The organism is Marinomonas vaga (assembly GCF_055388305.1).
Genome location: NZ_AP043903.1, coordinates 2,997,570 through 3,112,912, shown reverse-complemented (window position 1 = coordinate 3,112,912; position 115,343 = coordinate 2,997,570). Strand labels below are relative to the sequence as shown.

Here is a 115,343-nt window from a genome sequence, read left to right as displayed (position 1 = left end):
AAGAGCTGCCAAGTCTTCTTGAGCATACGGATTATAGTTTCCGATATACCCTCGCTAAAGGTCGTGGTCGTTACCTGTGCTTAAACAACCTTGAGAGCTTTCTGGGTGCTGAAGAGCAATCCACAGAGGATATGTTCGCAGGCCTGTTTGAACAACATCTGGCGGCGGATGATGTCAATATCACCCTGTATCAGGAAATGGATGATAAGCTTCGCGACGGTGAGTGGGATGGAGACAAAGATAATTGGGAAGGCATCATTCGTGAGAATGATTGGCGTCGTCTCACCACTGATCATCAACAATGTACAAATCGTAATTGTGCTAACTTCTCCGCCTGTCCATTTTTTAAGGCCCGAGGTGAACTAGAAATTGCAGATGTCATAGTGGCTAACCATGATTTGGTGTTAGCGGATTTATCATTGGGTGGCGGTGCCATTCTTTCAGACCCCAAAGAAACCATCTATGTATTTGATGAAGGACATCATCTACCTGACAAGGCCATAGGTCACTTTAGACATGAAGTGCGTCTGCAACAAAGTATCAGTTGGCTTAAGCAGCTAGACAAAAACCTTATAAATTTCCGTCAGGAACTAACGGACGAAGTCAGTTTGTCGGGGCAGATCTTATTAAAAATCCCCCAGCAAATACAAAGCACGATCAACTTTGTACAGTACGTGCAGCAGGGGATCGCACCCTTTATCCAAGGGTTGGGATTGGACGAAGATACGCGTCAGCACCGTTTTGAATTTGGTGTTATCCCTGATGAATTACGCCAGCTGGCATACAGCCTTACTATGTCTTACCAAAAGCTCTACAAGCAGATTGAAACCATTCAGGATGAATGTAAAAAGGTAAAGCAAAATGAAGGCATGGGGATCACGGAGGAAACCGCTGAAAATTGGCTGCCAATCTTAGGTGTCATCTTAGGGCGTCTTGAAGCCTGTGTGGAGCTTTGGAAGCTCTATTCCGCTATTGATGATCAGACCTATCCCCCTAATGCCCGATGGCTTGTTTTAGTGGGCCAAGGCCTTGAACAAGATGTAGAGCTGGGTGGTTCCCCCATCTTAGCCGCCCATACGCTGCGTATGCAGCTCTGGGACAAGTGCTTTGGTGCGGTTGTTACCTCAGCCACATTGACGGCACTGAATGAGTTTCATCGTTTCAACATGCGCTCGGGGGTACCACGGGAAAGTGAGTATCTAAGGGTTATCAGTCCATTTGATTTTGCCAATAAAGGAACCTTGGTCGTCCCGAGTATGGACGCTGAGCCAAATCATGCGGAGGCACATACTAAAGAGTTGGTGAAGTATTTTAATGATCACATCGAAAAAGACCTTGGCTCTTTAGTGCTGTTTTCCTCCCGCCGTCAAATGGAAGAGGTGGCTGCTGGTTTAAAAGATGACCTCAAAGAATTGCTGTTAATACAAGGTGAGCAATCGAAACGGATTATCCTAGACGCACACAAGGATGCCATTGATGCTGGTAAAGGTAGCTTGCTATTTGGCCTTGCAAGCTTTGCAGAAGGGGTGGATTTGCCCGGTAAATACCTTACCCGAGTTTATATCGCAAAAATTCCGTTTGCTGTACCCGATGACCCTGTTGAAGCAACCTTAGCAGAGTGGATTCAAAAGCGGGGCGGGAATCCTTTTATGGAAATAACCATTCCTGATGCCTCTTTGAGATTGGTTCAGGCAACTGGCCGATTGTTGCGAAGTGAGACAGATGAAGGGGAAATCCATATATTGGATAAACGACTTCGTACTAAACGATACGGGGGACAATTAATCGCTAGTTTGCCTCCATATCGACAGATTTAGTAAGTTAAAGATGATAAAACTGGGGCATTTAGGTACACTCGGTGCCACGTTATTAAACTACCAATGAAAAGAGACGAAAGACTCCCACATGGATAAACAGCAAGAAGCCACACGCCCAACCTCTAAGGGCCCAAAACGTCAGCGTAGACCCCGTCGTAAACACAACAAAAATAGTGGAAGCGATAACCAAGCAAACGTTCAGGCTAACAAAGACGCAAAAAGTGGTGAGCTTTGGTCCGTTGATCAGTTCAAAGTAGATCCAGTAGAGGGTAAGTCACGTTTTCATGACTTCAACTTGCCTGATCGTGTCTTGAAATCCATTCAAGAAATGGGATTTGAGTACTGCAGTGAAATTCAAGCTGCGACCTTGCCAGCTACCTTGCAAGGTTACGATTTAATTGGTCAAGCGCAAACGGGTACCGGTAAAACTGCTGCGTTCCTGATTGCTATGGTCAGTGATTTCTTGGATTACCCTGCAGACGAGGATCGTCCTAATAATTTCCCTCGCGGTTTGATTATTGCTCCGACTCGAGAGTTGGCTTTGCAAATCGCAGATGAAGCAGAAAAACTCACTAAAAATACAAACTTGAATGTAGTGTCTTTAGTGGGTGGCATGAATTACGACAAACAGCGCTCTCAATTGGAAACCGAGTTCGTTGACCTAGTGGTTGCGACGCCGGGCCGTTTGTTGGATTTTGCGCGTAATAAGAAAGTAATGCTCAATAAAGTTGAGTGTGTTGTGCTGGACGAAGCGGACCGCATGCTTTCCATGGGCTTTATTCCGGATGTTAAAAGCATTATTCGCATGACGCCTCACAAAGAGCGACGTCAAACTATGTTGTTCAGTGCGACCTTCCCGAAAGATATCCAAGCACTTGCTCGTCAGTGGACTTTCCATCCAAAAGAAGTCTCTGTAGTACCAAAAGAGACGACCAACAAAAACATTGATCAGGTTATTTACACGGTCGAAGCGGAACAGAAATGGCCGGTACTAAAATCTTTGATTGAAGGTAATGATGGCCAGCGTACGATTATTTTTGCGAACCGCCGTGACGAAACCAGAGATTTATATGAAAAGCTGAAAGGCGCCAAGATCAACTGTGCGATTTTATCCGGTGAAGTGAGCCAGGATAAACGTGTGAAAACATTGGCTAAGTTCAAAGACGGCTCAATTCAAGTGTTGGTGGCAACGGATGTGGCTGGTCGAGGAATCCACGTAGACAACATCGAGCTAGTGGTGAACTATACTTTACCGGAAGACCCTGAAGATTATGTGCACCGTATTGGCCGTACCGGTCGCGGCGGCGAAATGGGTAAATCCGTCAGCTTTGCCAGCGAAGATGACGCTTTCATGATTCCTGAAATAGAAGCCACTATCGGTGCTTCTATTCGTTGTGAATACATGATCGAGCAAAAATAACGAGGTTTCATGAAGCTTTACCATCACTATGCGCAACTAGGCGCTGAATTTTCAGCTCATACTAAGATTCAGCCTTTAATTGAACAGCGCATAGTGGAGGTAAACAAGGACTTGGCAACAAGTCTTGGAATTGACCTAAGTGACAAAGACACTCAAGCCAAGCTTAACGGTGAGGTGCCCGTAGCGGATTCCTTAAGCATGGTCTATGCCGGTCACCAATTTGGTGGCTTTTCCCCTCAACTCGGCGACGGTCGAGGCGTACTGCTTGGGGAAGTAAAAGATTCAAACGGTCAGCTGCACGATATTCATGTGAAGGGGGCAGGGCAAACTCCTTTCAGTCGTCGTGGCGATGGCCGTGCTGTTCTGCGATCTTCCATTCGTGAATACTTGGCAGGTGAGGCCATGCACGCTCTGGGTGTGCCGTCCTCTCGCTCTCTAGCGCTATTCGACAGCCAACAGGCCGTGTACCGTGAGCAACCCGAACCTGGCGCTTTGCTGGTTCGTACGGCTCGCACTCACATTCGCTTTGGTCATTTTGAATATTTCTTTGCTCATAAGAAAACAGAGCAGCTACAGCAACTCATTGATTACACCCTAGAGCACTACTTTCCTGATGCCCTGAAATCAGAGCAACCTATCATTTCCATGCTTAAAGACGTGGTAAGTCGTACTGCGAAAATGGTGGCAAAATGGCAAAGCATCGGTTTTCAGCATGGAGTAATGAATACGGATAACTTTTCTATCCTTGGTGAAACGATCGATTATGGTCCTTATGGATTTATGGAAGATTATGATGATCGTTGGATCTGCAACCATTCGGATTATGAAGGCCGCTATCGTTTTGATCGACAGCCGGGAATTGGGCTTTGGAATCTAAATTGTCTTATGCGTTGCTTTTCTGGTCACTTGTCACGAGAGCAATTGATTGAAATATTGCAGGGCTACGAGCCTGTACTTCAACGCCACTATGATGAGCTGATGAGAGCCAAACTGGGTCTTAGCTCAGAGGTTGACATAGAGCCTCTGGTTCAGCAGCTTTTCTCTATTCTTCGTAAAGAGAAATTTGACTACACTATATTTTTTAGGTTGCTCAGCTCGGTGACCCCAGAAACGCCGGAAATTCTTCTTGACGAAGTGGTTGATCGGGAGTCCATGGGAGGCTGGTTGAAGGGTTACTGGACATGCCGCTTAGATAGCCGAGACCAGCATGACGTTTCAGCTCAAATGAAACAAGTTAACCCCAAATTTGTGTTGCGCAACTATTTAGCCCATGAAGCCATTCAAGCGGCAGAGGCGGGAAACTACCTGCCATTTAGAGAGCTTTTAAACGTATTAAAAAATCCCTTTGATGAGCATGCGGCCAGCGAAGCTCTGGCTATGCGCGCCCCAGACTGGGGGCGTGACTTAGAAGTTAGCTGCTCGTCGTAACCATAAGGTAAGCCTATATATTATGGACAAGCAATCAGTTTGTGTTTTGGGGGGCGGTAGTTTTGGTACTGCTCTTGCCAATATTATGGCTCAAAATGGCCATCAAGTTAGCCAATGGATGCGTAATGAGGAGCAGGTTGAAGAGATCAATCTAACGGGCCTTAACAGCCGCTATTTACCCAATGCTCCTTTGCATAGAGAGTTGCTGGCGACTAGTAATTTAGAAGAAGCCATTCGTGCTAGTAATACAATTTTTGTTTCTATTCCTTCTAAATCTTTTGAGCAAGTGGTCGAACGCATTCGCCCTTTGCTCACACCTGAAAAAATCCTTATCAGCACCACCAAAGGTTTCAACCCCAATCGCTTCGAATTAATGAGTGACATCCTCAAGCGTAATGGTGTGACAGAGCGAATTGGTGTCCTCAGTGGGCCTAACTTAGCCAAAGAAATTGCTGCAGGACAGCTGACTGGCTCTGTTATTGCCAGCGACGATGCTCCTCTTCGAGGTACTGTGATAGAGTTATTAAAGTCTCGGACTTTCCGCGTTTATGAGAACCAAGACAGTACTGGGGTTGAGCTGGCAGGTGCGTTAAAGAATATTTATGCCATAGTGTGTGGTCTTGCTAAGGCTGTGAAAGTAGGTGAGAACACCATGGCAATGATCATGACCCGTAGCTTAGCGGAGATGAGCCGGTTTGCCGTGCACTTCGGTGCAAACCCAATGACATTTTTAGGGCTTGCTGGGATGGGCGATTTAATTGCGACATGCTCTTCCCCGCTAAGTCGAAACTACCGTGTAGGCTTCGCCCTAGGTTCTGGAGAAGCGCTAGAAAAAGCAGTGGGCTCCATAGGTGAAGTTGCAGAGGGTGTTAATACACTTCGCATGGTGGTAGAAGAAGCACATAAACATCAACTGTACATGCCGTTAGCAGAAGGTCTGTATAAGTTGATCTTTGAAAACGCGAGCTTGGAATCCCTGATTGGTGGCCTTATGACTGGCGAACAAAAATGGGATGTAGAGTTTGCAACGACTGGAGAAAATCATAATGGATAAGCCGGGTTATTCAGATCAGGGATATTGGTTGCGTATCCTTTTTATGTTGATTTATTGGTGTCTACTCAATGTGGCATTTACCTTGTTCGGCTTTTTGCTGATTATCGTCACCTTGATACGTTTCGGCTCAAAGCATGAGCCTGTGACACTCGGCGCTTGGCTGCGATCTGTCTCCGCTTTCATGAAGCAAGTATTGGCTTTCTTAGCTTTCAGTAGCGAAGAGAAGCCTTTCCCATTTCAACCTTGGCCAGAAGGTGACAAGCGTGCAGAGTAAACGACTCTACATCATGCGTCATGGCCATGCTGAGCCATTTGGTTATCAGGACGATAGCTCAAGAGCTTTGACAGAGGCTGGATATGAAGAAGTGCGTCAAACCGCCCAGGCATTTTCTGAGACCACTGAAGACTTTGATGCAATTTTTGTCAGTCCTTTTTTGCGGGCTCAGCAAACCGCTAATGAGTTTATAAAAGTATTAGGGACTGCTACTTTACCGACGACTTTAGAAACTATTACCCCTAGTGCTAAGGCGCTGGATGTAGCGCTTTGGCTAAATGATTTACCTTATCAATCGATCTTGTTGGTGACTCATCAGCCTTTTGCATATCAGTTAGTAGATCTTCTTGCTGACCAGCCATTGCCGCCGACTTTTTCAATGCAAACGGCAACACTCGCAGCTCTTGAGGGAGAGCTTTTTGCTACAGCTTGCTGTCAGTATCGCTGGTCCCTGTCGCCAGCAAATCCATAATTTGATGGGACTGTTATGAGTAATGAAACGGCTTATAACTTAGGCCATATTAAGTTAGGCGCGCAGCAATGGTTGTCAGCCAATCCAAATGCTCTACGTGTTTTGATGCTTCATGGTTGGCTCGATAATGCTGCCAGTTTTAATAATATTGCTCTTCAATTGTGCGAATACAATGTGACTGCTATTGATCAGGCTGGCCATGGGGTGTCTGATCATAAGCCAGATGGCAGTTTTTATCATTTATGGGATCATGCCCTAGATGCTATTAGTGTGTTAAATGCCTCTACTCAAAGTACATGGTTAGTAGGGCATAGTATGGGGGGAGCGGTCGCCATGTTGGTCGCAGCACTTGCTCCAGAGAAAGTAAGAGGGTTAATAATCCTCGACAATATGGGCCCTTTGACCGCGTCGGCAGATGAGCGTGTGACCACTATGCAGCGGGCGGTCCAGAAAATGCTAAAAACCCGGGCAGATAGATATACCCGGTATCCCTCCCAAGAAGACCTTATTCAGGCTAGGATGCGTGGTTTTACTGAATTGTCACATGGAGCGGCTAAGCCTCTGGTTGAGCGAGGTTCGATCATGAAAAATGGTGAATGGGTTTGGCGATCTGATCACAAGCTCTCATTTCCTTCACCGTTTCGTATGGATGAAGCTGCTGTCGAGTCATTTATTCAGTCCATAAAATGTCCTACCTTGGCACTTGTTGCTGATAATGGTGTCTATGAAAACAATAAAGAATTGGTTAAGAAGCGCGCTACTGCGTTTCCCTGGATTAAACTTAAGTGGTTACCAGGTGGCCATCATTTTCATTTAGAGCCAAATACATGCAAAGCCGTTGCAGAGGAAATTAGACGGTTTATAGACCAAAATTAGTAAGTATTTGGTGAGGAGTCCTGATTATGTCCCGACTATTTAGATCTGCATTGGCACCCTTGTTTATAATTCCGACCTTGTCCTATGCTGCCGTTACTGAAGTGCCTGTTTTTCGAGGTGCGCAAATTATAAAAAGCGAACCCGTCGAAAGCTCCTCTATCGAAGTGCCCCTCGCTAAGATCTATCGCTCAGGTCGTGGATGGGAGCCAGAATCCGTGGAACGCATAGATGGGCAATCATTTCAGACTCTTTATAAGATTGGTCGTAATGTACCATTAAATGAAGTAGTGGATTTTTATGACGAGGCACTTGCCAGCATTGAAGGCAACACTGTTTTGTTTCAATGTGAAAGCCGTAACTGTGGTAGCTCCAATGCTTGGGCAAACAACTTTTTTAACGAATATTTGCTTTACGGTGCGGACCAGAATCAATCACTAAAAGTTCTTAAAGATGCCCAAAATCATTATTGGGTACTTTATATTAATCGTCGCGGTGCAGGTGATGTCATGGTTCGTCTTGATGAAGTTGTGCCAAAAGGGAGTGATGCGGTTGGTGCAAATATATTGGCCCAATTAAATGTTGCTGATGTGCCGCGAATACGTAGCTTTCTTCGAGAACAGTCTGATTTGAGCAATATTGTGGCGTTTGTGACGTCAGACAATCGAGATGGCAACCCGATCATAACAGGTGACAAGTCCATTGAGATGCTAAAAGATGGGCTTAATCCTGATGAGCGTCGTTTACTTCGTTTCATTAATTTAGCGAATATGGGTAATCCAGCTTATGGGGTCAACCGTGTTATTTTCGTTAGTATTAAATAGCTTTTCACATCACAAGGAGGTGATATGAGCAAGAAAACTGTCTCCCTAGTCTTAGGGAGTGGTGCGGCACGTGGGCATGCACACATAGGGATTATCAACGCTGTATTGGAAAAAGGATATGAAATAGTTTCCATTTCAGGGTGCTCAATCGGTGCCATTATTGGTGGAATCTACCTTCAAGGCAAGCTCAAGGAATATCAAGAATGGGCGGAGACATTAGACAAATTTAATGTGCTTAAGCTTCTTGATATGGCGGTACTTAGAGGTGGTTACATCAGTGGTGATCGTTACTTTCAAGTCATCGAATCCATGATAGGCGATGCTGATATAGAGTCCCTTTCGTTGCCTTATACGGCCATCGGCGTGGATATTTTAAGCCAGAAGGAATTTTGGTTTCAAAAAGGCAGCTTAATGCAAGCCATGCGAGCTTCCTCTGCTGTGCCCTCTATAGTTACACCTATACAGATAAACGGTCGAGTTTATGTGGATGGTGGTGTACTGAATCCCTTGCCAATCATTCCTACAGTATCGGCCGGTGCCGATTTCATCATCGCGGTGGACTTAAACGGACCTGCGCAAGAATTATCAGAAGAAGAATTTATCAAACAGGATGATGAGCCAGAGTGGTGGTCCAATGTTAAAAACTTTTTTGGTAAGGGAAAGGATTCTGAAGGCATTCCTGAAAAGCGTTATGAACCGCAAAACTGGGGGCGAATTCAAACCATTAACATGATGTTTGAAACCATGCAGGAATCTTTAACCCAATACAAGATTGCTGGTTACCCGCCTGATGTCCTAATCTCGATTCCAAAAGATACTTGTAGTTTTTATGAATTTTGGCGATCCAAAGAGCTGATTGATTTTGGCTACGATCTGGCCATGAAAGCACTGGATGAATACGAGCAGCCAGAGACAAAACACTTTTCATTTCCAAAGGGGCAATAAGCCCCTTTTTTTATGGCTTTAATAAAATCGACCTGAGATCTTACCAATAGATAAATAATGATCTATTTGATAAACTATTTATTTAATAGATCAAATTAACGTTGGAGCTGTTATTCATGGCACGTAAAGCTAATATCGCTAAAGAAGAGATCATAGAAGCCTGTTGGCATCTCATCTCAGAAAACACCTTTCCAAATATTCCTCGTCTGAGTGAGTACTTCAAAAAACTAGATGGAAGAGGGTGCTCCAATACAACATTGCTAAATGCTATCTCTGAATGGGAAGAAGCCTATAGAGAACAAAGTGCGAGTGAATTATCAGATCTGGCTGAAAGCATTGAGCCTTGTATCGACCGTTTTAATCGAGATTTAATCAAAGCTGTCTCAGTAGTGTTAGACGAAAAAATACGTGCACATGAAGAGTCGTTATCATTGCGCAAGGCTTCTTTAGAGGGGCGAAGCGACGCTTTGAGCGAGGCCTTATCCGAAAGCCAAATAGCGCTTGAAGAACGAACAATTGAAAACCATCAATTAAAGGAAGCCTTAGAGAAGCAACAAAAGAGCAATCAGCAGTTAACCACTCAAAATGAAGGCATGCTGTCCAGAACTCGAGTTTTAGAATCTGACTTAGCGGCTATGAAGCGGCAGTTAGAGGAAGCTGATGCAGCGTTACATCAAGCCCAAGTAGATCTTGCTAAACAAGACATTAAAATAGAACTGCTCACTGATGCGAACAAGTCTGCCCAGAGTCAAATTCAGCAGCTGCAACAAAGTAAGACTCAAGAATACGATCAACAGGTAAAAAGCACGGTACTTGAGCTAAAGGAAATCGCAAAATCCCTGCAGAACAAAGGGGCTGAGCGATAGAGCTAATATGGGTTTATCGGTATAATACGCCTCTTTGTAGCAAGATTGAATGTCATGAGTAAACATCAAACCGCGGTTCGCGACTTAGAATCCATCCAAGATTTCATTCGCTGGACTTATTCTCGTTTTCGTCGATCGGATATATTTTACGGCCATGGTACAGATAACCCATGGGATGAAGCGGTTCAATTGGTGCTTGGTGCGCTGACTCTGCCTTTGGACTTTGATAAAGAGTTTTTGGATAGCCGCCTCACGTATAATGAAAAAAAGCATATCCTTAAGCTCGTTGATGTTCGTATCAATCAACGCGAACCTTTACCGTATTTACTTGGTGAAGCTTGGTTTATGGGGCTGCCGTTTAAAGTCACGAAGGACACCTTGATTCCACGCTCACCGATCATGGCTTTGATTCAAAATGAATTCCAGCCTTGGCTACAACAATATCCACTTAACATACTGGATATGTGCACAGGATCCGGTTGTTTAGGTATCGCTGCGGCGTTAACCTTCGAAGACTCTAGTGTGGACATCACAGATCTTAGTGATGCGGCACTAGCCGTAGCTCAACAGAATATTACTATGCATGAGGTTGAGGACCGCGTCACGGCTATCCAGTCTGATATGTTTGATGGTCTTTCCGGTAAGCAATACGACCTCATTATCTGTAATCCACCTTATGTGGATGCAGAAGATTATGAATCGGCTCCTGAAGAGTTTCATAACGAACCAGAATTAGCGTTAACATCAGGGGTAGACGGGTTAGATTTCACCCGTAAATTTTTAACACAAGCAGGGGACTATCTGCACGACAATGGCATCATAGTTTATGAAGTCGGAAACTCAGAAGTCGCGTTGCAAGAGGCCTACCCAGATACACCTTTTATGTGGGTTGAGCTAGAAAACGGTGGTAACGGTGTATTCGTTCTCACCAAAGAAGAATTAAAGACATTACAACAAGAGTAACCTGACACATGGCTGGTAATACATTTGGAACTATGTTTAAAGTCACAACATTCGGTGAAAGCCACGGCTTGGCTCTAGGCGCGATTGTTGACGGCTGCCCTCCAGGCTTAGAACTAACAGAAGCCGATCTACAGCGTGATTTAGACCTTCGAAAACCAGGTACTTCCAAGCATACTACACAACGCCGGGAGCCTGATGAAGTCGAAATTCTGTCTGGCGTTTTTGAAGGCAAAACCACCGGTACACCGATCGGACTTCTAATCCGTAACACGGATCAACGCTCTAAAGATTACGGCAATATCAAAGATACCTTCCGTCCAGCTCACGCTGATTATGTATATGATCAGAAATTTGGTTTCCGTGACTATCGTGGCGGCGGTCGTTCTTCTGCTCGTGAAACGGCCATGCGTGTAGCGGCTGGTGCCATCGCTAAAAAGTGGCTAAAACAGCGTTATGGCATCGAAATTCAAGGCTTTTTGTCACAACTTGGTCCGATCAAGCTAGACGTTAAAGATTTATCACAGGTCTATGAAAACGCCTTTTTTAGCCCTGATCCTGATGCGATTCCAGAGCTTGAAACCTACATGACGAACCTGCGACGTGAGGGGGATTCTGTTGGTGCCAAGATTACAGTGGTTGCAAAAAATGTCATGCCTGGACTGGGTGAGCCCGTGTTTGATCGCCTTGATGCGGACATTGCAAAAGCCATGATGGGCATCAATGCCGTTAAAGGTGTGGAGATTGGTGATGGCTTTGATGTGATTGAACAAAAAGGCACTCAACACAGGGACGAAATGACTCCAGAAGGTTTCCTAAGTAACCATGCTGGTGGTGTTGTTGGTGGATTGTCTTCTGGACAAGACATTGTGGTGCACATGGCACTTAAGCCAACTTCCAGTATCACGGTGCCAGGCAAAAGTATCAATCGCCAAGGCGAGTCTATCGATGTGATTACTAAGGGCCGTCATGATCCATGTGTCGGTATTCGTGCCACACCGATTGCAGAAGCCATGTTGGCTTTAACCTTGATTGATCATTTATTACGTCATCGTGGGCAAAATGCTGACGTGACATGCGAGACCCCGATCATAAAAGGGCAAGCATAACGTTTTAAAAGCCGCTTCCGAGCGGCTTTTTTGTCTTTAAAACCACATGATATCAACTCTTACGGATCGAGAACTCAGATGGCTAATGTCGTTATTCGTATACAAGTAGGCTCGCAAAATCCTGTAAAGCAGGGGGCGGCCATGAAAGCATTTGCGAAAGCTTTTCCCAGTCGTGCATTACATTGTGAAACGACAAGCGCCCCCTCCGGGGTTCCTGATCAGCCTATGAATGAAGCTGAAACCAAGCTTGGGGCGCAAAATAGAGCAACCCACTGTGCTCATCATGATAAGAAACAATCCTTTGATTTTTATGTTGCCATGGAAGGGGGCGTTGACCTATTTGACGAAGGTCCAGCAACCTTTGCCTACGTCACCGTACGGGATAAAAATGGCAAAATGATCACGGGCCGAAGTGCCAATTTACCGCTACCAAGTGGCATTTATAAGCGCCTAGTTGAAGGTGAAGAGCTGGCACACGTGATGGATGATGTGTTTAATGAGCACAATATAAGACAAAAGGGCGGCGCGATCGGTGTCCTGACTAACCATATTGAAACCCGTGAAAGTGTCTACATGCAGGCCTTGATACTTGCTTTAGCGCCTTTTATGCATGAAGAGATATATCAATGATCGATCAATACAGTCACTTTTGGTTTGACGCCGATGAAACCCTGTTTAAGTTTGATGCTTATGCAGGTCTACAGCACATGTTTCAAATGTACGATGTGGAATTTACTAAAGAGCATTTTGAAGTATATCAAGCGACGAATAAGCCACTTTGGGTAGCATACCAAGACGGCTTAATAGACGCTAATACGCTTCAGATAACGCGTTTTAAGGGTTGGGCAGATAAGTTGTCTGTGGAGCCAAGTGTATTAAATGAGCAGTTTTTAGACAGCATGGCGTTACTCTGTGAGCCTTTACCAGGGGCATTGGGTTTAATCGATTATCTGAAATCTAAACAGAAATCTCTATCAATCATCACCAATGGTTTTACCGCGTTACAAGAGCGTCGACTGCAAAAGACGGGCTTACGGGATGCATTTGACCACATAGTCATTTCAGAGCAGATTGGGTACGCAAAACCACATAGCAAGGTATTCGAGCATACCATGGCCAAACATGGCTTAACGGAACAAGACAAACCGCACATCTTAATGGTTGGCGACACCTTAGCCTCAGACATCCTTGGTGGTAATAATGCCGGTATTGATACTGTCTGGTTGAATCATCACAACATTGAAGTAGAGCCACACGTAATGCCCACGTATGAAGTTCCTAATCTGGAAATATTACTTCGCAAACTGAAAGGCCGTAACTAGACATTCGCGACTGATCAACACAGCTTTAAACTTGTAAAAGCCTTAAGAAGAAGCGAATTCAACAAATAGAGGTTTTGCCTAGCTGAGCACAACGAAAGTAGTTCTGATATTTCCGATAAATGTTATTATCGGAAATAGCGAAATAAGCCATTTTAAGTTCAATCTCTCTGTATTTGACACTTTGTCCTAAGAGTTTTCTCTTATTGAGCTGTATTGAAACTGCATTGATTCATTATGCTGCTCGCCATTGGCTCCCTTTATAAACTCACTATTCCTAGTCTCAGTACCATTCACACCCTGAGTTCAACAGCACAAACTTAGGATAAATCTTGCACCGTGTTGAATTCCTCCATTATCGTCCTATCTATTAGTTATCGATAAATTAACTTTTAAGGATTTAACAATGTCTAATGCTACGCAAGCACTGTTTACATCTGTGGCTCTTGGTGATGTTCAGCTATCAAATCGATTCGTCATGGCTCCATTAACACGCTGTCGTGCTGTTGATCATCAGCCTAATCAATTAATGGCTGAATATTACTCACAACGAGCTTCTGCTGGCTTGTTGATTACTGAATGTACAATGATGACTGAAGGCACTTCTGCGTTTGGCAACGATCCTGGCATTTACAGTGCTGAGCAAGTGGCTGGATGGAAATTAACCACTGATGCCGTACACGCTGCTGGCGGTAAGATTTTCATGCAAATCTGGCATCCAGGTCGCGCTGCTCATCCTGCCCTTAATAATGGCAAGCCGTCAGTGGCACCAAGTGCCATTGCTATTGATGGCGAGATTCATACGCCAGAAGGCAAAGTGCCCCATGCAGTACCTGAAGCCCTAACTAAAGAAGCTATTGCTGCGATCGTAGAGGATTTTCGTAAAGGCGCAGAAAACGCTAAAGCCGCGGGCTTTGATGGCGTAGAGATCCACGGTGCCAATGGTTACTTGATTGACCAATTTTTACGTGACAGCAGTAACAAGCGTACTGACGAATACGGCGGCTCCTTTGAAAACCGAGCGCGTTTCTTAACAGAAGTGATTGAAGCTGTGACCAGTGTATTTGGTTCTGGCCGTGTTGGTTTGCGCCTTTCGCCCCTTAATAGCTTCCAAAGTATGCAGGACAGTGACCCTGTTGCTTGGACCGAGTATTTAACAACTCATCTGAATAAGTTTAATTTGGCTTATTTGCATCTTATGCGTGCTGATTTTTTTGGTGTGCAGCAAGCGGATGTGGTTCGAGTCGCCCGTGATCATTACCAAGGGCATTTAATGGTGAATATGGGTTATTCTGCTGAAGAAGCGAGCGCTACTATTGAAAGCAAAGATGCTGATACGGTTGCTTTCGGTACGCCGATTCTTGCGAACCCTGATTTTGTAGAGCGTACTCAAAAAGGTGCCGAATTGAATACTCCAGACCAAGATACTTTCTATACATCAGGTCCTGAAGGTTACGTCGACTACCCTACTTTGCAATCTGCCTAATCATTATTAAATGAACTAATCAAAGCCGGACAATCAGTCCGGCTTTTTTATATCATAACCTCTCGCTGAAGAGCGGCTCCTAGCACACCAAAGTATTGGTTAAACATTTCATTAATAATCAGTCGTTGTTGACCCTTAGGATACAGCCCGAGCTTGGCTTCATCAGAATGAATGGATCCACGTACCAAAAACTTATTTTGCGGCACGCTATCTTCAATAAAGGCTTCAAATGCTCGGGCGCACATTTCTTCAGGCCGTGAGTAATATAATACCCCTAGGCGATCATCCGTATCCCGTGAGACAGTAAATAAGTCACTAGGTTGCTTACCGTCATTAGATAACATGATGGCGGCAAAGCATTCACCTAATAAGGCATTTAATGGGTGTTTACCGCTGGGATAATCATTAAGCCACATGTTTGAAGCGAAGGCTTGTGAGTCAGCAATGGGAAACATTTTCTCACCCATATAATGGTCAAATGCATGAAACCATTCATGGGCAAGACTTCCTGCCCCCGCATTCTTTGCTAAAGACAGCTTTCTCATGGCCGGCACATAATGAGCAGACACTCCAGGTCGGCCACCTTTGCCATATTGCAACCCCAGCGTGCCTCTTAGAGATATTAAATGTGTCGTTCCTGATAAAGCAGATTGGAGATCACATAGGGCATTATGAAAGTTAATGGCTGCTCTATCCCGTTCTTCTGGTGTGACCCAGCGCCCCATTTCAATTCCTTTAAAATCGAACTGACGACGAATGCTAACAAATGATGGAATTTGATGGGATGCAATCATAATAAGCAGAAAAGTGGCGGGGACCTATAGAAATTCAGCGAAAATAGTATGAAATAGATGTTAAACGATACGACTGTGTTGCGCATCGTGTGATTACCAATTTGATTCATATTTGACCGCTTTTTCTTTCGTGTAAAACATGAAGAATAGGCGCTCCTTTGAAACCAGATACTGTCGGATGTATTAATGACTCAATTACCTCCTCACTCAGAAACACCGCGTTACGTTCAATACTTAAGGGTATTTGCGTTAGGATTTTGTGCGTTTATTTTTAATACATCTGAGTTTGTTCCCGTGGGTTTGTTGTCTGATATTTCATCTGACTTTGGGATTATGCCCTCGCAGACAGGCTGGATGCTGACAATCTATGCTTGGATTGTCGGACTCATGTCACTACCTATGATGCTGATCACCAGCAGAATGGAGCGGAAACGTCTGCTATTAGGCACATGTACGGTATTTGTTTTGAGTCATGGATTTTCTGCCATTGCTTGGGACTTTCAGAGTTTGTTAATCAGTCGCATTGGTGTGGCATTCTCCCATGCGGTGTTTTGGTCCATTACGGCATCCATTGCAATCCGTGTTGCGCCTCCAGGTAAGATGAATTTCGCCTTGAGTGTTTTAGCCACGGGGACAGGGATGGCCATGGTATTGGGCGTTCCTTTAGGTCGACTTATTGGACAGACTCTTGGTTGGCGAATGGCGTTTGAAGCCATTGGTATTGCGGCATTTGTCACTACCGTTGCGGTATTCCGTTTGTTGCCACCTCTGCCTAGTATGACCACAACGGGTTTAGGTAGTAAGGTAAAATCTGTTTTTACCAATAAGATATTGTTCACCATTTATTTTGCGATTTTATTGGTGTTTACCGCCCATTATACGTCTTATAGCTACATAGAACCGTTTTTGAAAACCTTTGAAAATATCTCTGATTCAATGACAACTGGGGTGCTTTTAACGTTTGGTTTAGCGGGTATCATTGGTAGTACAACGTTTGGGTACTTTGGTGAAAAGTACGGTAATCAGTTAATGATTGGCAGTGCTGCAGGTTTAGCGGTCTGTATGTTAGTGCTTGGGTTGGCGGCGAACATTACCTGGTTGATGATTGCTGTCACTGTGGTTTGGGGGGCATCACTAATTTTGACGACGCTATCTATGCAAGCCCGTGTATTAGGGATTGATGAAGGTGCTTCGGACATTATCATGTCTCTGTATTCAGGCATTATTAATGTGGGCATCGGCGCTGGAGCCTTACTTGGCAGTGTTGTCATTGAACGTGCTGGCATTGCTTATACGACTTATGCGGGTGCTTTTGTGGCCTGTTTGTCCCTCTTGGTAATCTACTACATTACCAAGCTGGGACTAAAACAGGTTGCGGTTAGCGGCGGACATTAGGGGCTTTACTGCAACAGTGAGGTACGTGCTTTGCGTTTGCCCGAATGTTTTCATCTTTCATGGTGGCTAAAGAAAAATACCAACGTTTTATAAAGTTAGAGCGATCAACTTCTAGCCCCACCTTTGTTAAGGTATTTAAGCAGTCTTCTAACGTTATAATCGAAGCATCATAGCTGAAAGCAAGCTTACCAGTGCGAGGTTTATAAGACTTGACCTTTGCACTGGGCAATGCTTTAAACAGCTCCTTCAAATTCCCTAGGGACCAAGTGCCCTCTTGTGTCTGATCTGTTGTTTTAAACGTCAAACTAACAGTATGTTCAAAAGCGGATTTAGACATATCTGCTCCATTTTTTAGCCGACTGGGCTTAGCGAGAGTCGCTAAGCCAAAACCACCAAACTATGAAACCCATTAAGGCAACACCTAGTACATTGATTAAAATATCCATGATTAGTCTCCTTTAGTTGGCGTTGTTGAAGGCTTAAATAAGCGTAATCGATTGGCATTTAGTACCACAGTAATGGATGACAGTGACATTGCAGCACCAGCGATCACCGGACTGAGTAGCCATCCTGTGAATGGAAATAACAGACCCGCAGCGACAGGGATACCTAAGGCGTTATAGCCAAATGCCCCCCAAAGGTTTTGCTTGATATTGTTTAGAGTCCCTTGGCTCACAGCAATAACACTCACCACATTATTGAGGTCATTACCAATGAGGGTAATGTCAGCACTTTCCATGGCCACATCTGTCCCAGCTCCCATGGCAAAGCCTACGTCAGCTTGAGCCAATGCTGGGGCATCATTAATACCGTCACCGATCATGCCGACTACAAACCCCTGTTGCTGCAAAGATTTGATGTGAGCATGTTTGTCTTCAGGGCGCATCTCAGCTTTGAAGTCATCTATGCCTACTTCTTTTGATACGGCTGCAGCGGTTTGCTCATTATCACCGGTTAGCATGACGACCTTTATCCCTTGATCATGTAGCGCTTGGATTGCATTAGCCGAACCGGATTTAACCTTGTCTGTAATATTAAATACAGCCAATAGGTCTTTATTTTTAGCAACATAGACATGTGAGCCTTGGCCCAAGTCAGTGACTTTGGAAAGATCTACATGGTTGTCCTGCATTAACTTCCCATTACCCAGTAAATACGTCTCCCCATTGATGTCGCCAGAAACACCTTGTCCTGTAATGGATTTGAAATTCTTCACTTGCGCTTCAGCGTATACATCAGATATCCCTTCCACCTCAACATAGTTAAGTAAGGCTTCTGCTAACGGGTGGTTGGCACCCTTCTCTAAGGCCTGAATAACACCGTGAACCTCTGATTGGGATAATTCACCATGGTACTGAGTTGCATCAACTACCGGTTTGCCCTCAGTGATGGTGCCTGTTTTATCGACTACCACTAGGTTAATTTCACTGGCCTTTTGCAGGGCATCACCGTTTCGAATCAAGCCTCCAAACTCCGCTGCTTTACCGATACCAATCATAGTTGAAATAGGTGTAGCCAAGCCTAGGGCACAGGGACAAGCAATAATCAGCACAGAAACCGCAGCTACTAGCATGTTTACAGAAACGGGAGATGGACCAAAATTGAACCAGAGCAATGCGGCAGCCGTAGCAATTAACATCACGCTTGGAACAAAGATAGCTGAAACTTTATCCGCAAGTTTACTGATAGGCGGTTTTGAATTCTGTGCTTCTCCCACCATGTTAATGATCTGAGCAAGCAATGTGTCAGCACCGATCTTAGTGGCTCGATAGGTAAAGCTACCATTACCATTGACGGTGCCAGCAGACACATTGCTCCCTTGTGATTTTTCAACGGGAACGGGTTCACCTGTTAGCATGGACTCATCTATTACGGATTCGCCTGATAAAAGGATGCCGTCCACAGGAAGCTTCTCACCCGCCTTTACTTGAATGGTATCGTCTATCTGAATGTCGCTAATGGCCACAGTTTGAGACCTATTATTCCGGACGACCGTGGCATGACGTGGACGTAAATCCAACAAGCGTTTTAGTGCTTGGCTGGTTTTACCTCGCGCTCTTACTTCCAATGCTTGCCCTAGGTTAATTAAACCTAAAATCATGGTGCTGGCTTCAAAATAGAGGTGGCGAGACGCTTCAGGTACCCAAGTAGGTGCGATCACCACCGCCATTGAATAGACCCAAGCCGCTCCCGTACCTAAGGCAATTAACGTGTCCATGTTACTGCTGCGATGTAAGAATGCACGCCACGCACTACGATAATAATGGCCACCAGAAAACACCATCACAGCCAAGGTCAGGACGCCAATAGCGCCCCATGTCCACTGCTGTATTGTGGTGCTGATCATCATAGAGCCACCCAGTAGCCCCCAAAGCATGAGAGGAACACCAACAGCCAACCCAGCAAACGCATTACGAAATTTTGTGACTAACTCTTGGTGCTCTTTTTCGTCTCGCTCCTTTTGAGCTACTTCAGGATCAACAATCTGTGTTGCCCCGTAGCCCACATTGGTCACTGCCATAATCAAGGCGTCAACGCCTTGATTACCGCGCACCTGAGCCGTTCGGCTGGCAAAATTTACCTCAGCGTGTTGTACGCCAGGAACCTTATCAAGGGCCTTTTGTATGGTGTTCACGCATCCAGCACAGGTAATCCCGGAGAGTTGTAATTGAATGCTGTCTTCGTTGTTTAATTCAGCACCCTCTTCTTTGACGACATCAGAAGGCTGCACTTGAGTTTGTTCATGAGCATGCTCATTGCTTGTTTTAGTTGTTGTTAAGGCGGGCTCAGGCTCTTGTGCAGGCACCTCATATTGCCCTAGTAGTTCATACCCTGTTTCTTCAATGAGTGTTTCAATTTGTGACTCATGTAATTGAGTCTGGATTTCTAGGCGGTTGTCTTTAGGAGTGCCGACCACTTCCGCACTAGGATCTTTCTCTTTAATGGCCCGTCGCACTTTGCTGACACAGCCTTGGCATGACATGCCTGTGACATTCAAATCGAACTCAAAAATATTCGGTGCATCCGGTGCCACAGGATGCGTTTGGTTAACATCACTCATTTAATGCTCCTTAGAACAGCAATCTGTTTCCTGTTCCCATTCTTCGATAAGACAACAAATGGAGTGGCCATTAGGGATGCCATCCTCCATTTCTTCCCAAGTTGCGAGAGCCGCCTCCATTTTAGCGAGGTGTGCTTGAAGCTCTGCTATCTGGCGTTTTGTTTCGGGGACTTTTTGTCGCAATAAGTCGCGAACCAGTGGACAAGGAGAATCACCAGAATCTGATTGTTCAAAAATTTCAGCGATTTGTTTTAGACTAAACCCCAACAAACGTGCCTGTTGAATAAACCTAATTCGCTTCAGTGCAGCGGCGTCATACTGCTGATAGCCATTATTCGGGTTTCGCGTAGAGTGAATAAGTCCTTCGCGAGTGTAGTGACGCACTGTTTCACCGGTAACCCCTGCTGCTTTTGCCAGTTCTCCGACTTTCATAATGCCCCCTGTTATTTCATTCGTCCTATCTTAGAACCTTTGTGTAACACATAGGTCAAATGTCGAATAGCGAATACACCTGAAAAATTGATACAAACGGATATTTGCGCAAATCTTCAAGATTGCTTTCATGCTTCTTACATAAAGACAGGCACGGGATAACCGAGTAAAGTAAACGGCTTATGGACTTTAAATGTTATCTTCACGCTTATGATTGCTGTATTTGTTCAGGCGCTTACGCCGATTATTCTCCTTGCTGGCCTTGGAATACTACTCTCTAGAAAGACCCAATATCTTGATAGTCCACAGTTAGGTGCCTTGGTGTCCAACATAGGGATCCCTGCTTTGTTATTGCACTCCATCTTAAATATGAAGATGGAATTGTCCGGTATGCTGTCTCTCGTGGCCGTGACGATTGTGATTTTAGTATTAGTAGGTGTAGCGTCATTTGTGTTTTTAAAACTATTAGGATTACCGGTTCGCTTTTATTTACCTCCTTTGGTAAACCCGAATACAGGTAATCTTGGAACACCAGTGGCCTATGCGTTATTTGGTGTAGAAGGATTGACGGTTGCTATTGTGGTGAGTTCTGTTGTCCAGATCAGTCATTTCACTTTAGGGGTGGGATTTATGTCAGGCAGTTATCATCCTAAGCAATTAGTGAAGAACGGTCCTGTTTTAGCCCTAATAGTAGGTGGGGTATTTAGTGGTATGCAACTGAGCTTACCCGAAGCTGTTATGAATACTCTTGGGATGCTGAGTGCAATCACCTTACCCATTATGTTGATGCTACTCGGTAAGTCCCTAGCCAGTCTTAGTATTAATGATAAAAGCCAAATTAAACGAGTCGTCAGCCTTTCTCTGTTCAGACCCCTAATTGGTTCAGGTGTTGCGTTACTGGTGGTGCCTTTTTTTAACTTTAATAGTGTTGAAACCGCAACCATTGTCATGTTGCACGGCATGTCTGTGGCGGTGATCAGTTATATGTTGGCAACACGCTTTGATGGCCCAAAAGACGAAATTGCACTTATGATAATGCTCTCATTGCCCGTATCACTTGGTGTCGCGGGTGGGGTTTGGTGGTGGTTTCAGTAGCTCAACTGAGCTAGCGAACAAGGGGCGCTGACTTGATGGTTGCCCAGACCGTCATTCCGTTTGTTAAAGCCAGATTATGTACAGATAATCGGGTGATACTTGATACAAGCTCAATGCCATTAATATCAATGGTAACGGTTGCAAGGGCAGAAGATTCATTTGTTACGATGTTCGAAATACGGCCTTTGAAGCTATTTAACGCACTTGAATCTGACATGGCAGTTAAGCTAAGGCTTACTTGATTCGCTTTAATAAATAGCTTAACAGTGCTTCCCTTGGATGCACTCAAATTTGGGACAATGAGATCACCCAGCGGGGTGTTGACTCTAGTGAGCTGCCATGCAGACAGTTCTTCCATTACTTCTCCAGCAACGGCAGTACCCATTCCTCCTAATTCAGAAGCTTCGGGGCCAAGACGCGCCAGTATGTTATTAGGTTCCCCTATTGCACTGATATTGCCATTCTCTAAATACACGACACGATCGGAAATACGAGCCACTTCTTCTATAGAATGGCTCACATATAATATGGGAATCTGAATCTCTCGAGTGAGTTTCTCTATGTACGGCAGAACTTCCTGTTTTCTTTGGCTATCGAGGGCTGCTAAGGGTTCATCCATTAATAATAAACGAGGACGTCTAAAAATAGCTCGAGCAATGGCCACCCTTTGCTTTTCTCCCCCAGAAAGCTCATGGGGCATGCGAGATAATAAATGTTCGATACCTAAAACCTGAGCTAGATGAGCTTGCTCACTTTCTGTGGACTTAGACACCGCGCGCTTTAAGGCATAATCCAGATTCTGTTGCACTGTGAGATGCGGAAACAAACTGGCCTCTTGAAAGACATAGCCAACCGCCCTTTCATGAACTGGCACATGATGATTATCTGTGAGCCACTTAACATCGCCTATGGAGAGGCTTCCTACAGCGTCAACTTCCAAGCCTGCAATCACCCGTAATAACGTGGTTTTACCAGAACCTGATACCCCCATAATCCCAGTGATTCCAGATAAAGGGAGCTGCATTGCAATTTGCAGTTTAAAGTCTTCTTTTCGTTTCAGGGTAATATCTAACGACAGGGTTTTAGCCTTTTCCATTAGTATGCTCCATGGGACATTGCTTTAGTGCTTTTCGTACCATAAAGGAGCAGCAAGACTACAAAAGAAAACCCAAGCATTAACGCGGCTAAAGTATGAGCTTCTGCATATTCTAGCGCTTCAACGTGATCATACATTTGTACCGCAACCACACGGGTTTCTTCTGGAATATTGCCTCCAATCATCAACACCACGCCAAATTCACCGACTGTATGGGCAAAACTTAATACAGCAGCAGTAAATAGACCGGGTTTAATTAAGGGTAACACCACTGTGAAGAAACGATCCCAAGGGCCTGCACCTAACGTCGCTGCAACTTCCAAGGGGCGCTCCCCTAGTTTCTCTATGGCGTTTTGAATGGGATAGACTGCAAAGGGTAGCGAATAAATGACAGAAGCAATAACCAACCCTGAAAAGGTAAAAGGCAGTAACCCAATACCTAAAAACTGTGTTGTTTGGCCTATGAATCCGTGTGGCCCCATGGAAATCAGTAAGTAAAAACCGAGCACCGTAGGGGGTAAGATAAGGGGCAAGGACAGTATTGCGGCAATTGGTGCTTTCAGTTTGGAGCCAGTGCGTGCTAGCCACCAAGCAATCGGGGTGGCTAGACATAGCAATAGAATCGTAACCGTTGTGGCAAGCTTTATTGTCAGCCAAATAGCGGCTAAGTCTGATTCTGATAAGTACACTGAGTGTCCATTATTGTATTTTGTAGCCGTATGATTGAATCACCTGGTGCGCCTCATCCGACTTTAAGTAATCTAAAAATTCTTGTGCTGCGGCGTTACGTTCAGCACTTTTCATCAGTACAGCGTCTTGGCGAATGGGTAGATAGAATTCGTCAGGAATGATCCATACTGAGCCATGGGTAATCTTATTGTTCTGGGTGATCTGTGACAAGGCAACAAAGCCAATATCAGCATTTGACGTGTCTACATATTGGAAGGTCTGGGCGATGTTATTACCTGTCACCCATTTAGTTTGCGTTTTGTCTACCAACTCTAGGGTTTCCAGGGTTTGTAATGCCGCTAAGCCATAGGGTGCTAACTTAGGGTTCGCCATGGCTAAACGGTTAAAGTCATCTTCATCGAGTATTTTACCTAAAGGATCTACTTTTTCGGGATCCGCTGACCAAAGTGCGAGTTGTCCCTCTGCGTAAGTGAAGCGTGATTCTGCTAATGCAAGATCCTCTTTAATCAAAGCTTCTGGTTTCGCTTGATCTGCAGAAAGGAAGACTTCAAACGGTGCACCATTTGAAATTTGAGCATAGAACTTTCCAGATGAACCAAAAGACAGTTCAACTTCATGGCCAGTTTGACCTTCAAAATTAGCTGCAATGACTTTTGCGGGTGCCGTAAAGTTAGAAGCCACTGCTACATTTATCGTATCAGCAAAAGCCATATTGGAAGTGAACGCATAGGCCAACACACAGGCTGGGAAAATAGTACGAAAAGGCACCGCTTATCTCCTTCATTAAGAAACATTCCCATTAGAATAACCCGCATACATGTCATGGGATAACTCAAATTGGCTAGAAAAAAAGGAAATAGCGTCTGTCCCACATAAGAGGAAATGGGACAGCTTTATTTAAAAAGTGGTATTAAGGGAATTGAAGTCAGTCAGTTTAAAAAACGAACCATCTTGTTCAAAATTTTTAAGGGTTTTGCTTTTTAAACTATCCGCGTTAAATGTACTTGGCTCTGACACTTCGGAATGGGCATAACGGTCAGTGTAATCTTCGGAAGTAGTTGTATAGATATCAAGCAAATCATTTTGCGCAACCACACTTACCTGACTGTCTGCACTGACTGTTAAGCTAATAAAAGGTAAGACAATAAAGAGGGTTTTGATGGCATATTTACTCATGATTTTACCTAGATACAAAATCAATTTACTGAACAAATTATAACAACCAGTGACTTAAACTGCGTTATCCTGCCGATGAGTTAACTTCTTTTTCCAAACTGTGACATCATATTTCAATTATGCTGCCACACTGTGCACAGCATTCCATTCTCTCACTGTGATTTGACTATCATTGAAAGCAACAAAAAAGGACACCCCGTGGTGCCCTTTTTATAAAGTTATCTCGTATCAATAATGTGCTGACGACTTAAACTTTAAGCTTCCAATTCACTTCTTGACCGGCATGAAAAGGAACAATCGGCTCGCCAGTAGGCAACATGATAGATTCTGGAACCGTCCAAGATTCACGGACCAAGGTAATGGTTTCCTTGTTGCGTGGTAATCCATAGAAATCCGCACCATGTAAGCTTGCAAAGCCCTCAAGCTTGTCCAGAGCATTAAGATCTTCAAATACTTGTGTGTACAGCTCAATAGCAGACCAAGCACTGTAACAACCAGCACAACCACAGCTAGACTCTTTACGATGTTTAGCGTGAGGAGCTGAATCTGTTCCTAAGAAGAATTTAGGATTACCTGTCTGGACCGCAGCACGTAGAGCTTCTTGATGTGTTGAGCGCTTAAGTACTGGTAGACAGTAGTTGTGCGGACGAACGCCACCATCCAGTAAGTCATTACGGTTCAGCATTAGATGCTGAGGTGTGATGGTTGCCGCAACGCCATCACGGGCTTCGGCAACGAAATCAGCAGCATCTTTCGTAGTAATGTGCTCAAACACTACTTTAAGAGTAGGAACGCGCTCTACAATCTTAACTAGGTGTTGATCAATAAAGGCTTTCTCACGATCAAAAATATCAATATGTTTTTGCGTCACTTCGCCATGAATTAGCAATAGCATTCCTGCATCTGCTAAGGCTTCAAACACCGGATAAAGCGTTTCTAAAGAACTTACACCAGAATCTGAGTTAGTGGTGGCACCAGCAGGATACATTTTAGCTGCGACAGCACCAGCCTCTTTCGCAGCGCGAATGTCCTCAGCTGTGGTCTTATCCGTTAAATAGATGGTCATAAGTGGCGTAAAGTCCACATCCGCGGGGATCGCTGCTTCAATACGTTGACGGTATGCGATAACACCCTCTGCGTTTATGACAGGTGGAACTAGGTTAGGCATAACAATTGCGCGGCCAAAGCAACGGGCTGTGGCAGGCACAGTTTCTTTAAGCATCTCGCCATCGCGGAAATGAAGGTGCCAGTCATCAGGGCGAATAATAGTGATTTGATCCATTTCAAAACCTGCTTTTTATCTGTGATAAAGGGAACTAAAACTGCTAAAAACATGGTCTTACAACGGGCCTGAACCATGATTTATAGCTTAGACAAAAGCGCTACATGTGGTTAATCATCGAACGAAAGCAGTCAAAGGTTACCTTATTAATGCTCTGGCAAGATCAATAACGCAAGGAGCCTCATTAGGTGCTTCCTAGTAAGATAAAGACATGAAGCGTTTATCAATTTTTTTTAAACAAATAAAAGCCGAGCTAGGCTCGGCTTTATAGAACTTATACTTACTTAGATCTTGGGCGTGGCTTACGATCTTTGTTAAAGGCTCTTGGCTTACGATCACCACGATCATTGCCGCCATTATGTGATCGACGACGAGGCGCTGGGGCTGGGCGATCAAAGGTAGCATCGTCAGCTTTTTCCAGCTCAGTGATGTCTGAGCGTTGACCACAAATACGAGTTTTCGCAAGTTTACCAATCACCTGCTTGCTCATATCTGAAGGTAAATCGACCGTTGCGAAATCTTCAAAGATCTCAATATGACCAATCAATTTGCTATCGATGTCCGCTTCGTTAGCAATGGCGCCTACGATGTTGCCTGGCTTAACACCGTCACGGTAACCGACTTTAAGCAAGTAACGAGTCATCTCAACAGACGGATTGTCTTTAAGAGGCATCGCTTCTTTAGAAAGGTTACGTGGTTTACGCGGTGCACGATCACCTCGATCAGGGCGTTCTTGGCGCTCACGAGGTTTAAATTCGATCTCTTTCAAGATAAGAGGCGTTTTGCCTTGAGCCATAAACGCCAACGCAGCGGCGGCTTTTATCGGATCGACTTCATTATCTTTTTGGTAGCTTTCAACCAGCTCGATAAAGAAATCAAGATCTTCATTGTCCATCGTATCTGTGATGCGCTGTTTGAAGCGAGAGATACGCTGAGCGTTGATGTCAGAGGCGGTCGGAAGCTGCATGCGCTCGATCGTTTGACGTGTTGCGCGCTCAATTTGTTGCAGCATACGACGTTCGCGGTGTCCTACAAATAGAATCGCAGTACCAGTACGACCGGCACGGCCAGTACGACCAATACGGTGTACGTAAGATTCTGTATCGTATGGAATGTCGTAGTTTACAACGTGGCTCACTCGATCTACGTCCAAACCACGTGCTACAACATCTGTCGCAACAAGGATGTCAATTTGACCCTTCTTAATGCGATCAACTGTACGCTCACGTAAGTTTTGGCTGATGTCACCGTTTAAGGCTTCACAGGCATGACCACGGGCTGTTAGCTTTTCAGCTAGCTCAACCGTTGCGGCTTTAGTGCGCACAAAGATGATCATACCGTCGTGTTCGTTCATTTCTAGAATACGGGTTAAGGCATCTAGCTTATGAAGACCACTCACCTGCCAGTATTTCTGAGAAATAGTCGTGGCAGTCGAAGTTTTGGTTTGAATCTTAACTTCTTTCGGGTTGTTCAAATGTTGTTGAGCAACCTTACGGATCACACTCGGCATGGTCGCAGAGAACAATGCGATCTGACGAGATTTAGGGGTGTGCTCAAGAATCCACTCAACATCGTCAATGAAGCCCATGCGAAGCATTTCATCTGCTTCATCAAGAACCAGTGCCTGCAAGCCATCAAGCTGCAAAGTACGACGACGAATATGGTCCATAACACGACCAGGTGTACCGACAACAACTTGTGCGCCACGTTTTAGCTGACGTAGTTGTGAGTCATAGGACATACCACCATAAATGGGTAGCACGTGAAAATCCGGAATATGGCGAGCATAGCTCTGGAATGCTTCTGATACTTGAATGGCCAACTCACGTGTTGGCGCCAACACCAATAATTGTGGTGTTTTGTTTGCCACGTCAATACGAGATAACAATGGCAACGCGAATGCGGCTGTCTTACCCGTACCTGTCTGCGCTTGACCAAGAAGGTCATGCCCTTCTAACAAAAATGGAATACTTTGCGCTTGAATGGCAGAAGGTTGTTCATAACCTAGTTCACTAACCGCTTTAAGGACTGGGGCGGCTAAACCCAAAGAATCAAAAGTAGGCTGAATATCAGCGTCAGACATGTAGATGGTAACCTTTAAATAGGATGGGAGACGTGCATAAGTGCACCGAGAAATCAATCGCGCATTTTAGTGCAATAACGTGAATTTAGCTAGTAGAAAATGCTAAATTCACGAATATAACCAATGTTTCCTTTTTCTACTGGTGCGCTTTCGAGTCAATCATAATAGCTAACCAACGCATTCTTGGGTTTGCTTCTAAGGCGATTTTAATAATGATAGTCAATGGAATGGATAAAAGCATACCCACTGGACCAAAGACCCATCCCCATAGAATCAAAGATAAGAACACCACTAAGGGTGATAACCCTACCCCACGCCCCATGAACTTAGGCTCTACAAAGTTACCCATTACTAGGTTTACTACTAAAAAGCCCAGCGCAGTGAGACCAGCATAGGCACTTCCCAATTGCACAAACGCGAGAAAGACGGCAGGCACCGCCGCAATGATGGAACCAATGTTTGGCACAAAATTTAACAGGAAGGCGCAAACACCCCAAAGCAATGGGAAGTCTACCCCTAAAATCCATAACCAAATGCCTATGATCAAACCTGTACCAATACTTACCAAGGTTTTAAGCATTAAATAGCGGTTAACCGTGTCAATGAATCGATTTACCTTTTCCATAGAACCGTCTGCATCGTCCAGTGCGTAAGCTAGTTTTTTGGGTATTTCAGCCGCTTCAAATAAGATAAACACAACGGTCATGATCACTAGGAACATATTCGTCAAAACACTGCCAAGGCTGGATAAGGTGTTGGTGAACATTGACATCAATGAAGAAGGATCCATGTAGCCACGTATTTGCTGATAAGAAATATTCAACCCAAAACCATTTAACTGATTGAATAAGGCCGACATTTCTTTGCCAAAGCGCTCTTTGTACATAGGGAGTTGCTTAGTGAAATCTTCTAATGAAGCACCTACCAATAAGCCAACAAAGCTTAAACTCGTCATAATAAGTAAGACGATAATGATGATGGACGCCCAAGTTGGCACTCGATACTGCTTAAGTGTGCCGAGTAATGGTGTACAAATAATGGCGATAAATACCGACAACATAAACGGCACAATGATTTGCGAAGCGGCTTTAAGCCCCGCAATGATCAATATAAAGGCAGCAAATCCTACCAGCCAATGTATTCCTTTTCCTTCGTTCATCAATGTGACTCTCCTGCCATGAACATCCTAATTAATATGGATAAATACTCTGTGCATAGTCGGCCAAATCCTGGAGCATAATGCGTTTGCTATCAGGTAATGACTCGTCCATAGCGAGCTCATTTAAACGGGCAAAATATTGCTCCATGTTAATGGAGCCACTGCCGTCCTTCTCGAGTAATCTAATACGTCGATATTCTTCCCATTCTTCGCGCTGCTCACCATTCATTTGCTCTGGATAGTTTCTAGCAAGATAACGGGTAAACATTTCAGGCAGTCGACGATCATCAAATGTCATTTCTAACTCGCCTAAAATATCACTTGGTGTCTGTCTGATTTCTTCCATTCTCAGTTTGTCATCCCTAGAAAAGAAACCACCACTGTAAAGCATGAGATCTGGATCTTTATCGATGCGCTCATGTTCTTGCATAAATACCTGAGTGAGTTTTGCAGCTAAGCCAGATGACTGTTTAATCTTGGCTAAATTTCCGCGACAAATATCACCATCTAATCCAAGACGAGAAACAACCGATTCGTCTTTTAAAAACGTCGCTGGGGCAACGGCAGGGCATTTGTTTATATGAAGCACTTTCAAAGGCAACCGCTCTACCCCATCCCCTAACGCTTCTTTACGAGTAAAAACTCGCTCACGAATCTCATCTACAGATAGATCGATTAAAGGCTGCGCATCAGCCATCAAATCGTAAACGATGATGCCATTCTTATTGGTGGGATGTGGAGCCACCGGCACGACAAATGCTGAGAATTTACGCTCTTGGCCAAACATGCCAGAAATATGCAGGAAAGGTTTCATCCGAATAGGATCGATAAATTGTTGCAAGGACGCCTTATCACGCATTGAGAAGTAATAATCAAAGAGTTTGGGCTGCGTTTCCTTGATCAGCTTAGCTAGGGCAATCGTGCCATGAACATCCGAGAGTGCATCATGGGCCTGTTCATGCATGATGCCATTTGCCACGGTGAGATCTTCAAGTTTAAAAGAATAAGTGCCATCTTCTTTTTTGGGCCATTTAATACCTTCTGGTCGCATGGCATAGGTCATCCTTACCAAATCAATAATATCCCAGCGGGAACAAGCGTTTTGCCATTCTCTTGCGTAAGGGTCGATAAAGTTTCGGTAGAAACTATGGCGAACAACTTCATCGTCAAATCTTAAGGTGTTGTACCCCAGCGCACAGGTCCCGGGAGTGGCTAATTCTTTTTCGATGAGTCCCATGAACTCTGACTCATTAAGCCCTTCACGGTTAGCATCTTGGGGAGTGATCCCTGTTAAAAGACAGGCATCAGGATGAGGTAATACGTCATCGGCCAACTTGCAGTAAAGCATGATAGGTTCGCCAATGGGGTTAAAATCTAAATCTGTACGAATCCCCGCAAACTGCATCGGTCGGTCTTTAGCGGGATCGACTCCCGTAGTTTCAAAGTCGTACCAAAAAAACGAGGTGGTCGCACTGTTACTCACAAATAATTCCTGTTCGCTTCGTTTAAAATCAGTATTATACGCATCTAGACAAGAACTTGGCGATGAAGGAGTAATGATGTCGACGCCAGCTCAATGCCCATGTGGCTCAGCAGCCCCATACGAAATGTGTTGTGGAATGTACCACAATAATCCTGGCACTGCGCCTACCGCAGAAGCTCTCATGCGCTCCCGTTATTCTGCTTTTGCTCTGAATAAGTTTGACTATATTGCAGCAACGCAAAAATTAGACTCTGACCCAGAGCAAACCACAGATGCCATAGAAGACAGTAATGGCACCACCAAATGGACCAAGCTCACGATTACCGAGGTTCAAGATGGTGGTGAAAAGGATAAGACTGGCTTAGTCGCTTTTAGTGCTCATTTTAAGGAAGGGAAAAACACCGGAAAGTTAACTGAGCGCTCGCTTTTCAAAAAGGACAAGGGAACCTGGTATTACATTGCAGGGGAACACGAAGTTCAGGGCAACACACCTCATGTTGTGCCACAAGAATCTCGTATTGGTCGAAACGATCCATGTTCATGTGGTTCTGGTAAGAAATTCAAGAAATGTTGTGGGTGATCATTGATCACCCTTCAATTCCCACTCCGCTTTAATGGCTCTAATCTCTTCGTCTTGAACGATGAACATTTCAACTAAGTTCGGATCAAAATGTGATCCGGCATTATCTCGTATGTATTGATAGGCATCTTTAATAGGCCAGGCTTTTTTATAAGGCCTTTCCATAGTCAATGCATCAAATACATCTGCAAGGGCAACAATCCTAGCTGTCAGTGGAATGTCTTCACCTGCTAAGCCGTTAGGATAACCACTGCCATCCCAGCGTTCATGGTGCGCTAATGCAATTTCAGCCGCCATTTGAAACAAGGGTGACTGGCTATTCCCCAGAATTTTCGCCCCAATTGTTGGGTGTTGTTGCATGACTTCCCATTCTTCAGGCGTAAGTTTTCTAGGAGCTTTTAGAATATTGTCTGGAATACCAATCTTCCCAGTGTCGTGCATGGGGGCTGCTAAACGTATTCTCTCCACTTGTTCTGCATCAAAGCCGACCTTGCGTGCCAACAAGGCACAGTAATCCGCCATGCGCCACATATGAGAGCCGGTATCTTCATCATTATAGGTACCCGCTTCACTTAGCATTTTTACCGCTGCGACTAACGACTCTTCTAGCTGTGAGGTACGCTGCTTAATAATAAGTTTGTTACGCTTATCTTGTTCCGAGAGGGCTATGTGATTAGCGACACGGGCTAATGTGGTTAAAGGGGTAATAGGCTTGGTTATGAAGTCAACTGCGCCTACTTCAAAGCCTTTACGTTCATCATCAACTGACGTCATGGCGGTAATAAAGATCACAGGGACATGGGCCGTCATCGGATTGTTTTTGATCTTACGGCAAACTTCGTAGCCATTCATGCCCGGCATCATAATATCCAGCAGGACCAGATCGGGTACCTTCGCTTCAATGCTTTTGAGCGCCATCGCACCACTCTTGGCGATACGAACATCGTAATGTTTTTTTAGGATACCTTTTAAAATATCTATGTTATCGGCCATGTCATCGACAACAAGCACGCTTTTAGGCGCTAAATTAGACTCATAGGCTAATAAAGCATCATTCATATAATCAAGATCAAACATGACTCCAACACTCCTATGTCTTTGGAGTTCTGACACGGTCAAAAGCTATTATTAGGGTTGCAAGGACACGCTCACGCGGACTTACAATGGGCCCTCAAACGATCAATAGCTAAATCATAGTCATAATTATGAATAAGTTTCTGGATTTCTAATAAGTTTTCGTTATGATCAGGGCCATACAACTCAATGATCTCAGAGATCTGATCATCTACATCAGCCTCTCCGATCTCTAGGCTTTCTTTAAGTCTCGATACACGCTCAATAAATTCTTCTGTTAAGTCTTTGTCTGTCGGAGACAACTGAGCAGTTGCCGATTGGTCCTCGATTAAATCTATTTTTAAGTACCTTGTAACAAGGGCTTTCAACTCAATCGCCGCGTCGACTATACGGTTAACCTGTATGCGCTGTTCTTGTGCCGCGTGATTTTCACTGATCAACAACTCTAATGCGGCAATCTCCCTAGCGAAACTCTCGCCACCGATATTAGCCGCCGCGCCTTTAATACTGTGTAACTCATAAGATGTTGTTGGAATGGTGTCTTCATGCTCTCCTGTGTAGGGTTGCAATAGAACAAGAAACCTCTCTAATACTTCGTGATATTGATGATCATCTCCACCAAAGCGATACAAGCCTAGCTCTGGGGAAAAGGCTTTAGCAGTCATGGATTGATTCATAGGAATCACGTTATTAACAGACTCTCCAACTAACCAATGTTCTAATTTGTTAAGTAGCAATAAAGGGTCAAGAGGTTTGGTCAAGAAATCACTCATACCTGCTGATAAGGCATGTTCACGGTCTGTATCTAACGCGCCTGCAGTTAAAGCAAGAATCGGTGGATGATCTTCGCCGAGTGCTTGGATAATTCCTTGAGTCGCTTGGTAACCATCCATAATAGGCATTTGCACATCCATTAAGATCAGATCAAATGAATGTTTTTGCGCTTCTTCAACGGCGGCCTTACCGTTTTCTACAGCTAATACCTCCACGCCTAGCTTTTCCAGTAAAGCGGTGGCAATCTCGCTGTTTACAATGTTGTCTTCCGCTAACAATATCTTTTTACCAAGCAAGCTATCGCACTCGTGAAACAAGGCCAAAGGCAGGGCGCTCTCCACATCGGTGTTAGCGCCTTTTGTGCGAAGTTTATCGATGGTTTGCTCTAATTTTTTAGGGGTTATTAAGGCTAATTGTTCCCAAGGAAATTGCAGCTCCACACGTAAATTATGTCCGACAATGATCACGCGACCGCAAAATGATGAGTGTAATGCCCCAGCCTCATCATCTGACAATAGGTCGGACAAATCATCGCTAACGATCAGTACAGACGTATCACTCACCTTTTCACCCTTTCCAATATGTTGAAAGGACAAATTTAAACGGGCCAGGTGTTCAGCAGCAATATTATCTTGGGTTAGAACCAAGAGTGGGAATTCCTTTATAGAGGGACGATTACTTTCAGGTTGCAAAGGTAGAGAGACATAAAAGACGGTGCCTTCACCAACTTTACTCTCAAAAGAGATGTCTCCTCCCATTAGATTCACTAAACGTTTGGAGATCCCCAGGCCAAGACCTGTACCACCGTATATACGCGTTGTACTGGTGTCAGCTTGACTAAAACCATCAAAAATATCGTTTTCGGACTCGATGCCAATGCCAGTGTCACTAATAACAAATTGTAAACTATCCCCTTCACGTTTTACTTCCAGTATCACCTGTCCAAAATGAGTGAATTTCACCGCATTGCCGAGGATATTTACCAAAATCTGCTTAATACGAGTGACATCCCCTATCAGCTGATTCTGTAGTTCAAAATCCCGCTCAACGATTAAATCCAACCCCTTAGAATCAGAACCTGAGCGGCAGATTTCGTAAACGTACTCTAAAACTTCATCGAGATTAAAAGGGGCATATTCGAGTTGTAACTTGCCAGCCTCAACTTTGGAAAAATCCAATATGTCGTTGATGATCAACAATAGATTATTTGCAGAATTTTGAATTTTATTTAGATAGTTTCGCTGTTTTGGATGTAATTCCGTATCCAACGCCAAATGAGACATACCTATGATAGCGTTCATCGGAGTGCGAATCTCATGACTCATGGTGGCCAAAAAGTCAGACTTAGCTTTCGTTGCCGCTTGCGCTGCCAACGCCGTTTCTTGTAGCTCATTTGCTAATGCTTTTGTGCGCTTATAGGACATTAAGCTGATTTTGACTTGACGCACCAGCATCACAATTATAACCACCATAGTGGTAGTGAGGAGTGCAACTAATACCCCTAAATAGCTGAATAAACGCATCATGTCATTGCGCGCATCCACTTTATCCGCCGAACGTCTCGCTAAAGCATCAAGCACAACCTGCTCTGTTGTGCTGAGCAATGCGTTGACATGCTCAGAAATAAAGTCCAGATCTGATGGGCCAACATTGCCAGAGAATAAGCGGCTATCGATAGCATTTAGTCGCTGACGTAACTCTCTGCGGCGTTCTTCCGCATTAGGAAGTTGGTTAAACAAGTCTTTTAGCTGACCTTCAGATACAACATTAAGACGACTGTAGAGAATATCAAAACGTAGCTGCGCTTCTTCCATACGGTCAAGATCAGTGGCACTGTCTTCCCAAAGTCGCACAGCGTTTCGTAATTTTAGAGCTTCTCTATCAAGCTGGTAAGAAGCCCACAGAGCATCTTCTTCTGCAGCGGATAATAGATCTTGTTGACGTTCTACAATCTGTAGGTACAACAACACTACAACGATCAAAAACATGGCTGCGGCTGGAACTAGGGTGGCAATTACCTTACCCGCACGTGTTTTAAAAATCGTTCTCATACAAGACCCATATCCATGTCATCATATTGCATGTTTAGGCTTACTCAACAGTAATGGACTTAACCTGCCAAACAGAGCGGTTATGAATAACTTCATTATTTAGAGAAGGATCTTGATCGAATGGGTACAGCATAAAGATTGGCCCTTTATCTCGTACTGACATTCTCTCCCCGTTCATGGTCATGGCCATAAGAACGCCTCTGTCGTATGCGTCCGCGACCGGCATCTTGGCACTATAATCATTCAGTGCGGTAATGGTAAGGGTGTCACCCTCAGCACCAACAGCGTCTAAAAGAGCAGACAGTTGAGGACCAGTGAAAGTATTGACACCTTCCGTCCAAGGGGTGCTAGTGACACTGGTCATTTCCCCTAAAGCCATCAACATTTCGCGATCAAATTGCGCAGTGGAATCAATATTCGATTGAGAAATTTTTCCTTGCACAGTCAACACTACTCTGCCATCCGGTTTGTCCAGAGCCATTGCATAAGATGAGGCTGATACAACAGCAACAGAAAGAATCATTTTTCCCCAAGAATTCTGATAAATCATTAGATGCTCCGTGTTCAACTTTAAGAAGATAAATCAATACTATAAGCCCCCTGTCTTTAATTGAATCTACTGCTTACCATTCTTTACGTAATTACAACCCTTGAACACGCTGTCAAAGCTTTTATTACATGGGACACAGGGGGAAATACCCGCCAAAATTGTTGAAGTTCAAAGCGACAAAAAGTATCTTACGGGGTACTTGTAATAAAATGACAAAACGCGCATTAAATGCCACATGCGACAGAACGGAACCCTCCTATGAAAGCCATTACATTAGGCCCCCTAAACTCCGCTAACGGGGAGATTCAAATTCCTGGGTCAAAAAGTCTATCTAACCGAATTTTGCTACTTGCGACACTTGCGAAAGGCACAACTAAAATCACCAATCTTTTAGACAGTGACGACATTCGTCATATGCTAAGTGCCCTCACGAAAATGGGTGTGCGTTACACTCTTGAAGACGAAGGCACCACTTGTATTCTTGAAGGTAACGGCGGTCCATTACACGTTGAAGATGCTGACCTATTTTTGGGAAATGCTGGCACGGCTATGCGCCCTCTCACAGCGGCATTGTGTTTAGGCACAGGTTCCTACCGCCTACATGGTGAACCGCGCATGCATGAGCGCCCAATTGGTGACCTTGTTGATTCGTTGCAGGCATTAGGCGTCGCTATTTCCTATGAGGAAAATGTTAATTACCCTCCTCTTCTTATAAAAGCTAACGGCCTACCTGGCGGTGAAGTTTCCATTAAGGGAAATATTTCTAGCCAATTTCTTACTGCTTTGTTGATGAGCGCCCCTTTGGCAACATCTGATCTGACCATCAAAGTGGATGGAGAACTCGTTTCTAAGCCCTACATTGATATCACTCTACATGCTATGAAGCAGTTTGGGGTGGAAGTTGAGAACCAGAACTACCAAGCATTTGTGATTAAAGGCAATCAAACTTACCAATCACCTGGCGAAATTATGGTTGAAGGTGACGCCTCATCCGCTTCTTACTTTTTGGCTGCCGCCGCCATTGCGGGAGGTAAGATTAAAGTACATGGGGTTGGCTCAGAGAGTGTACAAGGAGATGTTAAATTTGCTGAGGTGCTCGCTAAAATGGGAGCGAAAATCACCTACGGCCCTACTTGGATAGAATCTGAACGGGGCGAATTGAATGGCATCGATATGGATATGAACCATATTCCTGATGCAGCCATGACCATTGCGACCACAGCACTCTTTGCTAAGGGACCTACCACTATTCGCAATATCTACAACTGGCGGGTAAAAGAAACAGATCGTTTATACGCAATGGCGACTGAACTTAAAAAACTCGGCGTAGAAGTGGTAGAAGGCGAAGACTTTATAAAGGTCACTCCTAATAGTACGCTTGATCTGAAACATGCAGAGATCGACACCTATAATGATCACCGCATTGCCATGTGTTTTTCTCTCGTTGCGTTTTCAAATACGCCTGTGACGATTAATGATCCAGGATGTACCTCTAAAACATTCCCGACTTACTTCTCTCTATTTGAGCAGATCAGTCATTAAGATGTTTGACTGAGAGATCATGACCAACAAAAAAGCCCGCACAGTAATCTATGCGGGCTTTTTCTATTAATATCAGTCTATCAATTAGTTCGCTGTGCGAATGGTTTCTAATTGAGACTGTAGCTCAGCTGCTTTTTCAGAGTATGCTGCTTCTTGCTGAGTGAAAGTAACAGGACCATTAAAGTCGACAGTGCTGTCCACATCAACACCCATTGTTTCAAGTTGAGCAGACAAGGCTTTTACATCGGCTTTAGCAGCCATCAAATCATCATGAATGTTATCTGATGCGGCAAAAGAGCTAGTGGCTGCAACAGCAAGAGCGGCGATAAGTGCTGGAGTTTTAAATTTCATAATAAATACCTCTAAATTCTTAAATTCTAAATCTGGTTAAATAAAACGACTGTCGATTAATATGACGCGTTTAGTTTGTTGTATTCAGCTTGTAGCTCACCTGTTTTCTCAAGGTAAACAGATTCTTTCTGACCAAAAGTGTTAGCGCCATCTAGATTAACTTCATCAGCTTGGTAACCCATGGTTTCAAGTTGATTTGAAAGCGCTTGATAACCTGCACGAGCCTCACGGTAATCAGTGAAGGTGTTAGCAAAAGCTGACGTAGATAGTGCTGAGACAGCCAAAACAGAAGCAGCTAGTGTTGTGATCTTTTTCATTTGGAACCTCCTAAAAGGTTTGATTCATATTGTTGAGCGAATGTGTTTCGCGCTTCGATGTCAGTAATATTAGCCGCGTTTTTGCTAAAAAAAAGAGTCTAAAAATGCGTTTCAAACTTCTTCCAATAACCCACTCAAACACCCTTAATTTGGCGATTTCGGTATCAAAAGTGGATAAAACGCTTTCGCTATTCTTTTTCCAGCCTAAGTTGTAAATAATAATCATGAGCGCATAGGTTTGCAGGCATATTGATATGCAATTAGACGGTCAGCTGACTCGTAAATATTCCAAATATGAATTTCTAGTCCTTCTTATAAAGCCGTAACAGATAAAAAAACAAAATTAGCTTTCTTATTTGAAATCGATAACTTCGATGATCCTTTATCTAAAAAGCTGATAAGTCCTGCAAAACAGGTAGAATAGGCGATACAGCTGGCTAACACTGGCATCACTACGCTAGAGATTTTGTAATGAAGACACCCTTGCCCTTGATAGACAACCTAGAGCATTTGGCGAATCCGTTTACCCAATTCCCCTTAATTCTTCAAGGCTTGAAGGATGGTGTGTCACTTCTCAAAGAAGATCAGTTCGTTAGAGACTTACAGCTCGCGTTATGCTTTATCTATAGCTATAACGGCTCACAAGCCACATTCAATTCTTACCGTCGCGAAGTAGAACGTTTGCTACTATGGTCCTGGTATGAAAAAGAGACCCCTGCTCTTGAATTAAAGCGAGATCAAATCGAAGAGTTCATACACTTTTGCAATACCCCACCAGAAGCTTGGATTGGTACTAAAAACGTTGCACGCTTTAAAAATCATATGGGGGAACGTGTCCCGAATGATGAATGGCGTCCCTTTGTTGCCCATGTATCAAAAATCGACTTTCGCAATGGGCAAACCCCTTTGTCACAGCACTATAGCCTTTCACAGGCAGCGATTAGGGCGACCTTTTCAATTCTGTCCTCTTATTATGGGTTTTTGATGCAAGAAGAAGCTGTGCAGCAAAACCCTGTCGCTCTCATCAGGCAAAAAAGTAAATTCGTAAAAAAAGAAGTCACTCGTCGCCAAGTTCGTCGTATTTCCAACTTACAATGGGATTATGTTATCGAAACTGCGGAACTGATGGCCGAAGAAGACCCAGCCATGCATGAACGCACCTTATTCATCATGAACGCCCTCCTTGGGATGTATTTACGAATCTCAGAATTAGTGGCTGATGAGCGTTCAGCGCCAATAATGGGGGATTTTATCAAGGACACGGACGGAAACTGGTGGTTTAAGGTGCTCTCAAAGGGGAACAAAGAACGATTAGTCAGCGTCTCAGATGAAATGCTTACCGCTTTAAAACGGTATCGACGTTTTCGACAACTTCCTGACCTCCCTACCGTTGCTGAGCCTACCGCCCTGATACCAAAGAACCGAGGACAAGGAGCCATGACCAGCTCCCGCCAAGTTCGCAACATTGTGCAACATTGTTTTGATCAAGCTTATTATCGGATGTGTGATGATGGTCTTAAATCAGATGCTGATGATTTGCGGGTAGCAACAGTACACTGGTTGCGCCACACTGGGATTTCAGAAGACGTAAAAGTACGCCCCAAAGAACACGTTCGTGAAGACGCTGGCCATGCAAGTATGGCCACGACAGACCGTTATATTGATACCGAATATCGTGAGAGACACGCCAGCGGCCGAAAGAAAACTCTACGCCCCCACTAGTAAATTAACGCCAGCGGTCTAAGGATGTTTCATCTTCTAACTTAGCATCGACCCAACGTGAGCCTTGTGCCGTCGTTTCTTTTTTCCAAAAGGCAGCACGACTTTTGAGATAATCCATGATGAAGTCGCAAGCGGCAAACGCTTCACTCCTGTGGGCGGCTGCTACCCCAACAAAAACAATTTGATCATTTACTGATAATTGCCCAATACGATGCACCACGGTTACATCAAGAAGTGGCCAACGTTGTTCAGCCTCTGTCAGGATTTGCTGAATATTACGCTCAGTCATCCCAGGATAATGTTCTAAGAAAAAGGATGAGGCTTCCGGTTCTGGGCTAAATTGACGCACACGGCCAACAAACATAGCCACTGCGCCAGTTTGATTTGCAACGCACAATTCGTCATAAAGCGTCTGAACATTAAAATCATCAACTTGAACAAATATGTTCATAATTATCCTCCCGTGACCGGAGGGAAAAATGCGACCTCATTAGCCGTCTCTAGAGAAACCACATCCGTCATACGTGCAAATTCGAAGTTTATAGAGGCTTTAATGTGATCATCCAGTAGAGCCGTATTGGATAATTGTTTTGCGAGTATTTCCCGTAAGGCTTGCACCGTCATATCTTGTGATAATTCAAAGGCAAGCTCAGATCGACCGACCGACTCTTTTAAAGCACCAAAAAACACAACATTAATGGTTGTCATCACTACTCCATGAACCAGATTTACCACCCTGTTTTTCTAGTAACTTGGTGTCCTTGATAACGATGCCTTTATCAACGGCTTTACACATATCGTATAAGGTTAAAGCAGCAACACTTGCACCTGTTAGGGCCTCCATTTCCACTCCTGTTTTACCACTTAAGGAGCAGCGGCAGAGAATCTCAATAGACTCGGTATCCAGAACATTTATCTCAACTTCCACCTTGCTAAGCATTAACGGATGGCACAAAGGAATTAAATCGGAGGTTTTTTTAGCTGCTTGGATACCAGCAATTCGCACAGTCGCCAACACATCCCCTTTCGGTAGCCCACCTTCTATTATCTTGGTCAGAGTTGTGGGAGACATTACCACCAAGGATCGTGCAATGGCTGTTCGTTTGGTGATAGCTTTATCACTCACATCAACCATATGAGCGTTGCCTTTCGCATCCAAATGCGTAAGCGATTGGGTCATAAAAAAAACCTTGCATGAAAATAAAGCCACTATAGTGGCAAAACCTACAGCGAAATCAAGCGCTCCCCGCGACTAACATTGTTATACGAATGAAATCAGGCATAATGCGATTAAATGGATGTAATAGACGACTATGAGCCTCATCGACGATTTTAATGTTTTAGAACTCTCTACTAACGCAACGGAACAAGAAGCCAAAGCGGCATATCGTCGTCTTGCGCGCCGGTATCATCCAGATAAAAACCCTGATCGAGATACCACTGAACATTTTCAACGCATACATGATGCTTACCAAAATGTTCTGCAAGCTATTAAACGCTCCAGTGATCAATCCTGGCAACCCTACTCATTTACGGAACAGGCAAAACCAAGTGCTAGTCCTGGCACTACCTATGAGTTCAAAAGTGACGCCAAGCAAGAAGCCTATGTAAAACAACAGCAGCGCGCTTACCAAGAAATGAAGCGGAATAATGCACAACAAGATAGAGCTCGCGAAGAAGCCTTGAATTCAGCCCGTAATACGCTCCATGAACGACGCATGAAAGCCTTGTATGAAGAAATGCGTAAAGCTGATGCCAATAAGCGTCACCAGGATTACACGGAAACAACAGACAACATGGGCAGTGAGCCTTCTTTTGATGACGTATTTAGCGCCTATCAACAAGCCTCTCAGCCTGGTTACAGCTCAGAAGCTCAGTCCAATGACCAAAAGCCCAACATTAAATCATTTCGCCTCCAAGCAGCCAAAGCAGCCTTTGTCGCTTGCAGTTACTTAGTTGTTTTTGTGGGGGGAATTTACACGTCTAACTATTGGAATAGCCTGCAGAACACGGTATTTGATTCACCAAATAATGACTATATTAGCGGCCTGTATCCCCAGTATCGTTCAGGCACTAATTACAGTTTGTCCGAAGCTCGCCTTTTTACTGAACCCAGCGTCGCTTCCGAAATTAAAGACTATATCCCATCCATGACTAATGTAGAGGTCATGAAAGCTGAAGGCGATTGGCTTACTCTATCTTTTGGCAACTCCACTGGGTGGGCTAAAGCCGAATTGTTTGGCTTTGGATCTGTGGAAAATGCCGTTAACACAGGCTGTGTCGGTCAACCGGGATTAGCTCCGAGTCATGGTGCTGTTATTGGCGAAGCCGCGGGCAATAGTCGCCTTCGCATTCTTAACCAACTTCCTCAAGCTTCTAAACTAATCTTTGAATCATTGGATGGGCAGACTCCCTTCTCAATATACCTTCAAGGTGGCCAGCCATTAGCGGCAAACTTTATTCCCCGAGGGCGTTATCGATTGGTGTTAGAAACCGGATCCCTGTATCATTCCGCTTGCCAAAGATTCCTTTTTAATGACGGGAGCCGTGTACTGCTGGACAGTGTTACCTTCGCCAGTACTGAGCAAACCCTAACTATACGGAATCCAATTAATCCTTAACTACCCTGTACACGAGTTTCGTCTTCATGCTCAGTAACGTTCGTATTGTTCTAATCAACACCTTTCACCCTGGAAATATTGGTGCTATTGCCCGTGCCATGAAAAACATGGGATTAACAAATCTTTATTTAGTCGATCCGAACGACTACCCTTCCGAAGAGGCAACTAGCCGTGCAGCTGGGGCAGTTGATTTGCTTGAAAACGCAACAATTGTGAGCACTTTAGAAGAAGCCATTGGTGATTGCAGTTTGGTGATTGGAACAAGTGCCCGACATAGAACGTTTCAATTGCCGATTATGAATGCTCGAGAGTGTGCGGAAGCGGTCATTCCTGAAGCGAAAGACCACAATATTGCGATCCTTTTTGGCCGTGAAACCATGGGACTTCTCAATGAGGAAATTGCCCAGTGCCATCGTCAGGTTTATATTGATGCGAATGACGAATACCCAGTGCTCAACATTTCACAAGCGGTTCAGATTGTTGCTTATGAAATCTGGATGGCCCATCAAAATGAATCCATCCATGAGAAAGCCGTCCCTGAATACCCACGTAAAAAAGAAATGGATTTGTTTTACGAACATCTAGAAGAGACCCTGTATGGCATCAACTTTGTGGTGCGTAATCACCCTGGGAAGGTATTAGACAAATTGAAGCGCTTCTTCAATCGTTCAAGACCCGAAAAACAAGAGCTGGGAATCTTACGTGGTGTATTAGCTGCAGTAGACAGGGAAGCTGGACTGAATGAAGGCATGAGCCACGCCGCTAAAAACAAAGCCAATCAAGAATCAACTCACGATAAATGACAGCTAACCCAGCCAAATGACCCTTTCATTTGGCTGGGTTATTTTAGCAACAGACTAGATGCCAAGCTCTTTCTGAACCGCCAGTTTCGTTTGGATAAATTCTGAATGAGGCATGAATAAAAGCTCACTGATCTTACGAATGCGGTGGTCTTCGTAAGCATCTAAATCCCCATCTGCAAAGGCTACACGCCATAGACATTTTAAAAGTTCTAGCTTTTGCTCAATACTGGCCGTTGCATTAATCACCTTAGTGAACTGGTAAGCATCGGTAGCATCCCGTATCTCGTCTTTTACTTCATCAAACAGTTGATCAATGTCTTCCCCGAGGTCACCCACTGAACGAATAGCGTCTTTTGCCTTGCGCTCTTCATCTGGATGAATTTCATCATCGGCAATCATAACTTCCAACAAAAGCGCTGTGACAGCCTTCTGGTAGCTGATTGGCTCGATGTGCTCCTGCTCATTAGCAAACAATTTTTTCAAAGCGTTTAACATAAAACTGTGTGTACTCTTAAATGCTGGACAATTTCGTCAATTAAATCATTGGGGAATTGTCGATAATCTAAATATGGGCTCCAGATCAGGTTGCCTTCTGCCTTGGCGACATGAGCCTCCCCAAGCACCTTCGCATTTTCAGGTATTGGAAAGTCATCGTTAAATGTTTTACCCACAATGAACACCCAAGCCCCAATCTTAGCCTCGCTTTCATTTAACTCAGACGCTAAATGTTGAGCATTGAAAACGAGCTTTGCTCTATCCCAGAGTTTGTTATCTCTCACTATACGCCAATCCTCACTGGGAAATGTGGTCAACTTGGCAATAATTGTGAGAATTTTGCGCCAATGATTACCGTTAAGTGAAATAAGATCTTTTGTATCCATCTCCCTATAATTCATTACGCCTTGCGGCAATAAAGGCTTATTTGGTAGTAAAAATATGAGCTTCATGACAATGGGCTCCATTTGCCCTTAAAACAAAATTAGAAAGTGAAACTGATTAAGGGTAACAACTGCTGTTTTTTTAAATATATTAGAATATACTTATATAAATTAACTTATTTGGAGTGACCTAATGGAATCCTTTATAAGCCCTCTCAGTGGAGGCATCATAATCGGCTTAACGACCGCTGCCTACCTGTTATTGATCGGAAAAGTCGTCGGTATTAGTGGGATTTTGGCTCAAGCCTTATTCAGTAAAGATCGTTTTTTACCGTTTTTGTTCATTTTAGGTCTTATTATCGGTGGGAGTGCTTACGGAGTGCTAACGGAACAAACTGTTCCTTTTCCAGAAATGCGTAGCCCAATCTTGTTGATTATCTCAGGTCTTCTGGTGGGTTACGGTACCCGTCTTGGTAGTGGCTGTACTAGCGGCCACGGGGTGTGTGGTATTTCGCGCCTATCCCCTCGCTCGCTCATTGCGACAGTTATATTTATGACGACTGCAATCTTAACTGTATTGGTTACTAAGTAGGAACACATCCATGTATGCATTAATCACCTTTGCCACTGGCTTAGTCTTCGGGCTGGGTTTGGCCGTATCAGAAATGACCAACCCTACAGTCGTTATTGGCTTTTTAGATATTTTTGGAGACTGGAATCCATCGTTAATATTTGTCATGGGGGGAGCTGTGGCAATCGGCATGATCGGGTATGTGATTCGCAATCGCCGTTCAAAGCCTTGGTTGGCAGACAAATGGTATGTGCCAACAAGACGAGATATTGATAAAAACCTTGTGCTCGGGGCAGCTATGTTTGGTGTTGGCTGGGGGTTAAGTGGTTATTGCCCTGGTCCTGGTTTGACAGCCTTAACCAATAACCCTATGGAAGGTTTCTACTTTGTCGCTTCCTTGATTGCAGGCTCCGCCCTGTTCCATTTCCAGAACCATCGAAAATCAAATTAGTACGGGTTACAGTAAAGGCTCTTCGGAGCCTTTTTTATTGTTGTATTAATTTCTGCAAAAAATTCTTGACGTAGAAAACAATGCGCCTTAAATTTCGCCCCGCGTCGTTGCTAACATATTCCGCACCGCTTCAACTGCTGCGCTAGTCGCTTAAGGTCTCGTACCGGATAAGTAACAGCCATAAGTAGGATGGAGGGAGGTAAAGGCGTAATTTTTTCGGATTATGTTTATAAATTAAAGGAGCAATGCGCCATGTCTGTAGACGTCCATTCTTTTTACACCCCAGAACAATTCAACCGACTAAAATCTTTAGCGGATACTAAAGAAACGCCTTTCGTTGTCATTGACACTTCAATGATTAATGACGCCTACACAGAGCTTACCAAAGGCTTTCCAAGCGCAGATGTGTTCTATGCAATCAAGGCGAACCCAGCACCAGAGATTCTTACTATGCTACGTGACCGTGGCTCGAACTTTGATGTTGCTTCTCGTTATGAGTTGGACAAATTATTCGCCATTGGTGGTGTTTCTCCAGACCGAGTAAGCTTTGGTAACACCATTAAGAAAGCGAAAGACGTACGCTATTTCTATGAGAAAGGCGTACGAATGTTTGCAACGGATTCCGAAGCGGATCTTCGTAACATCGCCAAGGCTGCACCTGGCGCTCGTGTATACGTTCGTATTCTGACAGAAGGTACGGTTTCTGCAGACTGGCCTTTATCACGTAAATTCGGCTGCCGTCCCGATATGGCAATGGATCTATTGATACTCGCAAAAGAACTAGGCCTAGTACCTTACGGTGTGTCTTTCCACGTAGGTTCACAACAACGTGATATTGGTGCATGGGATGCTGCAATCGCCAGTGTTAAAGTGATTTTCGAACGTCTTAAAGAAGAAGATGGTATCGAATTAGAAATGATTAATATGGGTGGTGGCTTCCCTGCAAATTACATCAGTCGCACGAATGATCTGGCGACCTACGCAGAAGAAATCACACGATTCCTGGAAGAAGATTTTGGCGATAAAATGCCGCGTCTTATCCTAGAGCCTGGTCGTTCATTGATCTCGAACGCAGGCATTCTGGTGAGTGAAGTCGTATTGATTTCCCGCAAGTCCCATACAGCGCTTAACCGATGGGTATACACAGACGTGGGTAAATTCTCTGGTTTGATTGAAACCTTAGATGAGTCCATCAAATACCCTATCCATGTTGAAAAGACTGGTGAGCTTGAAGAAGTCATTATTGCTGGCCCGACTTGTGACAGTGCCGACATCATGTACGAAAACTACAAGTATGGTCTGCCTTTAAACCTTGCCATCGGTGATCGTTTGTATTGGCTGTCTACCGGTGCTTACACCACAACATACAGTGCAGTAGAGTTTAACGGTTTCCCTCCGTTGGCCTCTTACTACATTTAGTCTGTTTAAAAAATAATGATCAAAGGAGCCTAATGGCTCCTTTATTTTTTGGTATGATCGAGAACCAACTTATTAGCAATGGAGCATCAGGTGTCTCTGTACTTATCACACCTTAATATCTACCCGATTAAGTCCACCCATCACATTCCATTATTGGAATCTAAAGTACTTTTTTCTGGGCTAAAAGATGACCGACGCTATATGTTAGTGGACGAATCTGGGTTATTTATCACAGCACGAACCCACCCACATATGTCCCTTATAAAAACAAAAGTAACCAATCAAGGCTTACTAGTAGAAAGTGACCAGTGCGGCGGGGCACTTATCCTTGATGAGACACTCTTTAGTTCCGAACGACTCACCGTAGATATTTGGGAAACACTAGTGGATGCAAAGCGTACCACTAATGAAGCAGATAAGTGGTTCAGTGATGCCCTAGAGGAGCCAGTTAAGCTTGTATACTTTGATGAAGAGTCCGCTCGTTATACCAAAAAAGACAGCACAGACCCTGTTGCATTTGCCGATGGCTACCCTTTTCTATTAACAACAGAGGCTTCGTTAAACGAATTAAATGAGACGACTGCACATCAAATCGAAATGTTAAGGTTCCGTCCAAACCTTGTCATAAGCGGTTCAAAGCCCTTTGCAGAAGATACCTGGAAAATCATCAGAATTGGTGACGTGGTTTTTGAAAATCAAAAACCCTGTACTCGCTGTATCTTTACGACTCTTGATCCAGTTACCGCTCAGCGTAGTCCCAAAGGTGAGCCACTAAAATCCCTTGCGAAGTTCAGGTTGGTTAATAAAGAAGGTGTCACATTCGGAGTGAACTTAGTTGCACAAAACGAAGGGGAAATTAAGGTTGGCGACTCGGTGGAAATTCTTGAATACAAAGAGCCAGAGAAATATGAGGATAGACGCAAACCTAAAAGTTAGCGCCTATCCATTTAGGGGCTAATGAGCCTGTGATGGCTGATACCCTACTCTATGCAGACCGGTTGATTGTTTGGAGCGTCGATTGATGGCTGCCATCCAGACACCGGTAGCCATACCTACCACAATACTTGTGACGATGGCGGCTTGAAAAGAAAGGCCAGTGTAACTCCACTGTAGCGCCCACATAGCAAGACCCCAAAGAATGGAAAATTGCACCCCTTTAAATACGGCATCACCGATAAAGGAGCTTGGTGCCCCAAATCCTGCAAAGTGGATTTTTTCGGCTAATTTTTCAACAGGTGATGAGCTAAAATTGCTAAATAACATTATGCCCTCTCCTAAAGCTGTTAATGTTGCGTTAAGAATAATGGGCTAAGTCTGTTAAAGACAGATAGGTAAGCTAGCTTCCACAAGCTTACCTCCTTCATTGCGAAGTTAATGCAATCGTGCAAACTGTGACAATAATGTTGTGATAGTTATGAATATCTCATGAATAATGCAATTTTACTTACGTATTTATACGAAATACCACCATTTCCTTATGGAGAATCCCCTGCTCCAGGCATAGGCTTGTAAAAAAAGGGAGGTGATTGTTATGAATACAATCCAGATCTCACAATGTGTTGAAGACATCACACCAGAACGGTTAAAAACAGGCTCAATTTTTGGTGCCTTAAGCCCATCTGGTATTCAATATCTAGTCAACGAGGGGGAGCTATTACATTTTTCAAAGGGTGAAAGCGTCTTTGAAAATGAGGACAAGGGCGATTTTTTCTACATCGTTATCACCGGAGAGGTAGCTTTCTATAAAAAGCACTCCACCAATGCAACACTCATAAGACGAGTGTCGTTTGGTGAAGCGCTTGGCTATGTCACCATGATTTCTCTGACACAACGTTTGGGGAATGCCAGAGCAGAAAAAGACGCCATACTTTTAAAAGTGGATTACAACTTGTTTGCGGCTTTCCACGATAAACACGCCTTTGACTTCGGTATTTTGATCTTGAATCTTTCACGTGACATGGCGCGAAACATTCAAAAGCTTAGCAATACCATTGCTGTTGCCAATATAGACGTGGATTTGACTTTTTAAATCTCAGCCGCGACAACTGAAATTTCAACTAATAGTTCGGCACGGGCAAGGCGCGCTTCAACGCATGCTCGTGCTGGGGCAAAACCTTCCGGAACCCAAGCATCCCAAACAGCATTCATTGCCGCAAAGTCTTTCATATCACGCAAATATACCGTTGCAGAAAGAATGTGTTGACGATCTGATCCAGCCTGAACTAATAAAGCATCCACCTTATCAAGCATGGTTTGAGTTTGCTCGCTAATGCCGGTCTCAGCATCCGCTGCCACCTGGCCACATAGATAAATCGTGCCGTTATGCTTCACAATGCGGCTCATACGTTGACCCACTTCAAGACGCTCAATATCTGCCATTTCATCATTCTCCATTAAAGTAAAAAACACTAGAATAACAGCAAATAATAAGAATATTTCACTATTTAACTTAAGATTCCTAGTGATTTAAATTAAAACTCCAACCCCTTCTGGGCTTTTATGCCACGCTTGAAGGCATGTTTGATCTCTTTAATTTCGCTGACTGTATCAGCGAGTTCTACAAGCTCATCTGATGCTCCACGACCTGTCACCACCAGATGCTGAGAGTCAGGACGATTCATAATTGCATCCAAAACAGGGTCCGCGGACAAATACTCATAGTGAAGCAGATAGGTCAATTCGTCTAAAACCACAAGATCATAGGACTCATTGGCTAACAACTGACTGGCTTTTTGCCATGCAGCTTCTGAACTAAGTATGTCCTTTTCTCTATTCTGTGTTTCCCAAGTAAAGCCTGAATCCATGATATGCCAAGTGACGTTTTCATGGGACTTGAAGAAGTCTATTTCACCTGTGTTCCATTCACCCTTTAGAAATTGAACCACTCCGACTCGCATATTATGCCCCAGGGCTCGTGCGACCATACCTAATGCCGAACTGGACTTACCCTTACCGTTTCCCGTCAGCAAGACAAAGGTTCCTTTATCTTGCTGTGCTTTGGCAATACGCTTGTCCACATGCTGCTTAATCGCTTTCATGCGTTGGTTATGCTTCTCGGGATCGTGAATTGCTTTTGCCATGGTTTAGATCCTTTCCAATTGTGTTTTAAGACTCTCAAGCCATAACTCAAGAATAGTTTGAACGATATAAGATTTACTTTTCCATAGCGTGGCGGAAAAGGTCCCTTTCAATTCATAGGACACGGTAATGTCTGTGGTACGTTTATTCATGGATGCCAGATCAAAGCACCAAGTTTCTGTATGGTTTAGAAAACAATAACGAAATGAACTTTGAAACGATAGATGGGTGGGAGCGCGGCTTTGTAGTACCTCAGCATTCAGATGCCAGGGGCCTTTCAGGGATCGCAAATCCATCTGTAAATTTGACCCCGTGTGAAAGCCAAAGGAGGCCTGAAGACTTTTTACCGCATGATTCCATTGGCCTTGGTCAGGTGCGATCAACATGCCCCATGCTTGATTGCACGGGACATGTACAACAATGTTATATGATCGCGAAAACATACCTAGATGCGATCATCTTCTGGGTCATAGCCTAGATTTGGTGCTAACCAGCGTTCCGCATCGTCTTTAGACATGCCTTTTCGGTCTGCATAGCTTTCAACCTGATCTGGTCCTATTTTACCTACGCCAAAGTAATTACTATCACTATTACCGAAATACCAGCCACTGACAGCTGCCGTGGGTAACATGGCATAGCTTTCAGTTAGCTTCATGCCGATATTGGACTCTACATCCAGCAACGCCCACAATTTGTCTTTTTCAGTATGATCTGGACAAGCTGGATAGCCAGGGGCAGGACGAATACCCTGATATCTTTCTTTGATCAGTTCTTCGTTAGTTAAGGTTTCATCCGCTGCATAGCCCCAAAGCTCTTTACGAACTCGTTCATGAAGATACTCAGCAGTGGCTTCTGCAAGTCGGTCTGCTACAGCCTTAATCATAATGGAGTTATAATCATCATGGTCTGCCTCAAACCGCGCAACTATCGGATCGATACCAAAGCCAGCAGCACAGGCGAAAGCTCCCATGTAGTCATTCGCTTCTCCCACAGGTGCAACAAAATCAGATAGACACTGGTTGTATTTACCTGGAGCCGTTAGGTCATTCTGGTTGCGTAAGAAATTCAAGCGAGTCAACTCTTGGGTTCGACTTTCGTCTGCGTAGATCGCAACATCATCATGATCCACTTGGTTAGCAGGGAACAAGCCAACAACTGCCTTGGCATCCAACCAAGCCTCCTCAATGACCACATTAAGCATTTCATTTGCATCGGCGAACAGGCGAGTCGCCTCCTCTCCTACCACTTTATCTGTTAAGATTTTGGGGTAAGCACCAGCCAGCTCCCAGGTTTGGAAGAATGGTGTCCAATCGATGTAGTTCTTCACCTGATTAAAATCAATATCACTGTTTTCGAATACTGTGATACCGAGCTCTTTAGGTGTCACTACCTTAGTGAAATCAACAGGTGTTTTGTTAAAACGAGCTTTATCAAGGGACACACGGCGACCTGCGCTAGCACGGTCTTTGTAACGTTGACGGGTTTTCTCGTAGTCATCCTGGATCTCGGCAATAAATTTAGCGCGACGCTCTTCGTCTTTGCTTAATAATGCACTGGCAACACCCACGCTTCGAGAAGCGTTAGTCACGTGAACCACTTGGTTGTTCTTGTAGTTCTTTTCGATCTTAACCGCAGTATGAGCTTTGGATGTGGTTGCACCGCCAATCATGACAGGCAATTCAAAACCTTGGCGCTGCATTTCTTTAGCCACATGAACCATTTCGTCGAGAGATGGCGTAATCAAGCCTGACAACCCAATAATGTCCGCACCCTCTTCTTTCGCGGTACGTAAAATTTTCTCAGAAGGCACCATAACGCCCAAGTCAATCACTTCGAAGTTATTACACTGTAGCACTACACCCACAATGTTTTTACCAATGTCGTGGACATCGCCTTTTACCGTTGCCATGACGACTTTACCGGCACTGGATGACCCGCCTGAATTGTTGCGAGCTTTTTCTTCTTCGATAAATGGCATCAAGTAGGCAACTGCTTTTTTCATTACCCGAGCAGACTTAACTACTTGTGGTAGGAACATTTTACCGGAGCCAAACAAGTCGCCCACAACCCCCATGCCATCCATGAGTGGTCCTTCAATCACTTCTAATGGACGGTCAAACTGCTGACGAGCTTCTTCCGTATCATCTTCGATGAATTCGGTTATGCCTTTTACCAAAGCATGGGTCAAACGCTCACCCACTGGCAGATTACGCCATTCTTGGGTTTCTTTCTCAGCTACTTCCCCAGACCCCATATACTCACCCGCAATGGCTAAGAGGTTGTCTGTGGCATCAGGAGTGCGATTTAGGACTGCGTCTTCAACGGCGTTACGAAGTGCTTCTGGAATGTCTTCGTAAACGGCAAGCTGCCCAGCGTTTACTATACCCATGGTCATGCCGTTTTTAATCGCGTGGTATAGGAACACCGCGTGGATAGCCTCACGCACGGGGTTATTACCACGGAAAGAGAAGGATACGTTCGAAACACCCCCTGAAATTTTCGCGTAAGGCAACTCACGCTTGATGTCTGCCGTTGCTTCAATGAAGTCCAAAGCGTAACGGTTATGTTCCTCAATACCTGTAGCAATGGCGAAGATGTTCGGGTCAAAGATAATGTCTTCCGGTGGGAAGCCAACTTTATTGACGAGTACATCGTAAGATCGGCGACAAATTTCAATCTTACGCTCACGGGTGTCCGCTTGGCCCACTTCATCGAATGCCATAACAATCACTGCGGCGCCGTATTTCATCAGGGATTTCGCCTGATCGATGAACTTATCTTCCCCTTCTTTCAAGCTAATGGAGTTAACCACCCCTTTACCTTGAATGAGCTTCAAGCCCGCTTCGAGAATCTCCCACTTGGAAGAATCAAGCATAATCGGCACACGGGAGATATCAGGCTCAGACGCGATAAGCTTCAGGAATCGCTCCATGGCAGCCTGAGAATCCAGCATCCCTTCGTCCATGTTGATATCAATGACCTGTGCGCCATTCTCAACCTGCTGACGAGCCACATCTAATGCCGTGTCAAAATCACCCTCTTTGATCAGGCGTTTAAACATAGCAGAACCAGTGACATTGGTTCGCTCACCGACGTTAACGAAGAGACTTTCTTCACTGATGTTAAAGGGCTCAAGTCCTGACAGACGACATTCTTTAGGGATCTCAGGGATCTCTCGGGGAGCCGACTCTAAAAAGGCATCTGCAAAAGCTTTAATATGAGCAGGCTCAGTACCACAACAACCACCAATGATGTTTAGAAAGCCCGCCTCAGCCCAAGACTGAATCTCTTCCAGCATTTCCTCTGGAGTCTCATCATACTCACCAAACGCATTAGGAAGACCAGCGTTAGGGTGAGCAGATACATGGGTATCGGCAATACGGGATAACTCTTCTACATATTGACGTAAGTCTTTTGGTCCAAGGGCACAGTTCAAGCCAACTGATAGAGGCTTGGCGTGGGAGATAGAATTCCAGAACGCTTCTGTTGTTTGACCTGATAAGGTACGACCTGAAGCATCTGTGATGGTACCTGAGATCATAATAGGATAACGCTGACCGTGATCTTCGAAATATTGTAATGCCGCATAAATAGCTGCTTTAGCATTCAAAGTATCAAAAATAGTCTCGATCAGAATGAGATCTACACCACCTTTCACGAGACCATCAATGGACGTTGTATAGGCGTCTACAAGCTCGTCAAAGGTAATGTTTCGGAAACCAGGGTCATTTACGTCAGGGGACAAAGAGCATGTTCGGCTTGTGGGACCCACCGCCCCCGCTACAAAACGAGGTCTTTGCGGGTTTTTGGCAGTTATTTTATCGGCAGCTTGTCGAGCCAAACGCGCAGACTCGTAGTTGATCTCATAGCTAAGAGATTCCATGTGGTAATCCAACATGGAAATATGGTTTGCGTTAAAGGTGTTGGTTTCAATGATGTCCGCACCAGCTTCTAAATAAGCTAGGTGGATAGCCTTGATAATCTGAGGTTGTGTCAGTGACAGAAGGTCATTGTTGCCCTTCAGCTCACTTTCCCAGTCGCTAAAGCGCTCGCCGCGATAGTCACCTTCTTCCAATTTGTAACTTTGGATCATGGTACCCATACCACCATCCAGAATCAGGATATTCTCTTTTAATCGGCTTTCTATAATGTCGTACGAGCGGGACTTCACCACAATTACTACCTCAAACAATTTTATGCGAGGCTACTATACCAAACCCAACTTTGATGTTGTTGAATTTTAGTAATGAAATGATGAATGAAGTCCCATATGGCGTTGATTTTTAAGACAGTTGCCCAGATGCGCCATTATTTATTGGATTGACGTCCAGATTTGCCCACTGCAAAACCTATGATTAACCCTCCTAAAATGGCCAATGCCCAGTAACCGTATTTCGCCATCCAATCATTAGATATTAATTCTACCTGAGTATGGTCACGGTAAACCTTTCTTTGGAAGGAGTGCCCGTCATAATTCACACTTTGGTTAACGACAACATTGAGTGTTGCATTAGGGGCCTCATTCAGACCTGTTAGACGCCAACGGAAGCTAACTTGCCCATTTTCCACTGTCGATTCGGCCTCAGAAGCACTCATCATACTCAAGGCACTGTCAGTAAACAGCTCAGCATAGAAACTTTGCCCTTGAACAGCATTATTCACATTGGCAGCAAGTTGAATCTCGAAGGTATCTTGGACGTTGGCAGAGCTTGGCAGTGACCAACGAACATTGGTCAGCTCACTATTTAATTGTCGCTGCAGAGACTGAACAGCCCCTTCAAATGGAATAAGATTATTAACCTGTGCCTCTAAGGCAGCACGCTGTTCAGTTTGCTGGCTGGCTTGGGCTTGTAACTCAGCCACCTGTGCAGCACTGCCCTCTCTAATACGCGTCATTTCTGCACGGTATTGCTCTTTTTGTGCTTCGCTTTCTATGAGTTGTGCTTGAAGGTTTTGTAACTCTGCGTCTTGAGCACTGATCTGTAAGCGAAGTTGCTCAATGTCTTGGGTTAAGGTGTCGTTCGCTGCTTTAGTGGTACGATATGTTGATTCGAGCTCTGCAAGCTGTCGGTCCAAGCCCTCTTCTTGTTCCTCAAGTTCATTTTCTAAAGCGATAACATCATTTTGATAGTCTGATATGAGTCCGTTTTGTGCATTAAGCTCTGCTTTCAGACGGGTGATTTCTGCATTAAGAGCAGCAGTATCGGGGGCTTCGGTTTCCCCATCAACAACCTCAATCGTTCCACCACGAGCCATCTCAGCATTGCTGTTTTCAAGGGAATTAATTACGTTACTTTGCACACGAATTTTATCCCACAGCACCTGATGTTGTGCACGAGCTTCAGATAAGGCGCCACCTAACTTAAGGTTTTCTTGATTAAGTGCATCATATTGCGCCTCTAACTCTCCATTACTCGCTAACAATGCATCGTAGTGACTTTTTAGATGAGCATGTTCAACCGATAGGTCTCGGTAATTCTTACTCAATGCATAATGGGCGCTGTCTAGGGTTCTAAAACTTTTGTTGAGCTCAATAAAGTCTGCTTCTTGAGAAGATTGTTCAGCAAGCAACCCTTGGTTTTGCTGCTCAAGAGTTTGGATCCTTGCAGTTAAACGATCATTTTCTAAGCGTAATTGGTTGTAATCGATTTCTAATTTATTACGTTGAGCTTTAAGTGTTTCGATTTGACTTAGGGCTGTTGCATCAGTGCCTTGGCTCATAAGTTCGGCAATCTGTAACTCTTTTTGATCAAGGGCTTGAGTCAAGGTTGCAATCTGCTCTGAATTGGCTGCGAGTTGCTCTTTAAGGGCATCGATTTGATCTTGATGTTTTTCCTGATCAGAGGTCGATGAGGATTCTGTAGGCGTCACAACCACTTGCTCAGTCAAGCTGGAGCCGTTATCTGTTGTATTTGATGTTGTACTACATGCAGATAGCATAACACCCAAAGCAACTGGAGTAAGATAACTGAACGACTGTTTCATTATTATTGGCTCCCTATGTCAACGTTTGACGCCTGTGATCGTAAAATGCTTGAGATAACAATAAAGTCTAGCTTGTATCCCTGACAATTACCTTACAAAAAAAAGCGCTGGTCTGACCAGCGCTTTTCGTAATTTATGCAAGACTCTTTGAAACCACTTCGTAAACGTCTTTCGACAAATCCTCCCCTGCGATTCGCTCGAGTTGAGCCTTCATCAGACCAGAGAGCTCTGGCTCCATACGTTGCCATCGAGTGAGTGGCGTACATAATCGAGAAGCAATTTGAGGATTACGTTTATTCATCAGGATGATCTGATCCGCCAAAAAGGCATAACCGCTACCATCTAAATTATGGAAAGCTTGGGTGTTCTGTCCCAAACCACCGATTACCGCTCGGAGTTTATTTGGGTTTTTAATGTCGAAGTTTGGGTGTTCCATTAGGGATTTAACATTCGCCAAACCGTTTTCCTGCTCTCTTGCAGCACTTAACATCAACCATTTAATAACCACTAAAGCTTCGTGCTTCCACTGCTCATAGAAGGCATTGAGCAACTCATCGGCTTCAGGCAAGTCGAAATTAACAATGATGCTAAGCGCGGCAAACTGGTCAGTCATATTGTCTGCATTGCGGTATTGTCTCACTGCAACACTGGCGGCTTCGTCACTACCTGCTGCGACCCAATAAGCCAGGGCAGCATTCTTTAATGATCGCTTAGCGATCTGTTCTGCAGTGGCTTCATATGGCCCATCAGTAGTATTAGTTTCATATGCTACTTTAAATTCTTGCTCTAACCCTTTTGCTATTAACTCTCGTAAATGTTTACGAGCGGCTTTAATGCCATGGGGGTCAATTTCTTCCGCCAGTTCGGACATGTAAGCTTGGCTTGGCAAAGCAAGAATCAAAGCAACCATGGCTGGATCAAGGGTTTTGTCACTTAAAAGCGTAGCAAAGCCTTTTAGTAACTGAGTCTCTTCACTCAAGGTTTGCCCTGCTTGATACTGAACAATTAATTGGTTCAGTTCGTTTACAGCAAGCTGCTGAGAGGCACTCCAACGGTTGAATCCATCCGCATCACCAGACATAAGCTGAAGCAGTTGCTCCGTAGAGTAGTCATAATTAAGTTTAACCGGCGCAGAGAATTCACGTAGTAGCGAAGGCACTGGTTGCTCAGTCACATTCTCAAAGACAAAGGTTTGCTCTGCGTCTTTTAAATGCAAAACTGTTTCATCATGAGTATTGCCTTCATAAACAAAACTTAAAGGCTCGTTGTTAGCGCTAACAAGGCCAACTTTAACAGGTATGTGCAATGAGAGTTTAGTGGGCTGCCCAGGTGTCGGGGGAGTCATTTGCGACATATGAAGACGGTAAGTTTTGCTTGCCTCATCATATTCGTCAGTCACAGTGACACGAGGTGTTCCTGCTTGAGAATACCAGCGCTTAAATTGACTTAAATCCACGTCATTGGCGTCTTCCATGGCCGCAACAAAGTCGTCACAGGTCACAGCCTGACCATCATGTCGCTCAAAGTATAAATCGGACCCTTTACGGAAGCCTTCTTCACCCAACAGGGTGTGTATCATACGCACGACTTCTGAGCCCTTCTCATAGATGGTCAGGGTGTAAAAGTTCGAGATTTCGATAAAGGATGCTGGACGAATCGGATGGGCCATAGGGCCTGCGTCTTCGGCAAACTGGGCTGTCTTTAAAAAGGACACATCTTCGACACGTTTAACCACAGATGAATGGGTATCCGCGGAGAAGCTTTGATCACGGAAAACCGTAAAGCCTTCCTTTAAACTTAATTGGAACCAATCACGGCAGGTCACTCGGTTACCCGACCAGTTATGGAAGTATTCATGGGCTACGACCGCTTCCACGCGAAGATACGCGTCATCCGTTGTGGTTTTGGGGCTTGCTAACAAACAGGAGGAGTTAAAGATATTTAACCCTTTGTTCTCCATGGCTCCCATATTGAAGTCATCAACGGCAACGATCATAAATATATCCAGATCGTATTCACGCCCATACACTTCCTCGTCCCACTTCATGGAACGTTTTAAGGAGTCCATGGCGAAATCCACTTTATCAATATTATGGGGTTCAGTGTAAATCTGCAGTGCCACTTCTCGACCACTCATGGTCACGAATGTGTCATTGATGACGTTCAGATCACCGGCCACCAAAGCAAAAAGATAGGCAGGCTTAGGGAAAGGATCATTCCAGGTAACAAAGGTCTTACCTTCTTCTGTCTTACCCCGTTCGATCTCATTCCCGTTTGAAAGCATAACGGGGTATTTGCTTTCATCGCCAATGATGGTGGTTGTGAATACTGACATTACATCAGGACGATCCAGGTAATAGGTAATGTGACGGAATCCTTCCGCTTCACATTGAGTACAGAACATTGAGGAAGATCGGTATAAGCCTTCCAACTTGGTATTATTCTGGGGCTCAATCAATGTTTCGCAGGTCAAAATGAATTCATTCGGTGTCGCCGTAATGATCAACTTATCATTAACCAAAGAATATTCTTCTTTTGGTAATTCATACGTATCAATCGCCACGCCAATCAGCTTAACGTCTTCACCACCATCCAACACAAGAGGCGCTGTGGCAGAGTTAGATTCTGGGTTCCGACGCAGATGAAGCCGAGAGGTTACAATGGTTTGGGTTTCATCTAGATCAAAGGTCAGCTCCGTTTTATCAATCAAAAACTCTGGAACTTTATAATCCTTTAAGTAAATGGCGGATGGATTCTGTTCTGACATGCTAACGCTCCTATAGCGTGAATTCTGCTTCGTATCCAGTGTACTTACGTAGATTGATCACCCCAGTATCAAGCAGCCAATATTGCCCCTTGATGCCCAGTAAGGTGCCTTCTACCAATGGGGTCTTCTCAGCATTAATGCTAGTCACCTTGGTGGGGTGCTCTAAAATTGGATACGTAAACTCGTGGGTTTGATTGGTATGGTCTAGCTCTTGAATCGATTGAAGACCAAATTCATTCTGCAAGGCGTCCAAGCCTTCCCATAGCTGATTTATCAAGCGTTCTTGCTCTGCAGCCAAGTCAAATGTCAAGTCGCTGCCCTTGAGCATATTGCGCCAATTGGTCTTGTCAGCCACTTCATTTTTAAACAAAGTTTCGACCAATCCTGACATTCTTCTACTTTCAACCAAGAACATGGCTCTTGCCTGAGTGGCACCTTGATCTAACCATCGTGTGGGCAGCTGATCGCCTCGGGTAATCCCAACTTTGAGTGCCGTGGTATTGGCGAGATAGACATAATGGCTTTGCATGCAATACTGCTCTGCCCATTCCGGTTCACGGCAAGTGCCCAAATGGAAATGACATTTCTCAGGGCTCATGATGCAGGTATCACAGGCCGCAAGTTTCTTAAAACAGGGAAAGCAAAAACCTTGGCTAAAGGACTTTTTACTTGCACGACCACAATGGATACAGTGAATAGCGCCACTAAATTTTAACGAAACTTTTTGCCCTAACGCCGAAGACAGAGGGATTAGCGAGTCCCCTATTTTTAGCTCATAGTGAACCTTACCGTCTTGATCGGCACTGGCTGCCATTTTTCGAAGATCGCCCTGAATCATGAATCAGCATCCGGGTTGTTCACCCATTTGACCGTATCATGCTGCAAAGTATCTGTTTTGGTATCACAACCCTTATGAACTTCACGATCGATGTAGCCTACGCGTTGCTCTTCGGACTTATTGGTATAGTCATAGGTGATGACCGCCTGCATACAGATCTCAATTTGCTCCGGTGTCAGCTTGACGCCGTTAGGCCATTTACCTAATTCAATAGCTTGCTTGAGTCGCCCATAAACTTCTGGGGACATATTATCGATCATATCTTTAAAATTCATTTTAACTCTTCCAGGCACACTGGTTAACGAAACAAGGTTAGCCTTGTCGCTTAAATACTTTGAAATAAAGGCTATATACACCCGCCAAGATCAAACCTGACATTAGGCCGATTAAGTGCGCCTCGTTGGCCATATTGCCAAGCCCAAGCATGGCAAAAACATCGGTGTAACCAAGCACTAACCATACGGTAAAAAACACCATTAATGGCTTAGAGATAATCTTAGGCCATCCCTTCACTAAAATAGGCATTAACCAGGCAAAGCCCACCAGCCCATATACCAAACCAGACAGGCCACCAAACAAAGGGGAACCATTGATTAAATACTGGCCCACGTTACTGACAACTGAGACCGACAGGGTAAACAATAACCAAGCCACAGAACCTATCAGCCGCTCAACCTTACGGCCTAAATCCCAGACCCAAAGGGCGTTGAATATTAAATGCGCTGCGCCAAAGTGTATCAAAGCAGGTGTAAACAAGCGCCAGTATTCCCCTTGGGCAAGAACTTCTTCCAAGGGATAAAAACGTATTCTATTGCCCAACAATTCAAACGAAGAAATGGTAAACCATCCGACGTTCTCTAAATACTCTCCAAGACCAGTGATCACTGACACAGCGAAGGTGGCAGCTAACAAAGCAATGGTTAACGGGGACATGTGCCAATCCGCAAGCAAGCGGCTTGGTTTACTGACATTTTGAGTATCATGGACCATGAAGTCAGCATGGGGATCATGCTGCCAAGATTCTAAGATAGCCATGGCACCATGAGATTGCTTCGGATCTAACAACCATAGTTGGTTGCCATGGTCAGATTGCAAAATGCGATGGCTAATGCCTTGTTTCCAAAGCACCTTGCTCAATGAAGCAGGATCTTCATTAGAAGCAAATTCGTAGATTAATAGCATGCTACCCTACTAAACGATTCAGTTATTGGCGGTAACCAGACTGCCAACCGAGTTTGCTACGACAGACGTCATAGAAGTCATGATCCTTAGGGTGAATCAAACGAATGCCCCCTTGACGACGAGAAATATGAATCTCATCCCCTGGTGCGGCAGTAATATTAAGCTGACCATCACAACTGACACTGGGGTAAGTTAAGTTTGACTCACAGACAACAATACGAATCTTGGCGTCCGCATCAATCACAATAGGTCGATTACTCAATGTATGAGGATGCATTGGCACCAGTACCAAAGCATTCAGCTTAGGTAGCATTATGGGACCGCCAGCAGATAATGCATAGGCGGTAGAGCCTGTTGGTGTTGCCACAATCAAACCATCAGACTTCTGGTTCATTACGAACTGGTCATCAATGAAAAGGTCAAAGCGAATCATTCGAGCTGATTTACCCGGGTGAAGCACTAAGTCGTTTAAGGCAATACCTTCACCACTGGGACGATTTTGTCGTTTTATCTTGGCCTCAATCATGAAGCGCTGCTCTTCTAGGTACTCTCCACGCAGGATAGGACCCAACTCAGCTTCAAAATTATTCGGAGATATATCGGTAAGGAAACCTAAAGTCCCTCGGTTCACGCCTATGACAGGGATATCAAAGTCGATAATGGCACGTGCGGCACCTAAAAAGCTGCCATCTCCGCCTACCACCATCACAAGATCACAGTGACTGCCAAGCTCTTTCAACGGTGCAAAAGGCGTTCGCATGCCGGGCATCATAGTTGCTAAGTCAGACTCCAGTACGGGAGACACCCCTTCTTCTATAAGGTAGTCCATTAAACGTTTAACGGTATCTAAGATCTGTGGCTTATCTAAGCGAGCGATAATGCCAATCCGTTTGAAAAGACTCATTGAGTAAAGGTTCCCGTTACTTGAGTTGCAATTGTCTGTCTTACTGATCACGTCTATATCTGGGTGTTAAGAGACACTTCAATAAATTAGAGCATAAACAGCATATTAAAAATGAGAATGTAACATGAAGCCATAGCATTCGCCATGGAACCAAACCCGTATCCGGCTCAATAATCTATTGAATCAAATGGCCAGTGGTGTTTTGCCACACCGCGCCACCCTTGCAGACCACCGGTATGGATAAATAATGTGCGACGGTAAGGCCAACGGCCATCAGTGATTAATTGCTGCACTTGGTAAAGCATCTTCCCTGTGTACACTGGGTCCAGCTTTAGTGTTGGATTTAATGAATACACGTCACATAAAAAGGCGAATAGCTCTGGTGAGAATTTACCGAATCCTCCATGATAACACTCATCAAATGTAAGCAGATGTTTGCCCGAGGTGTCCACTAATGCTTGGCTGCGAATGTCCAGCTCAAGATTCTTAGTGCCTTTCAAAGCGCTAAAAACGGCAAGCTGGGATACATTGGATGAAGAAAGAAACCCTGCTGCAGTGGTGCCAGTGCCACTTGCAAGACAGACCATGTCCCATGGTTCACCTCCTGAACCATTATTATTTAAAATCCCTTCGGCCCAGTCTTGACACCCTTTTACCCCTAGGGGCCCAGAGCCACCTTCAGGTATCCAATAAATAGTATTGAAATCGCTGTCCACCTGACGCTTCACATCAGAATCAAGACCACGCTTATAGTCTTGGCGGCTACAGGGATAGAGAATGGCTCCGTTACACACAGCAGTTCTCAAGGTGTCAGTAAGACTTGGCTGCACCTCTCCACGAACCACAACAATTGGCTGTAACCCAAGCTCAACGGTTCGCTTAACGAAAGCATCTATATGATTCGAGTAAGGGCCGCCAAAGGTAGCAATGTATCTCACCCCTTCTATTAGAGCTTTTTCGAGATGATATTTAAGCTTATGCTGTTTATTACCTGGGGCCACACTTATCTCTAAGTCACCGCGATAAATGAAAAGGCCTTGATGATCATCAAGAGTCTGTCTATCTGGTAACCATATCCGCTCTATTTTCAAATTGCCTTCCAATTTATCGAACCGTAACAAGCTGCCACATGACTAAAGCGCCGTATGATGCGCGTTTTTCTCATGCAAGAAAATCCCTTAGGGAGGATTTTATTTGATAGAATTTCATTAGAGAGAATGCATAAAGCGGAGAAAACCAAATGATCCCCAAGCTATCCGAAGTCACGCCAATTCAGGCAAAATACCTCGCTTTCATCGAGCGCCTGAAGGCTTCAGGATTCCAAGGTGACACCAATCCTGATTACGCCAATCGAGTGGTACTGTCCACCGACAACTCCATCTACCAAGTGTTGCCTCAGGGTGTCATCTACCCTAAATCAATTGAAGACATACAACGCATCACCCGCCTTTCTAATGAAGACGAATTTCACGACATCGTATTGAGTCCTAGGGGTGGCGGTACGGGCACCAACGGACAATCATTAAGTGATGGATTGATCGTCGATATTTCTAAGCACATGAATCAAATTCTTGAGATCAATGTGGAAGAAGGCTGGGCGCGAGTTCAGACTGGTGTGGTAAAGGACCAACTTAACAAAGCTGCCGCTGAACATGGGTTATTTTTTGCTCCTGAACTCTCAACCAGTAACCGAGCGACCGTTGGCGGCATGATCAATACGGACGCTAGTGGTCAAGGCTCGGTGATGTACGGTAAAACCCGAGATCACGTACTGGAGCTCAAAACCGTTCTTCTGGATGGTACCTTATTAGAAACACAACCGGTTGATGATGAAACACTAGAATCCATTAAGTTGGGTTCAGATTATTCGTCCCACGCTCACCGAGTAATCGACACCATTCAAAAGACCAAGCAAAAGCAGATCGCGGAGACGTTTCCAGAGTTAAACCGTTGCTTAACGGGTTACGATCTGGCGCATATTCGTGATGAAAACGGTCTTTTCAACCTTAACAATATTCTCTGTGGGTCAGAAGGTACTTTAGGCTTCATCGTAGAAGCCAAAGTGAACCTATTAAAAATCCCTACCTATGCCTCTCTCGTTAACATTCGCTACAACAGCTTTGAAGCCTCTTTACGCCATGCCAAAGAGCTTCTCAGTGCAGGACCAACCTCTATTGAAACCGTTGACTCTAAAGTTCTTGGGCTGGCAAAAGGTGACATCATTTGGAATTCTGTCTCAGAATTCTTCCCTCAAAACCCCGGTGAAGACACACAAGGCATCAACCTTGTTGAGTACACAGGAGATAGCGAAGAAGACATCGCAGAGCGCATCAAAGTACTGACGGATCGCCTAGACGAATTATCCAAAGATCCCAACGGTAGTTTTCAGGGTTACACCATCGCCAAAGGACACAATAACGTTAATAAAATTTGGGGGATGCGCAAAAAATCTGTTGGCTTACTAGGCAATGCTCAAGGGGAACGGCGCCCTGTCCCCTTTGTAGAAGACACCGCAGTGCCACCAGAAAACCTAGCAGATTTCATCATGGAGTTTCGTGAGGTTTTAGACAGTTATGGCGTCACCTATGGCATGTTTGGCCATGTGGACGCAGGGGTATTGCACGTGCGCCCTGCCTTAGATTTAAAAGAAGCCGACCAAGAACCTTTGATACGTGAGATCACTGACAAAGTGGTGGCTCTCACCCAAAAGTATGATGGTTTGCTTTGGGGTGAGCATGGTAAAGGGGTGAGATCGGAATACGCCCCCGCCTTTTTCGGAGACCTCTACCCATCTGTACAAGAAATCAAAGGCGCATTTGACCCTCGAAACCAACTTAACCCTGGGAAGATTGCCACGCCCTATGAACTGGGTGCTGAACTTCTTAAAATTGATGAAGTCCCCATGCGCGGCCAATTTGATCGACAGATCCCTATTTCAAACCGAGATCAATTCAAAGAAGGCATGTACTGCAACGGCAATGGCGCCTGCTATAATTTCGACCCAAATGATGCTATGTGTCCGTCATGGAAAGGTACGCGACAAAGAATCCATAGCCCTAAAGGTAGAGCATCTTTAATGCGAGAATGGCTTCGCGGCATGAGTGAGCAAGGTGTCGATGTCAAAAAAGCCAGCTATAACACCCGCCACACAAGCTTCTTAGCAGGCTTTATTCCACGTCTGCGAAACACCATCAGTAAACGCAAGGGTGAGTACGACTTTTCTCATGAAGTCCATGAATCCATGATGGGCTGTTTGGCCTGTAAATCCTGTGTTGGACAATGCCCAATAAAGGTGGATGTGCCGGAGTTTCGCGCGAAATTCTTGGAGCTCTATTACAGCCGCTATTTGCGCCCAATGAAAGACTACTTTGTCGGCGGCCTAGAATTTGTAATGCCGACGCTTTCGGTCTTACCGCAACCCTATAACTGGCTCGTCAGTAATAAAATTGCCAATCGAGCGATCAGCAAGTTTGTTGGCTTCGAAGACAGCCCTAAATTTTCCCAATACAACCTTAAGCGAGAAATGTCCCGTCGTGGCATTCGCTTAGCAACACCTTTAGCCATCGAGGCACTCAGCCCTAAGGACCGTAAGCGCGCAGTCATAGTGGTACAGGATGCATTCACTAGTTATTTTGAAACTGAGCTGGTGTTGGACATGATGGAGCTACTAAGCCGACTAGGTTTCCAAGCCTATTTAGCCCCCTTCTTGCCAAACGGCAAGCCATTACATGTTCATGGCTTCCTAAGATCATTTGAACGTACAGCACGCAAAAACCTAGACATGCTGCAAAACTTGTCCTTCTATGGCATTCCACTCATTGGTGTGGACCCGTCCATGACCCTGACCTATCGGGCAGAATACGCCAAAGCTTTTGGCAACAGTCGTCCGATTCCAAAAGTTCAGTTAATGCAGGAATGGCTCGCAAACCAATCCACCCATTTAGAAAAACAAGCCATTTCAGTCAAAGATGAGCAATACCATATGATGGCTCATTGTACTGAGAAAACAAATGCACCAAGTTCAATCAAAGACTGGCAGAAGGTATTTGAATTATTAGGCTTAAAGCTACAAGTTGAGAATGTGGGTTGTTGTGGCATGGCGGGCACATACGGTCACGAGTCCAGTAACAGAGCCACATCAGAAGAGATATACAACCTATCATGGAGAGATAAGGTTAATAATGACCAGTTGCAGGATAAGCTAGTGGCAACAGGCTATTCATGTCGATGTCAGGCTAAGCGATTAGACACGGCTCACATTAAACATCCCGCTCAAGTTTTGCTAGCCCACGTAAAAGCCGATCACTAGCATACGGCATACATAGTCACTTAAGCGCAACTAGACCAAGCCATGCTTGGTCTTTTTATAACGAGTAACAAATGCCCCTTATCTACGAAACACAAGACGAATACGGCAACATCAAAGTATTTGATGATGGTAAATTTAGACTGCTGTCTTTTGCTGAAGGCGACGAGCAAACACGTATTCAACTTAAGACACCACATGTGCTTCAGCATGAATACACCCAAGCAATGCTGTTATCCCTACTAGACCGCACACCTAAACGAGTCGCCATTCTTGGCTTGGGGGGTGGCGCACTGGTTCACGCTCTAACCAAAGCCGTAAGCGGCATTCAGATAACCGCCGTAGAGTTACGCCCTGAAATCGTAGAGATTGCAAAGGAGTATTTCCGTTTACCTTCAAGTAAACGGATTCAGGTAATCACCGATGATGCCATTCATTACCTTGAAACAACCCAAGACAAAAAAGTCGATATTCTTTATACGGACCTTTATCAACACTTTGGCATGGATCAAAGGGTTGCCACTGAAAGCTTTTTAGAAAACGCCCAAAGACAATTAAAAGCCAGTGGATTGCTGGTATTAAACTGCTGGGATGAACACCAATACCACCCTGAACTCAAGGAAGCCCTGACCGATCGATTTAATCATGTTACTGCCTTGGACACTGGCTGCGGTAACTGGGTCGTGTTTGCAACGAACAGCCCCCATGATTTAAATGGAAAGCAACAAAAGGAAGAATGCGAGAAACTCAGTCAAACACTAGGTTTCTCTTTGACGAAATGGCTTTCAAGGTTGGAAAACATCACTTAGCACAGGCTAAGTGATGTTTAAATTCACTTTATGAACCCAGCACTCCATTAACCAACTCAACAGCCTCTTTTTCAAGTAAACCTAGGTGGTCTTCAGAGACAAAGCTTTCGAGGTAAATTTTGTACACGTTTTCGGTTCCTGAAGGACGGGCAGCAAACCAGCCATTGCTTGTTGCCACTTTTAGGCCACCGATTGCCGCCCCATTACCTGGAGCATGAGTCAATTTTTGCAGAATTTCATCACCTGCCAAGGTTGCTTGGGTAACAGCCTCCGCATTCAATTTACTTAAAATACTTTTTTGCTCAGGTGTAGCCGTCACATCAATACGTTTGTAGTAAGGCTTACCAAATTTAGCCACCTGCTCTTCTGCTATTTGTGCTGGGTTTTTACCGGTGACCGCTAAAATTTCTGCAGCAAGCAAAGCTAGGATAATGCCATCTTTATCCGTTGACCAAACACCCCCATCACGGCGCAAGAAGGACGCTCCAGCGCTTTCCTCACCACCAAAGGCCATGGTTCCATCAAAGAGCCCTTCCACATACCATTTAAAACCAACAGGCACTTCACACAACTGCTTGCCTAGGTCCTCAACAACACGATCAATCATGGCACTGGAAACAAGGGTTTTGCCGAATTGAATGTCCACAGGCCACTCTCGATGAGTTGCCAGATATTCAATCGCCACAGCCAAATAGGCATTTGGGTTCATTAGGCCGAAACCTGGACAAACAATGCCATGACGATCATAATCAGGGTCATTACCCACTGCCACATCAAATTGATCTTGAATCTTTAACAGGTTAGCCATGGCATAGGGTGACGAACAGTCCATCCGAATACGACCATCTTTATCAAGGGGCATAAAGCCAAAGGTTGGATCCACACGGTCATTAACCACCTCAATATTAAGACCATATTTCGCAGCAATCGGTGCCCAATAACCGATACCAGAGCCACCCAGAGGGTCAACCCCAATACGAACACCAGCCTTTTTAATGGCCTCCATATCAATGACATTTGCCAAGTCATCTACGTAATGAGAGATATAATCAAATGATTGAGCGCGCTCAAGGGCCGTTTCAAACGGGATACGCTTAACGCCCTCTAGATTATCTGCCAACAAAGCATTGGCTCTCGCTGCTATCCAGTCTGTAATGTCTTTGTCTGCAGGCCCCCCTTTAGGAGGATTATATTTGATCCCGCCATCTTCTGGAGGGTTGTGAGAGGGTGTGATGACAATGCCATCAGCCTTGTTAGTCCCAGAAGCGTTGTGAGTCAGAATAGCGTGAGATATCACTGGCGTTGGGGTATAGCCGTCACCCTCTTGGATCATTACTTGTACGTCGTTGGCCACTAACACTTCAATGGCTGTGCGAAACGCTGCTTCAGATAAGGCGTGAGTGTCTTTACCTAAAAATAATGGACCTTTAATGCCTTGTTCGGCACGGTATTCAGAGATGGCCTGACAAACCACCAAGATATGATGTTCATTGAAACTTTTATTAAGTGCACTACCTCGGTGACCTGAGGTACCAAAACTGACCTGCTCTACCCCAATGCTAGGATCAGGAGTCAAAGCATAATAGGAAGACACTAGTTTGGGGATATCAACAAGAGCGTTATGAGGTGCAAGCTGTCCTGCTTGGGGATGAATTGCCATATGAGGGGGCCTCTATTTAGTCATGGTTGCTAATATAGTCCCGAATATCGGCGAGAGTTTCAACGCCTATCAGGCGTAAAAACAATGATTTAGGCGGTCATTTAGACCGCCACATTAATATCTACTAAGAGCACACTCCCATTTTTAAGACGCACCGCCGCGGTTTTACAGTGTTTGCCAGAGTGAATGTCCAGGTATTCGTCCGACACAATAGCTCGCTGTGAACAACTTGCCTGACAAAAGTAGGGACGCCAAGACCAGTTCACAGCTTTCCATTGAGTCTGCTCATCGACAAAGCGTCCCTCATTGTTAAGTACATAGTTGGGACACTCCTGATACCCCTCACTGTCAGCGATAAAATATCTCAGCACCCCTTCTATGGAGGACAGCTTAGCTTCCATAGTCTGCTGCCCCGCCATGGTTTCCAAGTCAAGCAGTGTCACTTCATCTAAAATCGTTATCAGCGCATTATAGCGTTCAGACGAACGAATACTCTCCTCTTGCATGTGCTTGAAGAAGCGTTTGCGCAAGGCGCTAATTTGCGTTTGAAAAGTATCTTTTGATAAGAATTCTTTTTGGGCAGGGGAAAACAAGAAACCTTGCATATAATGAGCCCCACAACTTAGACCAAAAAAGAATTCGTCTTCTGTTTCCACGCCCTCGACGACAATGACTGCACCACTCTTAGTACAAAAATCCACTATGGACTTCACCGCAGACCCTGCTAACAAACCGCCTACTGAAGCCAACTTTAATAACTTCATATCCAGTTTGATTACATCAGGTTCAAGGGCGATAGCACGATCAAAATGGGAAAAACCAGAGCCAAAATCATCTACCGCAATACGCATTCCTGCATCACGATAGACCGACACCAGTTTTTTAAGATCTGAAACCTGTCCTTTCGTTTCAAGAAGTTCAATAACGACTTGGTTCGGCTTAAGAGAAGATCGCTCAATCATTTCAATGGTATGAATGATTGGGCGATCTTGATCATATTCAATCAACTCAGGTGAAATGTTCAGCGTTAAGCGGGTACCGTCAGGCAAAAGCGAGGCTTTAGTGATGGCTTGCGCTCGGACATACTGATCAATTTCCCGACGATCTTTTAACGAAATGGACGTATCACCAAATAAATAAGCCGCAGATGAAACATTAGCTTCGTCATCTTCATAACGTGCCAATGCCTCAAATGCTGTTATACAACCCGTAGATACTTCGACGATAGGCTGAAAATAGGGAATCAGTCCTTTTTTCAACAACGCCATCTCGGCTTGGCTCATTTTTATTCTCCATACTTAGGCAGCACTCACCTTAAATAATCCCACCAAACGTGACAAGGCATTTGCTTTCGCCTGCACCTGATCCGCATTGGCTTTCACCAAGCGAATACTTGATCCCATCTGTAATGCACTGGCTGCTACTTGATGGGCATGGTCACCATTTTTCTGGGTGGTGTCTGAAATTTGCTCAATGATTCGGAACATATCCGATGCAGCATTAGAGAGTGTATCACTGTCATTTGAAGCTGCTTCATTTTTTAGCAAACTTTCGTTCACATCCTTTATACCCTGCTCCATTAATAGTACGGCACGATCCGTTTCAGATTTGATTCCTTCTACCACGTTACCTATGTCTGCGGCGGCTGCAGCAGTACGATTTGCAAGGGCTCGCACTTCATCGGCCACTACTGAAAAGCCTCGCCCATATTCGCCTGCTCGAGCCGCTTCAATGGCTGCATTCAATGCCAATAAGTTGGTTTGGCTGGTGATATCGGTGATTTCGTTAACAAAGCGTCCTACATCCTCTGCCTGCTGACTCAAAAGGTTAACGGAATCGGCTGAGGTTTGAACCACATCCCGAATGGTTTCAGTACTTTGACGCACCAATACATATTGAGAATGGGCGCCTTGCACAGCTTTTTCCATGGTGGTTTTCATCACGCTTACACTACCATTGGCTTTCTCAACATACCCAGTTTGCGACTGAACCACACTTAACGAATCACTTGCTGCATCTTGCACCGCTTCAGCAGCTTGAGAAGCCTCTTTGTTAGAACCTTCCATTTGTTGGGTCAAAGACGATACTTCTTTAGCGGAGACAATGACCTCGCCAACAATCTGGTCTAAATTATCAACAAAGCTATTAATCCAACGACCAAGATAACCTGCCTCATTGGGCGGCAATCGAGAAACATCCATGCGCTGGGTTAAATTGCCTTCCCCCTCAGCTAAACCACGAATGACTTTAGCCATCCCCCCTAGTTGACGGGACAGTTTTGCGGGACCTTTTGCAGAGAAAAGCAATGACAGCAAAAATGCTACAAGAGCAGATAACCCAAGAGAGGCATAGACAGGCAAATCGGTGAAGGCATTGAGCCCAAATTGAACACCTAGGGTCAGCACCATGCATAGCCAATACATTCGCATCATGGTGTATTGAACAGAGCGTGGACGATACACCTCCTCCACATCGCCCTCACACATCATCCCCCATCGATCATCTGATCCTTTTAAGGTGAAAGTAACGCCCTTACCAATCACAGGTATGTGCCTATAATCTGAGTAACCTGGATATTTCACATAAAGGTTACTGCCATTCTTAATGGTTTCACGAACACCTGGGTGCAGCTGTCCTGTGGAGGGATCCGTAAACATCACTTCCAATTCTGTATGTTCTTTAATCTTTACAGTCCCGAAAGGCGTATTAACCCCTTGTTTAAGGTTCTCACCCAAGAAAAATGTGTCGTCTTCAAAACGTGAACGGCTTAAGGCGATGCCTGGTTTAATTTCTGGGTCAAATGATGACTCAACCATGAATAGATAATTATCACCCGACTCATTAAAGATATGGCCAGCTTCACGTTGAATCAAATCACTGAATACATCATTTGGAATTCGAGCCGCCAGCAACATGCTTTCACCGTCAAAAGTCACTGGCTGATAGAACATCATGGTCATCTGATCATGAAATTTTGAAGTAGTCGCCCCTAAAGCAAGTGTTACAGGGTCTCGATATGGCCCATGAAGAAAAGGCTTCTCTAGGGCCCGCTTGATGGCTTTAGTTTGCTCATGAACTAAGCCAGTTCGACTAGACTGACTAGAATAAAAAATTGTGCCATTTGATTGAATTAGAGATATTTCAGAAGCTTCTGGTAAGGACTGTGAAACAGTTGCTAGGGTACCGGAGAGATATTTCTTATCGATCGTGGATAAGGTTTGTGTCGTTTGTTCAAGTCGCTCCCAAACATTATTGGTAAATTGTTTTAGTAGCCTTACTCGAGTATTTGCGACACCTTCAAATGTCATTTCTATATCTTTATAGGATTTTCGGTTTAAGAAACAACTCCAGCCTAACTTGAATTTGCCGTTCGCACCGAACCATTTTAACCATTTCTTTTCATCTCGACTTAGCGCCATCGCATCACTAGCCAGTTGTGTCATAGTTCACCCTTCTATGGATTATAATAAATGCCCTCTTAACGGAGCTATTTAACCCACAGCAAAGCTCATACCAGAACTCAAAAGAATAGAATACGTATTCCAACACCTAAACTCTCAACACAAACGCAATCACTAGAGATAAACAAAAATTTGGACATAAACACTGGATTACAATTAGATGTCAGAAATATTAATCAACCGCACTGGATTATATCGATATAAATATAATTTATAATTCATCCGCAAAACCTTCTCACCTCCGTGAAGAGTTAACAAAAATAGCTTACACAACAACAAAATAGCACCAATTAAGAACATAACTTTACATTTCGCACCAAAGGCAATCACCGGAATATCAACTATCCTTATAGATGGAAAGTTGTTTGAGGGGCCAGGTTATGACGTTAGGAAAATCTGCGTTGCTGTTGTCTGGAGGTGGTGCCCGAGGAGCCTATCAAGTGGGGGTCTTAAGCGCCCTCAGCACAATGATGCCAAAGGGCTCCCCAATACCTTTTCAGGTGTTGTGCGGAACATCTGCAGGAGCATTGAACGCTGCCTTTTTAGCTACTCAAGCGAGCAATTTTAACAAGGGCGTCAAGCAGCTTTCGTTTATCTGGCGACACTTAACCCCTGACCAAATTTATGAAGTAAGTCGATGGCCACTTGCCTCCTCTATTACTAAAACGCTTGCGGCAGCTTTTCTGCGCCAAGGGCACGGCACTTCCCTATCTCTTATGACAAACGCCCCTTTGGCGTTATTACTAAGGCGTTATTTAGATTTAGATAAAGTCTCCATTGCCCTAAATCAGCGTTTAATTGAGACTCTGGCAATCACTGCTATTAACTATTCTGCTGGCAGTTCCACCACTTTTTTTCAAACGTCCAATAGCACGCTTGCCGGTTGGGCTCAAGGCAGAAAAGTAGGCGTAAGAGAGCCTATCACCATAGAACATTTGTTAGCATCCAGTGCCATACCGGGCATTTTTCCACCAGAAAGAATTAATGATCAGTACTTTGGTGACGGTGCCGTTCGACTAGGGTCAGCTATCCGTCCTGCTATCAATCTTGGTGCTGAACGTTTAATGCTTATTGGTGTAAGTGATAATCGCCAAGCAAAAGATTGGTCCCAAGCCCCAACGGCACAGAACACTCAGGAGCCCTCAATCGTTCAAGTATTAGGGCAACTACTCAACAGCGCATTTATAGACACAATTGATCAGGACATCGCTCATATAGAGGAACTTAATCAGCTATTGTCTCTAATACCTGAAGAACAACGACCAGCGGATCTTGCTCATCGCAAGACTTTAGTGATTTCTCCTTCCATGGGCCTTAACGTTATCGCAAGAGAGCATTTGCATACTTTGCCAAAAAGCATCGCCAGATTGCTTAGGACGGCTACGGGCAATCGAACAGAGAACGCCTCTTCAGCAGCCAGTTACTTACTTTTTACCCCTGAATATTGTCAGGCTCTTATGGAGCTGGGGTATAAAGATGCCATGTGGCAAAAGGATCGTATTTTGGCATTTCTCGCCGGAGAGTAATTTATCAACTAATCACTAGCAAAAGTAGGCACAAAAAAAGCAGCCCTTAGGCTGCTTTTTTATGTCTTAAGCTCTGTTATCAGGTTACAGAGTTAGACGACGAACATCACTAAGCAAAGCATTCAAGTATGTCATGAAACGACCAGCGTCTGCGCCATTAACTGCGCGGTGATCGTATGACAAGCACAATGGCAACATTGTACGTGGCTCAAACTCTTTACCGTTCCAACGAGGCTCAACATCCGCTTTAGACACACCAAGGATGCCCACTTCAGGAGTATTCACAATTGGTGTGAAGCCAGTTCCCCCCATAGCACCAAGGCTAGAGATTGTGAAACAGCCACCTTGCATGTCAGCTGGTTTAAGCTGCTTAGCCAAGGCTTTCTTGATCAACTCACCTGCTTCAGTTGCGATTTCAACGACAGATTTTTTATCTGCATCGCGAAGCACAGGAACCACCAAGCCAACTGGAGAGTCAACGGCAATACCAATGTGAACGTATTTCTTCTGCACGACGCTTTCCCCGTCAGCATGCAAAGAAACGTTGAATGCTGGATTCTTAACAAGGGCTTGAGCAACCGCTTTGATCATAAATGGAAGTGGGGTTAATTTAACACCTTGTTTTTCCATTTCTGGCTTCAAGCTCTTACGGAAGTCTTCTAGATCCGTGATATCAGCCTTATCGAACTGTGTTACATGAGGAACATTCAACCAAGAACGCGTCATATTGAAAGACGTGATCTTCTGAATCTTACTCATTTTCACAACTTCGACTTCACCAAATTGGCTAAAGTCGATCTCAGGTACACGAGGAATACCTGCACCTTCAGCAACCGGTGCGCCTGCTGCTGGAGCAGATGACGCTTTTTGGACTGCTGCTTTCACGTAAGCATGTAGATCTTCTTTCGTGATACGACCACGAGGGCCAGTCGCACGAACCAAAGTCAAATCAACACCTAGCTCACGAGCCAATAGACGGACCGCAGGGCCTGCATGAACCTTTTTGCTTGGTGAGGACAAAACCGCACCTTGATCCACTGCTGGTGCAGCCGCTTTAGGCGCTTCTTGTTTCGCTGGCGCAGGTGCTGCCGCTTTTGGCGCTTCCTGCTGTGGTGCTGCTGCCGGAGCAGAACCTTCCACCTCAAGTTCAAGAATCAATGTGCCTTCAGAGACTTTATCGCCTTCTTTGATAGAAAGTGATTTAACAGTACCTGATTTAGGCGCAGGGATATCCATAGACGCTTTGTCAGTTTCAAGAACGATGATGGAATCACCTTCTTCAACCTTATCGCCCACTGCAACAGATACCTCAATGACATCAACATCTGTTGCGCCACCGATATCAGGAACATTTACGGACTCGACACCACCTGCCACAGGCGCTGCCGCCGGTGCTGGTGCAGCTTCTTCTTTAGCAGGAGCCGGTGCGGCCTCTGGAGCAGGAGCCGCTTCAGCAGGGGCTTCGCCTTCTGCCATGATAACCAAGATGTCATCACCTTCAGAAACCGTGTCACCTTCTTTGATTAACAGCTTAGAGATTTTGCCGCTAAACGGAGAAGGAATATCCATAGACGCTTTATCAGTCTCTAATACGATGATGGAATCACCTTCAGACACTTCATCGCCTTCAGCAACACAGACTTCGATCACATCAACGCCTGTTGCACCACCGATATCAGGCACAGAAACAGTTTGTTCAGCGGAAGCAGCAGGTTGCGCTGCTGGTTTTTCAGCCACTGGAGCTGCTTCTTGTTTAGGCGCTTCAGGCTCAGCTTCTTTTGCAGGCTCTTCAGATGCGCCTGCACCTTCTACTTCAAGGGTAAGAACTTCGCTTCCTTCGGAAACGGTATCACCCTCTTTCACTGAAATGGCAGTAACTTTACCCGCTAGCGGAGACGGAACGTCCATAGACGCCTTGTCTGTCTCTAACACAATAATGGATTGGTCGACTTCAATAATGTCACCAACCTTGACGCTAATTTCGATGACATCGACGTCAGTCGCGCCACCAATATCCGGTACTCGAATGATTTCAGTACTCACGGAAATCTCCTTTGTCGTAAAGACGCATCAAACTTTTACAAACTGGATCGGCTCACAGCCGATCCAGTCCCGATTATTCCGCTTATTAGCAGGTAACTGGGTTTGGCTTATTAGGATCTAGGCCAAATTTGCTAATGGCTTCAGCGACAACTTCAGGTTTTACCTTACCATCTTTCGCTAGAGCGCTCAGCGCAGAAACAACCACCCAGTAACGGTTCACTTCAAAGAAGTGACGCAGTTTGGCGCGGGTATCGCTTCGACCAAAGCCATCAGTACCTAGTACATTGTAGGTAGTGTTGATGAATGGGCGAATCTGATCTGCATAAAGTTTAATGTGATCTGTTGAAGCAATAACAGGACCCTTGTCCCCTAAGCACTGCTCTACGTAAGATTGACGCTGTTCTTCAGTTGGGTGAAGCATATTCCAACGGGTTGCATCCAGACCTTCACGACGCAATTCGTTGAAAGAGGTAACACTCCAAACGTCCGCGTTCACACCGAACTCTTCGCTTAGAATCTCAGCGGCAGCATCGACTTCACGCAAAATAACACCAGCGCCAAGAAGCTGAACAGTTTGCTTGTTGCCTTTTTTCTCAACAGACTTGAACTTGTACATACCTTTCAGGATGCCTTCTTCAGCACCTTCAGGCATATCTGGGTGTTCGTAGTTTTCGTTCATTACCGTTAGGTAGTAGAAAACACTCTCACGCTCTTGGTACATACGACGTAGACCGTCTTGTACGATGACCGCCACCTCATAAGAGTATGTTGGATCGTAAGAGACACAGTTAGGGATAGTACCCGCTAGAATGTGCGAGTGACCATCTTCGTGCTGTAGACCTTCACCGTTTAGGGTAGTACGACCTGCTGTGGCACCCAGTAGGAAACCACGTGCTTGCGAGTCACCTGCAGCCCAAGCCAAGTCACCAATACGTTGGAAACCAAACATTGAGTAGTAGATGTAAACAGGAATCATTGGGTAGTTGTTGTTGCTGTACGAAGTCGCCAGCGCCAACCAAGCAGACATAGCACCTGCTTCGTTAATACCTTCCTGTAGGATTTGACCCTTCTCAGATTCCTTGTAGAACATTACTTGCTGGTGGTCATGTGGCGTGTAACGCTGACCTTCAGAAGAGTAAATGCCAAGCTGACGGAACATACCTTCCATACCGAAAGTACGTGCTTCGTCGGCTAAGATTGGAACAACACGAGGACCAATGCCTTTGTGCTTAACCATATTGTTTAAGCAGCGAACGAAAGCCATAGTCGATGAAATTTCACGACCTGCAGTGCCTTTGAGTTGTGCTTTGAAGTCTTCCAAAGAAGGCACATCTAGTGCTTCACAATCCTTGCGGCGTACTGGGAAATCACCATGAAGTGCTTCACGACGTGAACGCAAGTACTTCATTTCTGGGCTGTCTTCCGCAGGACGGTAGTAAGGAAGGTCTTTCAGATCTTCATCACTGATTGGGATTCCAAACTTGTCACGGAATTGCGCCAAAGACTCTTCATCAAGCTTCTTAGTTTGGTGGGCCGTGTTTTGTGCTTCTGCAGCCTTGAACATACCGTAACCTTTAACGGTTTGCGCAAGAATAACAGTTGGTTGACCTTTGTGAGCAGTCGCTGCGGCATAGGCTGCATAGACTTTGTATGGGTCGTGACCACCACGGTTAAGGTTCATGATGTCATCATCAGACATATCCTTAACCATTTCTAGCAACTCTGGGTATTTGCCAAAGAAATGTTCACGAGTGTAAGCGCCGCCATTTGCTTTGTAGTTTTGCAACTCACCATCACAAACTTCGTCCATACGTTGTTGAAGCAGACCTTTATCGTCTTTTTCAAACAATGGATCCCAATGACGACCCCATAGACACTTAACGATGTTCCAGCCAGCGCCACGGAATACACCTTCAAGTTCTTGAACAATTTTGCTGTTACCGCGTACAGGACCATCAAGACGCTGTAGGTTACAGTTGATAACAAAAATAAGGTTATCAAGCTTCTCGCGGCCAGCCAGTGCGATGGCACCTAAAGATTCTGGCTCATCACATTCACCGTCACCTAGGAACGCCCAAACCTTACGGTCGCCTTGCTTAACTAGGCCACGGCTGTCTTGGTACTTCATAACGTGAGCTTGGTAAATAGCTTGAAGAGGACCAAGCCCCATAGATACGGTTGGGAACTGCCAGTAATCAGGCATCAACCAAGGGTGTGGGTAAGAAGATAGGCCTTTACCGTCTACTTCTCGGCGGAAGTTATCCATTTGTTCTTCAGTCAAACGACCTTCGATAAACGAACGTGCGTAAATACCTGGTGCGATATGACCTTGGAAAAACACCATGTCGGCTTCTTGTGTTTCACTAGCACCACGGAAGAAGTGGTTGAACGCGATGTCGTAAAGCGTTGCTGCAGAAGAGAAACTAGTAATGTGGCCACCTAGAGTTGAATCTTGGCGGTTCGCCTTCATTACCATCGCCAAAGCATTCCAACGAATGATTGAGCGAATACGACGTTCCATAAACAAATCACCTGGAAGTGGCTTTTCGTTTTGTGGCGCAATCGTATTACGGTAAGGCGTAGTGATAGAAGCAGGCATTGGAGTGCCGGATTTCAAAGCTTCTTTATTTAAGCGATCCAGAATGTACTGTGCACGTTCAGGACCCTCTTCTCGAAGGACAGAATCGAGAGAATCAACCCATTCTTTTGTTTCAATTGGATCGATATCTTCGAGGATATGCTGCTCCGTCATAGTGTTTATAACCCCCGCTATAAGAACAGAACTTCAAACCTACAAGTACATTTGGTTATGTAGTCACTTGTAGATCAGTTTAAATAGACTGTCGATTGCATACGTGTATGTAACCAGCCGATACCCACATAAATAACGCTTGCCGAATCATTGGCAATTTATTGTATGTAGGCTTGATCACAGAGGAGCTTGTTATTTTAATTAGATACTCTTCGCCATCTTCACCGACCACCCATCATCTTGGATAAGCCTATTTCCGTTTAAGAGATTTGAATAACAAATCTTTTGCCCACCCTAACTCTACGCACACTGTTTTGCAGTGCAACCAGTCAAAGTTTGCATAACTGTTGTCACTTTTAAATCCCTGCAAAGCTGATGATTGCTGAGATTTCACGCGCTCCTTTGCTCGAAGGGTGTCTTATTTTACACGCCTTAGTGACCTATATTCCCGTGAGTTGGTACGAAATTCGCGGCTAAGATTACCATCTAAACTAATAAACGCATAGCCACGTAATCACTCTACGTGCCCTAAAACCTATCAAAACCTCTCCAAAGTGGTTGTTTTTTGTGCAAAATTATTAAATTGGATTCCCTAAAGGAACCATAAGGCTAGTTAATTGAGCCTTTATTCACAACATCAATACACGTCATAATTAACAATTATCAATAAACTGGCTTTACAAATGTTTCGAAAGCGATTTCTAAACTGACTAAACACATTTAACTCGGTACAATTCCAGCATAAATACAACTTGATCGACAAAACAGGCACATTTATGGCAACGCTTGATAGCCAGCTCTTAGAAAACATTACCACTCATGTAACCCTTTCACTGCAAGAAGATATTGGCTCAGGCGATATCACAGCCCAGCTAATCCCTGAATCCAACACACTTACTGCCACTGTTATCAGCCGTGAACCAGCGGTTTTATGCGGCCAAGCTTGGGTTAACGAAGTGTTTAAACAACTTGATCCAAGTGTCGAAGTGAGCTGGTTAGCTAATGAAGGTGAACTGCTAGAGGCCAACTCCCCTTTTCTTACTTTAAAAGGGAATGCTCGCAGCATACTCACAGGTGAACGCACTGCTCTAAACTATCTTCAAATGCTTTCTTATACGGCTACCGTATCGAAAAAATACGCTGACTTAGTGAATAACCAAGCTTTAACCATTTTAGACACCCGAAAAACGATACCTAGCTTCCGCCTTGCTCAAAAATACGCGGTCACAGTGGGTGGTGCGGCAAACCACCGCATTGGCTTATATGATGCGTTTCTAATCAAAGAAAACCACATCATGGCTGCTGGATCAATTTCTGCTGCCGTAGAGCAAGCAAAAATCATTGCCCCAGGCAAACCCATTGAAGTTGAAACTGAAAACCTTGATGAAGTCGCTCAAGCGGCAAATGCCGGTGCCACTATTATCATGCTAGACAACTTCTCACTCGAAGATATGTCTACGGCAGTAAACCAGTACGGTGACAAAGTTAAGTTTGAAGCGTCAGGCAATATGACAGACGAGCACATTAAAGATGTTGCGGCGACAGGAGTGGACTATATTTCTGTGGGGGCATTAACTAAACATGTGATTGCGATCGATCTATCACTTCGAGTGATTAAGGAAAACCACTGATGACAGATCAAGTACTGGTAATTAATTGCGGCAGCTCATCTCTAAAATTTGCTGTCTTAGATGGCACTGAAAACCCTCCTATTCTTGAAGGCATTGCAGATCGCCTCGGCTCTGAGCATAGCTCGATTACTTTTAAGCACAATGGCACCAAACAAGAGCAAAGGCTTTATGACAATGACCATAGGGCCGCAGTAGCAGCGATCAAAAAATGGATCAATGAGCATCCCGAAGCCGACATATCCCTCGCTGGCGTTGGACATCGCGTTGTTCATGGAGGGGAAACGTTTAGCCAATCCGTAACCATTAACGATGAAGTGTTAAAAGGTATTGAGGATTGCTCTGTGTTTGCACCGCTCCATAACCCTGCACATGTAAAAGGCATCAAGGAGACCCAAGCACTGTTTGGAGACCTTCCTCAAGTAGCAGTATTTGATACTGCATTTCACCAAACCTTGAGCGCAGACCAATACCTCTACCCTATTCCAATGCGCCTATACCGTGAGCATCATTTTAGAAAATATGGCTTCCACGGCACAAGTTACCGTTACATTTCTCAAAAACTGTCTGAACTTGATCCCGCCTACGGAGCAGAAAACGCTTTAATCGCACATTTAGGTAATGGTGCAAGTGTGTGTGCAACCTGTAACGGTCAGTCCGTAGACACCAGTATGGGCATTACCCCGCTAGAAGGTTTGATGATGGGCACTCGCAGTGGCAGCCTCGACCCTAGTCTATTGTCTTTTATCGCAGACGCTGAAGGCATCACTATGGAAGATGCATTAAATGTGCTCAACAAAGAAAGTGGGTTAAAAGGTATTTCTGAGATTTCCAATGACTGCCGCACCCTTGAAACCGCACAAGCACAAGGCGATGACCGCGCTCAGTTAGCACTGGACATGTTCAGCTCCCGTGCGGCAAAACATCTTGCATCCGTTTCCACCAATCTTAGCTCACTAGAGCACTTGGTTTTCACTGGCGGCATTGGCGAGAACTCTCCTCTTATTCGTGAGGCAATTTGTCAAAGATTACAAACACTTGGCATTAAAATTGATAGAAACACTAACCAAACCGCTCCACGCGGTGAGATCTCATGCATCTCACTAGCTGACGCACCGGTTAAAGTTTGGATCATTCCAACTAACGAAGAACTTTTGATCGCGCAAGACACCTTGCATTTAATTAACCAAGACACTGCAACAACACACAGTGCCTAAGGATATAACACCCCATGTCTACTAATGTTTTAATGACAGTACCTACAGGCCCAGGCGTCGGACTTACATCCGTCTCCGTTGGTTTGGTTCGTGCGTTAGAACAGCAAGGCTTAAAGGCCAGTTTCTTTAAGCCGATCGCTCAACCACACCCTGGTGATGATGGCCCTGATCGCTCAACAGCGATGGTCGCCCAAGGTTCCACCCTGCGTCCAGCGGAGCCTATCCCACTGCATGAAGCAGAACGTTACCTATACAACGATAATATTGATGAATTGATGGAAGAAGTCGTAGGCCGCTTTCAAGCGAGCATTGAGCCTGACTCCACGGTAATCGTTGAAGGTTTAGCACAGATTCCGGGGCACCCTTATGCAACACGCTTAAACAAAGCCATTGCACGAACACTGGATGCTGGTTTGGTTTTGGTCACTGCTCCCAATAAAATGCGTGTCACAGAACTTGAACATCATGTGGAAATCGCTGCTGGCTCTTATGGCGGCTTAAAAGCAAATGATGTCATCGGCTGTATCCTAAACAAAACACAGCCAGGCTCTTTAGGCATGAAGTCCTACGGCGATTCATTCGCTCAACGCCCTATCTTCAAGCGCAACTTCAGCCTGTTAGGACAGATTCCGACCTCTGAAGAGTTGACTTATCCACGTGTCAAAGATGTAGCGGACTTCCTTGAAGCACGCGTCGTCAATGCAGGAGAAATGGACACTCGTCGCATCCACTCCTATACACTCTGTGCCCGTGGTGTTGAGAATGTACTTGAAGCACTTCGACCTGGCGTATTGGTGTTTACACCTGGTGACCGTACGGACGTCATCATGGCTACGGCCATTGCAGCCTTGAATGATACTAAGATTGCGGCACTGGTTTTGACCGGTGGCTACCAACCAAGTGAGGCCTTGATGACCTTATGTGGTAAAGCCATGGCGAAGGGATTACCGATCTTATCCGTTGACAGCAATAGCTGGGAAACCGCTATAAAAATGCAATCCTTTAACCAAGAGATTCCGCTGGATGACAAAGAGCGAATCTTAACGGTTAAAGAACACATTGCACGCTGTATTGATCACGATTGGATCAATTCTTTTGCTTTAAACAACGAAGAACGCAAGTTGTCCCCCCCAGCGTTCCGTTACCGTCTAATCGAGCAAGCACGTGCTCTAAATAAGCGTATCATCCTCCCTGAAGGTGAAGATATTCGAACCATACAAGCCGCCTCTATTTGTGCTGAACGAGGCATTGCACGTTGTACTCTTTTAGGAAACCCAGAAGAGATCCAGCGTATCGCACAAAATAATGGCGTAGAGCTTGGCTTTGGCGTTGAAATACTCGACCCAAGTACCATTCGCGATCAATACATAGCACCAATGGTAGAGCTACGTAAACATCGTGGCGTTACCAATATCATTGCCAATGAACAATTGGAAGACAATGTCGTACTCGGTACCATGATGTTGCAGCAAGATCATGTGGATGGCTTAGTTTCAGGCGCCATTCATACTACGGCAAACACCATACGCCCGGCACTACAGTTGATTAAGACCTCTCCAGAGTCCAGCTTAGTATCATCGGTTTTCTTTATGTGTCTACCGGATCAAGTGTTGGTATATGGAGACTGTGCCATCAACCCTGACCCTACTGCTGAACAATTAGCTGAAATCGCCATTGAGAGTGCCATGTCTGCTGAAGCTTTCGGCATTACCCCACGGGTGGCAATGATCAGTTACAGCACTGGCGGTTCAGGCTCAGGTAATGATGTAGATAAAGTTAGGCAGGCTACGGAAATCGCTCAACAGCGTCGTCCAGACCTACTGATTGACGGGCCACTGCAATATGATGCGGCCATAATGGAAAAGGTGGCTAAGCAGAAGGCACCAAACAGCAAGGTAGCAGGCAAAGCGACTGTGTTTGTTTTCCCTGATCTAAATACAGGCAACACAACCTATAAAGCGGTTCAACGTAGTGCAGAAGTTGTCAGTATTGGTCCTATGCTGCAGGGTATCCGCAAACCCGTAAATGACCTATCCCGAGGTGCCCTCGTGGATGACATTGTTTACACCATCGCCATTACTGCCATTCAAGCCGGACAGCTAACGAAATAAACCTTAGCTGGACAAAAAACAACCAAACCATTAAATTTATAAGGGTTTAGTGGTTTGGTTGATTTTATCATGTCAGGCAGTGTTGTTCATTCTATTGAAGCGCAAAAGTATGCTCAGGAGCAAAGCTCCTTAGGCAGCCTGTCCTCTGTCAGCACCGCAGACACTCAAGAATCCCCTACCACAGCACGTTCTACTTCAGACTTTACTGTCAATATTTCCGAAGAAGCCAAAAACCTGCTTAACGAAGAGCAAACTACAGAACAACCTCCTTCTGACGTTGATCAAGACTCATCAGACAGAGAAGAACAAAGTGGCACTGTGTCCGATAACGACACCTCAAGCATCGCATTGACAGAAGAAGAACAAGAAGAAGTGGATGAGCTAGAATCTCGAGATGAAGAAGTGCGTACCCATGAGCAAGCCCATGCTGCGGCTGGCGGACAATATGCCGGCAGCCCTTCTTATTCCTATGAACAAGGGCCTGATGGTAAACGCTACATTACAGATGGCGAAGTTCAAATTGACGTAAGCCCTATTTCAGGGGACCCACAAGCCACCATTGAAAAGATGAAACAAGTTTATCGTGCGGCCCTTGCACCCGCTGAGCCCTCTTCCGCCGATAGAGCTGTTGCCCGTGAGGCACAAGCGGCCATTGCAGAAGCTACTTCTGAATTAGCATCACAAGTGAGCAGCGCTAGTGATACGAATGAAAGCCTGTCTGCATCCAACCAATCTAGCTCTTCTGTTTTAACTTCTAATAGGGAGCAGCTTGTACAACAGCAAATTAACCTATACGCATAATTGATCAAAGTGCTCACAGGACGTGAACACTAACCCGAACAACTTCAAGGAGTGAAGTTATGATTCAAATACCCAGCTCAAAAAAGGGGTTTACCCTAATTGAATTAATGGTCGTCATTGCGATCATTTCCATACTTGCGTCTTTTACTGCCCCCTCTTTTAAACGACATATTGCTAAAGCAAATCTTGTTGATGTGGTTCTCTATGCCAGTACCGTGACAGGCACGGCAGATGAGTACATTATGGCTAACGCCGATTTTCCTACTGCCGAAGCTCTTGAGTCACTACTGGACTCACAAGTTCCTGAAGGCAAAGTCCTTTCCACAAGTGTCACTCGAATAGACAAAGAACAAGGTTTAATCATCTTTAACTTAAAAGATGCGATCGGGATTGATGAAGGAGCAACACTCACCTATTCAAGAAATACTCAAGGTGTCTGGCAATGCCAGACGACACTGGCCACCAATGTGGCACCAGATAATTGCCAGTCGTCGGAGGTATGATATGAATCTTGATGCCCTCCTTGCTGATGCAATTCAGAGAAATGCCTCAGACATACACCTATTACTACTTTCTGACCAGACAACCCAGATGCGCTATCGAATTTATGGCCAACTAACTAAGAGAGAGTCCTTTTCAAATGGACTCACGCTCATCAACAAGATCAAGATAAACGCTGATTTAAATGTGGCAGAATCCCGAAGAATCCAGGAGGGGCAATTTAGCTTTGTACTTCATGGCGACACATATTTTATTCGGGTAAGCATTGTTAATTCAGACCTAGGTGAGAAAGTTGCCCTACGAGTGCTCTCCCCTTTAAAACAATTATCCCTCGTAAAACTGGGCCTTAGCATCGCCCAGAACAATGCATTGGAACACGCAATATCACAAAAAAGCGGTCTTATTTTAGTGTGCGGTGCCACAGGGTCAGGAAAAACAACTACCTTATATTCATGTCTTGAGCGTATCGACGATGGATCGCGCACCATTTACACCATAGAAGATCCCATCGAATTACCTCTCCCCAACATTTATCAATTCGAGCCCAACGATTCATTAGAAATTGACACCTTAGCCCTGTTGAAATCATTTATGCGTCAAGACCCCGACGTGATCATGGTGGGCGAAATACGCGACGCCAAAACAGCAGACCTGGCCATATCAGCAGCCTTAACAGGACACTTGGTCTTGGCCACCATTCATGCAAATAGCCCTTTAAATGTCATTCATCGATGCCGTCATTGGAACCTAGATTTCTTTTCATTAGTTAGCTCCCTTTCGTTAATCATTCATCAGTCAATGAGGTATGAAGAGCAAGGCTGCAAACCCAAATTCTCCATATTGCGCCCGAAATGGGGGGTAAATTTACCGTCAACCTATCAGGCTCTTATCCAAGAAACGGATCTTTGGCAGCAGGTAGGAAGCGAATCATGAAGTTATATACCATCAAAGGAGACGATAACGCCCTTTTGTTTGATAGCAAGGAACCAGCGATTCGCCATGCCGTCCGCATAGGCAAAAGCACAAGACATATCAAAAACATCCGAAGCCGATCATTTAATTCCATTCAACTGGGCAGCTTATTAGAAAACACCCTACATTACTGGAACAACCAATCTGGGCTTCAGCAGGCATTACTTTCTGCCCTTGAACAAAAGAGCAAGGATTTTAGATTCTGTATGATCGCCCAGAGATTGAGTCAAGGTGACTCAATTGGAGATGCAATGTGGGCATTCTTACCCAGTCATCTTAAACCAATGCTTGCGACACTTAAGCAATCAAGCGGTGAAGAACCTAAAATAGCAGTCATTAAAGCCGTAGTGAACATGCTCAATAGAGAGCAGGAATTATCTCAGCATCTAACTAAAAACCTAAACTATCCCTTTTTAATTATACAATCCGCCCTAGTTATGGCCTGTATTAACGCCCTATTTAACAATAGAGATCTGTTTTTTACCCTTTGCCTTTGGTTGTGTGTCTCTGCTATTCAACTTGTGGTTTTTTACCTAGTAAAAAGCGGTCACATAGCCCTTTGGCTAACACAAAATATAAAAGGGTTTCGCTATGAAAACACTCTATCAATCATTGTCGAAATGACGAAAACAGGCGTGCCGCTCCACCGCATCTTAAAAGGCATGTGCTTACATAGCCATCAACATGACATTTTAGCTTTGTATCAATCAGTGCTTTTGTTAGACAGCGGATCTAAAGTCAGTGAAGCGTTACCACAGCAATGGTTCCCCAAGGCAAAGCATTACAAGCTCAGCAGCATTGATGACACTTCAGACCTGCTATCACCTCTCATACAAGCCCGTGAGGACTGGGCTAGATCCAACCAATATCACATCAATCTACTCTGCAAAATAATCCCATTATTGGGTATAGTTATTGCTGCGCTGTTCGTGACTTACACCCTGTTAGAGCTCTATTTACCCATTATGGAATTGAATCAACTTGTCTGAAGCAACCTTCATATTTTATGTTTTAGTATGCCTTTGTATGGGTAGCGCAATGTCCTCTCTCTCATGGAGACTACCACGTACCTTAGAACACAACTGGCGAAAGGAAGCACACGATTTTCTGGCGCTAGACTTTAATGATCCCGCTCCCGAAAGCTTCTTTAAAGGACGATCTATTTGCCCAAACTGCGGCTCAACGCTCACCCCTAGAGACCTCATGCCGCTGTTAAGTTATGCTCTTAACTCTGGGAAATGTCGACACTGTAAAAATAGCATCCCCATTCGCTACCCAATCATTGAAGCATTTAGCCTAGTAATTCTGTTACCCCTTTATTTCCTTACCAATGATTTAACCGAGTTAGGCCTTCTGTTGCTACTGATTAGTAGCCTCTTACTGGCATTAATAATTGATGCGGAACACCAATGGATACCTGACCAATGCAGCGTATGGGTAAGTATGAGCGCGTTTATACTGATGTATTCCCAAGGACAAGATCCCAGTATTAATCTACTTTTTGCTTTATTTGCCTATTTTCTGATTGTGAGCTTACGTTGGCTGTTTTTAAAAGTACGAAAGGTAGAAGCCATCGGCTTAGGGGATGCCAAACTCCTTGCGGCCCTAGTATTTTGGCTGGGTCCAACAGCTTTATCACCTATATTACTAATGGCCTCCATTACAGGTATGGGCTTTCATATACTGACAAAAAAACAGATGAGTGAGCGGATCCCATTTGGACCATTTTTAATCATTAGCGCCCTTCTCATCTTCTACTATAAGGCATATTCATGACTAAAATCGTTGGCCTGACGGGCGGGATAGGTTCTGGGAAGAGTACAATTGCCAAACTATTTAACCAACTTGGCATTCAGTCTATTGACGCTGATGACGTTGCTCGGGAAGTGGTTTTACCTGGAGAGCCATGCCTAGACGCTATAATAGATGCATTTGGTGAGCAGATAATTCTGCCAGATGGGCAGCTAAACCGAGCTAAATTAAGAGAAGAAGTCTTTCAAAACCCCGAGAGTCGAGCCTTACTAGAAAGCATCACCCATCCTGCAATTAGAGTGAGAATCGAAGACCACCTTAACGCCATGACCAGCAAGTATGGTTTATTAGTGCACCCACTTCTATTTGAAAAGCATCAAGAACATCTTTGCGACCTAACCATCGCCATTAGCGTGACTGTTGCTCAGCAGGTTGAGCGAGCCATGAAAAGAGACGGCAACAATGAAGCGCAAATACGTCGTATCATTCAAGCGCAACTACCTGATGAAGACCGCATAGAGCGAGCAAACTTTATCTTGAAAAATACTGGCACAGCCGAGGATTTGAGTGGTAAAGTCACTGAGTTACACAAAAAATTACTTGATAAATTAGATATAAAATAATGCAGAATAATACGATGGTGGCTTGCCCTACCTGTGGCCAAAAAAGCCCTTGGTCACAAGACAACAAAAATCGCCCTTTTTGCAGTGAGCGCTGTAAGTTAATTGACCTTGGAGAATGGGCTAGCGAAAGCTACAGCATTCCCCAGCAAAACTCTGAAGAAGACGAGATCTTTTCTGAGGACTTGGTCGCCAATCCAAACAAATCTTTTTTGTAGTGTATTAAGAGATCCATCATAAGATGAATAAGCCAAACTTTTCAGAGAAAACTGCATTACTGATCGAAGATATGGCTGAAGCCCGCATCATGCAAAAGAAAATGCTTAATGATTTCGGGTTCAAATCTATTGATATCGCGATGAAGGCCGAAAGTGCCATCGACATGCTACGCACCCACAAATACGACGTAATCTTATCTGACTACAACCTAGGGAATGGCAAAGATGGGCAACAACTGCTTGAAGAAGTACGTATTTCTCACCTCATCCCCAACACATCGACTTACCTTATGGTAACGGCTGAAACGTCCATCGAAATGGTGATGGGTGCCATTGAATATGCGCCAGACGGCTACATCACAAAACCGTTCTCTCAAGCTATGCTCCAGCGCAGATTACTAAGGCTAATGGAAAATAAAGCCAAACTTATTGCCGTTAATAAAGCCCTTGACGCCAATGATTTCGACGACGCTATCAGTGAAGCTAAGCAGGTCATGTCCGACAACCCTATTTTAGAGAGCCGCTGTCAGCGCATTATCGGTGATGCGCTACTAAGCAAACAGCAATATCAGGAAGCATTAGATGTTTTTCGTACGGTGAGAAAAGCATCCAATATGCCTTGGGCGGTCTTTGGTGAAGCAAAATGTCACTTTTTTCTAGGAAAATTAGATAAAGCCGAAAGTAAATTCCGACAGCTGACTTTGGACAATAAATTCTTTGTGGCAGCCTATGATTGGTTGGCTAAAACCTTGATCAAACAAGGGAACCCTCAAGAAGCTCAAGCAGTCTTGATTGACGCAGTGGGACGCTCTCCTAAAAACCTACTGCGACAAGTTGAACTAGGCAAATTAAGTTTAGATATACAAGACAACATCATGGCTGAAATGTCCTTTAGGCGAGCGGTATTTCTTGCAAAACACTCCTGCTTTAATAAGGCTGATGTCTACCTAAATCACATGAGTTCTGTGGTTGCTTTGGCTAAGGAAGCGCCCTTATCGTCCCGCCAACTTGATAGCTTTCAAACCTCCCTCAAAAAGGTAGAACAAGCTTTCTTCGATTCACCTAGCGTGAGAGCAGAAGCCTACCTTACTGAAATGGAGTTACACAGTGCTTTGGGGGATCTCAAAACCGCTGAACAAATCGAAGAGGTTTGGCATCATGACATCGAAACAGGTAATGCGGATAAGCCAAGCAAAGCAGCATCTGATCGTATTACTAAATTAAAGAGTGCGAAGTGACAGACTATGGAAAAGATGGATATCAGCACCATTCTCGCGAGTGCCATACACGAAAGTAAAAATCATATTGGCACCCTTCTGTATCAGCTTGAAACGCTCAAGAAACAGCAGCTTTCAGAAGAAGGACGACAGTCCCTTAGAAAAGTAGAAGAAGGCATGAAGCAATTAAACGATGAATGGGTGGAATACCTCTATCTTTATCGTTTAGCCTCTGATGGCTACATGGTTCACTACGACTGTTTTTCCCTAGAAGAATTTTTAGACGATCAAGTTTTCGCGCTAGCCCCATCTGCCACCGCAAAAAACTTAAAACTGACTTTTAATGTGGATGCAGACCTTACGGCCGTATTTGATGAGCGGCTCATGACAGCAGTCGTGAGCACCGCAGTTTATAATGCACTTCGGTACGCTAAAACTAACATTGAAATCAATGCCGTCGTTGAGAACGAGTACTTAGTACTTTCAATCGAAGATGATGGACCAGGTTACAATGACAAGGATATTGAAGCGGATGAGCTCTTATTCGAATCAAACACCGGCCTAGGTTTATACTTTGCTGAATTATCAGCCATCGCCCACAAGGTTCAAGACCGAGAAGGCTATATCGAAAAGCGCAGATCTAAACGCCTTGGTGGCGCAGAACTGGCAGTATTTTTACCTCAGTAACCAAGATGCCGCCTACTCGTAAATAGGTGGCATTTGCCTAACAATCGGACATTCCCCTAAGGCAGATTAATTCGCAAACGGCCGCCCCCAATTACGCTTTGATTATCCAATACCGTTTGCCCACAAACGCCCTTATTTTTGTGCTGTGCCGCTACCTTTTCACAGTACAGCCAGCCAATATTTTGACTTGAAAAGGTGTCAATCGACTCCCCTGATTTGATGCTGTTAAAGCGCTCCAAAACTATGTCTGGATACCCAGCCCCATTGTCATCAACGGTAAGGCTTAAACCGTCTTCACCCTCTTCAACCGTAATGCAAATTTTGTCTTGGGTATAACGTACAGCATTTAACACGGCAATATTCAGAACGCCGGTTAACAAGTATGGATCTAAGTACCAGCACAGATCTTCACCAATGACTTCTATTTCAACACCGTTAATTTGCAACAGACTTTCCATTCCTGCCAAGATGTCATCAATTAACTCAAGAACGTAGGTTTCTTGCATTTGTACGATTAACTTATCAGACTCCATCAAATACAGCCCATGAAGCTGGTTCACCACGTTTTGCATACGAGTGACTTCATAATCCACAATTTTCAATCCGGCAGTGGCTTCCTCTCCTTGGATACCTCCAGCAATGGATTCTAGTTTATATCGGACTTGGCCCAAGGAGTTACGCATATCGTTTACGGACGCGCCAATCACATCTTCAAAAGGCAGTTGGTTAGTATTATTCGTCACGCTAAACTCCTATAGCTTTATATCGTAATGTTTAATCAAGAATTCTTTTAGGGCCACCAAACGTTTGTATTGTTTATGATGCTCAGAAACATGTTTTAAACGCTTAATCGCCTCTGCACACTCTGCAACGAGATAATGCTTCGCCCCTTGTGACTCCATTAGCTTCAGACAACTTTGTACCAGATTTAAATTAAGTCCAGGATGACGCGGAGAATGCTCTAAAGCGGTTTTAAACTGCTGAACAGCCTCTTCGTATTGTTTATTGCCATATAAAGCTAAACCTTCCTTATTTAAGGTTTTTGCTTGTTGCTTGGCACTTCCTGAAACTGGCTCATCAAGGAAGTCCGACGCCTGCTGCCGCAAAGTTTTGTCCGCAGTGCCATTGTTTACTAGAGAAGAAAGGATTTGCTCTGCCTGATCTTTATTCCCTGCGCTATACAGGGTTTTACCGTATTCAACCACCAATTCAGGCGCCATCCCACCTTCCAACTCACTCGCCAGAGATTGCGCTCCGGCCAGAGCTTGAGCCGCCTCTGTGTTACGGCCTTGGGAAGCCATCAAGCGACTTTCTGCTAAGGATTTACGAAATTTGACCTGATCATTATCTGCAAAGCGCTTAGCCACAGCGCTCAGAGCACTGCCAGCTTCAGACAGTAAACGTTTGCGGTCTACACTGTCCGCTAAACTGGCAGACTCCGAGACAATATCAACAAATTGAATATAGTCATCAGGATTTTCATGTATTGAATTTACACCTAACCGAACCGTTTGCTGGCTAGCTTTTAAAGCGGCCATAGCATCCCCATTTGCCATACTCACCTTGGCCATTTGCTTTTGCCTTTTATGAATACGAGGGGAGATTCTTATAGCATCTTCAAGCACTTGCTGAGCTTCTTCAGTGCTTCCTTTATCCTGTAAGCATTGCGCCATAAGATCATAAGCAGCCACGGTTTGAGGAAATAATTGCAATATACGCTCTAAGATTTTAATGGCTTTATCTAGTTGCTGTTTAGCGACGGCCATCTTAGCAAGGCCCAGTAGTGCCCAGTCCACTTCCCTAGACGACAATTCAGTCTTACACAATCGCTCTAAGGGTTCGTATTGTTTAGTCGCTAGAAAAGCTTCTACCAAGGTTCGCTTGCACCAAGGGGCGTAACGCCCTTCACTTTTAATATGGGCTATACACTCATTGATCAGCTCATCATATTTTTCATCAGCGAGTAAACGCTTCATCTGGGACAATGCTTGAGCTTGTTTAAATTGCCGTTCAAGACGTCGGGCTAATACCGCTTGAGTGAAGGGTTTAGAAAGGTACTCATCGGGACCAGATTCCATAATCCCCATCACCACGTCGCGGCTTGTCTCGGCAGACACGATGCAAAATACCACATTGAATTTCAGCAGCTTTAGCTCCCGCAATTCTTCTAATACTTGTTGGCCGTTCTTATTACCTACTAAACGGTAATCACATAGCACCACGTCATAACGGTGGGCGCGACATGCATCAATAACGCCTTTACCACTGGAAGTCTGATCCACATGCTCGATGCCCAACCCTTGAAGCATTTGACGGATTGATTGCCGAGCATTTTCAAACTCATCAGCAACTAAAGCCTTAAGCTTTGCATACTCAGACTTTTGTTGGGACGCTTTGTTGATATAAAAAGCCTTATCCACGTCGTTAGCCTTTCTCTACATTATTAGTTATTGGTCGTTGATTTCAGGTAGCGAACTAACTGAGTTCCTGCCGCCTCAATATGATGTTTCAGTAACTCTGTAGCGCCCTGTTTATCTTTTTGCTCTAAAAAACGTAACAGAGTGTCGTGTTCCGTCTGACTGACATCCTTATATTTTAACGGACCATATTGAAAACCAAGATAACGTCTGACCTGCTCATTTAAACCACTGACCACGTTAAATAAAGTAGGACGATTCGCTGCTTGATATAGGGTCGCATGAAATTCCCAGTTAAGTTGACCTCGCTCTATCAAACTCAGGGTATCACTATTTAATTGATGATTAATATCTCTAGCGCGCCCCAGTGTTTCAAAAGTAAGTCGATCAAATGCAAACTCTAAAAGTCGACTCTCTAAAATAGAACGCATTTGATATAAATCTTCTGCCTCATGCCAGCACAGCTCAGGGATCATAGAACCGGCTTTTCCATGGGGAACAAGCCATCCTTGATTGCGTAAAATACTGATAGCATCTCGAATCGGGATACGACTGACACCATATCGCTCAGACAATTCTAGCTGGCGTAAAGGCCGCCCACGCTCTAACGACCCAGAGACAATATCGGTTTTAATCTGATCTAAAAGGCTTATCTCAGACATTATTTAGAACGTCCTATTTTTTGCACAGATAATACAATTAAGCCGAAACATATACCCCAAAAGGCCGATGCCACACCAAAAAATGACACCCCTGACACAGTCGTTAAAAATGTCACGAGGGCCGCTTCACGAACGCTTTCATCCTCAACCGCCGCTTTAAGATTAGCACCTATAGTGCCCAGTAACGCAATACCCGCCAAGGCGGCAATCATTTCGGCTGGAAACACAGCAAAAATCCCCACCACAGTTGCTCCAGCAGCCCCTGCCAGCCAATAGAAGACTCCCGCCGACATACCAGCAATGTAACGTTTACCTGGATCAGAGTGACATTCTTTCCCACTACAAATGGCAGCAGTAATAGCAGCCAAATTAAATGCGAAGCCTCCAAACGGAGCGAGTAAAAGGGTGGTGATCCCTGTCCATGACATTAGATTAGAAACAGGGGTTTGATAATTGTTTGCTCTCATGACCGCCACACCTGGGATATTTTGAGAGGTGAGTGTCACAATAAATAATGGCACCCCTACCCCTAGGATCAAAGAGGTATTCCACTCAGGTGTTACCCATTCAAAATGCCCCACTTGCAAAGGAATGCTAGAAAAGTCTACATGAGGCTGCAGTAAGACCAATAGAATTCCGGCAATTAAAACCAGAACGACCGCATAACGAGGGATGATTCGTTTGGCCACAAGATAAACAGCAAACATGACGCCGACTATCAAGGCATCCGCTTCCATGGAGGTAAAGATCGCCACACCGAAATTAAACAACACCCCAACCAACATGGCACAGGCAATCGGCAATGGAATCCAGCGCATTAGCTTATCGAAAAGACCACTGAGCCCTAAGATCAAAGCCAGTGCACCGGCAAACATAAAGACACCAATGGCTTCCCCATAGGTAGCATCCGTTAAGCTGGTGGCTAGCAAGGCTGCACCTGGTGTAGACCAAGCCGTAATAACGGGTGCTTTATACCACCAACTTAGAAAAAAACAGGTCGCTCCCATACCAAGACCTAGGGCCATAATCCAAGAAATCTTCATGGACTCCGTTGCACCGGCCACATCTGCTGCTTGAAAAACGATAGCAACAGAGCTAGCAAACCCTATTAAGACAGCGATAAAACCTGCCACCACAGCCCCAAGGCTCATATCAGAAAAAACTTTAAACATAATCATTACTCCCTTAAGCGCTCATAATAATATGCAAAAGTAAAAAATGTATACATTTTTATGAGTGAGTTAGCATAAACCCTATCAGACCGAGTACGAACCCCATGACTGCACCCAAAGGTGGGCCCCAGTGTTTCTCTAACCTCACCTGCGGTGCGATATCCTGAAACACAGCATAGAGAATCCCCCCAGCTGCAACCAGCATGATGCCAGAGACCAATGCGGTAAAACTTGCCAGCCAAAAATACGCCACTAAACCCGCCACCGGACCTGCCATTGCGAGAAGCACAAACAACCACAAAATCTTTTTATTAGTCATACGTCCGGATTCTTTGAGTTCTCGAAACGCATTAAACCCCTCAGGTAGATTCTGCATAGCAATGAGAACGGCAAGCAATGCAGCAGACCCTTTCCCTAATGCTAGAGAGGCGCCCAATGCAATGGATTCGGGGATAAAATCTGACAACATAGCCACCAGCTGTCCTGCTGAGGTCTGATGCTTATAGAGCAGGATATCTACCCACATAAACAGCACACCACCGGCAAGGAACAAAATGGCACTAATAGGAATGGAAAAAGGTTCAATACCCTCAGGGACAAGTACTAAGGCAATGGCTGACAACAGTGCACCACCACCAAAAGCCGTCACACTATGACGAAGCTCTTCATTAAGCCAATTAGGACGGATGCTATCAATCGAAGCAAACACGCCCCCCAAAGGCATTGCCATCCCTGCCATTAAGGTTAACAACAAGATGTACATCCATTCCGCCATAAGCTAGATCCTTTTTAAAAATGAAAAACACCGCTCTTGGGCGGTGTTTTAACATAACAAGACAGTTTCAAGGACTTAATATCTCATGGGAAAGCGAATACGTACAACCAAACCACTAGGCTTGTTAGCGCCAAACGCTAAATGAGCTCCATAGTATTTTACGAGGCTTGAGACAATAGAAAGGCCCAAGCCGGCACCAGAATGATCGCTACCACGGAAGAAACGTTCTGTCAGGCGACCTAATTCCCCCTTAGGAACACCAACGCCAGAGTCACGAAAATCTAACACGATTCCATCCTTTTCTTTCTGCCAGTCGATGCGAATCTCACCACCAGTAGGCGTAAATTTGACCGCATTAGAAATCAAATTCTGCAAAATTACTTCCAGATGATTGACCTCCATCGGCAAAGCAATGTCTGAATTAACTTCAGTAACTTCTAGATTAATCTCTTTCTCAGACAACATAGGATATAAAGCGGCCACGATACGGCGCGTTTCTTTAAATAGAGGAATAGGACTGTGGATACCGCCTTGCAATTGGCTCTCTACCCTAGCATAAGATAAAAGCTGCCCAACAATCCTCGTACTGCGATCTACACCGGCGACCATTTGCTCTAACGCATGTTGGCGTTCTGCTTCATCCTGTGCGGCTTCTGCATTCTGTGCATGCAGCTTCAATATAGCTAAAGGGGTTCTTAGCTCATGAGCTGCGTCAGCAATCCAACGCTTTTCACGGGCCATGAGATCGTCGATTTCTTTCAGTAAAATATTGAGTGCTTGCTGAACAGGCGCGAGTTCTTCTGGAACGTTATCAAGGCTAACCGGTTTCAATTGGGCAGGTTTAATTTTGCTGATACGATCAGTAAGTTGTTTTAACGGTTCCAGTCCAAAACCGACTGCCAACCAAACCAGGAGTGCAATTACAGGCCACCCGATCATTTCAGGCAAAACAGAATTCAACACAATCTCAGTGACAATCTCACCACGAACATCCTGTCGCTCAGCAACCACAATACGAAAAACATCCCCATGATCTGAGATTTTCTTCAGCTCAAAGGTTCGCCATTCATAATTTTCAGTCTCAGCAGTACCAAAACCATCTTTAAGCGTATGAGAAGGTTCTATTGATTGACTGTCTGATGCGACAACCACCTCTCCGTTATGCCAGATTCTAAAATAGACCTTGCTTTCATATTCGTGGCCAACTTGGCTCAACTCATATTCATTTAGATCTGTCACCACCTCCGGATACACGAAAACAGGAGCCTGACGCCCCTGTTTTAGATCGTCACTGGTCATGCGCACCAACAATCTGGCCTGTTGGGCTAGACGGGCATCAAACAACTCCTCCACCTCATGAGTTGCAAATCCAATGCTTATTAACCCAAGTAACAAACTGGTAAAAGCAAACAGAGACATCACCAATATAAGGGTGCGTTTCTTTATGGAGTTGGGAAGGCGTCGGTTGAATATCTTGAGCACGCTTTATTCTCCTTAGGGCTTTTCAATCACATAGCCCACTCCACGAATGGTTCTAATCAAACCTGAATAGAATTTTTTACGCAGGTGATGGATATGAACTTCTAAAGCATTACTCTCAACTTCTTCACCCCACCCATATAATGATTGAACAATAGCATCCCGGGTAAAAACGTGACCTGGACGGGAGATAAGTTCCTGCAACAAGACAAATTCTCGACGGGTAAGAGACACATCTTGTCCTTGATAAACAGCACGCATACTGTCTGGGTGAACCTCTATCTCACCATGGGAAATGGTAGTTACAGCACGACCTTTTGAGCGTCTTACAATGGCGCGTATACGTGCTTTGATTTCGACAATATCGAATGGCTTAACCACATAATCATCAGCCCCAGCATCTAACCCGCTCACTCTATCTTCGATGGCATCTCGAGCCGTTAATACAAGAATGGGAATATCAATGGCCTTATCACGAACTTTATTCAACACCGACATACCATCCATTCGTGGTAATCCAAGATCCAAAATCACAAGATCAAAAGACTCCTGCTCAATGGCTTGAAGTGCTTGTACTCCATCCGTAAGCCAATCCACCACAAAACCTTCTCGATGTAAGGCAATACACATCCCGTCCCCTAAAGACTGGTCATCTTCCACTAATAAAATTCTCAACTTATATCACCTCACCTGAGCCAACTTCTCGAGCATATCACTTTCTGTGAGCTCACCTTGGCTGATCTGGGAAATCGAACCATCCCTATTAAAGAACACCAATGCTGGAGGGCCAAAAATACCTAACTCTTTCATATAAGCTTGCTGGGCGTCTGTATTATCGGTCATATCCAATTGTAGAAAAGCGAATTGATCTGCAAGCTTAAACATACTTGGCTGATCAAACACTTCCTTCTCCATAGTAGAACATGCCGTACACCAATCTGCATAAAAATCTAACACCGCAGGCATGCCCTGCTGTGCTGCCTGATCGAGCTGTTGGTGGATAGTTTCCATTCTATCGTAGCGGCTAAATAATGGCTGGTGAACCTGAGTTTGGGCTGAGCCGAATTTTACTTGATAGGCTAAAGGTTCTATTAGGTTGGGTGCTCCAGCCAAAACAGAGCTACCAATGCTAATACTGTACAATAAGATCAAGCTTGAAAACGCTAACTGCATCCGGCTCCAACCGGTTTTCAACGTGCTTGGCAATACATAACAGCCATACCCGAACAACAACAAAGTCCAAAGAGAAACACTGATCACTAACGGCAAGAATCGACTCACCAAGGAGATCGCCACACCTAACAAAACAACGCCAAAAAACGCTTTGACCTGTTGCATCCACATACCAGCTTTCGGTACAAATCGACCGCCACCAAGCCCCATGAGCAACAATGGCACGCCCATCCCTATACTCAGCACAAATAACACTGCACCACCCAGCCACGCATCACCTGTGGTGCTGATATACAGCAATGCTCCGGCAAGAGGTGCTGACACACAAGGAGAGACGACTAATGCGGACACAGCCCCCATCGCCGCCACGCCAAACAGCTGTCCACCTTTCATACTGGCGCCAACAGAGTCCATCTTATTACGTAAGCGATCGGGCAGTTGTAATTCGTAAAAGCCAAACATAGAGAATGCTAAAGCCACGAATACGATACCAAAGAAGGTCAAAATCCAGGGGGTTTGCATGGCCGCTTGAAGGTTTAACTGTGCGCCAAACAGCCCCACCAGAACGCCCGCAACGCTATAGGTAATTGACATACCTAGGACGTAACTCAGGGCCAGAATAAATCCTTTGCGGGTCGATAACTCTCCTAACTGCCCTGCAATAATCCCTCCCAAGATTGGCACCATTGGCAGTACACAGGGTGTCAAGGATAGGCCAAGACCTAATGCAAAAAAGGTCAATAGCATGATCCAAATGTTTTCGTTGATCAGGCTAGCCATTAACCCCTGTTCCTCTGATACCAATTCTTTTGGTTTAATTATTTGAGCGCGCTCACCCATAATATCTGACTGGGCCGTGGCGCTTGTTATGGACAAAGATACCGTTTGGTTTTGCGGCGGATAACAGAGACCCTCTTCAGAGCAGCCCTGATACTCCACCCTGTATTGTTCAACGCCCTCTTTAGGCGCTGCATCATTCACTTTGACCGACAAGGTATCGTGAAATACTTCTACCAAACCAAAATTCGGATCATCTTTTGATTCGGACATGGTTAACCAGGTCATACCTACAGGCTGACCATTTTTGGTGACTTTAATACGATCTTTATAAAGGTAGTAATGGGGAGCGATCTGCCAACTCAGCTCACCATCAGAAGTGCTAGACAAGACAAATGCTTCATCAGGTTTTAAGAATTCCCCTGCATGTACAAGAGTACTGATTAACATAACGATGACTAAAGCAGTCACCCTAAGACGAGAAATAAAAATAGCCATCGCTGCTCCAACCGCAGGAAATGTGATGGCCTTACACTACCCATACAAGCTTAAGCAAAACTTACGTAATGCTTAATGTTGACTTAAGTTTCCCCTTTTATCTTGGGCGATAACCAATAATGAGGATTCATCATGGGATATCGCCTTTTAAAACAAAAACACTTTTCAATTGTCCAGCCAGTCATGATTGCTGGATTAATCCTTGGCTCCATGACAGCTCATGCAGAGATCTCCGATAAGGACACTGCCCCAGTTGCTCCAATGGGGGACTTTGCAATGCCCACCTATCAAGGCACTTCAATCAGTCTGAATGATTACTTAGGTAAGGTTGTTCTAGTGGATTTCTGGGCCTCCTGGTGCAGTCCATGTCGTACTTCCTTCCCTTGGATGAACCATATGTCAGCGAAATACCGTGACCAAGGTTTTGAGATAGCCGCAATTAACCTTGACCAACAGAAACCCCAAGCAGTGACATTTTTAAAAGAATTACCTCCGGAGTTCACCGTCCTTTTTAATGCAAGTGGAGAAATGCCTGAGGCTTTCGAGGTTATCGGCATGCCGACAAGTTTTCTCATTGACCGAGATGGCAAAGTACGCGCTACGCACATCGGCTTTCACTCTGACAAAACTAAAGAGTACGAAAAAGAGATCCAACAGCTTTTACAGGAGGCTCAGTAAAATGCGTCACTTACTTGCACGTTGTGCCCTGATATTGGGAACCATGGGAGTGTTAGCAGGTTGTTCTGACCTTGGAGTCAAACCATGGGAAAGAGATGTGTTAGCACAAGATGAGATGAATTTAATTAACGATCCAATCGAAAGTAGCTTAAACGACCATATTTATTTCAGTAAAGAAGCTAGCTCAGGCGGACAAGGTTTTGCAGGAGGTGGCTGTGGCTGCAACTAAACAATCCCCAAAAGATATCGCTGCTCTGCTGGCAACGGCAAGCTGTGCTTTGACTGGCGGATTTTCTTCCGTCGCCCAAGCGGGAGAAAACTGGGATGTTGATTCTGCGTTAATGGTCTACAGCGAAAGCGATTCCCGTGTCACGGCGGTAGAACCGGTGTTAGAACTGAAACGCAAGTTTGACAGTGAAACCGCTCTAACCCTGCGTGCTGTTGGCGATACTCTAACCGGCGCCTCTCCAAATGGTGCAACGCCCAGCAGCGAAGCTCAGACCTTTAGTCGTCCATCTGGCAATGGCACCTATGAGACCGCCCCAAACAGCGATCCCCTTGACGATACTTTCCGAGATACACGCGGCTCCTTCTCTATTAATTACAATGCCCCCCTTGGCCGTGATTGGGCTTACAGTGTCGGTTCGTATCTGTCGGCGGAACACGATTATCAATCCCTTGGTGCCAATGGTACCCTCTCCCGCTACTTAAATAATAAGAACACTACTCTGACTTTGGGGTTAAGTGCTGCGAGTGACACCATTTCTCCTGAAGGTGGCGTTCCAGTGGGTTTAAGTACCGTTACAACGGCAAAAGATACAGGGGATGACAGTAAAACACTTACAGACGTCATGTTTGGAGTAACTCAAGTCATTAACCGCAACACATTAATGCAGTTTAATTACGGATTGAGCCAAAGTGATGGCTACCATACAGATCCCTATAAATTCTTATCCGTCATTGATGATAATGCAGGAGCAAACTACGGCGGCAATTACAAAATAAGTGGTGATAATCAGTATGTATATGAAAAACGCCCGGATTCACGTCTCAAACAGACGTTATACTGGCAGACTAAATATCAACTGAGCAATAACGACATTATTGATTTGAGTTATCGCTATATGTGGGATGATTGGGGGGTAACCTCGCATACCCTAGAGGGCAAATACCGCTTTAGATTTGATAATCAATATTTAGAGCCTCAGGTTCGACTTTATCAACAATCTGCTGCGGACTTTTATCAGCGTTACTTAACCAGCTCTAACTATCAGTCTCAAGATTACGCCAGCGCAGACTACCGACTTGGCGATATGACTGCCTATACTTTAGGATTAAAATACGGTTATACCTTTGAGGATGAGAGTGAAGCGTACGGTAAGATAGCACTGTATCATCAGGAAAGCTCTGGTGATGAAGGCTTCGGCAAACTCAAACAACAAGACTTATACCCAAGTATGGATGCTGTCATGGTGACGGTTGGTTATCGTTTCTAAAAAACACCTAGCGGAGGAAGCTCATGATACAACACACCCTTAAAGTGAGCTCCTCTGCTAACCCATCGAGGCATCCTGCACCCACCATCGAATTCAGTGAATTTACGAAGGTCTCCTTCCAATGTATGGCCAGTCCGTGTGAAATCCTGCTAGATATTAATGAAGCGGATGAATCAGAGATAACGGAACTGTGTCTCTCGGCAGTTTTAGAAGCTTGGCGTATTGAATACAAATATAGTCGCTACCAAGACACAAATACTTGGCATGAGTTACACAATCATCCTGATACACCCCAGATCATTGATTCTGAGACCCAATCTCTGATGGCATTTGCCTATCAAGCCTGGCAGCTCTCAGACGGTCGTTTTGATATCACTTCTGGGTTACTGCGCAATGTATGGTCTTTTAAACACAAGAGTCTACCGAGCCAAACTAAGATTGATTCGCTTCTAGCACACATTGGCTTTGATAAATTGATCTGGCATCCAGAGGATCCAAGCTTTCTGACTGTACCATCGGGTATGGAGTTAGATTTTGGAGGGATCGGCAAAGAGTATGCGGTAGACAGAGTCTTACATTTAATCGACCAACAGCTTAAACAACGAAATCTAACTTATCGAGTTTTGGTTAATTTTGGTGGTGATCTAGCCTGCCGCCAAAATCTAAAACATCCGATCCCATGGCAAATCGGTATAGAAAGTCTTACCCAAGAGAATCGTTCCGATATTTCTATTTTGTTAAGTCAGGGAGCCATTGCAACGTCAGGTGATACCAAACGATATATCACCATTCATGACAAGCGATATGGACATATTCTAAACCCCAAAACTGGTTGGCCTATCCAATCGCCCTATCGCAGCATCAGTGTCGCAGCAGACTCCTGTGTGCAGGCAGGTATGCTCGCCACATTCACCCTATTGCAAGGGCATGATGCTAAAACATTCATTTCCCAGACAGGCCTTGACTACTGGTTAAGAACCGAACAAAAAACCTACACAAATCGATAAAATAATGCTTTGCGTAGCAAACAAATGGTCTTATTATCGCGCCACTTTTTAACGATTGAGGGACACCATGAAAATCGTTTCTTTTGACGCTTTACGCACCTTGCATTTACCAAATGTTCATTACATCAAACCGGAAAACATGTACGCCCATTTGGATGATATTCGCGCCGCAGATTGGGTATTGTTTCCTGAATACTGGCAACTTAATGCACTGGTTCATGGTCTCAAAAAACGTATTTTCCCAAGCCTCGCGTCTTACATGATTGGTCACGATAAGGTTGAGATGACCCGTACCTTTATGACTGTCGCGCCAGCCAATCATCCTTACACGGAAATCACTGCAAACACCCCTTATGAATCAGAGCGCATATGGGACATGATGCCGACGCCCTTTGTTGCAAAGATCCCTCGCAGCAGCATGGGCAATGGCGTCTTTCTAATTGATAATCCTGTTCAATGGCGTGAGTATTTGGAAACGTCCAATATGATTTATGCTCAAGAATACCTGCCTATTGACCGAGACTTACGGATTGTCTGGGTAGGTAATAAGGTAGTTGGTGGCTATTGGCGGTTACAGGCTGAAAAAGGCTTCTACAACAACATCAGCCAAGGTGGACAAGTAGAAGTCGCTTTGATCCCGAAAGAAGCATTGGATTTGGTGGAATTTGTCGCCTCTTCCTTAGGCATTGATCATGGTGGATTTGATGTGGCCATGGTAGGTTCAATGCCCTACCTTATCGAGTTCAACCGTATCTTCGGTAACCAAGGGGTTAAAGACCTGCAAAAAAGCGTCGACATTGGCATCATGGATTACCTTGAAAGCCAAACACTGATTGAGACCCCCATTGATTTACTAGGATAAAAACTAAAAAGGAGTGCTGATAGGCACTCCTTTTTTATGTTACTTGTTGATAAGGCACTCAGTACTCTACCCACGCATCCCAACCTAAGGTTAACTCTTCTGCTTCTTCGGTTTTCTGGATACGTGCTGCAATTTTCTTAAGCAATGCGCTCATTTGGGCTCTCCTCTATAGAATGAAGCCATAATAGCGCCAGTATGTGACAGTCTGAATTTACTTATCCCTAAGGATCTTATGCAAAAATGCTATTAGATCTTTATAACTAATTAAAATCTCGGTAATTCTATCCCTTCAAACAAGGCGTCGACCTCTTGTCGAGATGGCGCAAGCATAGCGGCTTCAACCAACTCTCGTGTCAAATGGGGGGCAAACGACTGGATAAAGGAATACATATAACCACGGATAAAGGTATTGTTACGAATACCTATCTTAGTGGTACTGTCAGCAAATAAATGCGAGGCATCCAGTGCCACCAGATCACTGTCAGCGGCAGCATCATAAGCCATGGTTGCCACAATACCCACACCAAGTCCCAAGCGAACATAGGTCTTGATCACATCAGAATCCGCTGCAGTAAAGACAACGTTTGGTTCTAACTCGGCCTTTTGAAAAGCCTCATCTAACTGTGAACGCCCAGTAAACCCAAATACGTAAGTCACAATGGGGTGCTCAGCTAATGCTTCCAAAGTGAGCTTATCAAGCTTTGCCAAAGGATGATCTTTAGGTACCACAACAGAACGATTCCAAGTGTAACAAGGCAACATCACCAGATTACCAAACATCTCCAAAGCCTCCGTGGCAATGGCGAAGTCTACCGCCCCATCGTTGGCCATCTCGGCGATCTGCATAGGTGTCCCTTGATGCATGTGCAAGGTGACATCTGGATAACCATCGATAAAATCATGTATCACATTAGGTAAGGCATAACGGGCTTGGGTGTGAGTCGTAGCAATATCTAGGGAACCTTTTCGTTCATCGCTAAATTCTTTCGCCACTTTTTTAATGTTCTGAGTTTGATTAAGGATCTCACCAGCCAAAGCAATGATCTTTTCACCAGCTGGGGTAATATGAGTTAAATGCTTTCCGCTGCGTGCGAATACCTCGATACCCAATTCATCTTCCAACAGACGAATTTGCTTACTGACACCCGGCTGAGAGGTATAAAGGCTCTGAGCCGTAGCAGATACATTTAAGTCGTGTCGGGCAACTTCCCAGATATATCTCAACTGCTGTAGCTTCATGGACCATTATCCTTATTCTAAAAAGAGTTAAAAACATAAAAAAATATTACTTTATAGAATAGTAAAAAAGCTCTAAGGTTGCCACTACTAATCTAATAAAGATGATTCATATGGACTTTTTTTGGTATGTACTAGCTGGTCTTGGCGTTGGCCTTGCCGTTGGTATTACGGGTGTCGGCGGCGGCTCCTTAATGACCCCCTTACTTTTAATCTTTGGTTTCCCACCGCATATAGCAATCGGGACGGATTTACTCTACGCAGGTATCGCCAAAAGTACTGGCGTTTACATGCACGCACGCCGCGGCAATGTGAACTGGCGCATAATGGGCGCCATGGCTGCAGGAAGCCTACCGGCATCATTATTAACCGTATTGGCGCTCTCCAATTTCGAACACCCAGAACACTACCAGCATATCCTCACTTCAACCCTCGGGCTCATGCTGATCTCGACCGCATTGGTCATCGTATTTAGAAAACGTCTTCATAGTTTGTTTCAAACCAATCTATCCCAAACTAAAAGCACCCGATATATCTTTATCTGCGGCATTGTGCTGGGTGTGTTTGTCACCCTCACCTCCGTCGGTGCAGGAGCGCTTGGTACTGCTATGATGATGTTACTATTCCCTGCTATGGCTGCCCGAAATGTGGTCGGCACTGACTTGGCTCATGCGGTACCTTTAACACTTGTAGCGGGTTTAGGTCACGTTTTACTAGGGAACGTTGATTACTACCTACTGGCAGGATTATTAATTGGCTCCATCCCCGCTATTTACGTGGGCACTAAGATTGCTTCCTTTGTACCAAACAAGGTTTTACAGCCCATATTGGCGACGGCTTTGGCCAGCTTTGGCGTTAAGTATCTATTCTTTTAAGGCAAGTATGGCTTCTATAAGAAACCTGATCAACTCGTCAGGAATAGCACCCAAATATAAAAAGCACCCTATCAGGGTGCTTTTTTCGTTCTATAAGCCAATTTTTTAAGAACTTTCTTATCTTTCCTACTTCATTCTTATAAGAAAACCATGTAATGTCACTCAACCATGAAAAACAAAGCAAATTAATTGTTCAAAAAGTTATATTAGGAATATAAAAAATGAGTGATTCGCGTTTGGAGGATCTTAATATCGCCTCCTTGACACCGCTAGTAACCCCACAAGCACTTAAACAAGAGCTACCTGTAAGCAACGCTGTACGTGAGCAAATCGCCCAATCCCGTGATGTCATCAAAAACATCATGGACGGAAAAGATCACCGTATTGCTATTGTTATTGGCCCTTGTTCTATTCATGACACGGAAGCGGCACTGGATTATGCCCGTCGCCTAAAAGCCCTGTCAGAAAAAGTCAGCGACTCACTCTATATTGTTATGCGTACCTACTTTGAAAAACCGCGTACGACCGTAGGCTGGAAAGGTTTGATTAATGACCCTCACCTAGACGGAACCTTTGATATTGATAAAGGTATGCGTATTGCTCGTAAGTTGCTGATTGATCTTTCTGAACTGGGTCTGCCACTGGCTACTGAAGCTCTGGATCCAATTTCACCTCAGTTCTACCAAGATCTGATCAGCTGGTCTGCTATCGGTGCACGTACCACGGAGTCACAAACTCACCGTGAAATGGCATCCGGTTTGTCTGGCCCAGTGGGCTTCAAAAATGGTACTGATGGCTCCATGACGGTTGCAGTGAATGCAATGCAGTCTGTGTCTCATCCGCACTCATTCCTAGGCATTGACGAATCAGGCCTAGTTGCAATCGTTAATACCAAGGGGAACGAATACGGTCACCTAGTTCTTCGTGGTGGCAATGGTCTACCAAACTACAGTGCTGAACACATTGCTCAAAGTGAAGCTGAGTTAACGAAAGCAGGCTTGAAGCACAACATCATGGTGGATTGTTCGCATGAGAACTCAGCGAAGAAACCTGAGCGCCAACCTGAAGTCGCATTAGATGCCACTCGTCAGATCATTGAGGGTAATAATTCCATCATGGGCTTGATGATTGAAAGTAACATTGGCTGGGGCAATCAAAAAGTGCCAGCAAACAAGTGCGATCTACAATACGGCGTTTCTATCACTGATGCTTGTATTGACTGGGAAACCACAGAGAAAACGCTGCTTGAAATGGCTGAGACACTTCGGGATGTTTTACCAAAACGCCCTCGTGCTTAAACCTTATAGAACGCAGTTCAATTAAAAAAGGAGCCTTATGGCTCCTTTTTTTATGTGATCAGCATCATTTTAGGATTACATGAAAGCGTTATCTGTCACAGTGTGGTCAGTTTCGTCTTTCACTGCGGTTAAGCCGGGAACTTTTTCAATCAGGGTTTTCTCAACACCCTCTTTCAAAGTCAGATCGACTGCACTGCAACCCTGACAGCCTCCACCGAATTGCAACACTGCCACTTGGCCGTCGATCACTTCAACCAGTTTTACTTCACCGCCATGGGCCGCTAAGCCTGGGTTAATGTCTGAATACAAAACGTAGTTAATTTGATCTTCGATTGGGCTGTCTGCACTGACTTTTGGCATCTTAGCGTTTGGTGCTTTGATGGTTAGCTGGCCACCCATTTTCTCAGTCGCATAATCAACGAATGCTTCGTCTAGAAACGCCACTGAGTTTTTCTCGATATAAACACGAAGTTTTGGCAGATCTAAGATTTCATCTGTCTCATTCACTTCTTCTGGACGACAATACGCTAAACAAGTCTCCGCATACGGCGTACCCGGTTGCTGAATAAACATACGTACGGACATTCCATCAATACCCTGTTTGTCCAGTAGACCTGATAAGTACTCTTGCGCACTGTCAGTAATTGTAATGTTCATACTCACCCTTATTGAAACGTGTGAACTTAAAGAATGTGCTAATGTTACCCCAGTCCTCCCACAAAACGAAAGACCAAGTAAAAAAGTAAAGTATTTTTTCGCATTTGCTGGGGCAGACTAGAATCCTTAGGCCTAAAATTTTTAAAGATATAGATAAATATTCATTTTAGGAATAACGGATTTTTGATAGATTTACCCTACCTAAGAATTTATACAACAACGGTTCAGTCTTTTATGTATCAATACGACGCAATTGACCAGCAGCTAGTGGAAGAGCGTGTTGCACAGTTTCGTGATCAAACTCGCCGCTACCTGAATAACGAGCTAAAGGAAGAAGAATTTCTGCCTTTACGCTTACAAAATGGCCTGTATGTGCAGCGCTACGCGCCTATGCTGCGTATCGCCATCCCTTACGGCATGGTGTCTAGCGAGCAGTTACGCTTACTTGCTGACATTACTCGTCGCTACGATCGCGGTTACGGCCACTTTAGTACGCGCCAAAACCTACAATTGAACTGGCCGAAGCTTGAGGATGTGCCAGACATCCTAGCTGAGCTTGCTACGGTGCAAATGCACGCAGTTCAAACCAGTGGTAACTGTATTCGTAATACCACCACTGACCAATATTCAGGTGTTATTGCTGATGAGGTGGCAGACCCTCGTCCGTACTGTGAGTTGATTCGCCAGTGGTCAACTTTCCACCCAGAATTCGCTTTCTTGCCACGTAAGTTCAAGATCGCTGTGTGTGCAACGGACTCCGCTGACCGTGCCGCAACCCAAGTACATGATATCGGTCTTCATTTGAAGAAGAACGATGCAGGAGAGATTGGTTTTAAAGTCATCGTGGGTGGTGGTCTTGGCCGTACGCCTATGATCGGTGAAACCATCAGTGAATTCATTCCTCGCGCCGACTTACTGACCTACCTAGATGCCATTATTCGTGTCTACAACCAGCATGGTCGTCGTGATAACAAATACAAAGCCCGTATCAAGATTCTTGTTAAAGCTTTAGGTATTGAAGAATTCCGCTCACGTGTTGATGCTGAATGGGCTCACCTACGTGGCACAGAAAGCACTGTACCAATGAGTGAATTCGATCGCTTACAAGGCTTCTTTACTGAGCCAGCGTACGAATCTTTAGAAGACCAACCTGCTGAACTCACGGCAAAACTTGCTGAAAGCAGTGGCTTTGCCCGCTGGTACGAGCGCAATACGTTTGAGCATAAAAAGCCAGGCTACCGCATCGTGACACTGTCTCTTAAAAAGCCAGGTATTGCTCCAGGTGATGCAACAGCGGATCAGATGGAAAAAGCAGCCAACCTTGCAGATCAATACAGCTTTGGTGAATTGCGTGTCAGCCACGAACAAAACCTTGTGCTTGCTGACGTACCGCAGAACCAATTGATTGAGCTTTGGGAAGCAGCCAAAGAAAACGGCTTTGCGACACCTACTCTAGGTCTTTTGACTGACATGATTTGTTGTCCTGGCGGCGATTACTGTGGTCTTGCAAACGCTAAGTCCATTCCAATCGCAGAGCAGATCCAACAAACGTTTGATAACTTAGACTACCTATACGACATCGGCGAAGTTGATCTAAACATCTCTGGTTGTATGAATGCCTGTGGCCACCACCATGTGGGCAACATCGGTATCCTAGGGGTTGATAAGAAAGGCGAAGAGTTCTACCAAGTATCCCTTGGCGGCGCATCTGGCCATGACGCATCCATCGGTAAGATTTTGGGGCCTTCATTTGCCCAAGAGCAAATCGGTGATGTGATTCAAAAAGTCATCAATGTTTACGTTGGGGAACGCACCGAAGAAGAACGCTTCATCGATACATTCCGTCGTATTGGCATCAAACCATTTAAAGAGGCCGCGTATGCAAAAGCTAATTAAGAATGGCGAGATCGTCGACAACACTTATGTTTGGCAACAAGACCCTGAGGCAACGGCAACAGAAAACGCTATTGTTCCAATGCAAAAATGGCTCGATAACCAAGAGTCTATTGGCAAAGTGGCTGGGATTTGGATTGATGCCGGTGAAGGTGTTGAGCCTTTAGCAGATGTGGATCTTAGCCAGTTCCCTGTGATTGGCATAAACTTCCCTACTTTTATGGATGGCCGTGGTTTCAGCTATGCTCGTCTATTGCGTGAACGTCTGAATTACCAAGGTGAGATCCGCGCCTTGGGTAAATTTATGGCGGACCAGCAGGGTTACTTGATTCGCTGTGGTTTTGACAGCTTCGAGTTTGCAGAAGACGTGAATCTAGACATCGCACTGACACTGAACAAACCTTTCAGTGTTGCCTACCAAGGTGATGTGGCAGATCCTCGCCCGATCTTCCTACGCCGCGGATAAGCGCGTCATATCGATCTAAAAAAGCCGAGCAACTGCTCGGCTTTTTTGTTTCAAAGCTTTGAGCTTAGTCGCCTTTCATGTGTTCACTATTGACCACATGGTAAATGGGATATAAAACGTCGGCACCGAGAATTTTGGAGCGTTCAGGGGACCAACCCACTATTTCGTCCGGTAGATTCTCGTTATCTTTAAAAGGCATTTCCAAGGTTAAAGACAAGCAACGATAAGTATTGCCAACCCACTTGGAGGCAACCGTTAGGTTTGCTTCGCCGTAACGGGCAGGTTCATAACCGATTTCTGTTTGGAAGTCTGGGCTAACGGCCTCGAACATATCTTTAAAGATGTCTTCCATAGCGGCCATACGGTCATCATAGTTAGGCACACCATAACACCCGTCTACGAAGTTAACCGGCAAGGCTTCGTCCCCATGTATATCCAAAAACATGTCTACGCCTGTCTCCGCCATTTTCTTCTGTACGGCCAACACTTCTGGACTCATGGCCTCGCTCGAGCGCTTCCATTCTCGATTCAGGTTCACACCTTTACTGTTCACACGTAAGTTACCGTTCACTGCACCGTCTGGATTCATGTTTGGTACTACGTAAAAGCGGCACTGTTGCATGAGCGCACGGGCCACCGGATGGGACTCATCGAACAAACGCTCCAATAAGCCTTCCATAAACCATTCCGCCATGGTTTCACCTGGATGCTGACGGGCGATGATCCAAATGTTTTTCGCAAGACCTTGGGTCTTACTCACCTCTAGCATGGTGATATCACGCCCTTCTGCCGTCGTACTCAGATGATGTGTAATACAATCTTCGAAGTTAGAGGCCCATGACAACATATCAAGATGGCGTTCATAGCTATAGGGAGCAAAGTACGCATAATAGACACTGTCACGCTCTGGGGTATGGGTCACTACAAGCTGACCATCAACATATTCTGTTGGCACACGGAACCAGTGCTCACGGTCGTAAGACGCCACAGCTTGGTAATCTTCCCAGCCATCTGGATAAGCTGCCCCCGCAGCATTTTCAAAGCGAATCACGCACTGCTCACCCATGCCGCCTTGTAAGCGAAAATAAAACCACTGGTAGAAATCAGAGTTTGTATCTTTGGGTATCTTTACTCTAATATTGTCCGGCTCGTTGGCCTCGATAACGTCTATGTTACCGCCATCAAAGTAACTACTGATTGTGAGTCGGCTGGTCATTCACTCTTCCTTAACGCTAGGCTGTTAACTAATTATTATGTCAAGTTTACCCATATTCATTAGCGCTGTCGCTAACTCTACGGACGAACCTCATTTTCCACTGTTAATTACGTGGTCGACACATGATGGACAGATCAAGGAAGTGCTTATTACACCTGATGATGAGTGGCTTCATGAACACAGCATCGAACCTAATCTACAAAATCTAGACGAACAGCAACTGTATGAATTTGGTTATGAAGCCCAAGACATTCTTGCGGAGTGGGCAACAGAACTCGATACGGACACCCTGTATGCCATAGATGCTGACGTCGTCAATCTGCTGATTGAAAACCTTTACGACACCAAGGGTCTAGACCCTGCTTTTGAAGTGCTACCGATTGAGCAATGGTTCGCAGAACGAGATGTAAATCTCCATGAGGCACGCAGGGCAAATGGGGATGAGACGCCACTGAATCTGCTAAGCCCAGACGAACAAATTCTTAATGCCTTACAAGTGGCGGCTCAGCACGATTTGTTAGATCTTTCCAATTTAGAGCTAGCCGAAGAGTAACTCAATGCATAATGAATATCACTCCAAGTCTATGGCAGCTTAAGCAGTCCTTGCATACAGTAATATTTCATTCATCTTTTCAAGGACACCGTGGTGAAAGATATATTGCCAGACTTGTTTGATCTTTATCCTAGTTACGTCAATATTGCGGACCCCATTTTTCAGGACTTTGGCGGACGTACGGAATTCCATGGTGAAGTGGTCACCGTGTACTGCTTTGAGGATAACAGCCGGGTCAAGGAGCTAGTACAAACCCCAGGGCATGGCAAAGTCATGGTAGTAGACGGTGGCGGCAGTAAGCGCCGGGCCTTGTTGGGGGATATGCTGGCCGAAAAAGCCGTACAAAATGGTTGGGAAGGTCTCGTCATTCATGGTGCTGTTCGAGACGTGGCAACCCAATCGCAACTTGACCTTGGCATCAAAGCCTTGTGTGCCCAGCCCCGCCCAACCGAGAGAAAAGGCCTAGGGGAAGTAGGCAAGACCCTAAACTTTGCAGGCATTACTATTGCAGATGGGGATCACATTTACTGTGATCTAAACGGAGTATTGGTCGCTAAACAACCCCTTGCCTTACCTTAGCAAGGGGCTGTATTTCCTAGTCCACTAGGTAATAGGTCACCGTAGAAACCACGCGAACGTTTTTAATATGCGGATTGTTTTGATCCCGGTCAGATATTGAAAACTGTCCTTGTGAGGCTTGCTTTATCTTCCCCAGACGACTGTCAGAGTCCAAAGCAAACTTCTCCCCCACTTCCCGAGCATTTTCAGTCGCTTGCTCGATCATTGCGGGCTTAATGAGATTTAAATCCGTATATAAGTACTCTGTACGTGTTTGGTACATATCACCTGATAACACCACCCCTTGTTTACCTAAGTCAGACAGTTTGGCTTGGGCGTCACGTACCATCTCAATATTATGGGTATAAACGGTCACTTGTTGATTGGCGTTGTAACGGAACTCTGCGCGCCCCGATCCTCCGTACTGTTGGGCTATTTTATCGACAATGGCCGGAGGACTAATGGTTATCTCCTCCTGTTTAATCCCGTTATCCTCAAGAAAGGCTTTTACTTTATCGGTATTAGCCTCTACTTCCTCATACAACTGCTCGAGCTGGTTTGAGGCCACCACAAACTGAATGGGCCAGATGGCAACATTGGCCATCACTTCACGCTCTGCCAATCCTTTTACTGTTACATTGCGCTCATAGGCTTTTAACTGATTGGCTGTAGTATTGACGATCCAACCCGCCCCCAAAAGACCGACAACTAGGCTAGCTCCTAGAATACATGCCGCGACATTCACTTTCTGCACCATATGCCCTCCTTGACTCAGTTACTTAGTGCTTTCCAGCTTAGATAAAAAAAGGGAAGCGTGCTGCTTCCCCTTTAACATTCACTCATGGTGAACAAGTTCTGCTCACTAGCAGACTTACCTTAAAGATAGACCAATAGGCAATGTCTCGCCAACAAGGCGGGACATTTCTTCATCGCTGTACTCAGCGCTTGTATCAAGTCTTGTGACCCAAAGCACAGGACATTTATCTTTCTTAAGTTTTACTTGGACCTTATTGCGCAGTGCCAACAACTCTTTGGAATCATTGTCACTGGATGGTTGCACCATTAAAACGGAAGCAAGGCCAGCAAGTTTGCGTTTTTTCCAATCTTCCTTCAGGGCAGATTCAACCAGTTTAAGGGCATCTTTTTGAGGGACTTTATGCTGGTCGTCGCCCACTAATAGTTGTCGTGACGCAACACGTCCCACGGTCCACCAAGCCGTATCCGGCTCGGAAGATTTTTTGAGTCGCCTCATAAGCCAATCAATGGACTCAAGCTTTTGTTCCATAGGTAATCGCTCAAGGGCACCCACCATACGAATCATGTCATCACTAGACTTGGTAGTTAACGCTTTTTGCTTTTCTCTAGAGCGCTGTCCGGCTGGGGAATAGTATTGGGCAAACTGCTTATACAAATTAGATTGCATGGCCTCAGTCAAACCACCAGCGATACGTCGATAAAGGGTCCAATGCTGCCCCCAAACAGGCGCCACATCAAATTTCGGCCCTTGCTTAGTCGCATTCAAGGTTTGCTCAACTCTGGCCTCATCCCCCAATGCCCCGTAGCCAGGACGCAAACAATACCCCACCAATTGTAACCACTGACGCTCGTGCTGAGCCGATTTACCACGTCCGGATTTAACTGCTAATAGTTTGTCCGCAAGACGTCGATTGGTTGCCAGATTCCACTCATCTCGATCCCCTAAGATACGATCTAAATCTTGCTTTAAAGACTTCACTAACTCAGGGTCGGCTTTTTGTCCTGGGGCAGAAAAGCATTTCACTAAATGCTCTTCTGCTTGCCCCATATTTGGATGTAAGTGGTCATCTTGTTTTTCAGTAGAGTCATTCGCATCATTCTGACTGGAGACGCCGAACTGCAGAGTCCATTGATCACTCTGTCCCTGAGCTTTAAGGGACACTTGAAGCACCCCCACCTCAGTCATGGTTGCCGAAAGGGTCACATCCACTTCAGCTAATCCATTTACCCCATCCAGCTCGGTGACTAGGTTTGAGACGAAATGCAGCCCGTCATTAGCGCTTATGATCTGACCTGAAGCAACCTCCATATGATCATCAGAACGATAAAGAGGAAATTGAACCTGCTCACCCATTTTAAGTTTAAACACTTGAGAGAGTGAAACGGCCTCTTCCTTAAGGTGACCTTTAGGTAACAAACCTATAAAACTGCCATCGGCAAGTTGTAATAACAGGTTGTGGGGCACACCACTTTCAATACGCTCCGCTTCACCCGCTAAGGATTTCAAGTACCAAGCAGCTCCTTTTGCCACGGCATCATTTGGCTCTGAGGCATCGCAAACGACCAAAGGACTTTCTGACCATTGATTGAGTTGCTCAAGGACCCGTTGCTTTAGTTTCGGGCTGTTAAACAAACCGCCATTAAACAATACGGCATCAGGCATGCAAGTGCCGTTGGCTTGTTCAATGTCAGTCTTATGTCGAGCGATAAACGAAGCCAGATGACGTGAAAAAGCGGCATCATGTTCATAGGGTAAACCGAGGGTGTGTACGGCATAGGTACTCTTCTGCAATGTATCCTCTAGGGATACAAAGGGCAAAAAGCCTGATTCCACTTGTTCTAGCAACATGTCCCGAGACACGGTAAATTTTTGCGACCCGCCGATCAATCGACTACCGCCCCCTAAGACTGTTAGGGTCGTTGAATCAGGAGCGTCGTCGCTTAACAATGTTTCTTTGGCTTTACGGGTTTGCTGTACCAATGCCGCCAAGCGAGAAGCCGACAAGCTGGAAATCTGCCTTGGATCTAACTGATAAGCCAATGCCTGATCAAGGTTATCGCCGCCCAACAAAAGATGATCACCCACTGCCACTCGCTTTAGGGCCGTTTTATCTTGGTCAGTATGCTGTATTCGAACCAAGCTAAAGTCTGTCGTGCCGCCACCAATATCCACCACCAACAACATATTGGCCTGTTCTAATGATTTCAGGTTGTCTGGATTACGAATAAAGTGATAACAGGCAGCTTGGGGCTCTTCTAACAAATATAGCTTCTCAAGCCCAGCCATCTTGGCTGCCTCTAGGGTTAAGGCGCGGGCCTCTTCATCAAATGACGCAGGTAGAGTCAACGCAACGTCTTGAGAGGCTAAAGGGGCATCAGGATGAGCATGATCCCAAGCTTGTTTGATGTGGGTTAACAAATACGCGCTGGCTTGTAAGGGGCTAATTTTACGGGCACCCTCTTCGCTACCCCAAGGTAAAATAGCTTGCTTACGGTCCACTTGTCGGTGGCTTAACCAGCTCTTAGCACTTTGAACAAGTTGACCAGAACGGCGCTGGCCTAGTTCCAAGGCACCATGCCCTACGATCACATCCATCGCTTGATTGCGCCAAGGCAAAACAGGCTCAATCTTGCCAAGCTCATCTTTAGCTAATAGGTACACCGCACTGGGTAACTGTGTTCCATTGCGCACTGTGCCATCAGGCATGAACTGGGGGATACTAAAGAGTTGAGGCTCTGACTCCCCCTTTGACAAAAAGGACACCACACAATTAGTGGTGCCTAAATCAATACCGACTCGATAATGTGATCCCGCCATTAAGCATCCCTAACTTGGAATTCGATGGTCCAAGCTAAATCAGAGTTCACATCATGGGCTTGAAGCATCAACAAACCAAGCTCCGTTACCCGAGAGGATAAAATCACTCGAACCATATCACCTTCTTGGTAATGGCCCGCATCTAAGGCGATGGATAAAGGGTTTAATTCATCCAATGCAGGAACAGAAAACGATGGGATCACCTTACCGATAGGATCCATCTCAGCACCCTTTGATTGGAAGAATCTAAAGGTTACCGTTTCGCCCACCACCAAAGAAAACTCATTAGGCAACATCTGCTCTTCTGAGCCTTCCTCTAAACCAAAAGGCGCCACACATAGGGCATCTACTGGAGGAGCCATACCAGGAATCGCAGGCATAGGGCTGGCAACACCAATGTAATAATTGGCTGCTAACCCACTTTTAACCTTCACGCCTCCTTCAAGCTGCACTTTCTCATAGAATGCAGCACCTTTGGCTACCGCATAATCAAGATGGGAAGGCGCAAGCATGGTTAACTCAGTATGCTGGCCGAGCATCTCATGTAGACGCTGCTCGAGTAATGCTCGGATTGGGACAGCATTGAAGACACCACCGTTGAGCAATACCTTGTTTGGCACCACTTCTACTGTCGCGAGAAATTCTGAAATATGGCGTGTAATGGCTGGGTCTGCTTCGTAATCCAAATT

General features: G+C 44.8%; 105 protein-coding genes (2 of these 105 cut by a window edge). 53 read left to right on the top strand and 52 right to left on the bottom strand.

Annotation, left to right across the window (positions count from 1 at the left end; genetic code table 11):
- The 15 genes from dinG to ACZ5DR_RS14475 form a co-directional block, all read left to right on the top strand.
- Nucleotides 1-1,817, top strand: partial view of an ATP-dependent DNA helicase DinG gene (gene dinG, locus ACZ5DR_RS14545; RefSeq protein ID WP_377367464.1) — the 3' portion only. The gene continues 307 nt to the left of window position 1, outside the view; 1,817 of the gene's 2,124 nt are visible here — the last part of the coding sequence; the start codon falls outside the window, past its left edge; it ends in the stop codon at nucleotides 1,815-1,817.
- Between the two features lie 88 nt (nucleotides 1,818-1,905).
- Nucleotides 1,906-3,237 carry a DEAD/DEAH box helicase gene (locus ACZ5DR_RS14540; protein WP_377367462.1) on the top strand — a complete coding sequence of 444 codons (1,332 nt, stop codon included), beginning with the start codon at nucleotides 1,906-1,908 and terminating at the stop codon, nucleotides 3,235-3,237.
- A 9-nt stretch (nucleotides 3,238-3,246) separates the two neighbouring features.
- Nucleotides 3,247-4,665 carry a protein adenylyltransferase SelO gene (locus ACZ5DR_RS14535; protein WP_377367460.1) on the top strand — a complete coding sequence of 473 codons (1,419 nt, stop codon included), beginning with the start codon at nucleotides 3,247-3,249 and terminating at the stop codon, nucleotides 4,663-4,665.
- Nucleotides 4,666-4,687: 22 nt separating this feature from the next.
- Entirely contained in the window at nucleotides 4,688-5,719 is a 1,032-nt protein-coding gene (locus tag ACZ5DR_RS14530) for an NAD(P)H-dependent glycerol-3-phosphate dehydrogenase (RefSeq protein WP_377367459.1), read from the top strand.
- Nucleotides 5,712-5,993: a DUF4389 domain-containing protein gene (locus tag ACZ5DR_RS14525; RefSeq protein WP_377367457.1), complete on the top strand. Its 282-nt coding sequence runs from the start codon at nucleotides 5,712-5,714 to the stop codon at nucleotides 5,991-5,993. The genes ACZ5DR_RS14530 and ACZ5DR_RS14525 overlap by 8 nt, the downstream gene beginning before the upstream one ends.
- Nucleotides 5,983-6,465, top strand: a complete 483-nt coding sequence (gene sixA / locus ACZ5DR_RS14520; RefSeq protein ID WP_377367455.1) for a phosphohistidine phosphatase SixA — start codon at nucleotides 5,983-5,985, stop codon at nucleotides 6,463-6,465. Before ACZ5DR_RS14525 ends, sixA begins: the two co-directional genes overlap by 11 nt.
- Before the next feature lie 15 nt (nucleotides 6,466-6,480).
- Nucleotides 6,481-7,341, top strand: a complete 861-nt coding sequence (locus tag ACZ5DR_RS14515) for an alpha/beta fold hydrolase (protein WP_377367453.1) — start codon at nucleotides 6,481-6,483, stop codon at nucleotides 7,339-7,341.
- A 26-nt stretch (nucleotides 7,342-7,367) separates the two neighbouring features.
- Nucleotides 7,368-8,162, top strand: coding sequence for a DUF4892 domain-containing protein (locus ACZ5DR_RS14510; RefSeq protein WP_377367451.1), 795 nt, complete (start codon nucleotides 7,368-7,370; stop codon nucleotides 8,160-8,162).
- 24 nt (nucleotides 8,163-8,186) lie between these two features.
- On the top strand, nucleotides 8,187-9,107 hold the full coding sequence (locus tag ACZ5DR_RS14505; RefSeq protein WP_377367449.1) for a patatin-like phospholipase family protein: 921 nt from the start codon (nucleotides 8,187-8,189) through the stop codon (nucleotides 9,105-9,107).
- Between the two features lie 116 nt (nucleotides 9,108-9,223).
- Nucleotides 9,224-9,973: an HlyD family secretion protein gene (locus tag ACZ5DR_RS14500; protein ID WP_377367447.1), complete on the top strand. Its 750-nt coding sequence runs from the start codon at nucleotides 9,224-9,226 to the stop codon at nucleotides 9,971-9,973.
- 54 nt (nucleotides 9,974-10,027) lie between these two features.
- Nucleotides 10,028-10,936, top strand: coding sequence for a 50S ribosomal protein L3 N(5)-glutamine methyltransferase (gene prmB, locus ACZ5DR_RS14495; RefSeq protein WP_377367445.1), 909 nt, complete (start codon nucleotides 10,028-10,030; stop codon nucleotides 10,934-10,936).
- An 8-nt stretch (nucleotides 10,937-10,944) separates the two neighbouring features.
- Nucleotides 10,945-12,042: a chorismate synthase gene (gene aroC / locus ACZ5DR_RS14490; protein ID WP_377367443.1), complete on the top strand. Its 1,098-nt coding sequence runs from the start codon at nucleotides 10,945-10,947 to the stop codon at nucleotides 12,040-12,042.
- A gap of 141 nt (nucleotides 12,043-12,183) precedes the next feature.
- A complete protein-coding gene (yjjX, locus tag ACZ5DR_RS14485; protein WP_464543723.1) occupies nucleotides 12,184-12,672 on the top strand; it encodes an inosine/xanthosine triphosphatase in 489 nt (162 codons plus the stop codon).
- Entirely contained in the window at nucleotides 12,669-13,364 is a 696-nt protein-coding gene (yjjG, locus tag ACZ5DR_RS14480; protein WP_377367439.1) for a pyrimidine 5'-nucleotidase, read from the top strand. Before yjjX ends, yjjG begins: the two co-directional genes overlap by 4 nt.
- A gap of 403 nt (nucleotides 13,365-13,767) precedes the next feature.
- Nucleotides 13,768-14,847, top strand: coding sequence for an alkene reductase (locus ACZ5DR_RS14475; protein WP_377367437.1), 1,080 nt, complete (start codon nucleotides 13,768-13,770; stop codon nucleotides 14,845-14,847).
- Between the two features lie 47 nt (nucleotides 14,848-14,894).
- Here the strand turns inward: ACZ5DR_RS14475 and ACZ5DR_RS14470 are convergent, their stop codons facing one another.
- Nucleotides 14,895-15,641, bottom strand: coding sequence for a CLCA_X family protein (locus tag ACZ5DR_RS14470; RefSeq protein ID WP_377367435.1), 747 nt, complete (start codon nucleotides 15,639-15,641; stop codon nucleotides 14,895-14,897).
- Nucleotides 15,642-15,827: 186 nt separating this feature from the next.
- On the opposite strand from ACZ5DR_RS14470, the gene ACZ5DR_RS14465 reads away from it, so the two are divergent.
- Nucleotides 15,828-17,036 carry a sugar transporter gene (locus ACZ5DR_RS14465; protein ID WP_377367433.1) on the top strand — a complete coding sequence of 403 codons (1,209 nt, stop codon included), beginning with the start codon at nucleotides 15,828-15,830 and terminating at the stop codon, nucleotides 17,034-17,036.
- Here the strand turns inward: ACZ5DR_RS14465 and ACZ5DR_RS14460 are convergent.
- The 3 genes from ACZ5DR_RS14460 to ACZ5DR_RS14450 all read right to left on the bottom strand — a co-directional run bounded on the left by ACZ5DR_RS14460 (nucleotide 17,020) and on the right by ACZ5DR_RS14450 (nucleotide 20,529).
- The gene (locus tag ACZ5DR_RS14460) at nucleotides 17,020-17,373 is read right to left on the bottom strand and encodes a hypothetical protein (RefSeq protein ID WP_377367431.1); all 354 of its coding nucleotides are present in this window, start codon (nucleotides 17,371-17,373) and stop codon (nucleotides 17,020-17,022) included. The two genes, ACZ5DR_RS14465 and ACZ5DR_RS14460, sit on opposite strands and share 17 nt — an antisense overlap.
- A 111-nt stretch (nucleotides 17,374-17,484) precedes the next feature.
- The gene (locus tag ACZ5DR_RS14455) at nucleotides 17,485-20,097 is read right to left on the bottom strand and encodes a heavy metal translocating P-type ATPase (RefSeq protein ID WP_377367429.1); all 2,613 of its coding nucleotides are present in this window, start codon (nucleotides 20,095-20,097) and stop codon (nucleotides 17,485-17,487) included.
- A complete protein-coding gene (locus tag ACZ5DR_RS14450) occupies nucleotides 20,098-20,529 on the bottom strand; it encodes a MerR family transcriptional regulator (RefSeq protein WP_377367427.1) in 432 nt (143 codons plus the stop codon).
- A gap of 210 nt (nucleotides 20,530-20,739) precedes the next feature.
- Here ACZ5DR_RS14450 and ACZ5DR_RS14445 point away from each other — a divergent pair, with 210 nt between their 5' ends.
- Nucleotides 20,740-21,624: an AEC family transporter gene (locus ACZ5DR_RS14445; RefSeq protein ID WP_377367425.1), complete on the top strand. Its 885-nt coding sequence runs from the start codon at nucleotides 20,740-20,742 to the stop codon at nucleotides 21,622-21,624.
- Between the two features lie 10 nt (nucleotides 21,625-21,634).
- On the opposite strand, the gene modC is transcribed toward ACZ5DR_RS14445, so the two are convergent.
- The 8 genes from modC to sbcB all read right to left on the bottom strand — a co-directional run bounded on the left by modC (nucleotide 21,635) and on the right by sbcB (nucleotide 30,593).
- On the bottom strand, nucleotides 21,635-22,720 hold the full coding sequence (modC, locus tag ACZ5DR_RS14440; RefSeq protein WP_377367423.1) for a molybdenum ABC transporter ATP-binding protein: 1,086 nt from the start codon (nucleotides 22,718-22,720) through the stop codon (nucleotides 21,635-21,637).
- Nucleotides 22,720-23,409, bottom strand: a complete 690-nt coding sequence (gene modB / locus ACZ5DR_RS14435) for a molybdate ABC transporter permease subunit (RefSeq protein WP_377367421.1) — start codon at nucleotides 23,407-23,409, stop codon at nucleotides 22,720-22,722. The genes modC and modB overlap by 1 nt, the downstream gene beginning before the upstream one ends.
- Nucleotides 23,410-23,419: 10 nt before the next feature.
- A complete protein-coding gene (gene modA, locus ACZ5DR_RS14430; protein ID WP_377367420.1) occupies nucleotides 23,420-24,178 on the bottom strand; it encodes a molybdate ABC transporter substrate-binding protein in 759 nt (252 codons plus the stop codon).
- A gap of 129 nt (nucleotides 24,179-24,307) precedes the next feature.
- Nucleotides 24,308-24,586 (bottom strand): hypothetical protein, encoded by a 279-nt coding sequence (locus ACZ5DR_RS14425; RefSeq protein ID WP_377367418.1) that lies wholly within the window; start codon nucleotides 24,584-24,586, stop codon nucleotides 24,308-24,310.
- A 247-nt stretch (nucleotides 24,587-24,833) separates the two neighbouring features.
- Nucleotides 24,834-25,868 (bottom strand): dihydroorotase, encoded by a 1,035-nt coding sequence (gene pyrC, locus ACZ5DR_RS14420; protein WP_377367416.1) that lies wholly within the window; start codon nucleotides 25,866-25,868, stop codon nucleotides 24,834-24,836.
- A 280-nt stretch (nucleotides 25,869-26,148) separates the two neighbouring features.
- Complete coding sequence (locus tag ACZ5DR_RS14415) at nucleotides 26,149-27,951, bottom strand: DEAD/DEAH box helicase (protein ID WP_377367414.1); 1,803 nt, start codon at nucleotides 27,949-27,951, stop codon at nucleotides 26,149-26,151.
- A gap of 136 nt (nucleotides 27,952-28,087) precedes the next feature.
- Nucleotides 28,088-29,110 (bottom strand): AI-2E family transporter, encoded by a 1,023-nt coding sequence (locus tag ACZ5DR_RS14410; protein WP_377367412.1) that lies wholly within the window; start codon nucleotides 29,108-29,110, stop codon nucleotides 28,088-28,090.
- A gap of 31 nt (nucleotides 29,111-29,141) precedes the next feature.
- Nucleotides 29,142-30,593: an exodeoxyribonuclease I gene (sbcB, locus tag ACZ5DR_RS14405; protein ID WP_377367410.1), complete on the bottom strand. Its 1,452-nt coding sequence runs from the start codon at nucleotides 30,591-30,593 to the stop codon at nucleotides 29,142-29,144.
- A 73-nt stretch (nucleotides 30,594-30,666) separates the two neighbouring features.
- Here sbcB and ACZ5DR_RS14400 point away from each other — a divergent pair, with 73 nt between their 5' ends.
- On the top strand, nucleotides 30,667-31,173 hold the full coding sequence (locus ACZ5DR_RS14400; protein WP_377367408.1) for a YchJ family protein: 507 nt from the start codon (nucleotides 30,667-30,669) through the stop codon (nucleotides 31,171-31,173).
- Here the strand turns inward: ACZ5DR_RS14400 and ACZ5DR_RS14395 are convergent, their stop codons facing one another.
- The 3 genes from ACZ5DR_RS14395 to ACZ5DR_RS14385 form a co-directional block, all read right to left on the bottom strand.
- The gene (locus tag ACZ5DR_RS14395) at nucleotides 31,174-32,250 is read right to left on the bottom strand and encodes an HD domain-containing phosphohydrolase (protein WP_377367406.1); all 1,077 of its coding nucleotides are present in this window, start codon (nucleotides 32,248-32,250) and stop codon (nucleotides 31,174-31,176) included.
- A 71-nt stretch (nucleotides 32,251-32,321) separates the two neighbouring features.
- Nucleotides 32,322-35,072, bottom strand: coding sequence for an ATP-binding protein (locus ACZ5DR_RS14390; protein WP_377367404.1), 2,751 nt, complete (start codon nucleotides 35,070-35,072; stop codon nucleotides 32,322-32,324).
- A 40-nt stretch (nucleotides 35,073-35,112) separates the two neighbouring features.
- Complete coding sequence (locus ACZ5DR_RS14385; RefSeq protein WP_377367402.1) at nucleotides 35,113-35,622, bottom strand: putative pterin-binding protein; 510 nt, start codon at nucleotides 35,620-35,622, stop codon at nucleotides 35,113-35,115.
- Nucleotides 35,623-35,880: 258 nt separating this feature from the next.
- On the opposite strand from ACZ5DR_RS14385, the gene aroA reads away from it, so the two are divergent.
- Nucleotides 35,881-37,164, top strand: a complete 1,284-nt coding sequence (gene aroA, locus ACZ5DR_RS14380) for a 3-phosphoshikimate 1-carboxyvinyltransferase (protein WP_377367400.1) — start codon at nucleotides 35,881-35,883, stop codon at nucleotides 37,162-37,164.
- Between the two features lie 84 nt (nucleotides 37,165-37,248).
- Here aroA and ACZ5DR_RS14375 read toward each other — a convergent pair whose 3' ends face one another.
- Nucleotides 37,249-37,515 (bottom strand): hypothetical protein, encoded by a 267-nt coding sequence (locus tag ACZ5DR_RS14375; protein ID WP_377367398.1) that lies wholly within the window; start codon nucleotides 37,513-37,515, stop codon nucleotides 37,249-37,251.
- 56 nt (nucleotides 37,516-37,571) lie between these two features.
- Complete coding sequence (locus ACZ5DR_RS14370) at nucleotides 37,572-37,832, bottom strand: hypothetical protein (RefSeq protein ID WP_377367396.1); 261 nt, start codon at nucleotides 37,830-37,832, stop codon at nucleotides 37,572-37,574.
- Nucleotides 37,833-38,303: 471 nt separating this feature from the next.
- On the opposite strand from ACZ5DR_RS14370, the gene ACZ5DR_RS14365 reads away from it, so the two are divergent.
- Complete coding sequence (locus ACZ5DR_RS14365; protein ID WP_377367394.1) at nucleotides 38,304-39,554, top strand: tyrosine-type recombinase/integrase; 1,251 nt, start codon at nucleotides 38,304-38,306, stop codon at nucleotides 39,552-39,554.
- Between the two features lie 4 nt (nucleotides 39,555-39,558).
- Here ACZ5DR_RS14365 and ACZ5DR_RS14360 read toward each other — a convergent pair whose 3' ends face one another.
- From ACZ5DR_RS14360 to moaC, 3 genes are read right to left on the bottom strand one after another with little or no spacing between them, the layout of a single operon-like run.
- Nucleotides 39,559-40,005, bottom strand: a complete 447-nt coding sequence (locus tag ACZ5DR_RS14360; RefSeq protein ID WP_377367392.1) for a molybdenum cofactor biosynthesis protein MoaE — start codon at nucleotides 40,003-40,005, stop codon at nucleotides 39,559-39,561.
- A 2-nt stretch (nucleotides 40,006-40,007) separates the two neighbouring features.
- Nucleotides 40,008-40,262 carry a MoaD/ThiS family protein gene (locus ACZ5DR_RS14355; protein ID WP_377367390.1) on the bottom strand — a complete coding sequence of 85 codons (255 nt, stop codon included), beginning with the start codon at nucleotides 40,260-40,262 and terminating at the stop codon, nucleotides 40,008-40,010.
- A complete protein-coding gene (gene moaC / locus ACZ5DR_RS14350; RefSeq protein ID WP_377367388.1) occupies nucleotides 40,249-40,734 on the bottom strand; it encodes a cyclic pyranopterin monophosphate synthase MoaC in 486 nt (161 codons plus the stop codon). Before moaC ends, ACZ5DR_RS14355 begins: the two co-directional genes overlap by 14 nt.
- Nucleotides 40,735-40,867: 133 nt before the next feature.
- Here moaC and ACZ5DR_RS14345 point away from each other — a divergent pair, with 133 nt between their 5' ends.
- Nucleotides 40,868-42,175 (top strand): J domain-containing protein, encoded by a 1,308-nt coding sequence (locus tag ACZ5DR_RS14345; protein ID WP_377367386.1) that lies wholly within the window; start codon nucleotides 40,868-40,870, stop codon nucleotides 42,173-42,175.
- A 26-nt stretch (nucleotides 42,176-42,201) separates the two neighbouring features.
- Nucleotides 42,202-42,978, top strand: coding sequence for a tRNA (cytosine(32)/uridine(32)-2'-O)-methyltransferase TrmJ (gene trmJ / locus ACZ5DR_RS14340; RefSeq protein WP_377367383.1), 777 nt, complete (start codon nucleotides 42,202-42,204; stop codon nucleotides 42,976-42,978).
- Nucleotides 42,979-43,032: 54 nt separating this feature from the next.
- Here trmJ and ACZ5DR_RS14335 read toward each other — a convergent pair whose 3' ends face one another.
- Nucleotides 43,033-43,473: a tellurite resistance TerB family protein gene (locus tag ACZ5DR_RS14335; protein ID WP_464543716.1), complete on the bottom strand. Its 441-nt coding sequence runs from the start codon at nucleotides 43,471-43,473 to the stop codon at nucleotides 43,033-43,035.
- The gene (locus ACZ5DR_RS14330) at nucleotides 43,467-43,925 is read right to left on the bottom strand and encodes a DUF6942 family protein (protein ID WP_377367379.1); all 459 of its coding nucleotides are present in this window, start codon (nucleotides 43,923-43,925) and stop codon (nucleotides 43,467-43,469) included. Before ACZ5DR_RS14330 ends, ACZ5DR_RS14335 begins: the two co-directional genes overlap by 7 nt.
- Nucleotides 43,926-44,049: 124 nt before the next feature.
- Between ACZ5DR_RS14330 and ACZ5DR_RS14325 the strand changes: the two genes are divergently transcribed.
- From ACZ5DR_RS14325 to ACZ5DR_RS14310, 4 genes are all read left to right on the top strand, one after another.
- Nucleotides 44,050-44,448: a YeeE/YedE family protein gene (locus tag ACZ5DR_RS14325; RefSeq protein ID WP_377367377.1), complete on the top strand. Its 399-nt coding sequence runs from the start codon at nucleotides 44,050-44,052 to the stop codon at nucleotides 44,446-44,448.
- A gap of 10 nt (nucleotides 44,449-44,458) precedes the next feature.
- Nucleotides 44,459-44,878: a DUF6691 family protein gene (locus ACZ5DR_RS14320; RefSeq protein ID WP_377367376.1), complete on the top strand. Its 420-nt coding sequence runs from the start codon at nucleotides 44,459-44,461 to the stop codon at nucleotides 44,876-44,878.
- Between the two features lie 252 nt (nucleotides 44,879-45,130).
- On the top strand, nucleotides 45,131-46,297 hold the full coding sequence (locus ACZ5DR_RS14315; RefSeq protein ID WP_377367374.1) for a type III PLP-dependent enzyme: 1,167 nt from the start codon (nucleotides 45,131-45,133) through the stop codon (nucleotides 46,295-46,297).
- A 90-nt stretch (nucleotides 46,298-46,387) separates the two neighbouring features.
- Nucleotides 46,388-47,233 (top strand): MOSC domain-containing protein, encoded by an 846-nt coding sequence (locus tag ACZ5DR_RS14310; protein ID WP_377367372.1) that lies wholly within the window; start codon nucleotides 46,388-46,390, stop codon nucleotides 47,231-47,233.
- 18 nt (nucleotides 47,234-47,251) lie between these two features.
- Here the strand turns inward: ACZ5DR_RS14310 and ACZ5DR_RS14305 are convergent, their stop codons facing one another.
- Nucleotides 47,252-47,560, bottom strand: coding sequence for a DUF6404 family protein (locus ACZ5DR_RS14305; protein ID WP_377367370.1), 309 nt, complete (start codon nucleotides 47,558-47,560; stop codon nucleotides 47,252-47,254).
- Nucleotides 47,561-47,828: 268 nt separating this feature from the next.
- Between ACZ5DR_RS14305 and ACZ5DR_RS14300 the strand changes: the two genes are divergently transcribed.
- Complete coding sequence (locus tag ACZ5DR_RS14300) at nucleotides 47,829-48,326, top strand: cyclic nucleotide-binding domain-containing protein (RefSeq protein ID WP_377367368.1); 498 nt, start codon at nucleotides 47,829-47,831, stop codon at nucleotides 48,324-48,326.
- Here the strand turns inward: ACZ5DR_RS14300 and ACZ5DR_RS14295 are convergent.
- The 10 genes from ACZ5DR_RS14295 to ACZ5DR_RS14250 form a co-directional block, all read right to left on the bottom strand.
- Nucleotides 48,323-48,676, bottom strand: coding sequence for a RidA family protein (locus ACZ5DR_RS14295; RefSeq protein WP_377367366.1), 354 nt, complete (start codon nucleotides 48,674-48,676; stop codon nucleotides 48,323-48,325). The two genes, ACZ5DR_RS14300 and ACZ5DR_RS14295, sit on opposite strands and share 4 nt — an antisense overlap.
- 92 nt (nucleotides 48,677-48,768) lie before the next feature.
- Nucleotides 48,769-49,377 (bottom strand): cob(I)yrinic acid a,c-diamide adenosyltransferase, encoded by a 609-nt coding sequence (cobO, locus tag ACZ5DR_RS14290; protein ID WP_377367364.1) that lies wholly within the window; start codon nucleotides 49,375-49,377, stop codon nucleotides 48,769-48,771.
- Between the two features lie 443 nt (nucleotides 49,378-49,820).
- Nucleotides 49,821-53,549, bottom strand: a complete 3,729-nt coding sequence (gene metH / locus ACZ5DR_RS14285) for a methionine synthase (protein ID WP_377367362.1) — start codon at nucleotides 53,547-53,549, stop codon at nucleotides 49,821-49,823.
- Between the two features lie 134 nt (nucleotides 53,550-53,683).
- Nucleotides 53,684-55,360, bottom strand: coding sequence for a coiled-coil domain-containing protein (locus ACZ5DR_RS14280; protein ID WP_377367360.1), 1,677 nt, complete (start codon nucleotides 55,358-55,360; stop codon nucleotides 53,684-53,686).
- Nucleotides 55,361-55,493: 133 nt separating this feature from the next.
- Entirely contained in the window at nucleotides 55,494-58,127 is a 2,634-nt protein-coding gene (gene pepN, locus ACZ5DR_RS14275; RefSeq protein ID WP_377367358.1) for an aminopeptidase N, read from the bottom strand.
- Nucleotides 58,128-58,137: 10 nt separating this feature from the next.
- The gene (locus ACZ5DR_RS14270) at nucleotides 58,138-58,965 is read right to left on the bottom strand and encodes a DUF2797 domain-containing protein (RefSeq protein ID WP_377367356.1); all 828 of its coding nucleotides are present in this window, start codon (nucleotides 58,963-58,965) and stop codon (nucleotides 58,138-58,140) included.
- On the bottom strand, nucleotides 58,962-59,240 hold the full coding sequence (locus tag ACZ5DR_RS14265) for a YeaC family protein (RefSeq protein WP_377367354.1): 279 nt from the start codon (nucleotides 59,238-59,240) through the stop codon (nucleotides 58,962-58,964). Before ACZ5DR_RS14265 ends, ACZ5DR_RS14270 begins: the two co-directional genes overlap by 4 nt.
- Nucleotides 59,241-59,277: 37 nt before the next feature.
- Entirely contained in the window at nucleotides 59,278-60,147 is an 870-nt protein-coding gene (locus ACZ5DR_RS14260; protein WP_377367352.1) for a rhomboid family intramembrane serine protease, read from the bottom strand.
- 22 nt (nucleotides 60,148-60,169) lie between these two features.
- The gene (locus ACZ5DR_RS14255; protein WP_377367350.1) at nucleotides 60,170-61,051 is read right to left on the bottom strand and encodes an NAD(+) kinase; all 882 of its coding nucleotides are present in this window, start codon (nucleotides 61,049-61,051) and stop codon (nucleotides 60,170-60,172) included.
- Nucleotides 61,052-61,218: 167 nt separating this feature from the next.
- Nucleotides 61,219-62,052: a 1-aminocyclopropane-1-carboxylate deaminase/D-cysteine desulfhydrase gene (locus ACZ5DR_RS14250; protein ID WP_377367348.1), complete on the bottom strand. Its 834-nt coding sequence runs from the start codon at nucleotides 62,050-62,052 to the stop codon at nucleotides 61,219-61,221.
- A 239-nt stretch (nucleotides 62,053-62,291) separates the two neighbouring features.
- Here ACZ5DR_RS14250 and ydiJ point away from each other — a divergent pair, with 239 nt between their 5' ends.
- Together ydiJ and ACZ5DR_RS14240 are read left to right on the top strand one after the other, a co-directional pair.
- Nucleotides 62,292-65,360: a D-2-hydroxyglutarate dehydrogenase YdiJ gene (gene ydiJ, locus ACZ5DR_RS14245; RefSeq protein ID WP_377367346.1), complete on the top strand. Its 3,069-nt coding sequence runs from the start codon at nucleotides 62,292-62,294 to the stop codon at nucleotides 65,358-65,360.
- 71 nt (nucleotides 65,361-65,431) lie between these two features.
- Nucleotides 65,432-66,166 (top strand): spermidine synthase, encoded by a 735-nt coding sequence (locus tag ACZ5DR_RS14240; protein WP_377367344.1) that lies wholly within the window; start codon nucleotides 65,432-65,434, stop codon nucleotides 66,164-66,166.
- Nucleotides 66,167-66,194: 28 nt separating this feature from the next.
- Here the strand turns inward: ACZ5DR_RS14240 and pgm are convergent, their stop codons facing one another.
- From pgm to ACZ5DR_RS14225, 3 genes are all read right to left on the bottom strand, one after another.
- Nucleotides 66,195-67,826: a phosphoglucomutase (alpha-D-glucose-1,6-bisphosphate-dependent) gene (gene pgm / locus ACZ5DR_RS14235; protein ID WP_377367342.1), complete on the bottom strand. Its 1,632-nt coding sequence runs from the start codon at nucleotides 67,824-67,826 to the stop codon at nucleotides 66,195-66,197.
- 101 nt (nucleotides 67,827-67,927) lie between these two features.
- Nucleotides 67,928-69,109 carry an EAL domain-containing protein gene (locus ACZ5DR_RS14230; protein ID WP_377367340.1) on the bottom strand — a complete coding sequence of 394 codons (1,182 nt, stop codon included), beginning with the start codon at nucleotides 69,107-69,109 and terminating at the stop codon, nucleotides 67,928-67,930.
- A gap of 15 nt (nucleotides 69,110-69,124) precedes the next feature.
- Complete coding sequence (locus tag ACZ5DR_RS14225; RefSeq protein WP_377367338.1) at nucleotides 69,125-71,269, bottom strand: methyl-accepting chemotaxis protein; 2,145 nt, start codon at nucleotides 71,267-71,269, stop codon at nucleotides 69,125-69,127.
- Nucleotides 71,270-71,667: 398 nt separating this feature from the next.
- Here ACZ5DR_RS14225 and ACZ5DR_RS14220 point away from each other — a divergent pair, with 398 nt between their 5' ends.
- Complete coding sequence (locus ACZ5DR_RS14220; RefSeq protein ID WP_377367336.1) at nucleotides 71,668-72,813, top strand: patatin-like phospholipase family protein; 1,146 nt, start codon at nucleotides 71,668-71,670, stop codon at nucleotides 72,811-72,813.
- Between the two features lie 84 nt (nucleotides 72,814-72,897).
- Here ACZ5DR_RS14220 and aceF read toward each other — a convergent pair whose 3' ends face one another.
- Both aceF and aceE read right to left on the bottom strand, forming a co-directional pair.
- The gene (aceF, locus tag ACZ5DR_RS14215; protein ID WP_377367334.1) at nucleotides 72,898-74,856 is read right to left on the bottom strand and encodes a pyruvate dehydrogenase complex dihydrolipoyllysine-residue acetyltransferase; all 1,959 of its coding nucleotides are present in this window, start codon (nucleotides 74,854-74,856) and stop codon (nucleotides 72,898-72,900) included.
- An 85-nt stretch (nucleotides 74,857-74,941) separates the two neighbouring features.
- Nucleotides 74,942-77,608: a pyruvate dehydrogenase (acetyl-transferring), homodimeric type gene (gene aceE / locus ACZ5DR_RS14210; RefSeq protein WP_377367332.1), complete on the bottom strand. Its 2,667-nt coding sequence runs from the start codon at nucleotides 77,606-77,608 to the stop codon at nucleotides 74,942-74,944.
- 776 nt (nucleotides 77,609-78,384) lie between these two features.
- On the opposite strand from aceE, the gene nadC reads away from it, so the two are divergent.
- From nadC to ACZ5DR_RS14150, 12 genes are read left to right on the top strand one after another with little or no spacing between them, the layout of a single operon-like run.
- The gene (gene nadC / locus ACZ5DR_RS14205; protein ID WP_377367330.1) at nucleotides 78,385-79,239 is read left to right on the top strand and encodes a carboxylating nicotinate-nucleotide diphosphorylase; all 855 of its coding nucleotides are present in this window, start codon (nucleotides 78,385-78,387) and stop codon (nucleotides 79,237-79,239) included.
- Nucleotides 79,239-80,453 carry an acetate/propionate family kinase gene (locus tag ACZ5DR_RS14200; protein WP_377367328.1) on the top strand — a complete coding sequence of 405 codons (1,215 nt, stop codon included), beginning with the start codon at nucleotides 79,239-79,241 and terminating at the stop codon, nucleotides 80,451-80,453. The genes nadC and ACZ5DR_RS14200 overlap by 1 nt, the downstream gene beginning before the upstream one ends.
- 14 nt (nucleotides 80,454-80,467) lie before the next feature.
- Nucleotides 80,468-82,564, top strand: a complete 2,097-nt coding sequence (gene pta / locus ACZ5DR_RS14195) for a phosphate acetyltransferase (RefSeq protein WP_377367326.1) — start codon at nucleotides 80,468-80,470, stop codon at nucleotides 82,562-82,564.
- Between the two features lie 54 nt (nucleotides 82,565-82,618).
- The gene (locus ACZ5DR_RS14190; protein WP_377367324.1) at nucleotides 82,619-83,365 is read left to right on the top strand and encodes a putative metalloprotease CJM1_0395 family protein; all 747 of its coding nucleotides are present in this window, start codon (nucleotides 82,619-82,621) and stop codon (nucleotides 83,363-83,365) included.
- Nucleotides 83,366-83,424: 59 nt separating this feature from the next.
- Nucleotides 83,425-83,868, top strand: coding sequence for a pilin (locus tag ACZ5DR_RS14185; protein ID WP_377367322.1), 444 nt, complete (start codon nucleotides 83,425-83,427; stop codon nucleotides 83,866-83,868).
- Nucleotide 83,869: 1 nt separating this feature from the next.
- On the top strand, nucleotides 83,870-84,799 hold the full coding sequence (locus ACZ5DR_RS14180; protein ID WP_377367320.1) for a GspE/PulE family protein: 930 nt from the start codon (nucleotides 83,870-83,872) through the stop codon (nucleotides 84,797-84,799).
- Nucleotides 84,772-85,827: a hypothetical protein gene (locus tag ACZ5DR_RS14175; RefSeq protein WP_464543708.1), complete on the top strand. Its 1,056-nt coding sequence runs from the start codon at nucleotides 84,772-84,774 to the stop codon at nucleotides 85,825-85,827. The genes ACZ5DR_RS14180 and ACZ5DR_RS14175 overlap by 28 nt, the downstream gene beginning before the upstream one ends.
- On the top strand, nucleotides 85,820-86,614 hold the full coding sequence (locus tag ACZ5DR_RS14170) for a prepilin peptidase (protein WP_377367316.1): 795 nt from the start codon (nucleotides 85,820-85,822) through the stop codon (nucleotides 86,612-86,614). Before ACZ5DR_RS14175 ends, ACZ5DR_RS14170 begins: the two co-directional genes overlap by 8 nt.
- Nucleotides 86,611-87,213 (top strand): dephospho-CoA kinase, encoded by a 603-nt coding sequence (gene coaE / locus ACZ5DR_RS14165; RefSeq protein WP_377367314.1) that lies wholly within the window; start codon nucleotides 86,611-86,613, stop codon nucleotides 87,211-87,213. Before ACZ5DR_RS14170 ends, coaE begins: the two co-directional genes overlap by 4 nt.
- Nucleotides 87,213-87,428, top strand: a complete 216-nt coding sequence (gene yacG / locus ACZ5DR_RS14160) for a DNA gyrase inhibitor YacG (protein WP_377367312.1) — start codon at nucleotides 87,213-87,215, stop codon at nucleotides 87,426-87,428. Before coaE ends, yacG begins: the two co-directional genes overlap by 1 nt.
- A 23-nt stretch (nucleotides 87,429-87,451) precedes the next feature.
- Entirely contained in the window at nucleotides 87,452-88,666 is a 1,215-nt protein-coding gene (locus ACZ5DR_RS14155; RefSeq protein WP_377367310.1) for a response regulator, read from the top strand.
- 6 nt (nucleotides 88,667-88,672) lie between these two features.
- Nucleotides 88,673-89,332, top strand: a complete 660-nt coding sequence (locus ACZ5DR_RS14150; RefSeq protein ID WP_377367308.1) for a sensor histidine kinase — start codon at nucleotides 88,673-88,675, stop codon at nucleotides 89,330-89,332.
- Nucleotides 89,333-89,388: 56 nt separating this feature from the next.
- Here the strand turns inward: ACZ5DR_RS14150 and ACZ5DR_RS14145 are convergent, their stop codons facing one another.
- The 8 genes from ACZ5DR_RS14145 to dsbD all read right to left on the bottom strand — a co-directional run bounded on the left by ACZ5DR_RS14145 (nucleotide 89,389) and on the right by dsbD (nucleotide 98,285).
- The gene (locus ACZ5DR_RS14145) at nucleotides 89,389-90,075 is read right to left on the bottom strand and encodes a sensor histidine kinase (protein WP_377367307.1); all 687 of its coding nucleotides are present in this window, start codon (nucleotides 90,073-90,075) and stop codon (nucleotides 89,389-89,391) included.
- Nucleotides 90,076-90,084: 9 nt separating this feature from the next.
- Nucleotides 90,085-91,752 carry a tetratricopeptide repeat protein gene (locus ACZ5DR_RS14140; RefSeq protein ID WP_377367305.1) on the bottom strand — a complete coding sequence of 556 codons (1,668 nt, stop codon included), beginning with the start codon at nucleotides 91,750-91,752 and terminating at the stop codon, nucleotides 90,085-90,087.
- Between the two features lie 23 nt (nucleotides 91,753-91,775).
- On the bottom strand, nucleotides 91,776-92,411 hold the full coding sequence (locus tag ACZ5DR_RS14135; protein WP_377367303.1) for a GntR family transcriptional regulator: 636 nt from the start codon (nucleotides 92,409-92,411) through the stop codon (nucleotides 91,776-91,778).
- Nucleotides 92,411-93,583: a benzoate/H(+) symporter BenE family transporter gene (locus ACZ5DR_RS14130; RefSeq protein WP_377367301.1), complete on the bottom strand. Its 1,173-nt coding sequence runs from the start codon at nucleotides 93,581-93,583 to the stop codon at nucleotides 92,411-92,413. Before ACZ5DR_RS14130 ends, ACZ5DR_RS14135 begins: the two co-directional genes overlap by 1 nt.
- Nucleotides 93,584-93,641: 58 nt before the next feature.
- The gene (locus ACZ5DR_RS14125) at nucleotides 93,642-94,358 is read right to left on the bottom strand and encodes a ZIP family metal transporter (protein ID WP_377367299.1); all 717 of its coding nucleotides are present in this window, start codon (nucleotides 94,356-94,358) and stop codon (nucleotides 93,642-93,644) included.
- Between the two features lie 75 nt (nucleotides 94,359-94,433).
- Complete coding sequence (locus ACZ5DR_RS14120; protein WP_377367297.1) at nucleotides 94,434-95,840, bottom strand: ATP-binding protein; 1,407 nt, start codon at nucleotides 95,838-95,840, stop codon at nucleotides 94,434-94,436.
- Nucleotides 95,841-95,852: 12 nt separating this feature from the next.
- Entirely contained in the window at nucleotides 95,853-96,512 is a 660-nt protein-coding gene (locus ACZ5DR_RS14115) for a response regulator (RefSeq protein ID WP_377367295.1), read from the bottom strand.
- A 6-nt stretch (nucleotides 96,513-96,518) separates the two neighbouring features.
- Nucleotides 96,519-98,285 (bottom strand): protein-disulfide reductase DsbD, encoded by a 1,767-nt coding sequence (gene dsbD, locus ACZ5DR_RS14110; protein ID WP_377367293.1) that lies wholly within the window; start codon nucleotides 98,283-98,285, stop codon nucleotides 96,519-96,521.
- Between the two features lie 132 nt (nucleotides 98,286-98,417).
- Here dsbD and ACZ5DR_RS14105 point away from each other — a divergent pair, with 132 nt between their 5' ends.
- The 5 genes from ACZ5DR_RS14105 to ACZ5DR_RS14085 all read left to right on the top strand — a co-directional run bounded on the left by ACZ5DR_RS14105 (nucleotide 98,418) and on the right by ACZ5DR_RS14085 (nucleotide 102,328).
- A complete protein-coding gene (locus tag ACZ5DR_RS14105; RefSeq protein WP_377367291.1) occupies nucleotides 98,418-98,963 on the top strand; it encodes a TlpA disulfide reductase family protein in 546 nt (181 codons plus the stop codon).
- A 1-nt stretch (nucleotide 98,964) separates the two neighbouring features.
- Nucleotides 98,965-99,192 carry a DUF4266 domain-containing protein gene (locus tag ACZ5DR_RS14100; protein ID WP_377367289.1) on the top strand — a complete coding sequence of 76 codons (228 nt, stop codon included), beginning with the start codon at nucleotides 98,965-98,967 and terminating at the stop codon, nucleotides 99,190-99,192.
- Entirely contained in the window at nucleotides 99,179-100,459 is a 1,281-nt protein-coding gene (locus ACZ5DR_RS14095; RefSeq protein WP_377367287.1) for a DUF3570 domain-containing protein, read from the top strand. Before ACZ5DR_RS14100 ends, ACZ5DR_RS14095 begins: the two co-directional genes overlap by 14 nt.
- 23 nt (nucleotides 100,460-100,482) lie before the next feature.
- Entirely contained in the window at nucleotides 100,483-101,466 is a 984-nt protein-coding gene (locus ACZ5DR_RS14090; RefSeq protein WP_377367285.1) for an FAD:protein FMN transferase, read from the top strand.
- 67 nt (nucleotides 101,467-101,533) lie between these two features.
- Complete coding sequence (locus ACZ5DR_RS14085) at nucleotides 101,534-102,328, top strand: ATP-grasp domain-containing protein (RefSeq protein ID WP_377367284.1); 795 nt, start codon at nucleotides 101,534-101,536, stop codon at nucleotides 102,326-102,328.
- 264 nt (nucleotides 102,329-102,592) lie between these two features.
- Here the strand turns inward: ACZ5DR_RS14085 and cysB are convergent, their stop codons facing one another.
- Entirely contained in the window at nucleotides 102,593-103,567 is a 975-nt protein-coding gene (gene cysB, locus ACZ5DR_RS14080; protein WP_377367282.1) for an HTH-type transcriptional regulator CysB, read from the bottom strand.
- 110 nt (nucleotides 103,568-103,677) lie between these two features.
- On the opposite strand from cysB, the gene ACZ5DR_RS14075 reads away from it, so the two are divergent.
- Nucleotides 103,678-104,439: a sulfite exporter TauE/SafE family protein gene (locus ACZ5DR_RS14075; protein WP_377367280.1), complete on the top strand. Its 762-nt coding sequence runs from the start codon at nucleotides 103,678-103,680 to the stop codon at nucleotides 104,437-104,439.
- 221 nt (nucleotides 104,440-104,660) lie between these two features.
- Nucleotides 104,661-105,737, top strand: a complete 1,077-nt coding sequence (locus ACZ5DR_RS14070) for a 3-deoxy-7-phosphoheptulonate synthase (protein WP_377367278.1) — start codon at nucleotides 104,661-104,663, stop codon at nucleotides 105,735-105,737.
- Between the two features lie 75 nt (nucleotides 105,738-105,812).
- Here ACZ5DR_RS14070 and nfuA read toward each other — a convergent pair whose 3' ends face one another.
- Complete coding sequence (gene nfuA / locus ACZ5DR_RS14065; protein ID WP_377367276.1) at nucleotides 105,813-106,394, bottom strand: Fe-S biogenesis protein NfuA; 582 nt, start codon at nucleotides 106,392-106,394, stop codon at nucleotides 105,813-105,815.
- A 234-nt stretch (nucleotides 106,395-106,628) separates the two neighbouring features.
- On the opposite strand from nfuA, the gene ACZ5DR_RS14060 reads away from it, so the two are divergent.
- The gene (locus ACZ5DR_RS14060; protein ID WP_464543925.1) at nucleotides 106,629-108,290 is read left to right on the top strand and encodes a nitrite/sulfite reductase; all 1,662 of its coding nucleotides are present in this window, start codon (nucleotides 106,629-106,631) and stop codon (nucleotides 108,288-108,290) included.
- Nucleotides 108,274-108,753: a DUF934 domain-containing protein gene (locus ACZ5DR_RS14055; RefSeq protein ID WP_377367272.1), complete on the top strand. Its 480-nt coding sequence runs from the start codon at nucleotides 108,274-108,276 to the stop codon at nucleotides 108,751-108,753. Before ACZ5DR_RS14060 ends, ACZ5DR_RS14055 begins: the two co-directional genes overlap by 17 nt.
- A 64-nt stretch (nucleotides 108,754-108,817) precedes the next feature.
- Here the strand turns inward: ACZ5DR_RS14055 and ACZ5DR_RS14050 are convergent, their stop codons facing one another.
- Nucleotides 108,818-109,969 carry a M14 family metallopeptidase gene (locus ACZ5DR_RS14050; protein WP_377367270.1) on the bottom strand — a complete coding sequence of 384 codons (1,152 nt, stop codon included), beginning with the start codon at nucleotides 109,967-109,969 and terminating at the stop codon, nucleotides 108,818-108,820.
- A 142-nt stretch (nucleotides 109,970-110,111) separates the two neighbouring features.
- On the opposite strand from ACZ5DR_RS14050, the gene ACZ5DR_RS14045 reads away from it, so the two are divergent.
- Together ACZ5DR_RS14045 and ACZ5DR_RS14040 are read left to right on the top strand one after the other, a co-directional pair.
- Nucleotides 110,112-110,522 (top strand): hypothetical protein, encoded by a 411-nt coding sequence (locus tag ACZ5DR_RS14045; protein WP_377367268.1) that lies wholly within the window; start codon nucleotides 110,112-110,114, stop codon nucleotides 110,520-110,522.
- 93 nt (nucleotides 110,523-110,615) lie between these two features.
- Nucleotides 110,616-111,101, top strand: a complete 486-nt coding sequence (locus ACZ5DR_RS14040) for a putative 4-hydroxy-4-methyl-2-oxoglutarate aldolase (protein WP_377367266.1) — start codon at nucleotides 110,616-110,618, stop codon at nucleotides 111,099-111,101.
- 16 nt (nucleotides 111,102-111,117) lie between these two features.
- On the opposite strand, the gene ACZ5DR_RS14035 is transcribed toward ACZ5DR_RS14040, so the two are convergent.
- The 3 genes from ACZ5DR_RS14035 to ACZ5DR_RS14025 form a co-directional block, all read right to left on the bottom strand.
- Nucleotides 111,118-111,837, bottom strand: a complete 720-nt coding sequence (locus ACZ5DR_RS14035) for an SIMPL domain-containing protein (RefSeq protein WP_377367264.1) — start codon at nucleotides 111,835-111,837, stop codon at nucleotides 111,118-111,120.
- 114 nt (nucleotides 111,838-111,951) lie between these two features.
- On the bottom strand, nucleotides 111,952-114,654 hold the full coding sequence (locus ACZ5DR_RS14030) for a hsp70 family protein (protein WP_377367262.1): 2,703 nt from the start codon (nucleotides 114,652-114,654) through the stop codon (nucleotides 111,952-111,954).
- Nucleotides 114,654-115,343, bottom strand: partial view of an Hsp70 family protein gene (locus ACZ5DR_RS14025; RefSeq protein WP_377367261.1) — the 3' portion only. The gene runs 1,059 nt beyond the window's last position; 690 of the gene's 1,749 nt are visible here — the last part of the coding sequence; its start codon lies beyond the right edge, outside the window; its stop codon occupies nucleotides 114,654-114,656. Before ACZ5DR_RS14025 ends, ACZ5DR_RS14030 begins: the two co-directional genes overlap by 1 nt.

Bases quoted from the DNA above. Each gene is read 5' to 3' on its own strand.
- ACZ5DR_RS14540 (WP_377367462.1), top strand. From the start codon at position 1,906: ATGGATAAACAGCAAGAAGCCACACGCCCAACCTCTAAGGGCCCAAAA.
- ACZ5DR_RS14535 (WP_377367460.1), top strand. From the start codon at position 3,247: ATGAAGCTTTACCATCACTATGCGCAACTAGGCGCTGAATTTTCAGCT.
- ACZ5DR_RS14530 (WP_377367459.1), top strand. From the start codon at position 4,688: ATGGACAAGCAATCAGTTTGTGTTTTGGGGGGCGGTAGTTTTGGTACT.
- ACZ5DR_RS14525 (WP_377367457.1), top strand. From the start codon at position 5,712: ATGGATAAGCCGGGTTATTCAGATCAGGGATATTGGTTGCGTATCCTT.
- ACZ5DR_RS14515 (WP_377367453.1), top strand. From the start codon at position 6,481: ATGAGTAATGAAACGGCTTATAACTTAGGCCATATTAAGTTAGGCGCG.
- ACZ5DR_RS14510 (WP_377367451.1), top strand. From the start codon at position 7,368: ATGTCCCGACTATTTAGATCTGCATTGGCACCCTTGTTTATAATTCCG.
- ACZ5DR_RS14505 (WP_377367449.1), top strand. From the start codon at position 8,187: ATGAGCAAGAAAACTGTCTCCCTAGTCTTAGGGAGTGGTGCGGCACGT.
- ACZ5DR_RS14500 (WP_377367447.1), top strand. From the start codon at position 9,224: ATGGCACGTAAAGCTAATATCGCTAAAGAAGAGATCATAGAAGCCTGT.
- prmB (WP_377367445.1), top strand. From the start codon at position 10,028: ATGAGTAAACATCAAACCGCGGTTCGCGACTTAGAATCCATCCAAGAT.
- aroC (WP_377367443.1), top strand. From the start codon at position 10,945: ATGGCTGGTAATACATTTGGAACTATGTTTAAAGTCACAACATTCGGT.
- yjjX (WP_464543723.1), top strand. From the start codon at position 12,184: ATGAAAGCATTTGCGAAAGCTTTTCCCAGTCGTGCATTACATTGTGAA.
- yjjG (WP_377367439.1), top strand. From the start codon at position 12,669: ATGATCGATCAATACAGTCACTTTTGGTTTGACGCCGATGAAACCCTG.
- ACZ5DR_RS14475 (WP_377367437.1), top strand. From the start codon at position 13,768: ATGTCTAATGCTACGCAAGCACTGTTTACATCTGTGGCTCTTGGTGAT.
- ACZ5DR_RS14470 (WP_377367435.1), bottom strand. From the start codon at position 15,641: ATGATTGCATCCCATCAAATTCCATCATTTGTTAGCATTCGTCGTCAG.
- ACZ5DR_RS14465 (WP_377367433.1), top strand. From the start codon at position 15,828: ATGACTCAATTACCTCCTCACTCAGAAACACCGCGTTACGTTCAATAC.
- ACZ5DR_RS14460 (WP_377367431.1), bottom strand. From the start codon at position 17,373: ATGTCTAAATCCGCTTTTGAACATACTGTTAGTTTGACGTTTAAAACA.
- ACZ5DR_RS14455 (WP_377367429.1), bottom strand. From the start codon at position 20,097: ATGAGTGATGTTAACCAAACGCATCCTGTGGCACCGGATGCACCGAAT.
- ACZ5DR_RS14450 (WP_377367427.1), bottom strand. From the start codon at position 20,529: ATGAAAGTCGGAGAACTGGCAAAAGCAGCAGGGGTTACCGGTGAAACA.
- ACZ5DR_RS14445 (WP_377367425.1), top strand. From the start codon at position 20,740: ATGATTGCTGTATTTGTTCAGGCGCTTACGCCGATTATTCTCCTTGCT.
- modC (WP_377367423.1), bottom strand. From the start codon at position 22,720: ATGGAAAAGGCTAAAACCCTGTCGTTAGATATTACCCTGAAACGAAAA.
- ACZ5DR_RS14425 (WP_377367418.1), bottom strand. From the start codon at position 24,586: ATGAGTAAATATGCCATCAAAACCCTCTTTATTGTCTTACCTTTTATT.
- pyrC (WP_377367416.1), bottom strand. From the start codon at position 25,868: ATGGATCAAATCACTATTATTCGCCCTGATGACTGGCACCTTCATTTC.
- ACZ5DR_RS14415 (WP_377367414.1), bottom strand. From the start codon at position 27,951: ATGTCTGACGCTGATATTCAGCCTACTTTTGATTCTTTGGGTTTAGCC.
- ACZ5DR_RS14410 (WP_377367412.1), bottom strand. From the start codon at position 29,110: ATGAACGAAGGAAAAGGAATACATTGGCTGGTAGGATTTGCTGCCTTT.
- ACZ5DR_RS14400 (WP_377367408.1), top strand. From the start codon at position 30,667: ATGATGTCGACGCCAGCTCAATGCCCATGTGGCTCAGCAGCCCCATAC.
- ACZ5DR_RS14395 (WP_377367406.1), bottom strand. From the start codon at position 32,250: ATGTTTGATCTTGATTATATGAATGATGCTTTATTAGCCTATGAGTCT.
- ACZ5DR_RS14390 (WP_377367404.1), bottom strand. From the start codon at position 35,072: ATGAGAACGATTTTTAAAACACGTGCGGGTAAGGTAATTGCCACCCTA.
- ACZ5DR_RS14385 (WP_377367402.1), bottom strand. From the start codon at position 35,622: ATGATTTATCAGAATTCTTGGGGAAAAATGATTCTTTCTGTTGCTGTT.
- aroA (WP_377367400.1), top strand. From the start codon at position 35,881: ATGAAAGCCATTACATTAGGCCCCCTAAACTCCGCTAACGGGGAGATT.
- ACZ5DR_RS14375 (WP_377367398.1), bottom strand. From the start codon at position 37,515: ATGAAATTTAAAACTCCAGCACTTATCGCCGCTCTTGCTGTTGCAGCC.
- ACZ5DR_RS14370 (WP_377367396.1), bottom strand. From the start codon at position 37,832: ATGAAAAAGATCACAACACTAGCTGCTTCTGTTTTGGCTGTCTCAGCA.
- ACZ5DR_RS14365 (WP_377367394.1), top strand. From the start codon at position 38,304: ATGAAGACACCCTTGCCCTTGATAGACAACCTAGAGCATTTGGCGAAT.
- ACZ5DR_RS14360 (WP_377367392.1), bottom strand. From the start codon at position 40,005: ATGAACATATTTGTTCAAGTTGATGATTTTAATGTTCAGACGCTTTAT.
- ACZ5DR_RS14355 (WP_377367390.1), bottom strand. From the start codon at position 40,262: ATGACAACCATTAATGTTGTGTTTTTTGGTGCTTTAAAAGAGTCGGTC.
- moaC (WP_377367388.1), bottom strand. From the start codon at position 40,734: ATGACCCAATCGCTTACGCATTTGGATGCGAAAGGCAACGCTCATATG.
- ACZ5DR_RS14345 (WP_377367386.1), top strand. From the start codon at position 40,868: ATGAGCCTCATCGACGATTTTAATGTTTTAGAACTCTCTACTAACGCA.
- trmJ (WP_377367383.1), top strand. From the start codon at position 42,202: ATGCTCAGTAACGTTCGTATTGTTCTAATCAACACCTTTCACCCTGGA.
- ACZ5DR_RS14335 (WP_464543716.1), bottom strand. From the start codon at position 43,473: ATGTTAAACGCTTTGAAAAAATTGTTTGCTAATGAGCAGGAGCACATC.
- ACZ5DR_RS14330 (WP_377367379.1), bottom strand. From the start codon at position 43,925: ATGAAGCTCATATTTTTACTACCAAATAAGCCTTTATTGCCGCAAGGC.
- ACZ5DR_RS14325 (WP_377367377.1), top strand. From the start codon at position 44,050: ATGGAATCCTTTATAAGCCCTCTCAGTGGAGGCATCATAATCGGCTTA.
- ACZ5DR_RS14320 (WP_377367376.1), top strand. From the start codon at position 44,459: ATGTATGCATTAATCACCTTTGCCACTGGCTTAGTCTTCGGGCTGGGT.
- ACZ5DR_RS14315 (WP_377367374.1), top strand. From the start codon at position 45,131: ATGTCTGTAGACGTCCATTCTTTTTACACCCCAGAACAATTCAACCGA.
- ACZ5DR_RS14305 (WP_377367370.1), bottom strand. From the start codon at position 47,560: ATGTTATTTAGCAATTTTAGCTCATCACCTGTTGAAAAATTAGCCGAA.
- ACZ5DR_RS14300 (WP_377367368.1), top strand. From the start codon at position 47,829: ATGAATACAATCCAGATCTCACAATGTGTTGAAGACATCACACCAGAA.
- ACZ5DR_RS14295 (WP_377367366.1), bottom strand. From the start codon at position 48,676: ATGGCAGATATTGAGCGTCTTGAAGTGGGTCAACGTATGAGCCGCATT.
- cobO (WP_377367364.1), bottom strand. From the start codon at position 49,377: ATGGCAAAAGCAATTCACGATCCCGAGAAGCATAACCAACGCATGAAA.
- ACZ5DR_RS14280 (WP_377367360.1), bottom strand. From the start codon at position 55,360: ATGAAACAGTCGTTCAGTTATCTTACTCCAGTTGCTTTGGGTGTTATG.
- pepN (WP_377367358.1), bottom strand. From the start codon at position 58,127: ATGTCAGAACAGAATCCATCCGCCATTTACTTAAAGGATTATAAAGTT.
- ACZ5DR_RS14270 (WP_377367356.1), bottom strand. From the start codon at position 58,965: ATGATTCAGGGCGATCTTCGAAAAATGGCAGCCAGTGCCGATCAAGAC.
- ACZ5DR_RS14265 (WP_377367354.1), bottom strand. From the start codon at position 59,240: ATGAATTTTAAAGATATGATCGATAATATGTCCCCAGAAGTTTATGGG.
- ACZ5DR_RS14260 (WP_377367352.1), bottom strand. From the start codon at position 60,147: ATGCTATTAATCTACGAATTTGCTTCTAATGAAGATCCTGCTTCATTG.
- ACZ5DR_RS14255 (WP_377367350.1), bottom strand. From the start codon at position 61,051: ATGAGTCTTTTCAAACGGATTGGCATTATCGCTCGCTTAGATAAGCCA.
- ydiJ (WP_377367346.1), top strand. From the start codon at position 62,292: ATGATCCCCAAGCTATCCGAAGTCACGCCAATTCAGGCAAAATACCTC.
- ACZ5DR_RS14240 (WP_377367344.1), top strand. From the start codon at position 65,432: ATGCCCCTTATCTACGAAACACAAGACGAATACGGCAACATCAAAGTA.
- pgm (WP_377367342.1), bottom strand. From the start codon at position 67,826: ATGGCAATTCATCCCCAAGCAGGACAGCTTGCACCTCATAACGCTCTT.
- ACZ5DR_RS14230 (WP_377367340.1), bottom strand. From the start codon at position 69,109: ATGAGCCAAGCCGAGATGGCGTTGTTGAAAAAAGGACTGATTCCCTAT.
- ACZ5DR_RS14225 (WP_377367338.1), bottom strand. From the start codon at position 71,269: ATGACACAACTGGCTAGTGATGCGATGGCGCTAAGTCGAGATGAAAAG.
- ACZ5DR_RS14220 (WP_377367336.1), top strand. From the start codon at position 71,668: ATGACGTTAGGAAAATCTGCGTTGCTGTTGTCTGGAGGTGGTGCCCGA.
- aceE (WP_377367332.1), bottom strand. From the start codon at position 77,608: ATGACGGAGCAGCATATCCTCGAAGATATCGATCCAATTGAAACAAAA.
- nadC (WP_377367330.1), top strand. From the start codon at position 78,385: ATGGCAACGCTTGATAGCCAGCTCTTAGAAAACATTACCACTCATGTA.
- ACZ5DR_RS14200 (WP_377367328.1), top strand. From the start codon at position 79,239: ATGACAGATCAAGTACTGGTAATTAATTGCGGCAGCTCATCTCTAAAA.
- pta (WP_377367326.1), top strand. From the start codon at position 80,468: ATGTCTACTAATGTTTTAATGACAGTACCTACAGGCCCAGGCGTCGGA.
- ACZ5DR_RS14185 (WP_377367322.1), top strand. From the start codon at position 83,425: ATGATTCAAATACCCAGCTCAAAAAAGGGGTTTACCCTAATTGAATTA.
- ACZ5DR_RS14180 (WP_377367320.1), top strand. From the start codon at position 83,870: ATGAATCTTGATGCCCTCCTTGCTGATGCAATTCAGAGAAATGCCTCA.
- coaE (WP_377367314.1), top strand. From the start codon at position 86,611: ATGACTAAAATCGTTGGCCTGACGGGCGGGATAGGTTCTGGGAAGAGT.
- yacG (WP_377367312.1), top strand. From the start codon at position 87,213: ATGCAGAATAATACGATGGTGGCTTGCCCTACCTGTGGCCAAAAAAGC.
- ACZ5DR_RS14155 (WP_377367310.1), top strand. From the start codon at position 87,452: ATGAATAAGCCAAACTTTTCAGAGAAAACTGCATTACTGATCGAAGAT.
- ACZ5DR_RS14150 (WP_377367308.1), top strand. From the start codon at position 88,673: ATGGAAAAGATGGATATCAGCACCATTCTCGCGAGTGCCATACACGAA.
- ACZ5DR_RS14135 (WP_377367303.1), bottom strand. From the start codon at position 92,411: ATGTCTGAGATAAGCCTTTTAGATCAGATTAAAACCGATATTGTCTCT.
- ACZ5DR_RS14130 (WP_377367301.1), bottom strand. From the start codon at position 93,583: ATGTTTAAAGTTTTTTCTGATATGAGCCTTGGGGCTGTGGTGGCAGGT.
- ACZ5DR_RS14125 (WP_377367299.1), bottom strand. From the start codon at position 94,358: ATGGCGGAATGGATGTACATCTTGTTGTTAACCTTAATGGCAGGGATG.
- dsbD (WP_377367293.1), bottom strand. From the start codon at position 98,285: ATGGCTATTTTTATTTCTCGTCTTAGGGTGACTGCTTTAGTCATCGTT.
- ACZ5DR_RS14105 (WP_377367291.1), top strand. From the start codon at position 98,418: ATGGGATATCGCCTTTTAAAACAAAAACACTTTTCAATTGTCCAGCCA.
- ACZ5DR_RS14100 (WP_377367289.1), top strand. From the start codon at position 98,965: ATGCGTCACTTACTTGCACGTTGTGCCCTGATATTGGGAACCATGGGA.
- ACZ5DR_RS14090 (WP_377367285.1), top strand. From the start codon at position 100,483: ATGATACAACACACCCTTAAAGTGAGCTCCTCTGCTAACCCATCGAGG.
- ACZ5DR_RS14085 (WP_377367284.1), top strand. From the start codon at position 101,534: ATGAAAATCGTTTCTTTTGACGCTTTACGCACCTTGCATTTACCAAAT.
- cysB (WP_377367282.1), bottom strand. From the start codon at position 103,567: ATGAAGCTACAGCAGTTGAGATATATCTGGGAAGTTGCCCGACACGAC.
- ACZ5DR_RS14075 (WP_377367280.1), top strand. From the start codon at position 103,678: ATGGACTTTTTTTGGTATGTACTAGCTGGTCTTGGCGTTGGCCTTGCC.
- ACZ5DR_RS14070 (WP_377367278.1), top strand. From the start codon at position 104,661: ATGAGTGATTCGCGTTTGGAGGATCTTAATATCGCCTCCTTGACACCG.
- nfuA (WP_377367276.1), bottom strand. From the start codon at position 106,394: ATGAACATTACAATTACTGACAGTGCGCAAGAGTACTTATCAGGTCTA.
- ACZ5DR_RS14060 (WP_464543925.1), top strand. From the start codon at position 106,629: ATGTATCAATACGACGCAATTGACCAGCAGCTAGTGGAAGAGCGTGTT.
- ACZ5DR_RS14055 (WP_377367272.1), top strand. From the start codon at position 108,274: ATGCAAAAGCTAATTAAGAATGGCGAGATCGTCGACAACACTTATGTT.
- ACZ5DR_RS14050 (WP_377367270.1), bottom strand. From the start codon at position 109,969: ATGACCAGCCGACTCACAATCAGTAGTTACTTTGATGGCGGTAACATA.
- ACZ5DR_RS14035 (WP_377367264.1), bottom strand. From the start codon at position 111,837: ATGGTGCAGAAAGTGAATGTCGCGGCATGTATTCTAGGAGCTAGCCTA.
- ACZ5DR_RS14030 (WP_377367262.1), bottom strand. From the start codon at position 114,654: ATGGCGGGATCACATTATCGAGTCGGTATTGATTTAGGCACCACTAAT.